Raw genomic sequence first — 114,724 nt, forward strand, 5'->3', positions numbered from 1 at the left:
TCGTGGAAGAGGGCGACCTCGTCCAGCAGTGACTGACCGACCGCCTCGTTGATGTCCTCGCCCGCCGAGAACGCCCGCCCGGTGCCGGTCACCACGATGCCTCTGACCGAGCCGTCGCCGTGGTCGCGGACGGCCTGGGCGAGGTCCTTGCGCATGCCGGCGGTGAGCGCGTTGAGCTTGTCGGGGCGGTTCAGGGTGATGACGGCCACCTCGTCGCGGACCGTGATGTCGATCATGACCTCTCCTCTACGAAGGTGAACGCGCCGGCCCGCTGGTCGGGCCGTAGCAGGTGACGCTTCTCGATGCGGGCGGACGGGGTGAGCCGGAAGCCGTCCACGAACTCCACGTACGCGGGGATCTTGAAACGGGCCAGGCGCTCCCCGGCGTGCGCGACCAGGCTCGCGGCCGTCTCCCTGTCGGCCGGATGGCCGGGATTGAGCTGTACGAACGCCTTGGGCAGCTCGCCCCATAGGTCGTCGGGCACGGCCACGACGGCGGAGCTGAGCACGGCCGGGTGTTCGCCGAGCACGCGTTCGACCTCGGCGCAGGAGATGTTCTCGCCGCCCCTGCGGACCATGTCCTTCAGCCGCCCGGAGTGGTGGATGTAGCCGTGCTCGTCCTGGAAGCCCAGGTCGCCGGTGTGGTACCAGCCGCCGCGGAACACCTCGGCGGTGGCCTCGGGGTGGTTCCAGTAGCCCTTCATCATCGGCCGGCCGCGGACGAGGATCTCGCTCGTCTCCTCGTCGAGCCTGACCTCCTTGCCGGCCGGGGGCAGGCCCATGGCGCCGGTGCCGACGGTGTCCACGGCCTCCGCGGCGGCGAGCAGGTCGGGGCCGCTCTCGGTGGACCCGTACAGCTCCCGCCAGGGCGCGCCCCAGCGCTCCTCGAACGCGCGGTGCAGGTTGGGGGCGATGCCGGAGCACAGGACCAGCCGCATGCGGTTGTCCCGGTCGTGTTCGTGCGGCGGCTGCTTGTACAGGAGCAGCGGCATGGTGCCGAGCACGTACGTGAGCGTCGCGCCGTGCTCGCGGACGGCGGTCCAGAAGCCGGAGGCCGAGAAGCGGGGGAGCACCACGTGCGGGATGCCGCCCATCAGGCACATCAGCGTGGTCCACTGCGGATCCATGTACGAGTGCGCCTGCGCGATGATCATGACGTCGTCGTCGCGGATGCGCACGTGGTCGGCGACGATGCCGGCGCAGCGGATCCAGTAGTCGTGGGTGAGCAGGCAGGCCTTGGGGAAGCCGGTGGTGCCGGAGGTGTACTGAAAATTCGCGACATCGTCCGGGCCGGGCGAGACGTCGGGCGGATCCGCGGGGCCGGACAGCGCGTCCAGCGTGTAGGCCGGACCCGGGATGTGCGGCACGTGCTCCGGCGTCGTCAGCGTGACCACCGCGCCCGAGTCGCGCAGCACGTGCTCCAGGTCGGCGGCGCGGTAGCGGACGTTGACCGGCACCGTGATCGCCCCGGCCTTGAGCACGGCCAGCCAGCTCAGCGGCCAGCCGATGACGTTCTCCATCATGATCGCGACTCGGTCGCCGGGCCGGACGCCCTTCGCGGCGAGCGCCCCGGCCAGCCGGTCGGACTCGGCGTCCGTCTCGGCGAAGCTCAGGGACGCCTCGGGGAAACGCAGGAACTCGCGTCCGCCGTACCGCTGCGCGGCGTGGCGGACCAGCTCGGGAATCGTTCGGTACGAGTCAGTCACGGGGCGGCTCCCAGGGCAGGTCGGGCAGCAGGGAGAGGTCGGCGGCAGGCGGCGGTGCGGTCGTCGACCGGACGGCCGCGAGCCCGATGGCCACGAACTCCGCGCACACCTGCTCCAGTGTCGAGTCGCCGTCCGGGCGGTACCACTCGCTGGTGCCGGTGCACATGGTCATGAGCGCGAGCCGGGTGAGCTTCTGGTCGGCGACGTGGAACACGCCCTCCCGCACCCCGTCGGCCACCGCCTCGCGCCAGCGGTCCTCGTACACGTCGCGCAGCGCGATGACCTCGGCCAGGGCGGGGGAGCCGGGGGTGAGGGAGCGCAGTTCGCCGTCCATGACCCGGGTGGTCATCGGGTTCAGCGCGTGCGTGGCGGTGAGCGAGCTGATCAGCAGGGCCAGCCGCTCGGCGGCGCCGGCCGCGCCGTCGAGCACGGTCGTGGTGGCCTCGACGAGGCCCCGGTGCCCGCTGATGAGCAGGTCGGCGAGGAGGGCTTCCTTGCTGGGGACGTGGTGGTAGATGCCGGCGTTCGTCATGCCCACGGTACGGGCGAGATCGCGGATGGTCGTGGCCGCGTACCCCTGGCGGGCGAAGAGCAGCACCGCCGCCGTCCTGATGCGCAGGCCGGCGTCGGCATCGCGGTCGGTGAGGTACGTGGCGAGAGGCATCATGAGTCCTACCGAACGTTCGGTTAGCACGATATGTCGCACGATAAAGCAGAAAAGCGACATCGGCTAGAGGTGAGTTCGGTCTCGCGGGTTTGGTCTCATCGGTGAGACCAGCCCAAACCTTGGTCTCACGAGGTGAACTGGTGAGACCATGCCGGGCTTCGGTCTCACGGATGAGACCGAAGTCAGCGCCAGGCGTCGATCAGCTCGTCCGGGGTGACGTGCCGGATCCCGTCGACGGTGCAGCCCGCACGGGAGACGGCGTACAGCGGGGTGTCCGTGTCGGCGCCGGGCATCTTCGACCGGTGCACGATCAGCTCGCTGAGGTCGTGATGGTCGAAGGGCCGGTTCTCCAGCCACTTGATCGAGCCCAGCAGGGTGACGCGCCTGGCCACCGGTTCGCGGTCGGCGCCGACGAGGTCGATCTCCGGGTTGTTGGTCCGCGTCCAGTAGCCGCCCACGGCGCCGGTCTCCTCGGGCAGGTCGGCCATGCGGCGCAGCGACTCCCGGATCACCGGCTCCACGGCCATGCCGCGCCAGGAGGCCCAGCATCGGCGGATGTGCTCCAGCACCTGGTCACCCCGGCCCCGTTCGATGACCGTCAGCCGGGTCCCGATGAAGGGGATCCAGAAACGCAGGTGCGAGTCGACCAGGTGGTAACGCGTTTCCCGCGACGGACGCGTGGACAGCGGCCGTTCGACCGCGATCATCCGTTTCTCCAGCAGCACCTGGAGGGCGCGGTTCATGGTGGCCCGGGACATGCCCTGAGTGGCGGCGGTGATGTTCGCGTGGGTGCGCTGCCCTGATCCGATCGCGGTGAGGACCTGACGGGCGTGCGCCTCCGGCGGGAACTCCGCGTCCAGAGCGCGCTCTCCGCTGACCACCAGAGCGGAGATCGGGTCGTTGACCGCCTCCCGCAGGTAGTCCCAGAGCGAGCCGCCCTCGGGCCACTCCTCGCAGATCAGGGGAAGGCCCCCGGACACCAGATAGGCGTCGAACGCCTCCGCCGCGGGCAACCCGAGGGCCGTCCCGACGTCGCGAGGAGTGAGGGGATCGACCAGGAAATCTGCCGCCCGCTGGTAGAAGGGCCGGTCGTAGGTGTTGATCACCTCCATCATCGACAGGTCGGAGCCGATGAGGAGCAGCAGCACCGGCCGCCGGGAGAACTCCCGGTCGAAGACCTTCTGCAGCACGCCTTCCAGCGTGGGGTCCGCCTTGATGAGGTATGGCAGCTCGTCGATCACGACGACGCTCGGCGCGTCCTCGGGCAGGGAGCGGGCCAGCAGAACGAGGGCGTCGTGCCAGGACTCGGGCTCGCGCTCGTGGAAGACCGAGGCGGTGGGGAGGTCGCTCGCCCGCACCTCGTCGGTGAAGGTGCGCAGTTCCCTGCTCAGGGTCTGGCCGGTCGCCGTGTAGAACAGGTACGGCACGCCGGACTGGCGGATGAACTCCTCCGCCAGCCGCGACTTGCCCACCCGCCGGCGACCTCGGACCAGCAGCGCGCGACCGGGGCGCCCGGTCCTGCTGGTGCGGCACTTCTCCAGCGCACGCCCGAGAACGGCCAGCTCCCGCTTCCTGCCGATGAAGGGCTCCACGGCACCTCCCGTTGGTCTCATCCGTGAGACTAACAAGGAGTTTGGTCTCACGAAGCGAACTTGTGACACCATGCCGGGACTTTGGTCTCACGTGTGAGACCAAAGTCGGGAAGAGGGCCACTTCTGGCCCCATCAAAAGTGGTGGGTCCAGAAGTGGCCCTGTTCTACGTGAGCCCCAGGGCCGTGGTCAGGTCGGCTTTCAGGAGTGCCAGGTCTTCCGCCGCGCGGGTGCGCGCCGGGGCGACGTCGTCCGTCACCGGGACCACGACCTCCAGATAGCACTTGAGCTTGGGCTCGGTGCCCGAGGGCCGGACGACCACGCGGGCGTCGCCCGACAGGGTGAAGCGGAGGCCGTCGGTCGGGGGGAGCCCGCCGTCGCCGCGGTTCAGGTCGTCGGCCCGTACCACGTCACGGCCGCCGAGGCGGGCCGGCGGGGCGGCGCGCAGGCGGGCCATGGCGTCCGCGATGAGCGACAGGTCGGCGACCCGGAAGGAGAGCTGGGCCGTGGCGTGCAGGCCGTAGCGCCGGGCCTGGTCGTCGAGGAGGTCCAGCAGGGTGCGGCCGGCGCGCTTGGCGTCGGCGGCGACGGCCGCCACGGTGAGGGCGGCGCCGATGCCGTCCTTGTCGCGGACCGGCAGCACGGGGGAGCCGTCGCGGGTGGTGCCGACGCTGTAGCCGATGGCCTCCTCGTAGCCGAAGACCAGCCCGGGACCGGCCTTGATGATCCACTTGAAGCCGGTGAGGGTCTCGCCGTAGCCGACGCCGTGGGCGCGGGCGATCTTGCCGAGCAGGGTCGAGGAGACGATCGTGGTGGCGACCATGCGCTCGCCCGTGGTGTGCGTGATGACGTGCTCGGCCAGCAGGCCGCCGATCTCGTCGCCGGTGAGCATGCGGCAGCCGCCGCCAGGCAGCGGGACGCCCACCGCGCACCGGTCGGCGTCGGGGTCGTTGGCCAGCACCAGGTCGGCGCCCGTCTTGGCGGCCAGGGCGACGGCGAGGTCCATCGCGCCGGGCTCCTCCGGGTTGGGGAAGGCCACGGTCGGGAAGTCGGGGTCGGGGTCGCGCTGCTCCGCCACCGGCAGCGGCGGCTCGAAGCCGGCCGCCTGGAAGGCCCGCGCGAGCGTGTCGGCACCCACGCCGTGCAGCGGCGTGTAGGCCACCTTCAGGTCGCGGGCCTCGCCCAGCGGCAGCGCGGTGACCGCGTCGAGGTAGGCGGCCACGACGGACTCGTCGAGCAGCGTGCCGGAGCCGCCGAGCGGCAGCTCGCCGACGGGTCCCACCGCGTCGATCGCGGCCGAGATCTCCGCGTCGATCGGCGGCACGATCTGGGAGCCGTCGCCCCAGTAGACCTTGTAGCCGTTGTCGCGGGGCGGGTTGTGGCTGGCCGTGACCGTCACGCCCGCGTCGGCGCCCAGGTGGCGGACGGCGAAGGCGAGCACCGGGGTCGGCAGCGGCCGGGGTAGCACGGAGGCGCGCAATCCGGCGCCCTCCAGCACGGCCGCCGTGTCGCGGGCGAACACGTCGGACTTGTGGCGGGCGTCGTAGCCGATCACCACGTGCCTGCCTGGGCCGAGCACCCGGGCCAGCCCGGCGGCGGCGCGCATGACGGTGACCCGGTTCATCCGGTTGGGCCCGGCGCCCAGCTCGCCGCGGAGCCCCGCGGTGCCGAACTCCAGCTTGGCCCCGAACCGGTCGAGCAGCCCTTCGGCGTCGTCGCGCTCCAGCAGGCCGGCCAGCTCGGCCCGGGTGTCGGGGTCGGGGTCCTGCGCCAGCCACGCCCTGGCCCGCTCGCGCACGTCGGTCACAGTCGGTCGACCGCCTTCGCCAGCAGCACGCCCATGCGGGCGGCGGTGGTGCGGCCGACCTGCAGGACCTCCTCGTGGTCGAGCGGGTCGCCCGCCAGCCCGGCGCCCGGGTTGGTGACCAGGGAGACGCCGAGCACGTCCAGCCCCGCCTCGCGGGCCGCGATCGCCTCCAGGACGGTGGACATGCCGATCAGGTCGCCGCCGAGCGTGCGCAGCATCCGGATCTCGGCGGGCGTCTCGTAGGTGGGGCCGCGGAAGGCGACGTAGACGCCCTCGGTGAGGCTCGGGTCGATCTCCCGTACGAGGTCGCGCAGGCGCTTGGAGTAGACCTCGGTCAGGTCGAGGAACGTGGTGCCGGTGATCGGGTTGGCGCCGGTCAGGTTGATGTGGTCGCTGATCAGCACGGGGTCGCCGACCTGCTGGGTCTCGGGCCGCAGCCCGCCGGCGGCGTTGGTCAGCACGATCGTGCGTACCCCGGCCGCGGCCGCGGTGCGGACGCCGTGGACCACCGAGTCGACGCCGCGGCCCTCGTACAGGTGGCTGCGTCCGAGGAAGACCAGCGCGTGGCGGCCGGCGTCGGTGCGGACGACGCGGATGCGGCCGCCGTGACCGGCGACGGCGGGGGCGGCGAAGCCGGGCAGGTCGGTGAACGGGACCTCCGCCACCACCTGCCCGATCGCGTCGGCGGCGGGCACCCAGCCGGACCCCATCACGAGGGCCACGTCGAAGGAGTCGAGACCGGCGGCGGCCTTCAGCGCGGCGGCCGCCTCGCGGGCGAGGACATAGGGGTCATTGCTCACCTCAGTAGTTTAGGAGCAGGCGGTCGAGCACCCGCACCCCGAACTGCAGCGCCTCGACCGGCACCCGTTCGTCCACGCCGTGGAACATCGAGGCGAAGTCGAGCTCGGCCGGCAGCCGCAGCGGCACGAACCCGAACCCGCGGACGTTCAGGTCGGCGAAGAAGGTCTTGTTGTCGGTGCCGCCCGACATGCAGTACGGGATCGCCCGCGCGGACGGGTCCTCGGCCTTCAGCGCCTCGATCATCGACTCGACCAGGGCGCCGTCGAACGTGGTCTCCAGCGCGATGTCGTGGTGCACGAACTCGCGGCGCACCTTCGGCCCGATCAGCTCGTCAACGGTGGCGAAGAACTCGTCCTCGAAGCCCGGCAGGAACCGGCCGTCGACCACGGCGGTGGCCTGGCCGGGGATGACGTTCGACTTGTAGCCGGCGTCGAGCTGGGTCGGGTTGGCGGTGTGGCGCAGGGTGGCGCCGACGAAGCGCACCAGCGGGCCGAGCCGGTCCAGCAGGGCCTTCGGGTCGTCCTCGTCGAACGGCAGCCCGTAGGCGTCGGCGATCTCGGAGAGGAAGCGCCGCACGGTCGGGGTGTAGGTGAGCGGCCAGTCGTGCGCGCCGATCCTGGCCACGGCCTTGGCGACCTCGGTGACGGCGTTGTCGGCGTTCAGCATGGAGCCGTGGCCGGCGGTGCCGTCGGCGATCAGCTTCATCCAGGCCAGGCCCTTCTGGGCCGTCTCGATGAGGTAGAGCCGCAGCGACGGGTCGACCTCCAGCGAGTAGCCGCCGACCTCGCTGATCGCCTCGGTCACGCCCTCGAACAGGCCGGGGTGGTGCTTGGTGAGGTACTTGGCGCCGAAGTTGCCGCCCGCCTCCTCGTCGGCCAGCCAGGCGAAGACCAGGTCGCGGCGGGGGCGGCGGCCGTCGCGGGTGAGCTGGCGGAGCACGGCCAGCATCATCGCGTCCATGTCCTTCATGTCGACCGCGCCGCGGCCCCAGATGTAGCCGTCGCGCACCTCGCCGGCGAACGGGTCGACCGACCAGTCTGCGGCGTTGGCCGGGACCACGTCCAGGTGGCCGTGGACGAGGAGGGCGGGCAGCGACGGGTCGGCGCCCTCGACCCGGGTGATCACGTTGCCCCTGCCGGGCGCGCTCTCCAGGTAGGTGGCCTCGATGCCGACCTCGGCCAGCCGGGCCAGGACGACCTCGGCGGCGGCCCGCTCGCCGGGGCCGCTGTCGTCACCGTAGTTGCTGCTGTCGACCTTGATCAGCTCCACGCACAGGTCGGCGACTTCGTTCTCGGCAGGCGTCATGATCTCTTCTCCATGGTGAGCAGGCCGGACTTGCGGAGGTGTCCTCGTTTGTAGGCCCGGGTGATGAGTGTGACATCGATGTCGGTGACCTCGTCGAGCAGTCCGACGACGCCCGACAGGAACCGGTAGAGCGCGGCCTCGTGGGCCACCGCGACCTGGACGATGAGACCGTGGGTGCCGGTCGTGGCGGCGCAGTAGCGCACGTTCGGATGGGCGGCGAGCGTCTGGCCGACCCGGTCCAGGCCGTGCGGCCGGACCTTGAGCCAGAGCTGGGCCTCCACCGCCAGGCCGAGCAGCGCCGGTTCGGCCTCGGCGCGGAGCAGCAGCAGGCGGCGCTCCAGCAGGGAGGTGACCCGCCTGCGCGCGGTCGGCAGCGACAGGCCGAGCCGCTCGGCCACGGCCGCGATCGGGATCCGCCCGTCGGCGGCCAGCAGGCCGGCGATCTCCTCCTCCAGGGGTGAGAGCCCGTCCACATCGGGCAGAGGTCCCGGCGGCGGGGGCGGCCGCAGGCGGGCGGCCTCCTCGTCGGTGAGGAACGGCGCGTGCCATTCGGCCACGGTCCTGAAGGTGTGGAGGACGATCTGGGTCTGGGTCTGCACTACCCCGTCGACGGCGGACATCTGCGCGGACAGGATGTCGTGCAGGTCGTCCCTGGACGGGGAGACCAGCTCGCAGCCGACGTCGGTGACGCCGGTCAGCGCGTAGACCGAGCGGATGTCCGGCCGTTCCGACAGGGCCAGTGCCACCGCGGCCGCCGCGCCGGGCCGGACGCATACGTGCAGGTGGGCCGGCCGGCCGTGGCCGGTGCGCAGGTCGTCGTGGATCGCGGTGACCCGCACCGCGCCCTCGGCCAGGAGCCGACCGAGCCGCCGGGCGACGGTCCGCTCGTGCTCGCCGACGGCCCGGCCGATCTCGCCCCACGACGCCCGGGGGCTGACTTGGAGCGCGGCGACGAGGCGGCGGTCGAGAACATCCACGCGGAGTCGTTTCTGTGTCGGGTTCCGTCATCCTCGGCGGGATGCCTGACCGGTTTGGTCATTTCTCCGCAGGTTAGGGCAATACGCACCGTTGAGCAAAGGAGCCTCCCGTGGCGACCTCCCCCGTTGCCCCGTCCCCCGTCGGCATCCCCAGGAGCCGGCTGCGCCAGCTCGTCGCGGCCAGCATCGGCAACGTCGTCGAGTGGTACGACTGGTACGCCTACAGCTTCCTGACCGTCTACTTCTCGCAGCAGGTCTTCCCCGAGACGGACAACCCGTTCGTGCCGGTGCTGAGCGCCTTCGGCGTCTTCGCCGTGGGCTTCTTCATGCGGCCGCTGGGCGGGCTGCTGGTGGGCGCGTTCGCCGACCGGTTCGGGCGCAAGACCGCGATGACGTTCACGATCATCCTGATGGGCGTCGGGTCGCTGATGCTCGCGCTCACGCCCACGTACGCGGCCGCCGGCGTGCTGGGGCCGATCATCCTGACGCTGGCCCGGCTCGTCCAGGGACTGTCGGTGGGCGGTGAGTTCGCCGCCGCGACCACGTTCCTGGTGGAGTCCGCGCCGCCCGGCCGGCGCGGGCTGTTCTCCAGCTTCCAGTACGTGAGCACCACGATCGGGCAGTTGCTGGCCGCCGGCCTGGCCGCGCTGCTGGCGAGCATGCTCGCCGAGCCTGACATGAACGCCTGGGGCTGGCGGATCCCGTTCCTGGTCGGCGCGCTGATCAGCCTGGTGGGGCTGTGGATCCGCCGGGGCGCCGAGGAGACCAGCACAGTCGTCGAGGACATCCGGCAGGGCAGGACCGAACGGCCCGGTATGTTCGACTTCCTGCGCCACTACCCGGGCAAGGCCGCGCTCATCGTCGGCATCACCGTCGCCGGCACGGTCGCGTACTACACCTGGACCACGTTCCTGCCCACGTACGCGCAGCAGACCGTGGACTTCGACAAGGCCGACTCGCTCACCGTGAGCACGATCGCGCTGGTGTTCTTCATGGTCCTGCAGCCGCTGCTGGGCATGGTGTCGGACAAGGTGGGGCGCAAGCCGATGCTGCTGACGTTCGGGCTCGGGTTCACGATCCTGCCGGTGCCGCTGCTGGGCATGCTCACCGACTCGTTCGCCAGCCTGCTGGTCATCCAGTGTGTCGGCATGGTCTTCCTCGGCTGCTTCACCTCGGTCTCGGCCGCGGTGAACTCCGAGTTGTTCCCCACCCGGGTGCGCGCCGCGGGGGCGGGCTTCCCGTACTCGCTGACCGTCGCGCTGTTCGGCGGGACCGCGCCGTTCATCGGCACGGCGCTGGCGAACGCCGACGCGTCCTACCTCTTCCCGTGGTACATGTCGGCGCTGGCGCTGATCTCCACCCTGGTGTACGCGTTCGCGCTCAAGGAGACCAAGGACCGGCCGCTGAGCTGAGCCGTCAGTCGCCGAGCGACTTGCAGGGGCGTCCGCGCAGCTCCTTGACGTAGTCGTCGGGCGCGCCGGCCCGCTCGGCGGCGTCGGCCAGGATGCCGAGATAGCGGGCCGAGGGCAGGCCGCCCTCGTAGCCGTCGAGCACGTAGAACCAGGCGACGACCTCGCCGTCGAGCGTCTGAACCCGCAGCCGGACCTTGTGGTAGAGGCCGCGGGCCGCGCCCTCCCACTGGTCGAGTGAGTGCTCGTCGAACTCCGGGACGTCGTAGAGCGCGACGAACACGTGATCGTCGGGATCCTCGACGATCGTCGCGAGCGCGCCCTCCCAGCCCAGGGTCTCCCCGCCGAAGGTCAGGCGCCAGCCGGGCAGCCAGCCCACCCCCCGCAGCGGGGAGTGAGGGGCCCGCATGGCCATCTGCTCCGGGTCCATGTTGCTGCCGTAGGCGGCGTAAACAGGCACAGCATGCAAGAGTAGCGCGACCGTGGCCGCCCCGTTCGTCGGCAGCTCAAGGTATGCGGGACAATGGACGTGTGACGAGGATCGTGATCATCGGTGGCGGACCCGGCGGCTACGAGGCGGCGCTGGTGGCCGCGCAGCTAGGCGCGCAGACCACGCTGATCGAACGCGACGGTCCCGGCGGGGCGTGCGTGCTGACCGACTGCGTGCCGTCCAAGACCCTGATCGCCACCTCGGTCCGCAAACAGGCGCTGCTCGACGCGCCGTCGCTGGGCGTCGGGTTCGACGGCGGCCTCGACGGCGAGGTCGGCGTGGCGCACGTCGACCTGCCCTTGGTCAACAAGCGGGTCAAGGAGCTGGCGCAGGCGCAGTCCGCCGACATCGCCGCGCGGGTCGAGGCCGAGGGCGTGGAGATCATCAAGGGTCAAGGCCGGCTGGTCGACCCGCAGGTGGTCAAGGCCGGCGACCGGACGATCCGGGCCGACGTCGTGCTGGTGGCCACCGGCGCCACGCCGCGCATCCTGCCCGGCGCCGAGCCCGACGGCGAGCGCATCCTCACCTGGCGGCAGCTCTACGACCTCGACGAGCTGCCCGAGCACCTCATCGTGATCGGCTCCGGCGTCACCGGCGCCGAGTTCGCCGGCGCCTACCGCTCGCTGGGCGCGGAGGTCACGCTGGTGTCCAGCCGCGACCGCATGATGCCCAACGAGGACGCCGACGGCGCCGAGGTGCTCGAAGAGGTCTACCGCCGCCGCGGCATGAACGTCATGGGCCGCAGCCGCGCCGCCTCCGTCAAGCGCACCGACGACGGCGTGGTGGTCACCCTGGAGGACGGACGCACCGCCGAGGGCTCCCACGCGCTGATGACGGTCGGCATGATCCCCAACACCGCCGGCATCGGCCTGGAGGAGGCGGGGGTCCAGCTCGACCAGCACGGGTTCATCAAGGTCGACAAGGTCTCGCGGACGTCCGCGCCCGGCGTCTACGCCGCCGGCGACTGCACCGGCGTGCTCATGCTCGCCTCCGTCGCCGCCATGCAGGGCCGCATCGCCGTCTGGCACGCGCTCGGCGAGGCGGTGCAGCCGCTGCGGCTGGCCACCGTGGCGTCCAACATCTTCACCGACCCGGAGATCGCCGCCGTGGGCGTGGCGCAGCGGGTCATCGAGGCGGGCGAGATCGACGCCAAGGTGGTCAAGCTGCCGCTGGCCACCAACGCGCGGGCCAAGATGCAGGGCTTCAACGACGGCTTCGTCAAGCTGTTCTGCCGCCCCAACACGCAGATCGTGCTGGGCGGGGTGGTGGTGGCGCCGCGGGCGTCGGAGCTGATCCTGGCGGTGTCGGTGGCGGTGCAGCAGCGGCTCACGGTCGACCAGCTCGCCCACACGTTCGCGGTCTACCCGTCGCTGTCGGGCTCCATCACCGAGGCGGCCCGCCGCCTGATGCAACCCGAGACGGCCCTCGACATCTGACCGGGACCGACTTTCGATCAGCCGATGTGGTTCGATCACATGTGCGCAAACTCATCATCCAAGAACTCGTCTCGGTCGACGGCTATGTGGCCGGGCCCGACGGAGAGCTCGACTTCTTCGAGTCCGTGACCGACTACGGCCAGGTGGACCGGGACAACCTCCGGATCCTGGCGAACGTGGACACCGTCCTGCTGGGGGCGGCGACCTATCGGATGTTCGTGCAGTACTGGCCCGCCGCCGACGAGACGGTCGCCAAGACGGTGAACACCCTGCCCAAGATCGTCTTCTCCGCCACCCTGGACGCGGCGCCGTGGGGCGGCTGGGAGGCGGCGCGGGTGGTGCGCGGCGACGCGGCCGAGGAGGTCGCGGCGCTCAAGCGGCTGCCCGGCCAGGACCTGATGGTCTGGGGCAGCCTGTCGCTCGCCCGCTCGCTGATCCGCGCCGGTCTGCTGGACGAGCTCCAGCTCCGGGTGATCCCCGTCGCCATCGGCACGGGCCGGAAGCTCTTCCCCGACGACCTGCACCAGCTGGACCTGGAACTGGCCGAGGCCCGGCCCTACGACTCGGGCATCGTCTCCCTGCACTACCGCCCGAGGCGACCGGCCTCCGCCTGAGCGTCGTCAGGCTCCGGCGGCGTCGGGCTTCGGTGGCGCAGCCGGACGCGGCGACCGCGTGGCGCAGCCGGACGCGCCGACCGCGGCCCGGGCGATCTCGTCCCGCTCGATGTTGCCTGGGGCCCGGCCCGCGTCCATGCTTCGGCGGTCGTCGAGGTGTCCGTCGCCTACGGTGTGCTCCGGAGCCGCCGCCCGGCTCCACCGGGTCAGGGCTGATGAGGCGCCCTGCCCGGTCGCGCACGCGTGGCTGGAGGGCCCGGATGTCTGACGGAACACCGACCACTGATGGACGCGAGCCGGCCCTGGTCGTCACGTCGATGATCGACCACGTGCTCGCCCTGGCGGCGACCTGGACGAGCTGGGACGGGCGGCCGGCGCACGTCGATGATCGGGTCTACACCCCGCACAAGGCGATCCGCCGGGTCGCCGACCACCTGATCGACCACCTCGCCGAGATGGAGGCCCGGCTGGCCGGTCACGCCCCGATCCCCGATCACTGGCACGCCTCGGGGAGCACGCCTCCCTCCGACCTGGCCCCCTTCACCGGCCAGGACCTGGACGAGGCGCGGAGCAGGCTCACCCGGCTCGGCCGGATCTGGGCCGAGCGGCTGGCCGTGCTCACCCCGGACCAGCTCGACCGGTCGCCGGGTGCGGGCTGGACCTTCAGGCAGCTCGCCTTCCACGTCGCCGGCTCGGCCTACTACGCCGACGCCGTCGGGGACCTGTCGGCGGTCCAGACCTAGCGGCCGGGGCGCTTGCGGGCCTGGAGGACGGTGTCACGGAGGGGGATCTCACGGCCGCCGTGGGACATGACGCGGGCACGGTCCTCGGCCACGGCGATGTCCCAGCGGCCGGGGTCGAGGACGGCCGCGAGCTGCCCGATCTCGACGTGGGCCGCCGGGACGGCGGCGGTGTGGTGGTCCGACGGGTGGTGGCCGACGAGGAGCAGCGTGCCGCCGGGCGCGACCGCCGCCGCCAGCCGCCGGAACAGGTCGCCCGGTGCGGCAGCCGGGTGCACGTAGTGGGAGCAGACGAGGTCGAAGTGCTCCTCGGCGGGGATCCACGTGGTCAGGTCGGCCTGGATCCAGTCGATCCCGGCCGTGACGCCGGAGGCCGCGGCGTGCCCGCGAGCCCGGCGCAGGGCGGTCTCGGCGATGTCCACCGCCGTCACCCGCCAGCCGTGGGTGGCGAGCCAGATGGCCTCGGCGCCCTCGCCGCAGCCGGCGTCGAGTGCCGTGCCGGGCGCGCGGTCCAGAGCCGCCGCCCGCAGGTAGGGGTTGGGCGGGCCGGCCGCGACGGGAGCGTGGCCGTCGTAGTGCTCGTCCCAGTACGTCTGGTCGAAGGTCTCGGGCACGGTCGTTCCTTCCGGGTGTTCAGCGGGACGCGGCCGAGGTCAGCTCGCGGTGGGCGGCGACCGCCTCGCGGGTCTCCTCGGCGACGAGGTCGGCGTTGATCTGGGCAGCCGCGCCGGCTCCCGCCGCCGCCGCGGTGCCGACCTGGGCGACCAGGTCGGTGACGTTGCCCGCGACCCACACCCCGGGCACCTCGGTGCGGCCGGTCGCGTCGGCGGGGATGTGCTCGCCGGCGCCGCTCGGGTGCTCGACGGTCCGCAGGCCGAGCGTGGCCAGGAAACCGGCCCGCGCCACCATGCGCGACGCCACCGCCAGGACCTCACGGCCGACCAGGGCGCCGTCGCTCAGCCGTACGCCTGCCAGGCGGTCCTCGGCGATCTCCAGGGACGCGACCGCGCCGTCCACCACCCTGACGCCGCGCGCGGCCAGGCGTTCCGCGTCGTCGCCCGTGAGGGCGGGCCCGGTGTGCGCGAAGTACGTGACGTCGTCGCTCCACTGCCGGAACAGCAACGCCTGGTGCACGGACATCGGCCCGGTGGCGAGCACGCCGATGGCCCGGTCGCGCACCTCCCAGCCATGGCAGTACGGGCAGTGCACGACGTCCCGGCCCCACCTGGACCGCAGCCCCGGCACGTCGGGCAGCTCGTCCACCAGCCCCGTGGTGACCAGGAGCCGGCGGGCCCGGACCGTCCGGCCGTCGGTCAGCGTCACCTCGAACCCGTCGTCGTCGCGGGACGCGGCCTCGACCTCGCCGGTCACCACCCGGCCGCCGTAGTGGCGGACCTCGGCCCGGCCGCGTTCCAGCAGCTCGCCCGGCGGCATCCCGTCACGGGCCAGCAGCCCGTGCACGCCTTCCGCCGGGGCGTTGCGCGGGCTGCCCGCGTCGATCACCAGCACCGTCCGCCGGGCACGCGCCAGCATCAGCGCCCCGTTGAGCCCCGCGGCGCCGCCGCCGACCACCACCACGTCATAGCTGTCTTCCAGCCGCTCGGTCATCGTGACCACCTCCGCGCACACTATGCGGAGCCCCCCGCCGGGAAAGCAAACCTCTTTGCCGAATCGGCAAAGGGCTACAGCGCGCGGTAGTAGTCGGCCAGGGCGGTGAAGGCGGCCTTGGGCTCCCAGGGGAGGCCGGGGTAGGCGTCGCCGGAGCCGTGGTCGAGCACCTTGACGACGCCCCAGCTCGCCATGTCGAGGTCCTCACGGGGGTCGGGGCGGTGCGGGAGGCCGTAGCAGACGAAGGTGCAGGCGAAGGCGGCGTCGACGCCCTCGGCGGTGAACACGTCCAGCAGCTCGCGGAGGTAGGTGGCCTGTTCCTGCTCGTCGCGGACGTAGTCGCCGTCGAGCCGGACCGGGACGCCGCCGTCGTACTCGACGATGTTCCCGCTGCGGGCGCCGTCGTCGGCGGCGCCGCGGTGGGTGGTGCAGCCGAACTCGGTGATCGCGACCGGCTTGCCCTGGGCGACGAGGGTGCGGATGCCCTCCTGGTAGAGGTGGGCGATCTCCTTGGAGCGGTGGGCGTCCATCGACACGATGTCGAACGGCGTCCAGTCGACGTTCTCCAGCGGGACGGCGGCGTAGGTGACCCGGCCGCCGAACCGCTCGCGCACCGCGGCCACGGCCTTGGCCAGGAAGTCGTTGACCCGGATGGACAGCTCGGCGAGGCGCTCGCGGGTGTCGGGGCCGGGGGTGAGCAGCGCGGCGACGCGCTCCTCGATGGTGCCGCCGGGCAGGAACCCGTGGTTGAACAGGCTGAGCTCGCCCCCGGTGACGAACACCACCTCGGCGCCCAGCCCGCGGATCCGCTCGGCGCGCTCGGCGCCGTCGGCGAGCATGTCGTGGATCCGCTCCGGGTCGAGCTGCTGCGGGAACGGCGAGAACCAGACCTCCAGCCCCAGCTCGGCCGCGTGACGGGCGGCGAACTCGATCCGGTCGAGGTCGTTGCCGATCAGGCGCACGGCCGTGCAGCGCAGGTCGTCGCGGATGATCCGCAGCTCACGTTCCATGATCGTACGGTCGAACGGCCTGTTCTCGATGCCGTCGAGGATGAATCCGGTGTCGTAGCCGATGCCTTTGGCGCGCATGCCAAGCTGTCCTCTCGCTGTCATAAGGTACGTGAAGTACCTTAAGGGCAACGGCTCCCTTCAGGCAATTGGGTACGTACGGTACCCTGTCGGCGTGAGTACGGACGGAGTGCGCGCGGCCGGCAGGCGGCGGGGCGCGGAGCTGGAGAGCGCCATTCTGCGCGCCGCCGTGGCGGAGCTCTCGGAGTCCGGGTATGCCGGGCTGACCATGGACCGGGTCGCCCGCCGGGCCGGCACCAACAAGAACGCGATCTACCGGCGCTGGCCCAACCGGGCCGCGCTCGGCGTCGCCGCCTACCGGCGGTTGGCCACCGACAAGCTGAGCCCGCCGGACACCGGCGGGCTGCGCGAGGACGTGCTGATGCTGCTGCGCCGGATCAACTGCGGGATGGCGTCGCCGCAGGCGGAGATCCTGCGCGGGCTGCTGGCGGGCGTGGGCGACGAGCCGGAGCTGCTGGCAGAGCTGCACGCCGCCCTCGCCGACGGCGGGGCGGGCGTCTGGCTGACGGTCGTGGGCCGCGCCGTGGCCCGCGGCGAGGCGCCCCCCGAGGCCCTCCACCCGAGGGTCGTCACCGTGGCCCTCACGCTGCTGCGCAACGAGTACGTCACGCGCGGGCTCACGACCGTGCCCGACGCCGACCTGGTCGAGATCGTCGACGAGGTCTACCTGCCGCTCCTCCGCGGCCGCGGCCTCACGCCAGGGCCTTGACCCGGGCCAGCAGGGGCGGGCTCCAGTGGTCGCCGTAGGCGTCGCGCAGTCGCGCCAGCCGCCAGTCGCGGCCGGTCACGGTGCCTCGGCATGAAGCGGCGCCGCAGCGGCAGGGCATCGACCAGCTCTCGACCCCGGTGTGCATGGCGTAGTCGATCGTCAGCTCCTCGCCCGGTGCGATGTCCCGCCGGGCCACCACGGTCGTCGCGCCCCGGTGCCAGAGGTTCGGGTCGCAGGAGTGATTGCCGTAGCGCACCGGGTGCGCGGGGTCGAGGAGCAGGTGGACACCCTCCTCCACGGTGAGGCTGCTGTAGGGCGGCGTGAGCCGGGCCAGCTCCTCGTCGTCGATGAGGCGTCCCCCGAAGCGCATCACGGTCTCGTCGCGCCGGATCGGCTCGACGGCGAACAACCCCGTCCCCTGGATGGGGGAGGACCGGGGCCGGGCGCGCGGTGTGAGGTGGGATTCGGTCGGGTAGGCCATGCCGGGGTTCCCGATCAGACGAAGGCGGTGACGCCGTCGTAGGCGGCTCTCGGTGCTCGGCCTGTCGTCTGGTATTCGAGGAGCAGCAGGCCGGTCGGGGTCGCCTCGTGGTGGACGAGGCGGAGGCCGGAGGTGTCTCCGGTGCCCGACAGGAGGCGGCGGCCGGTTCTGAGCACCGTGGGCGCGATCACCAGGCGGAGGGTGTCGACCAGGCCCGCCGACAGGAGGGTGTCGCCCAGGCGGGCGCTGCCGTGGATCTGGAGCTCCCGGCCGGGGCGTGACTTGAGGTCGGCCACCGCCTGGACCGGATCACCGTCGAGCACGGTCGTGGGGTTCCAGGATCCTTCGGTGAGGGTGCTGGACACGACGTACTTCGGCAGTGTGTTCATCCGCTCGGTGAAGGGGTCGGCGGGATCGGTGATCTTCGGCCAGTCGCGCGCGAACGCCTCGTAGGTGCGCCGGCCGAGCAGCAGGCCGTCGGCGAGGTCCAGCCAGGCCGAGGCCCGCTGGACGAACGCCGCGTCCATGTGCGGCACGAGCCAGCCGCCGTGCGTGAAGCCGTCGCTGGTGTCCTCGTCGGGCGAGCCGGGACCCTGGCTGACGCCGTCGAGCGTGACGAACTCGGTGAGGGATATCTTCATCGGTTCTCCTCCGTGTAAGCGGCGAGCTGGCCGGCGACGGTGCCCCAGCCGTCGACGAAGCCGAGTTTCTGGTGACGGTCACGGGACTCCGGGTCGCCGTGCCGGACGAGCATCCGGTAGAGGGTGCCGTCGGGGTGGTCGTCGAACGTGATCGTGGCGGTCATCGCGATCGGGTCGGGGTTCGCGGGACGCCACCCGCTGGTGATCGCGTTGGTGAACACGATCCGCTCCAGCGGGTCGGCGGCGAGGAAGCACCCGTCCATGTGCGGGACGAAGACGACCCCGTCGTCGCTGAGCCGGGTCACGAACGCTCCGCCGGGCCGTGGTTCCAGGTGGTCGACGCGGCAGAGCGACGGGGCCGGGACCCACCAGCGGGCGAGCTTGGCCGGGTCGGTCCAGGCGCTCCACACGGTCGCGCGCGGGGCCCGGATGACCCGGTCCAGGGCGAGGTCGAGATCGGGGTTCACTGGTCGTCCTCCGTGACGAACTGTTCGAGGCGGTCGGTGCGCTCTTCCCAGACGCGGCGCTGCTCGGCGAGCCAGTCGTCGACGAGGTCGAGCCGCTCGCGGTTGAGCACGCAGGTGCGCACCCGGCCGGACTTGACCGTGCGGATGAGCCCGTTGGCCTCGAGCGTCCGCACGTGCTTCATGAACGAGGGGAGGGTCATCGGGAAGGCGCGGGCGAGGTCGCCGACGCTCGTCGGCCCGTGGCCGAGACGCCGGACGACGGCCCGTCGGGTCGGGTCGGCGAGGGCGATGAACACGCCGTCCAGTTGCGCCGAATACTGTGCCATGTGGCCAAGTATGCACCCCCGCAATAGTTAGCGCAAGGGCTAAGTGTTGGCGTGACCGTTGACGTTTGTTGGTATGGGCATCAAACTAATTCACGAGTTTCGCGCCATCCGAACGAGGAGCGTCCATGCCCTACCGCCCCCCACTCGTCGCGCACGAGTACTTCGTCGCCGACCCGCCCGAGCTGCCGGTGCGTACCCCGGGCGAGGGTGGACTGTCCGCGCTGACCGCCGCCGAGCTGGTCGCCGCCGACGGCGCGGGAGTGATGCTGAAAGCCGTGACGTCGGCGGAGGAGACGCTGGTCGTGCAGATCGGCGTGGCGGGCGAAGGCGTGATCCGGGTGCGGCTGAGCGAGGACGCCGACGCCCGGCCCCGCTCGGAGCGGGCCATCAAGCTGGTGACGCCCGGCTCGTACGCGGGAGCGCGGGCCGAGGTGACGCCAGGGGAGCCGATCGTGATCGACGCGGGCTCGCTGCGGGCGCAGGTGACGCTGGCGCCGTGGCATCTGCGGTTCACGGACGCCGCCGGGGAGCCGCTGCTGGAGCAGGACCGGGGGCACACGGACATCAGCGGCCGGCTGCGGACGCTGCCGTTCGGCCGGTCGTCGGCGGGCGGGGCGCACGTGGCGTTCCACGAGAGCTTCGCGGCCGGGCCCGACGAGGCGTTCGCCGGGTTCGGGGAGTCGTTCGCGCCGCTGGACAAGCGCGGGCAGCGGCCGCTGATGTGGAACTTCGACGCCTTCGGCGCCGAGTCGCAGCGCGCGTACAAGAACATCCCGCTGTACGTGTCGAGCAAGGGGTACGGGGTGCTGGTCGACAGCGGCGCGCCCACCGAGTTCGACGTGTGCCAGTCGACGCACAGCGCGGTGCAGATCGTGGTGCCCGACGACGTCCTGGACTACTACGTGCTGGCAGGCCCGACGCCGTCGCAGGTGCTGGAGCGGTACAACGGGCTGACGTGCCGGCCGGAGCTGCCGCCGAAGTGGGCGTTCGGCACCTGGATCTCCTCCGGCTTCTGCGTCGACAGCCAGGAGCGGGTGCTGGCCAGGGCGCGCACGATCAGGGAGCGCGGCATCCCGTGCGACGTGCTGCACCTGGACACCTACTGGCAGACCGACGGCCACTGGTCGGACCTGCGCTGGGACCCGGTGAACTTCCCTGAGCCCGAGGCGATGCTGGCCGAGCTGGACGGGATGGGGTTCAAGGTCTGCCTGTGGATGAATCCGTACATCTCCCACAGAAGCCCGGCGTTCCAGGAAGCCGCAGCCGCCGGATATTTCCTGAAAAAGGCCAATGGTGAGCCCTACGTCGCCGACACCTGGCACGGCTCCTACCCCGCCTGCGGCGTCCTCGACCTGACCAACCCCGACGCCGTCCGCTGGTTCCAGGAGCGGCTGCGCGCCCTGCTGCGCCAGGGCGTCCAGGCGTTCAAGACCGACTTCGCCGAGGGCGTGCCGTACGACTCGGTGGCGGCCAACGGGATGACCGGCACCGACCTGCACAACGTCTACACGCTGCTGTTCAACGACGCCGTGGCCGAGGTCACCCGGGAGGTGCACGGGCACGGCCTGGTGTGGGCGCGCTCGTCCTTCCTGGGCGGCCAGCGGCACAGCGCCCAGTGGAGCGGCGACTCGTTCACCAGCTACGCCGCGATGGGCAGCACGATCCGGGGCGGGCTGGCGCACGGCCTGTCCGGGGTGCCGTTCTGGAGCCACGACGCGGGCGGCTTCACCGGCCGGCCCAGCGACGACCTGTACGTCCGGTGGACGCAGTTCGGGGCGCTGTCGCCGCTGGTGCGGCTGCACGGCACCACCACGCGGGAGCCGTGGGAGTTCCCGGCGGTGGAGGAGCACGCGGTGGCGGCGCTCAGGCTGCGCTACCGGCTGATGCCGTACCTCTACTCGGCCGCCGTGGACGCGGCCAGGACGGGTGCGCCGATGCTGCGCGCGCTCTGCGTCGACCACCCGGGCGATCCGGTCGCCTGGCGGGCGGACCTGCAGTATCTGCTCGGCCGTGACCTGCTGGTGGCCCCGATGACCTCACCGGACGGCGTGCGCGAGGTCTACCTGCCTGAAGGCGAGTGGGTGGACTGGTGGACGGGCGAGGTGCACGCCGGGCCCCGGTATGTCAGGGTGGCCAAGCCGCTGGCGGAGGTCCCCCTGTTCGTCCGGCACGGCGCGCTGATCCCGGTCGCCGAGGCGGAGGGCACCGTCACCACGCCTGACCGGATCACCCTGGTCGCCTTCGGGAGCGGCGACCGCCGCATGCGGATCCACGACACCGACGGGGAGACCGCCGTCACGGCGGCCCGGGACGGCGACACGCTGCGCGTGACCGTCTCCGGGCCGAAGCAGGTGGCCGCCGTCGAGTTCGCCCCGGTGCCGGGCGCGTCCGGCCGGGCCGTCATCACCCAGGAGGAAATATGATCAAAAAGTCTGGCGTGGCGGCGCTGGCAGCCATGGTGCTGGCCCTGACGGCCTGCGGTTCCGGCGCGGAGAGCCCGCCCGCGCAGAGCGACGGGCCCCGCGTGCTCAAGCTCTGGCACTACGAGGCCGCCGAGTCCGCCATGGGCAAGGCGTGGGCCGAGGCGATCAAGAAGTTCGAGGCCTCGCACCCGAACGTCAAGGTGGAGTTCGAGGAGAAGAGCTTCGAGCAGATCCAGAAGACCGCCAGCATGGTGCTCAACTCCGACGAGGCGCCCGACGTCATGGAGTACAACAAGGGCAACGCCACCGCCGGCCTGCTGTCCAAGCAGGGCCTGCTCACCGACCTGAGCGCCGAGGTCACCGGGCGCGGCTGGGACAAGCTGCTGCCCGGCGGCCTGCAGACCACCGCCAAGTACGACGAGCGCGGTGTCATGGGCTCCGGCAAGTGGTACGGCATCCCGAACTACGGCGAGTTCGTGATGGTCTACTACAACAAGGAGCTGTTCGAGAAGCACGAGGTCGAGGTGCCGACCACCTTCGAGGAGTTCACCGCCGCGCTCGACACGTTCGTGAAGGCCGGGGTGACCCCGATCGGCACGGCCGGGGCCGAGTATCCAGCGCAGCAGATCTTCTACCAGCTCGCGCTCAGCAAGGCCGACCGGGCCTGGGTCGACAGCTTCCAGGCGTACCAGGGCAAGGTCGACTTCCACGGCCCGCAGTTCACCTACGGCGCGCAGACGTTCGCCGACTGGGTGGCCAAGGGCTACCTCGACAAGAACTCCGCCGGCGTCAAGGCCGAGGACATGGGCGTCGCGTTCATGAACGGCAAGCACCCGATGATGATCAGCGGGAGCTGGTGGTACGGCCGGTTCGCCTCGGAGATCAAGGACTTCGCGTGGGGCCACTTCCTGTTCCCCGGCGCCACGATGGCGCCCGGCTCCAGCGGCAACATCTGGGTGGTGCCGGAGAAGTCCGAGAACAAGGACCTGGCCTACGACTTCATCGACATCACGATGAGCAAGGAGATCCAGAACCTGCTGGGCAACTCCGGCGGCGTGCCGGTCGCGGCCGACCCGGCGGCGATCACGGACGCCAAGAGCAAGGAGCTGATCGAGTCCTTCAACACGCTGACCGCGCGTGACGGGCTCGCGTTCTACCCCGACTGGCCGGCGCCCGGCTACTACGACGTCATGGTCGCCGCCACGCAGAACCTCATCAACGGCAGCAAGCAGCCCGCGGCGATGCTGGACGAGCTGGCGCAGCCGTACGAGGACAACCTCGCCGACCTCGGTAACTAGATGCGCGTCCGTAAGAAGGGCTACTGGCTCTACCTGGTGCCGAGCCTGGTGCTGTTCCTGGCCGTCATCGTGGTGCCGTTCCTGATGAACCTGGGCGTGAGCTTCACCCGCTGGTCGGGGGTGGGCACGCCCAGGTGGGTCGGGCTGGAGAACTACGCCCGGCTGCTGGAGGACGAGCGGTTCTGGCTGTCGTTCCAGAACAACGTGGCGCTGATCTTCGCGATGGCGATCGTGCCCACGGTGCTCGGCCTGCTCCTGGCCGCGGCGCTGTTCGACTACATCGGCAAGCGGTTCGGCCCGCGCACCGCCTCGGCGCTGCGCGCCATGTACTACCTGCCGCAGGTGCTGCCCGTGGCGGTGGCCGGGGTCGTGTGGGGCTGGATGCTGCACCCGTCCTACGGCGCGATCAACCAGGCGTTCGGCCTGGAGCTCGACTGGCTGGGCGACCCCGACCTGGCACTGGCCACCGTCATGGCGGTGATGGTGTGGTTCCAGCTCGGCTACCCGGTGGTCATCTTCATGGCGGGGCTGCAGCGGGTGGACCCGGCCTACTACGAGGCGGCCGAGCTGGACGGGGCGTCGTGGTGGCGCAAGGTGTGGCACATCACGATCCCGCAGATCCGGCCGGAGATCTTCGTGGTGCTGCTCACCTGCACGATCGCCGCGCTCAAGGTGTTCGGGCCGATCTTCGTGCTCACCCGGGGCGGCCCCGGCAACGCCACGCTGGTGCCGTCGTACTTCTCGTACCTGAACTTCTTCCAGAAGAGCAACGTCGGGTACGGGTCCGCGATCGCCACCGTGCTGGCCCTGATCATCGTCGTGGTGACGTTCCTGTTCCTGCGGGTGCAGGAGCGTGAGCCGTGAGGGGGCCGGGGCGGTGGGCCGTGCTGGCGTCGCTGACCGTGGCGGCGCTGGTGATGGTGTTCCCGTTCGCCCTCGTGGCGCTCAACGCGGTCAAGTCGCCGCAGGAGTACGCCTCGGGGGGCCCCCTCGGCCTGCCGGGCGGGCTCTACCTGCAGGGCATCGTCGACTTCTGGAACCGGGTGGACTTCGGCGAGAAGCTCTGGAACAGCCTGGTGATCAGCGGCTCCGTCGCGGTGCTCGCGGTCGTGCTGTCGGTGCTCAACGCCTACGCGCTGGGCATCGGGCGGGTGCGCGGCCGGCTGTCGATCCTGGTGCTGTTCCTCGTGGCCAACACGCTGCCGCAGGAGGCGCTGGTCTACCCGTTGTACTACCTGGCCAAGGAGGCCGGGTTGTACGACACCAGGCTGTCGATGATCATCATCTTCACCGTGATCCAGGCGGCGTTCGGCACCTACCTGCTCAGCGCGGTGCTCGGCCAGTTCCCGAAGGAGATCCTGGAGGCGGCCGAGATCGACGGGGCGGGCCGGTTCAGGGCGCTGGTCCGGGTCGTGGTGCCGATCAGCCGGCCGACGATCAGCGTACTGATGATCTTCTTCTTCATCTGGACCTGGAACGAGTTCTTCCTGCCGCTGATCTTCCTCATCTCCAACGACAACCAGACCGTGCCGGTCGCCCTCGGCGTGCTGCAGGGCGAGCGGTACATGGACGCCACCATGTCGAGCGCCTCCGCCCTGCTCGGCATCGTCCCGGCGGTGGCGTTCTTCCTGATCTTCCAGCGCACGCTCACCCGAGGCATCACGGTCGGCGCCGTGAAGTGAGCCACCCCTCCGGAGGAGAACCCCCTATGAAAAAACCGATCCTGGTCGTATTAACCCTGGCCGCGTCGCTGCTCGCGGCGCCGGCCGCGGCGGAGGCGGACTTCCCGTTCCGCGACCCCTCGCTGCCGGTCGAACAGCGGGTGGCCGACCTGCTGGGCCGGCTCACGCCGCAGGAGAAGCTGGGCCTGCTGCACCAGTCGCAGGCGGCCATCCCGCGCCTGGGCGTCCCGTACCACAAGAACGGCACCGAGGCGCTGCACGGCGTCGCCTGGTCCAACGCGCTGGACGACAACTGGAACCAGAAACTGGCCAGCGGCACCGTGTTCCCGCAGGCGGTCGGCCTGGCCAGCACGTGGGACCCGGAGCTGATCAAGAAGGTCGGCTCGGCCGTGGGCGACGAGGTCCGCGGCCACAACGCGACCGACCCGACACTCTGGGGCCTGCAGGTCTGGGCGCCGGTGGTCGACCCGCTGCGCGACCCGCGGGCGGGCCGCAACGAGGAGGGCTACTCCGAGGACCCGCTGCTGACCGGGCTCATCGCCACCGCGTACGGCAAGGGACTGCAGGGTGACGACCCGTTCTACCTCAAGACCGCGCCGGTGCTGAAGCACTACCTGGCCTACAACAACGAGGTGAACCGGAGCCTCACCTCCTCCAACGTGACGCCCAAGCTCAAGCACGAGTACTACGAGCGGGCGTTCAAGGCGGCGATCTCGGCCGACGCCGCGACCGGGGTCATGGCCTCGTACAACCTGGTGAACGGGCGGCCCAACCACGTCAACTCCGACCTGAACGAGGTCGTCAGGTCGTGGACGGACAAGACGCTCTACAACGTCAGCGACGCCTGGGGCCCGCACGCGCTCACCGACCTGGAGCGGTACTTCGACAACAAGCCCGAGGCGTTCGCCGCGGTGCTCAAGTCGGGCCAGGACAGCTTCACCATCGACGGCAGCGACAGCGGCCCCCTGGTGGAGCACCTCACCACCGCCCTGGAGCGCGGCCTGATCACCCAGGCCGACGTGGACCGGAGCGTCAGCCGGGCGCTGACCATCCGGTTCCGCCTGGGCCACTTCGACCCGGACGGCGGCCCGTACCAGGGCATCGGCGCGGACGTCATCGACAGCCCCGCGCACCGCGCGCTCAACCGGGAGACCGCGGGCAAGGCCGCGGTGCTGCTGCGCAACTCCGGCACGCTCCCGTTCCGCTCGCCGAAGTCGGCGGCCGTGGTCGGCCCGCTGGCGGACAAGCTCTACAGCGACTGGTACGCGGGCAGGATGCCGTACCAGGTCACGCCGCTGGACGGGATCCAGGAGCGGGTCGCCGGCGTGACCACCGGCGAGGGCCTGGAGCGGATCGCGCTCAAGCACGTCGAGTCCGGCAAGTACGTCACGGCCACCGGCACCGGGCCGGACGACAACGCCGCGCTGATCGACACCGCGCCCACGCCCGCCTCGCAGTGGGACGTGACCGACTGGGTGAGCGACATCTCGACGCTGCGCAACGCGGGCAACGGCAAGCTGCTCGGCGGTGACTGGCGCTCGCTGGACACCGACGACGACGAGCCCAACGGCTGGTACGTGCAGCAGCAGCTCGCGCTGGAGAAGCAGGCCGACGGGACCTACCTGATCCGGTACGCGGGCTACGAGAACGTCGAGAGCTGGTTCGGCCTGCCCGACCCGTACGTGACCGTCACCGCCGACGGCGCGCTCGCGCTGGCCCCGAAGGCCGAGGCGGCGCGGTTCGCCAAGGAGGTGGTCTCCGACGGCATCGCCGCGGCGGCCGAGCAGGCGCGCAAGGCCGAGGTGGCGGTCGTGGTCGTCGGCAGCCACCCGTGGGTGCACGGCCGCGAGTTCCACGACCGCGCCGACCTGCGGCTCGGCGACGGGCAGAAGCGGCTGATCGAGGCCGTGCGCCGGGCCAACCCGAAGACCGTGGTGGTGCTGGAGACCAGCTATCCCGTGGTGGTGGACGCGCCGGCGCTGCTGTGGACCACGCACGCGGGCGCGGAGACCGGGCACGCGGTCGCCGACGTGCTCTTCGGCGACGTCAACCCGGCCGGGCGGCTCACCCAGACCTGGCACACCGGCGGCGAACTGCCCAGCATCCTGGACTACGACCTGGTCAAGACCGGGATGACCTACCTGTACGACGAGAAGCGGCCGTTGTTCGCCTTCGGCCACGGCCTCAGCTACACCACGTTCGGCTACCAGGGGCTCAAGGTCCAGGGCGAGCAGGTGAGCGTCAAGGTCACCAACACCGGCAAGGTCGCCGGCGAGGAGGTCGTCCAGCTCTACACCCACCAGCGGCAGTCCCGCTTCGACCAGCCGGTCAAGCAGCTGCGCGGCTTCCAGCGGATCGCGCTGGCGCCGGGCCGGTCGAGGACCGTGACCTTCCCGCTGAAGAAGTCCGACCTCGCGGTGTGGGACCACACGCGCGACACGTGGGTGGTCGAGGACGCCGCGCACGACGTGCTCGTGGGCTCGGCCGCCGACCGGATCAGGCAGCGCACCACGCTGAAGGTGAGCGGGGAGAAGGTGCCGCCGCGCGACCTGACGAAGCCGACCCGGGCGATGAACTTCGACGACTACGCGGGCGTCGCGTTCGCCGACGAGAACAAGGTGCGCGGCGACGTGGTGGCGGGGTCCGGCGGCGGCTGGATCTCGTTCACCGACGCCGTCTACGGCGGGCGGTTCAGCGCCGGGGTGGCCTCGGTCGCGGGCGGCTCGATCGAGCTGCGGCGCGGCTCCGCCAAGGGCGCCCTGCTGGCCGCCGTCCAGGTGCCGGCGACGGGCGGGGTGTACGCGTACACCACGGTCACGGCACAGGTGCGGCCCGGCAAGGGTGATCTGTACGTGGTCTTCAAGGGTGACGTCAGGCTCAGGGATCTGACCCTGGCCCGTTGAGTGAGCCGTCGGCCCGGCCCGGGGAGCATGGCCCCGTGCCGGGCCGACTTACTTCGTTGTCTGTCCAAACTATTGACGGGTCGTCGAGGCGTGTGTGAGCCTCGTAGTGCTCATGCGCGAGGGCGCGGCGATGGTCAGGGTCACGCAACCTGGTCGTGCATGGCGGTCATCTGTTTGTCCTCAGGTGCGCTCTTTCGGCGTGCCAGGAAAGGGAGAGCCGCTCATGCGAAAGGCATTACTCAGCCTGCTCGCGATCACCGCCGTCCTGCTGGTCACAGCAGTGGTGCGGATGACCCCGGTGTCCGCCGTCGCGGCGGACCCGTACACCTTCAAGAACGTGCGGATCGACGGCGGCGGGTTCGTGCCCGGCATCGTCTTCAACCCCACCGAGCGCAACCTGGTCTACGCCCGCACCGACATCGGCGGCGCGTACCGGTGGAACCAGTCGACGAAGTCCTGGACGCCGCTGCTCGACTGGGTGGGCTGGGACAAGTGGGGCTGGAACGGCGTGATCAGCCTCGCCACCGACCCCGTCCAGACCAACCGGCTGTACGCGGCCGTCGGCATGTACACCAACAGCTGGGACCCGAACAACGGCGCCATCCTGCGCTCCACCGACAAGGGCGACACCTGGCAGGCCACCGAGCTGCCGTTCAAGCTCGGCGGCAACATGCCCGGCCGCGGCATGGGCGAGGCGCTCGCCGTCGACCCCAACCGCAACAGCGTGCTCTACTTCGGCGCACCCAACGGCAACGGCCTGTGGCGCAGCACCGACCACGGCGCGTCCTGGGCGAAGGTGACCAGCTTCCCCAACCCCGGCGACCACGCCGACGACCCGAGCGACCCCAACGGCTACCAGAGCCACCGCCCCGGCGTCGTCTGGGTCACCTACGACCCGCGTTCCTCCTCCGCCGGCACCGCCACCAGGACCATCTACGTGGGCGTCGCCGACAAGCAGAACACCGTCTACCGCACCACCGACGCCGGGGCCACCTGGCAGCGCGTGGCGGGCCAGCCGACCGGCTACATCGCGCACAAGGGCGTGCTGGACGCGGAGAACGGCCACCTGTTCATCGCCACCAGCGACACCAGCGGCCCGTACGACGGCGCCAAGGGCGACGTGTGGCGGCTCGACACCGCGACCGGCGCCTGGACCCAGGTCAGCCCCGTCCCGTCGTCCAGCGCCGACGACTACTTCGGCTACAGCGGCCTCACCCTGGACCGGCAGAACCCCGGCACGCTGATGGTCGCCACCCAGATCTCCTGGTGGCCTGACGTGATCTTCTTCAGGTCGACCGACTCCGGCGCCACCTGGACCCGGGTCTGGGACTGGACCTCCTACCCGAACCGCAGCTTCCGCTACCAGATGAACGTCTCCGAGGTGCCGTGGCTGACCTTCGGCACCAACCCGCAGCCGCCCGAGGTCACGCCCAAGCTCGGCTGGATGACCGAATCGCTGGAGATCGACCCGTTCGACTCCGACCGGATGATGTACGGGACCGGCGCCACCATCTACGGCACCGAGAACCTCACACAGTGGGACGCGGGCGGCACGTTCACGATCAGGCCGATGGTCAAGGGCCTGGAGGAGACCGCGGTGCTCGACCTGATCAGCCCGCCCAGCGGCGCCCCGCTGATCAGCGGCCTGGGCGACATCGCCGGGTTCCGGCACACCGATCTGGACGCGGTGCCGCCGATGATGTTCACCCAGCCGAACTTCACCTCCACCACCAGCCTCGACTACGCCGAGCGGAACCCGTCGGTGATGGTGCGGGCCGGCAACTTCACCGACGCCGACCGGCCCAACGACAGCCACGTCGCCTTCTCCACCGACGGCGGCGCCAACTGGTTCCAGGGCACCGAGCCCGGCGGGATCAACGAGGGCGGCACGGTCGCGGCGGCGGCCGACGGCTCCCGGTTCGTGTGGGCGCCGCGCGGCGTCACCCCGCACTACTCCGTCGGCTACGGCAACTCCTGGACCCAGGTGCAGGGCCTGCCCACCGACGCGGTGGTCGAGTCCGACCGGGTGAACGCCTCGAAGTTCTACGGGCTCAGCGGCGGCAGGTTCTACGTCAGCACGAACGGCGGCACGTCGTTCACCGCGAGCGCCGCCTCCGGGCTGCCTGCCGGCGGCAAGTTCAAGGCCGTGCCCGGCGTCGAGGGGCACATCTGGCTGGCGGGGGAGGGCGGCCTGTGGCGCTCGACCGACAGCGGCGCGTCCTTCACCAAGGTCCCCGGGATCACCGGGTCGGTGAACGTCGGCTTCGGCAAGGCCGCGCCCGGCGGGAACTACATGGCGATCTACGCGGTGGCCACGATCGACGGCGTGACCGGCCTCTACCGCTCGGACGACACCGGCGGGAGCTGGCTCCGGATCAACGACGACGAGCACCAGTGGGGCAACATGGGCGAGGCGCTCACCGGTGACCCGCGGATCTACGGCCGCGTCTACCTCGGCACCAACGGCCGCGGCATCATCTACGGCGACCGCACCGGCCCGCCGATCACCGTCACCCCGACGGTGACCCCCACCGTGACGCCCACGGTGACCCCGACCGTCACCCCCACGGTGACCCCGACCGTCACGCCCACGGTCACCCCGACCACCGGCACCGGGTGCACGGCCGCCTACCAGGCCGGCAACCAGTGGCCTGGCGGCTTCCAGGCCGAGGTCACGGTCCGCAACACCGGCAGCTCGGCCATCACCGGCTGGCGGGTGACCTGGACCTGGCCGGGCGACCAGCGGATCACCCAGCTCTGGAGCGGCTCGCACACCCAGACCGGGGCGAACGTGACCGTGACCAACGCCGGCTACAACGGCAACCTGGCCGCGAACGCCACCACGTCGTTCGGCTTCAACGGCAGCCAGAGCAGCGCCGGCTCCCCGCCCGCGCTCACCTGCACTCCCGTCTAACCGGTCTCACCCAGGGGCAGCCGCACGAGGAAGGAGGTGCCCCCGCCGGGGACGGCGCGCGCCGACACGTCGCCGCCGTGCGCCGTCACCACGGACTCGACGATGGACAAGCCCAGGCCCGCGCCGCCCCGCACGGCGGCGCGCTCGTGGCCGTGGTCCACCCGGTAGAAGCGCTGGAAGATCCGCGCCAGGTGCTCCGGCGCCATCCCCGGCCCCTCGTCGGCGACCTCGACCAACGCGTGGTCGCCGTCGGCGGTCACCCGCACGGCGGCCGGGGTGCCCGGCGGCGTGTGGTCGAGCACGTTGGCCAGGAGATTGCCCACCACCTGCCGGAGCCGCGCGGCGTCGCCGGTCACCCGGACCGGGCCGTCGTGGTCCAGCGCCAGCGGCCGGTCCGGGTCGATCGCCAGCGTGTCCGCCACCGCGTCGGCGGCCAGCTCCGTCAGCTCGACGGGCGCCCGGTCCAGCGGGCGGCCCTGGTCGAGGCGGGCGAGCAGGAGCAGCTCGTCCACGGGCGGCGGCCTCGGCGAGACCCCCGACGAGAGCCCGGTGATCGTCGCGGCGATGACCCCGCACCTCCCGGCCGGCAGCCGGGTGCACGTCACCGGGCTGGACACCCTGGCCCCCAGCGTCGACGCGGGCGGCGTCGACGTGCCCGCCAAGATAGGCATCGGCGTGCTGGCGGCCGTGGTCGTGCTGTTCCTGGTCTTCCGGTCGGCGCTGGCGCTCGTCCCGATCCTCGTCTCGGTCCTGTCGATCTTCGCCTCGTTCCTCGTGATCCTGCTGCTCACGCTGGTGACGACGGTGCACGACGTGGCGCTGACCACCATGCCGCTGCTCGGCCTGGGCATCGCCGTCGACTACTCGCTGCTGATGGTGGCCCGCTGGCGCGAGGAGCAGGCCCACGGGTACCGCGGCGACGAGGCGGTGCACCGGGCCATGGCCGGGGCGGGGCGCGCCGTGCTGTTCAGCGGGGTCGCGGTGGCGATCGGGCTGGTGACGATGGTCGTGCTGCCGGTGCCGTTCCTGCGCAGCCTCGGCCTCGCGGGCATGATCATCGCGGCGGTCAGCGTGGTGGCGACGGTGACCGTGCTGCCGGTCGTCCTCGCCCTCACGGGCCGCCGCCTGGACCGGCGCGGCGTGGCCGGTGGGCGGTTCTCCCGTGAGGCGGAGGCCGGGCGGGCCTGGTCGGCCTGGGCGCGCGGCGTCGTGCGGTGGCGGTGGCCGGCCGCGCTCGTCTCCGGCGGGCTGCTGCTGGCGCTGGCGCTCACGGGGCTGGGCATCAACCTGGGGCTGCCGGAGAGCGGTCACCTCAAGACCACCGGGCCGGGTCACGCGGGCCTGGCCGCGCTGACCGGCGCGGGCGTCCCGCCGGGCGTCATCACCCCGATCGACGTCCTGGTCACCGGCGATCCCGACGCCGCCGCCGAACGGATCAGGAAGGTCGAGGGCGTGGCCGCCGTGCTCGCGCCCGACTCGCCCGCCTGGCGGCGCAAGGGGACGGCGGTCGTGTCGGTGCTGCCGGTCGCCGAGAACGGCACCGCGGCCGGTCAGGCCACGATCACCCGCCTCCGCCAAGCCACCTCCACCACCGCCCCCACCGCAGCCCCCGCCGACCCGCCCAGCGCCGCCCCCGCCGATGCCCCCGCCGACCCGCCCAGCGACACCTCCGCCGATGCCCCCGCCGACCCGCCCAGCGCAGCCCCCGCCGACGCCCCCACCCACACCCCCGCCCACACCCCCGGGGACGTGCGGGTCGGGGGGAACGCGGCGCAGAGCATGGATTTCCAGGCCCACGCCTACGGCGCGTTCCCGTGGATGCTGGCCCTGGTCGCGCTGGTCACCTTCGTGATGCTGGCGCGGGCGTTCCGCTCGTTGCTGCTGCCGCTCAAGGCGATCGCGCTCAACCTGCTGTCGCTCGGCGCCGTGCTCGGCGCGATGGTGCTGCTGTGGCAGCTGGGCTGGGGGACCAGGGAGATCCTCGGCATCCAGCCGACCGGCTCGATCGGCGAGTTCGTGCCGCTCACGATCTTCGCGTTCCTGTACGGGCTCAGCATGGACTACGAGGTGTTCATCCTGGCCCGGATGCGCGAGGAGTACGACAGGACCGGCGACACCCGGCACGCCGTCGTGGCGGGCGTCGGCCGCACCGGCCGGCTGGTCACCTCGGCGGCGCTGATCCTGTTCGTCTCGTTCGCGGCGCTGGCCATGACTCCCGAGCTCGACGTCAAGGTGTTCGCCAGCGGCCTGGCCCTGGGCATCCTGCTCGACGCCACGCTCATCCGCGGCGTCCTGGTGCCCGCGGTGGTGGCGATGATGGGCCGCTGGAACTGGTGGCTTCCCGGGTGGGCGGCCCGCCTGCTGCGGGTCCGCCCGTCGCCGGTGGGCGGTGATCACCCCTTGACGGCGCCGATCAGCACGCCCTTGGTGAAGTGACGCTGGACGAACGGGTAGATGATCAAGGCGGGCGCCACGGCGATCACCACGATCGCCATCTTGATGGCCAGCGTCGGCGGCAGGTCGCCGGCGCCGGTCACGCCCACGGTCGCGGTGGGCAGCGGGTTGGAGTCGACCACGTACTGCCGCAGCACCAGCGCGAGCGGCCACTTGCGGGTGTCGTCGAGATACAGCATCGCGTTGAACCAGGCGTTCCAGTAGCCGACCGCGTAGAACAGGCCGACGACCGCGGTCACCGCCTTCGACATGGGCAGCACGATCCGCCAAAGGATGAGGACCTCGCCCGCGCCGTCGATCCGGGCGCTGTCCATGATCTCGACGGGGATGTTCATGAAGAACGCCCGCAGCACCACCACGTTGAACGCCGACACCGCCGTCGGCAGGATCAGCGACCAGAAGCTGTCCTTCAGCCCGAGCCCGCTCACCATCAGGTAGACGGGGATGATGCCCGGGAAGAACACGAACATCAGCAGCACCGCGAAGAGCAGCGGCCGGTGCAGGAACGACCCGGGGCGCGACAGCGAGTACGCGCCCAGGATGCTCACGGTCAGGCTGATGGCGGTGCCGACGACGGTGACGCCGGTGGCGACGAGCACGGCCCGGCTCACCACCGTGTCCGAAAAAATCTGGATATAGGCGTCGAAGTGGATGCCCTCCGGCACCAGCACCAGCCCGCCCACCCGGTTCACCGTCGCCTTGGAGCTCAGGCTCGTCAGCACGATCGTGTAGAGCGGGAACAGCACGGCCAGCACGATGACCGTCAGCACCGCGCCCTTGCCCAGCCGTCCGGCCGGGGAGGGCGGCTCCTCCCACGGCGCCAGCCCCGCCGGTCGCTTGCTCGTCAGCGTCATGATCGCGAATACACCCCTCGCTCGCCGAACGCGTGCGCCACCCGGTTGGCCGCGATGATCAGCAGCAGCCCGACCAGCCCCTTGAACAGGCCGGCCGCCGCCCCGTAGCCCAGGTCCCCGGTGCGCAGGCCCCAGTAGTAGACGAACGTGTCGAACACCTCCGACACCTCGCTGCCGACCGCGCTGCGCTGCAGCATGAACTGCTCGAAGCCGACGTTCAGCGCGTCGCCCAGGCGCAGGATCAGCAGCAGGACGATGACCGGCCGCAGCCCCGGCAGCGTGATGTGCCACATCCGGCGCCACCGCTTGGCGCCGTCGACGGCCGCGGCCTCGTACAGGCTGGGGTTGATCGTGCTCAGCGCGGCCAGGAAGACGATCGCCCCCCAGCCGGCGTCCTTCCAGATCGTCTGCGAGGTGATCAGCAGGATGAACGTGTCGGAGTTCGTCATCCAGTCGACGCCCTCGTACCCGCGGTCCCGCAGCACCTGCGCGAGCAGCCCCGCGCCGCCGAACATCTGCTGGAAGATGGCCACGACCAGCACCCAGGAGAAGAAGTACGGCATGTAGACGACGCCCTGCACGAACGCCCGCAGCCTGGCCGAGACCACGCTGTTGAGCAGCAGCGCCAGCATGATCGGCACCGGGAAGTAGAAGATCAGCTGGAAGGCGGTGATCGACAGAGTGTTGACGATCGCGCGCAGGAACTGCGGATCCTGGAAGAGCAGCGCGAAGTTCGTGAACCCGATGACCGGGCTGCCCAGGATGCCGCCGGAGTAGGGGTTGTAGTCCTGGAAGGCGATGAGGTTGCCGAGCCCGGGGATCCACCAGAACGCCAGCACCAGCAGCAGCATCGGCAGGTTCATCAGCAGCAGCGGCCAGTCGCGGCGCAGCTTCGCGCGCCAGGTCGAGGGCCTGCCGCGGGCTCCCCGGGCGGTCGGCCCGGCCGCGCCGCGCCGGGCCGGCTTCTTGGCGGTCACCGTGCTCACAGCGCGCTCCTTGCGGGGGTCACAGCCGGCCGTTCTCCCGTGCGACCTTGCTGTAGAACTCGCGCGCCTCGTTGCCGCCGCCGTCCTGCCACTCCTTCACGACCTGCTTCCACTCGGAGACCGGCCGCTTGCCGCGGTAGATCTCGTTGAGCTTGTCCTCCGTCGGCTGGACCATCCCGGCCATCTTCGACGGCACCTCCACCCGGATGCCCACGAACGGGTCGTTCTCCAGGTACTTGGCCGCGTTGGTCTGCCAGTCCCACATCGACTGGACCAGCCCGTCGTACTGGCTCATGGAGTTCGCCGGCGGCCGGCCCGACAGGAACATGTACGTGGGCGCGACCTCCTTGCGGCCCAGCGCCGTCTGCTCCACCTTGCCGCCGGCGACCTTGTAGTGCTCGCCCTCGACGCCGTTGTTGACCAGCTCGTACTCCTGGGTGCCGAACGGGGCCGAGCACCAGTTCGCGATCGCGAGCAGCTCGCGGGTGCGGGCTTCGTCCAGGCCCTTCTTGATGAAGCAGAACATGCCCGCGGGCTCGTTGCGCCAGACGATCGGGTCCTTCCCGGGGACGGCCGAGAACGGCGCCACGGCCTGCTGGTCGAACGTCGGGTTGTCCGGCAGGAAACGGCCGAGGTTCTCGTGCCAGGCGCCGAGGCCGTCCTTGTTCATGATGAGCTGGCCGCTGCCGAACGGCGCCTTCTGGTCGGCGAACGCGTTGGCCACGACGTCGGGGTGCACCCAGCCGTTCTCGAACAGCTTGGTGAGGAACTCCACCGAGGCGGCGAACTCGTCGGTCTCGTACTTGTGGATCAGGGTGCCCTGGGCCGTCTTGCGCCACTCGCGCGGAGCCCCGAACGCCCGCTGGAGCTCCTGGTCGACGCCGCCGAACGCCCAGCGCTTCTTCTTCGGGTCGGTCAGCTCCTTGCCCAGGGCGAGCAGGTCGTCGGTGCTCTTGGGCTGCTGCAGGCCCAGCTCGTCGAGGATGTCCTGGCGCACGAAGAGCGTGAACGGGAACGGCTCGTTCTGCCACGGGATGCCCTGCAGGACGCCGCCGAACACGCCGTACTGCCAGGCGGCCGTGTCGTAGTTGGCCAGCAGCGGGAAGTCCTTGGCCTTGGCGCCGGCCAGGAAGGGCGACAGGTCGGCGAAGAGCTTGTTGGCCGCCTCGGTGAACCGGGCGATCTTGATGAGCTCCCAGCCCGGGATCTGCATCATCTCGGGGACGTCGCCGCTGGCCAGGAGCGTGGAGACCTTCTGCACGTACGTGTTGCCGTCCGAGATGTTGAACCGCACGGTGCCGCCGAGCCGCTCGTTGACCGAGGCGTAGTAGGAGTTGTCGCCGAGGCCGGGCGGGACCGTGCCCCACAGCGGGGTCATCGCGGTCACCTCCTTGCCGCTGGTGATCGGCTTGGTCGTGACCGCCTGCACCATCTGGGCGGGACGGGTGAGGAAGCCGGGCGCGACGAACTCGCTGCCGGGCAGGTCGGGCTTGAGCCCGGGGATCTCGAACGGAATGCGGGTCGGCACCAGGCTTGCCAGCTTGTCGGCGGCGACCGCGGTGCCCTGCGCGGGTCCTCGCTTCTCGGCGCAGCCCGTCGCCGCCGCCAGGACGCCCGCGCCGACGAGGCCAAGGAATCCGCGGCGAGTGGTCGGATTCGACATGGCTCGCTCCCTTCTCCGAGTGCGGATGGCCAACTAGGATTAATTAGTTGGTATTACGCCCAAACAAATTAGTAGACTGTGACCGCGACCACAAGTGAGCGTCACGGTCACAGGTTGGTGAAGGGAGCCGGCGATGCGGCATGCTGGGGTCACTTCTCGGTGGGAACGGGGCTCATATTGATCACATCCACGACCGGCCCGCAGCCGGCCGACTTCGCGGACGTCCGGGCCACCAACCTCGCGGTCGTGCTCCGGTTCGTGCGCGAACACGCGCCGTGCTCCCGCGCCGACATCGCGGCCAACACCGGGCTCAACAAGGCGACCGTCTCCAGCCTGGTCGCCGACCTGATCGACCGCCGGCTGGTCCGCGAGACCGGCCTCACCGAGAACCGCGTCGGCAGGCCCGCCACCATGCTCGTCCTCGACGGCTCCCCGTACGCCGCGATCGGGGTCGAGATCAACGTCGACTACGTCTCCGCCGTCGCCACCGACCTGGCGGGGGAGCGGCTGCTGGCCTGGCGGCGCTCCTTCAGCGCGGGCGACTCGGTCAACCAGGGCGTGGCCAACGTCGCCGCCATCGTCCGGCGGGTGGTCAACCGGATGGCCAAGGAGGAACGCCAGGTCCTCGGCCTGGCCGTGGCCGTGCCCGGCCTGGTCGACGTGCAGGGCACCGTGCGCATCGCGCCCAACCTCGGCTGGCGCGACGCCGACATCGGCGGCGACCTGACCAAGGCGCTGCGCGACCCCGGCTTCGCCATCCAGGTCGACAACGACGCCAACCTGGCGGCGCTGGCCGAGCAGCGTTTCGGGGCCCGCGCGGGGGCCGCCGACCTGGTCTATCTCACCGGCCAGATGGGCGTCGGCGCGGGCGTCATCCTCGACGGGCGGCTGCGCAGGGGCGGCCTGGGCTACAGCGGCGAGCTGGGCCACGTCCAGCTCGACCCGGAGGGCCCCGACTGCAGCTGCGGGCGGCGCGGGTGCCTGGAGGCGATGGCCGGCATCGGCGCCGTGCTGCGCCGGGCCGACCCGTCGCCCGCCGAGATCGAGATCGAGCTGGACGAGGTCGTGCGGTCCGCGCGGGCCGGCGACGAGTCCACCCTGGCCACGCTCGGCGCGGTGGGCGCCGGCCTGGGCAGGGGCGTGTCGATCATCGCCAACCTGCTCAACCCGCGGGTGGTCATCCTGGGCGGCTACTACGTGCCGCTGGCCCCGTGGCTGCTCCCGCCGGTCCGCGCCGCCGTGCGCGACGGGGTGATCGCGCCGGAGGCCGGTGGCTGCGAGGTGGTCGCCTCCACCCTCGGTCACGACGCCGCGGCGCTGGGCGGCGCCGCCCGGGTGCTCGACTCGCTCGATTCGGGAAGATTGCCGGGCGGAATCTCACGAACCTCTTGACCCGGCTTCACAGACGCGTGCACCCTTCATGAAACCCCGAGAAACACTGAGGTAACCCCACCGGCCGGTCATCGAAGCGCTTCGACACTCCCCAGAGGATGGCCATGCACGAACCCTTCCGCGACCCCGAGATCCCCCTCCACGACCGGATCGCCGACCTGTCGCGCAGGCTCACGCTCGAGGAGAAGGTCGGCCTGCTCCACCAGTACCAGGCGCCCGTCGACCGGCTCGGCGTGGCGGCGTTCCGCACCGGCACCGAGGCCCTGCACGGCCTGGCCTGGTCAGGCCCCGCCACCGTGTTCCCCCAGGCCGTCGGGCTGGCCTCGACCTGGGACCCGGAGCTGGTCCGCCGCGTCGGGGAGGCCACCGCCGACGAGGTGCTGGCGTTCCACCACAAGGACCCGACCGGCGCCGGGCGCAACGTGTGGGCCCCCGTGGTCAACCCGCTGCGCGACCCGCGCTGGGGGCGGAACGAGGAAGGCTACTCGGAAGACCCGTGGCTCACCGGGCTGATGGCCGCCGCCTACGCGTCGGGCCTGCGTGGGAGCGATCCCCACGTGTTGAAGACCGCGCCCACGCTCAAGCACTTCCTCGCCTACAACAACGAGACCGACCGCTGCGTCACCTCCAGCAACGTGCCGCCCCGGGTGCTGCACGAGTACGAGCTGCCCGCCTTCAGGCCCGCCATCGAGCAGGGCGCCGCGGTGGCCGTCATGCCCTCCTACAACCTGGTCAACGGCCGGCCCGCGCACCTCAGCCCGCTCATCGGCGAGGTGCTGCGCGCCTGGGCGCCGGACGACATCCTCGTGGTCAGCGACGCGTACGCGCCCGGCAACCTGGTCACGCTGCAGGGCTTCCACGCCGACCCCGCCGAGGCGTACGCGCACGCGATCAAGGCGGGGCTCGACAGCTTCACCCAGGACGACGACCGGGCCGAGGCCACGCTCGGGCACATCAGGGAGGCGCTGCGGCGCGGCCTGCTGACCGAGGACGACGTCGACGCCGCCGTGCGGCACCTGCTGTCGATCCGCTTCCGGCTCGGCGAGTTCGACCCCGCGACCCCGTACGACCACGTCACCGAGGAAGTGGTCAACTGCCCGCGCCACCAGGAGCTGGCCCGCGAGGCGGCGCGGCGCTCGTTCGTGCTGCTGGAGAACGACGGGTTACTGCCGCTGCGCGACGTCACCACGGTCGCGGTGATCGGCCAGCTCGGTGACACGCTCATGGAGGACTGGTACAGCGGGACGCTCCCGTACGCCGTCACCGCCCGCGCCGGGCTGGCCGAGCGGTGCGCGACCGTCTTCTGCGAGGGCGTCGACCGGGTGACGATGACCGCGGAGGCGGGCCACGTGGCGGCCGACCCGGCGGGCGGGCCGCTCAGCCTGGGCGCCGAGCCCGGCCGGTTCGACGTGTTCGACTGGGGCGGCGGGGCCTACGCGCTGCGCGCCGCGGCCACCGGCCGGTTCGTGTCCGTGGACGACGGCGTGCTGGTCAACGACCAGCCGGGGCCGAACGGGTGGGAGGTGCGCCAGACGTTCCGGATGGAGGAACGGCCGCGCGGCGCCGTCGCGCTGCGGCACATCTCCACCGGCTGCTACGTCGGCGTCGCGGGCGACGGGACGCTCCGCCTGGTCGACGACGCCGACCAGGCGCTCTGGCTGGTGCTCGATGTGGTCAGGAGCGGCGCGGAGCAGGCCGCCGAGCTGGCCGCCACCGCCGACGCGGCGATCGTGGTCGTGGGCGACCACCCGCTGGTGAACGGCCGCGAGACCGAGGACCGCAGCACGCTCGCGCTCGCCCCCGCCCAGGACGCCGTCGTCCGGGCCGTGCTCGCCGCCAACCCGCGCACGGTCATGGTGATCAGCAGCGGCTACCCGCTCACCTGGGCCGCCTCCGGGGTGCCCGCGGTGCTCTGGTCGGCGCACGGCGGGCAGGAGTACGGGCACGCGCTGGCCGAGGTGCTGCTCGGCGACGCGGAGCCCGGGGGCCGGCTCACCCAGACGTGGTACCGGTCCGAGCAGGAGCTGCCCGACCTGCTCGACTACGACATCATCACCGCCGACGCCACCTACATGTACTTCCGTGGCATCCCCCGCTACCCGTTCGGGCACGGGCTCGGCTACACCGACTTCGGCTATTCCGGCCTGGCCGTCGCGTGCGACGGCGAGACGGTCCGCGCCGAGGTGACCGTGACCAACACCGGGCCGCGCGAGGGCGTCGAGGTCGTCCAGTTCTACACCCACCAGCAGCGCTCCCGCGTCAAGCAGCCGCTGCGCCGGCTGCGCGGCTTCGAGAAGGTGCGGCTCGCGCCGGGCGAGAGCCGCACCGTCCGCCTCGACCTGCCGGTACGCGAGCTGGCCTGCTGGGACGTGACCAGCGGCCGGTTCGTCGTGGAGCGCGCCCCGCACCGGCTCATGGTCGGCCGCAGCGCCACCGACCTGCGGGTCGCCGCCCGCTTCGAGGTCGACGGCGAGACCATCCCGCCGCGCCGCGGCCTGCTGCGCGCCGTGGACCACGACGAGTACGACGCGATCACGTTCACCGCGTCGGACCGCGAGCGCGGTGAGGCCGTCACGGCCGACACCGAGGGCGCCTGGATCCTGTTCCGGCAGGTGGACCTCGGCGGCGCCGCCTCCTGCCTGGCCGTGCTGGGCAGCACCGAAGGCGGCATGATCACGCTGCGGATCGGCGACCCCCTCTACGGGAAGCCGATCGCCACCTTCCCCGTACCCAGGACCGGCCGGTACGACCTGCACGCCATCGCCGCCTCCCTTGCGGCGGCGCGGGGAGTGCACGATCTTTATGTCGTGTTCGAGAACGAGGGTGTCACGCTGAGCCAGATCGACTTCGGAGCCGGCACTTGAGCGGGCGCACGGTCACCATCACGGAGGTCGCCCGGCATGCCGGCGTGGCCGTGAGCACTGTCTCGTACGTGCTCAGCGGCAAGCGCACGATCTCGGCCGGCACCCGGCGCCGGGTGCTCGACAGCATCGACGCGCTCGGCTACCACCCGCACGCCGGCGCCCGCGCGCTGGCCAGTAAGCGGGCCAACGTGATCGCGCTGGTGCTGCCGCTGCGGGCCGGCATGCACGTGCCGGTGCTGATGCGGTTCGCCAGCGCCGTCGTCACCGCGGCCCGCCGCTTCGACCATGACGTGCTGCTGCTGACCGCCGACGAGGGCACCGACGGCATCAGGCGGGTGGCGGCCAGCGCGCTGGTGGACGCGTTCGTGCTCATGGACGTCGAGCTGAACGACAACCGGGTGCCGCTGCTGCGCGAGCTGGCCGAGCCCAGCGTGCTCATCGGCTTCCCCGCCGAGCCCGCCGGCCTCACCTGCGTCGACCTCGACTTCGCCGCCGCCGGCGGGCAGTGCGTCGCCCACCTGGCGGAGCGCGGCCACTCCCGGATCGCGCTGCTCGGCGCGCCCGCGGTCGTGTACGAGCGCGGCACCGGATTCGCCCGCCGCACCCGCGAGGGGTTCGTCGCCGCCGTGGCCGCGCACCGGGTGACGGGCGTGGCGCTGCCCTGCGAGGAGACGTTCGACGAGGTGTACGCGACGCTGGCCAGGCTGCTCGCCGACCAGCCGGACCTGTCCGGGCTCGTGGTGCACAACGAGGCCGCGGTCGGTCACGTGCTCAGCGCCCTGCGCCAGCTCGGCCGGCGCGTCCCCGAGGACGTGGCGGTGGTGGCGATCTGCCCGGACGACGTGGCGGAACGTGCCAGCCCGCCGCTCACCTCCGTGCTGATCCCGGCCGAGGAGGTGGGCCGGGAAGCGGTCCGGCTGGTGATGGAGAAGCTGGACGGCAAGACCGTCCCCGACGCCACCCTGCTCACCCCGCACCTGGCCCTGCGCGCCAGCACCTGACGGGAACGGTCCTCAGACGACCAGGACGACCGCGAGACCGGCCAGCAGGGCGACGGCGAGGGCGGGGGACAGCCAGGTGTGCCACTTCACCGGCTTCGCGCTGACCGGCAGCCCGGGCCACCGGGTCAGGGCGGCGCCCAGGCCCGCGCCCAGCACGCCCGCGCCCAGGGCCCACACGAACGGCGGCACCACGTCCCAGCCGCCCGCGGTGTGGCCCAGCGCGAGGAAGAGCGCCGCCCACAGAACCCGGCTCACCACCGAGACCCGGTCCAGGCCCGAGCCCCGGAACGCCGCGTAGAGCAGGCCGAGCCCGGCGAACGGGAAGGCCAGGGCGAAGATCAGCGGCCGGATCTCCGGGCCGCCGCCGTCCGGCGCCTCGGCGCCCAGCAGCCGCAGGCCCACCCCGTCGACCCGCGCGCCGGTGTTGCCCATGACCACCACGCCCCGGCCGGAAGCCCGGTCGAAGCCCGCGTACGTGCCGAACCCGCCGGTCCCGCCGTTGTGCCAGGTGATCTCCTTGTCCCCGTACCGGGTGGTGAACCAGCCGTAGCCGATCCGCTCGCCCTCGTCCGCGTCGAACCGCGGCCGCGCCGCGTCGGCGCCCGGCGCGGAGCCCGCCATCACGGCCTGGACGAGCCGGGCGACGTCGGCCGAGGTGGACCAGACGGAGCCGCCCGCGCCGGCGTGGCCGTGGTCGAGCCACGGCTCCATGGACTGCCCGTTCGCGCCCTCGCCGTGGGCGCGTCCGGCGGGCAGCGGCTCGCCGGGCTGGACCACCACGGTCGCGTCCATGCCGAGCGGGGCGAGCAGCCGGGTGCGCAGCAGGTCCTCGTAGCCGGTGCCCGCGTGCTCGGCCAGCGCCTGGCCGAGCAGGGCGACGCCGAGGTTGGAGTAGGAGACCTCGCCGCGCTTCCCGGCCGACACCGCCGCCGCGTCGTCCAGCATGCTCTGCGGCCCGGCGGTGCCGTACGGGTTCTCGCCGGCGAAGACGTACAGGTACGAGCGGAGGAAGCCGACCGGCGTCAGGCGCACGCTGGGGATCCCCGCCCGGTGCGAGGACAGCTCGGCGAGGGTGGCCGAGGCCACGGCGGGATCGGAGAAGGGCACGCGGGGCAGCAGGTCACGCACCGGGGTGTCGGGGGAGAGCCCCTCGTCCGCCAGGTCGGCCAGCAGCATCCCGGTCAACGGCTTGGCGATCGAGCCGAGCTCGTAGGAGGTGTTCTGGTCCACCGGGCGGGGGTCGGGGCCGCCGGTGTCGCCCACTCCGGCGTGGCGGACCCGGCCGTCCTCGATGAGGGTGACGGACAGGCCCCGGTGCTCCTCCTGCCCGGCGGCGTCCCGTACCAGCTCGGCCAGGGCGGGGTCGCCGGTGGTCGCGGTGCTCAGCTCGGGTGGCCTCGGGGCCAGGAACAGGGCGAGGGCGGCCACGACGAGGGCGGCCAGGGCTGCGGCACGCTTCATGACTCCGATCCTACGTAATTCCGGAATTACGGGCAAAATGAAGGACAAGAGAGCCTCTTGCCCAGGGAAGCTGCCGGATATCCGGAAAAGCGAAGAGCGCGCTCCCCGAAGGGAACGCGCTCGTCACGGAACAGGCGGGTCGCCTACCAGTCGCCGCCGCCGAAGTCGCCGCCGCCGAAGTCGCCCCAGCCGCCGCCGCCACCGAAGTCGCCGCCGCCGAAGTCACCCCCGCCGCCGAAGTCGCCGCCACCGGCACCGGCGTCGTAACCGCCGCCGAAGCCGCCCATCGCGCCCATCATGCCCCAGCCCATCATCTGGCCCATCATGGTGCCGATGAACATGCCGGTCATGATGTCGCCGAAGCCGCCGTAGTAGCCGTAGGCGTACGGCTGGTAGGCCGGGCCCGCGTCGTAGTAGGGCCGGCGCTGGCCGTCGACCATGACCTCGCGCATCTGCGGGTCGAAGCCGCGCTCCACCGCCTCGGCGTCGGCCTTGCAGGCGGGCACGTCGCGCACCACGCCGCCTTGCGGGGCCCAGCGCACGTCACGCACCGAAGGACCGTGCTGCGGGTTGAAGAAGCAGGGCGCGCGCCGCTCGGGCACCGGCTGGTTGTCGACCCTGGCCTTCACCACGGCCAGCGCGTAGCGGCCCTCCTCGAGGGTGCCGGTGACCTCGCGGACCTGGTCGGCCCGCTCGACCGCGGCGAGCTGCGTCTTGGCCTTCTCGTAGGAGTCGAGAGCCTGCTGCCACTCGTCGATGTGCTTGCCGCCCTCGCCGGAGAGCACCACGTCGGTGTCGAGCGCGGTGATCTCCTCACCGAACTTGGTGACGTCCTCCTCGACGGTCTGCTTGACCGCGGCCAGGTCCTTGGCGTCCTGGATGGCCTGCTTCTTCTTCTTGTTGCGCGAGTAGAGGAAGTAGCCGCCACCGCCGGCCAGCGCGAGCACGCCGAGCGTGGCCAGCGCGCCGAAGCCGCTGCCGTCGTTGACCGGGCCGGAGTCGAGCGCGGAGCGCGCCTTGCCCTCGGCCATCAGGTTGACCCGGGCGATGAAGTCCTGCATGCCGTCGACGACGTTGTCGTTGTTGCGCACGGCGAGCTTCGACAGCTGGTCGGTCATGCCGGCCTTGCCGAAGTTGGACACGGCGAAGAGCGTCGGGCCGTCGAGCACGGCGACGGTCCACTGACCGCCGGACGAGGACTTCTTGGCCGTGCCGACCGCGTCGCCGAGCTGCTTGATGTAACCGGCGGGGTCGGTCACCGTGCCGTCGGGCAGAGCCGCGACGTAGATGTCGTTCTTGGAGTCTTTGAGCGCGTCACGGATCTCCGACTGCTGGTCAGAACTGAGCGCGGACCCGGACTCGACGAAAAGCGGGTCGCCGCCCTTCCAATGGGAGAGCACCGTCTGGGCGTCGGGCGGAGCCGCCGCCGCGTTGGCGGCAGGGGACAGCGCAAGAGTGACAAGTAGACCGGCGATGAGAGCCGCGATCGCGGCCCCTGCGCGGCGCAACGGGTGTGTCATTGGCAGCAAGCCTCCTTCGCCCATGAGGACGAACGGGCGGTCGGCAAAGTTCCTCACTCCGCACGTTACCTGCCCGGAGCCGTGTGGGTGCGCGGCGATCCCCGCGGATCGGGCGGCTCCTCACCTCCGGCAGCCCCGAAAACGGCGAAACCGGGCCCATCCCGGGCCCGGACCGCCCTGCCGTCACGCGTCCTTGATCTCGCAGATCGCCGCGCCGGCCGTGACCGTCTGGCCGACCGCCGCGGCGAGGCCGGTGATGACGCCGGACTTGTGCGCCGTCAGCGGCTGCTCCATCTTCATGGCCTCCAGCACCACCACGGTGTCGCCCTCGGCCACCGTGTCGCCGTCGCCGGCCACGACCTTGACGATCGTGCCCTGCATCGGGGAGACCAGCGCGTCGCCGCTCGCCGCCGCCTTCTTCGCGCCGCCCCCGGCGCGCCGGGGCTTCTTGGCGCCGGCCGCGGCCGGGGCGGCCGCGCCGAAGCCCGCGGGCAGCACGACCTCCAGCCGCTTGCCGCCGACCTCGACCGTGACCGTCTCGCGCGCCTCGGGCTCACCGGTCTCGGTCGCGCCCTCGTACGGGGCGATGGTGTTGTCGAACTCGGTCTCGATCCACCGGGTGTGGACGCTGAACGGCTCGCCGGTGAACGCCGGGTCGGACACGATCGCCCGGTGGAACGGCAGCACCGTCGGCATGCCGTCGATCTCGAACTCGGCCAGCGCCCGCCTGGACCGGTCCAGTGCCTCCTCGCGGGTCCGGCCGGTCACGATCAGCTTGGCCACCAGGGAGTCGAACGCGCCCGGCACCGTCATGCCCGCCTCGTAGCCGGCGTCGAGCCGCACGCCGGGACCCGACGGGGCCCGCATGGCGGTGAGGGTGCCCGGGGCGGGCAGGAAGTTGCGCCCCGCGTCCTCGGCGTTGACGCGGAACTCGATCGAGTGGCCGCGCAGCTCGGGGTCGTCGTAGCCGAGCGGCTCGCCGTCGGCGATCCGGAACATCTCCCGTACGAGGTCGACGCCCGCGACCTCCTCGGTCACCGGGTGCTCGACCTGCAGGCGGGTGTTGACCTCCAGGAAGGAGATGGTGCCGTCCTGGCCGACGAGGAACTCGCAGGTGCCGGCCCCGACGTAGCCGGCCTCCTTGAGTATGGCCTTGGAGCTGGAGTAGAGGATGTCGAGCTGCTCCTGGCTGAGGAAGGGCGCGGGCGCCTCCTCGACGAGCTTCTGGTGGCGGCGCTGCAGCGAGCAGTCGCGCGTGCTGACCACGACCACGTCGCCGTGCTGGTCGGCCAGGCACTGGGTCTCGACGTGCCGCGGCCGGTCGAGGTAGCGCTCGACGAAGCACTCGCCCCGGCCGAAGGCGGCCACCGCCTCGCGCACCGCCGACTCGTACAGCTCGGCGACCTCCTCCAGGCGGCGCGCCACCTTGATGCCGCGCCCGCCGCCGCCGTAGGCGGCCTTGATCGCGATGGGCAGGCCGTGCTCCTCGGCGAACGCGACGACCTCGTCGGCGCCGGACACCGGGTCCTTGGTGCCGGCGACCAGCGGCGCGCCGACCTTCTGGGCGATGTGCCTGGCCTGCACCTTGTCGCCGAGCGCGGCGATGGCGGCGGGCGGCGGGCCGATCCAGATCAGGCCCACGTCGATGACCGCCTGCGCGAAGTCGGCGTTCTCGGCCAGGAATCCGTAGCCCGGGTGCACCGCGTCGGCGCCGGACCGCGCCGCCACGTCGAGCAGCTTGCGGATGTCGAGATAGGTCTCCGCGGGCGACTGGCCGGTCAGCGCGTACGCCTCGTCGGCCACTTTCGCGTGGAGGGCGTCACGGTCCTGGTCGGCGTAGACGGCCACGCTTCCGAGGCCCGCGTCCTTGCACGCGCGGGCCACTCGTACGGCGATCTCGCCGCGATTGGCGATGAGAACCTTCTGCACCGACATCCATCCTTCCTGGGCGAGCACTGCGGGAAGTTTAAGTGCTCAAAAACGATCACCTGCAGGTGGGTCAGGCCAGATGGTGCTGCATTCGACCATAGCCGCTCGGTATGGAGGCCGACGACGCGGTGGCGCCCGATCTAGGGTGAGGGCGCTTCCCCGTCCGACCCAGCGTCCCCAACCAGGAGGTTTGCATGAGCCAGAGCATGCTCGGCGGCGACCCTGCAGAGATGCAGGCGATGTCCGCCCAGTTCAAGCAGCAGTCCGAGGCCGTGCGCGCCACGATGTCGGCGCTGGACAAGGAAGCCGCCAAGGTCGGCACGGCCTGGACCGGCCCCGGTGCCCAGAAGTTCCAGGGCGCGTGGCAGAACTACCGGACCGCCTTCCAGCGTATGACCGAGGAGCTGATCGAGGCGTCCCGGGTCATCGACACCTACCGGGGCAACATCGAGTCCGCGACTCGCTGACGGCGGCCACCGCGGAAGCCCCGGCCGGCGCCGGGGCTTCCGCGCGCCGTGACCCGGCGCGCTAATCTTTCCCGACATGTTCGGTCGCGCCCTCCTGGCGAGTCTGCTCGCCCTGCATCTCGTCGTGGCCCCCTGGCCGGCCACGGCGGCGGTCGCGGACGACAAGTGCGATCCGGGCAAGGGCACGCTCAAGCTGCCCGCCGGAGAGCCGTGGGCGCAGAAGCGGCTCGACATCAAGAACGCCTGGCGGCTGACGAGGGGCGCGGGGGTGACCGTCGCGGTCGTCGACAGCGGCGTCGACTACAGCCATCCGCAGCTGCGCATCTCCAAGATCATCGACGAGACGCACACCGGTCACTTCGACTGCGTCGGCCACGGCACCGCGGTCTCCGGCATCATCGGCGCCCGCTACCTCGCCGGCGTCCCCTTCCACGGCGTCGCGCCCGACGCCAGGGTCGTGATGGTCAAGCAGAGCAACAAGAAAGAGGGCGACATCGGCAAGCTCGTCGACGCCATCAACCACGCCGTCGACGCCCGGGCCGATGTGATCAACGTGTCCGTCCGCGCCTCCGACCACCCGGGGCTGCGGGCCGCGGTCCAGCGGGCGCTGGCGGCCGACATCGTCGTGGTGGCCGCCGCCGGCAACATCTCCGGCCCCGACGACGAGGACGTGCCGGCCTACCCCGCGTCCTACGACGGCGTGCTGTCCGTGGGCGGAGCCGCCCCCGACGGCCGCCGCGTCGACTCCTCCAACGCCGCCAGCCCGGTCGGCGTGGTCGGCCCCGGCATCGACCTCACCGCCCCCTGGCCGGGCCGGAGCTACAAGCGCGGCCTGGAGGGCACCAGCTACGCCGCTCCTTACGTGGCCGGCACCGCCGCCCTGGTCCGGGCCCGCTTCCCGCGGCTCAACCAGGAGCAGGTGCGCCGCCGCATCATCGCCACCGCCGACGGCGCCGTCGGCGGCGGCACCGGCGCGGGCATGGTGAACCCGCTGCTCGCGGTCACGGCGGTGCTGCCGTACGAGGCCGCCAACGCGCCCGTGGTGGCCGACCCGCCGCCGTCCGCGCTGCCCGCCGACGCCATCGCCAAGGTCCCGCCCCGCGACGAGACCGCCATCAGTGTCGCCACGGCGATCGGGGGCGGCGCACTCATGATCGTCATGGTGGCGGGGGCGCTGGCGCTGCTCGTCCCGCTGGGCCGGAGGCGGCGCTGGCGGGCCAGTCGGCCGACCTGATTGCGACTTAACGGCTATTTGTCAATTCGTCGGTGAAACCACTGATGCAAATGTGGCAGATGCGGTTGAATGTCCCTTCGAGATCATGCTCTTGATGAAGGGATGAAGATGCACCCCCTGCGGCCGGGTGATCCCGAAAAGCTGGGCGCGTACGTCCTCTCCGGACGGCTGGCGGACGGGCCGCGCGGGGCGGCGTTCCTCGGCAAGGAGGAGTCCGACGAGGCGCCGCTGAGAGTGGTCAAGTTACTGCCCGCCACGCCGGACTCCGGCGAGGACGAGATCGCCCGCATCACCGGTGTGGAACGCGTGTCCAGCGCGTACGTCGCCAGAACCCTGGAGGCGGGCCGGCACGGCGACCACCTTTATGTCGTACGCGAGCACGTCGAAGGACGCTCGCTCGCCGAGGTCCTGGCCGAGGACGGCCCTCTTGAGGCCGACGCCCTGGAACGGGTGGCCGTGGGCGTGCTCACCGCGCTCACCGCGATCCACCTGGCGGGCATCACGCACCGGGGGCTCACCCCGCACAACGTGATCATCGGCCCCGACGGCCCCCGCGTGACGGACATCGACCTCGGTGAGCCCGCCGGCGAGACCGGTTACCGGGCGCCGGAGCAGATCCGGGGGCTCGCGTACGGGCCCTACGCCGACGTGTTCGCCTGGGCGACGACGGTCGTGTTCGCCGCGACCGGGCAGCCGCCGTTCGGCCACGACGAGGCCGCGGTGCTCGACGGCGAGCCCGAGCCGGGTGACCTGGACGAGCCGCTGCGCCGGGTGGTCATGTCGGCGCTGTCCAAGGACGTCGCGCAGCGGCCGACCACCTACATGGCGCTGCTGCAGCTCCTCGGCGACAAGCGGGGCGGCGTCGTCGCCCGCAAGGGCAGCCCCGAGGGCGCGCCCCTCCAGGGCGTGCCGGTGCCGGGCATCCCGATGCAGGGCGCGCCGGGTCAGGGCGTGCCGGGTCAGGGTGTGCCGGGTCAGGGCGTGCCGTTCGACGGCGTGCCCATGCAGGGCGTGCCGGTCGACGGGCCGCCGCCGCAGGCCTGGGGCCCGCCGCCGGTGCCGCCGCAGCCGACCGCTCCGCTGCCTCCGCAGGCCGGCGGTCCCGTACCTCCGCAGGGCGCTTCCGACGGCCCTGTGCCGCCGCAGGGCGCCCTTCCCGGCGGCTCCCCTCAGGGAGCGCTCCCAGCCGAGCAGGAGCCGATGCGCGGCGTGACGGTGCCGCCGGCCGCGCCGGGCTGGGCGCCGCCGCCGGAACAGCCCCGGCAGGCGCCTGTGGCGGGGCAGACGGTGCCCTCCCGCGCGCCGCGCAAGTTCCCCGCGGGCCTCGTGGCCGCGGTGGGCGCGCTGGCGCTGCTGTCCGGTGTGGGGCTGTGGGGCGCCAACCAGTACGCCTCGACGCAGCGCTTCGAGCCGGTGGCCGCGGCAGGCGACCAGGCCGAGGAGCGCGGCTCCGGCCGCGACAAGGTGGAGAACGGCGTCGCCCAGGGGGAGAAGAACCCGGCCCCGCAGGACGACCAGCCGCAGGGAAGCCAGCCCGAGGTGACCGTGCCGTGGGCCACGCCGTCCAGCGGCGAGGCGAACGACGTCGGCCCGATGGTGCTGCCCACCGACTGGACGTCGCAGCCGCCCGCGACTCCCGAGCTGAGCACCGTGCCCACGCCGGTCCTGGTCACCACCCAGCCGGTGCCGCAGCAAGCCACGGCGCAGCCGACGGTGACCGTGACGGAAGACAGGAACGGGAAGCCGACGGCGCGTCCGACGCGGGCGCGGGACAGGGTCGAGCCGACCGGGTCGCCCGCGCCGACCGCCACCGTCACCGCGACGCCCACCCCGACGCCGACGCCGTCCCCGACGGTCACGGTGACCGTGACGCCGACCCCGACGCCGACCGTCACGGAGACCGTGGCGCCCTCGGCGGTGCCCACCGTGGCGCCGACGGCGGTCCCGACCCAGAAGCCGACCCAGAAGCCGACGGCCAAGCCCACGGCGACCGCCAAGCCCGGGGTGAACCCGTACTCGGCCGTCCAGGTCTGCGGCGAGGGCTTCTACGTGCAGCGCAGCCAGGCCTTCAAGGGCGGTGAGACCTTCCAGCTCTACAACGCCTCCGCCGGGGTGAACTGCGTGGTCACGCTGAAGAGGGTCAACATCGGCAAGGCGACCGAGGTGAGCGCCACCCTGGAGGTGCAGGGCGGCGAGACCAAGACCGCGCTGGGCAACTACGAGTACTACGCCGGCCCGGTGAAGGCGCCCGCCAAGGGCAAGTGCGTCCGCTTCGCCGGCAGCGTCGAGGACGAAGGCGTCCGCACCGGCTGGGCCAACTGCGGCTGACCCACCCGGCAGAAACCCCCTCCGGTGATCCGGAGGGGGTTTCGCGTTTCTCGACCGTTTCCCCCGCCGGAGCGCCTTCCCCCGAACGCCGGAACGCCTTGCCCCGAACGCCGGAACGCCTTCCCCCGAACCTGGTCAGGGGAGGCGCGGGAGCAGGCCGGTCCTGGCGGCTTCTGCCTGGTCCTCGGCGGCGGTGATGGCCGCGAGGATGGCGTCGGCGAGGCGGCGGGCGTCCGCGCGGCTCCGGGTCAGCGGATGGACCCGCAGGTCGAGCAGGGTGCCGAGGGCGTCCGTGACGGCGACGACGCGGCCTTCGTCGGCCCTTCCGGTGAACCGGCGCGCGCGCCACTCCGCCGCCGCCCGCTCGGCCCGCCGCGCCGTGGCGATCAGCTCCTCCAAGCGGGCCATCGCCTCTTCCATCTCCCGCACCGTTCACCCCTCCCGCATGACACGCTCGACGTGGGCGGCCAGCGGATCGGTGGCGCCGTCCGCCGGGCCGCCGGTCAGCTCCGTCAGCCGGTCGCCGAGTGCGCTCCGCGCCGCCGCGACGGCCTCCATGACGGCCCAGGCCACTCCCTCGTGGTCCAGGTCGCGCAGGCCCCGAGCGTCGATGTCCAGCCCGGTCAACCGGCCGGTGCCCGAGACCCGGGCCCGGACGGCGCCGGTCGCGTCGGTGCCCTCCAGCCGCTCCCGCGCCAGCTCGTCCAGCGTGCGGGCGAGCCCGGCCGTCCAGCCGTCCACCTCACGCAGGAGGGCGGCGAGGTCGCCGTCCCAAGCGTCCGGCCCGCTCATCACGCCTCCCCCGCGGGCACCCACAGGTCCCGCACGGCGGCCGGGTCCTCGATGGTCGGCGACAACCGCAGATCGCGTGCTCCTCGCCCGGGGTCGCCGGATTCGTAGAAGGCCCCGCGCAGGTCGTTCAGCTTCAGCTCCAGCTTGTTGAGGTCGCCCTCGTACGAGTTGTAGACGTCGGCGAACTGCTTGACGAGGTTGCCGAGCGCGGTCGTGAACACGCCGACCTGGGTCATCAGGGCGACCCGGGCGACGGGCTGCGCGCTCATGGAGGCCAGGGTGCGCAGGATCGGCGCGGAGCCGGCGTACAGCCCGATGACCGACAGGTCGTACTCGAGAACCTCTTTGAACTGACCGTGCATGGCGCCGCTCATCTCGTCCCCGACCTTGCCGAGCTGGCCGAACAGGCCGTTGACGTTGAACCTGATGTACTGCTGCAGCATTCCGGCCGCCTGCCCCTTCCAGTGGGGCGAGACGTCGTCGAAATAGCCGCGCCAGAGATTCGCCCGGTCGCCCTCCAGCGAGCCGGACATCTCCTTCCAGGTCTCGCGCCGGTCGTAGAACAGGAAGGGGTTGCCCAGGTTGGCGGTGGCGGCGACGTCCATGGCGAGCGCGGCCCCGCCGAGCCCGGACAGCAGCATCGCGCCCCTGGTGGTCTGGCGCAGCGGGTTGAGCTGGGTGACCAGGCGCTTGAAGAAGCCGGGGTCGGTGCGCGTGGCGGCGGGCGGCACCTGGACGGTCCTGGTGACGTTGCCGCGGGTGTCTGTCAGGTGGAGCTGCTGGACACCCGGCGGGGGAGTGGTCCGGCCGGGGACGACCAGCTCCGAAGGCTCGGTCACCGGTGCTCCGCCCGACGGTAGTTCAGGGCGGACCTGCTGATCTTGCCCGCGTCGGTGACGAGGACGTCGCGCAGGATGCCCGCGCTGTCGCTCCAGGTGTCGGCGATGGTGTTGAACCGGTTGACGAACATCAGGCCGACGACGGGCATCCCGGCGAGGGGAGCCAGGTTCCACCCCTCGAAGCGCGGTGTCCGCTGCCTGACCAGACCCACGCCTTCCGCGGCCTCGGTCATGGTGCCGGCGAAGCTGTCGAGGTAGCCGATGGCGCTCTCGTAGCCGGACTGGCCTGAGCCGCCCGGATCGCGGACGGGTGTGGTCCGCGTCCCGGCGGCGGTGGTGGGCAGCAGCGCCGGCGGCAGGCAGACGGGTGGCGGGCATCCGGGGGCGTGCGGGCACGGGCTGGTCAGCGCGGGCTCCTGATCAGTCGACACGTGATCTTTGTACCAGTGCGCCCCGCCGGAAATTTCGGTGTTTGCCCAGGTGAAGGGCAGTGTTCACGCCGCCGTAACTCCGTATGCGGGATCAGTACGGCTTGTAGCCGCCGCCGCGTGACAGTGACGCGATGCCCGGGTGGCCGGACAGGTCGCCGTAGCGGCTGTAGGTGTAGAGCACCCCGGCGATGATGTTGTCCACCGGCTCCCGGATCTTGTCGTAGCCGGGCAGGTGGTGGGCGTTGAACGTGGGCGGGATGGTCTGCATCAGGCCCTGGGACGGCACGCCGTTGCGCGCGTTGATGTCCCAGTTGTTGATGGCGTTGGGGTTGCCGCCGGACTCGTGGTGGATGATCGTCCAGATCCGCTGGATGTCCTGCGGGTCGTTCGGGTCCAGGTCGCTCACGTCCAGGCCGCGCCGCCGCAGGATCGCGGCCATCTCCGGCGACTTGATGACGGTGAGCGCCTGCTTGATCCACTCGACGACCTGCGCCCTGGGCGCGGGGGTGTTCCCGTACGAGGACGGCGCGCCGGCCCCGCCGCCGGAGACGTTCACCGCGCCGGGGCCGCCGTCGGTCGAGGCGAGCGTGGTGCGGTCGTCGCGGTATCCGGTGGGGCTGTAGCCGGTGACCTTGCGCCAGTCGGCCTCGTTGTCGCCGGGCAGGAAGTCGGTGCCGCCGGGCTGGCGGATGCCCTTGAAGAAGCCGAAGCCGTCCTCGCCGAGCTGCTTCTCCAGGTCGCCCTTGGCGGTGGTCAGCGCCTCCTCGGCGTCGCTCACGGCCTTGCGGGCCTGGCCGACGGGGTCGCCGCCGAGCTGGGCCTTGACGTACGCGTCGACGTCGCTCTGGGCCGCGTCGGCGTGGTCGCCCCGGTAGGTGCTCTCCGCCGTCCCCGCGGACGCGTGCAGCCCCTTGACGGTGCCGTGGGCGGTCTCCAGCGCGTTGGCGGCGGTGTCGAGCGCGGTGGCGCAGGAGGTGAGCGCGCCCTGCAGGTCGCCGCCGGCCTTGGGGTAGGCGGCCATGTAGCCGGTGAAGGCGGTGGCGGAGCCGCCCGCCCAGGCCTTGCCGACCTCGTTCACGTTCGTCACCAGCCGGTTCGTGGCGGTGGCGACGTGCCCGCCGGCCGTCCGCAGACTGCCGGCCAGGTCCCTGATCGCCTGCGGGTCGCCGGCCAGTTTCGCCTTGAGCGCGGCCAGGTCAGAAACCACGCTCATACGGTCGAAGCCCCTTCGGCGCCGCGGAAGTTGGTGGCGACCTCGCCGAGCGCGCGCTCGACGTTCTCCAGGCGGTTGCGCCCCGCGCCGAGCTCCTCCCGTACGGAGGCCCAGACCGCGTCGATCTTGCCGGCCAGCCCCGCCGCGCCCTCCAGGGTTCCGAAGATCGTGGAATCGGTGTCGCCGGACGGGGCCTTGAGGTCCGTGCCGACGAAGGCGTCGTCGAGATCGAGCATGTTCTTCACCCGCAGTGCCTGCCTCCCGCACTCCTCCAGCGCCTGCACGTGCACGTCGACGAAGGTCACTGTTGCTCCTGCCCGAGGTAGGCGGTCTGGATCAGGCGCGAGCCGAGCCTGCGGTCGACGTGGAAGCCGCGTCCGACGGGCAGCTGCTGCGGCCGCACGTTGCCGAAGAGCTGGCCTTCCTCGCGGTTGCCCGACATGATCAGCGCCGGGCTGGCCATCTCCTTCAGCCGCTGCACCGCCTGGTCGAACATGGCACGGCTGGCGCCGCCGCTCTGCCGGGCCAGCACCAGGTGCAGGCCGATGTCGCGGGCCTGCGGCAGCAGCTCGGCCAGCGGCAGCAGCGGGTTGCTGGTGGTCGCCACGAGGTCGTAGTCGTCGACCACGATGTACAGGTCCGAGCCCTGCCACCAGCTCCGCGAGCGCAGCTGCTCGGGCGTCAGATCGGCCGGCGGCAGGCGGTTGAGCAGGGCACTGCGGGCGTCCTGGATCAGCTCGGCGGCGGCCGTGCTGGAGGCGGCGTAGCCGATGCGGTGGTCGGTCACCGCCGTGTCCAGCAGCGAGCGCCGGTAGTCGATCACGATCATCATGGCCTCGCTCGGCGTCTTCCGCGTGACCAGGCCCTCCATGATCAGCTTGAGCACGTTGGACTTGCCGCACTCGTTGTCGCCGAACACGATGAAGTGCGGATCGGTGTCGAAGTCGAGCATGACGGGCGCGAGCGCGTCCTCGTCGATGCCGATCGCGATCCTGCCGGGCCCCGTCTGCTCCGGCCCCGGCAGCTGGGCCACGGGCAGCAGCGACGGCAGCAGGCGCACCGGCGCCGCCGACGGCCCCTGCCACGACTGCCGCACGGCCTCCACGAGCGAGCGCATGCCCTCGGAGACGTCCGCGGCGCCGCGCCCGCCGTCGATGCGCGGCAGCGCCGCGAGGAAGTGCATGCCGTCGCGGGTCAGGCCGCGCCCCGGCACGCCTTCGGGCACGGCGATCGACGCCTTCCTGCTGATCTCCGACTCGTACGCGTCACCCAGCTTGAACTCGATCCTGGTGCCGAACAGGTCCCTGATGGCCGGCCGGAACTCCGACCACTTGTTGGTCGCGGCCACCACGTGGATGCCGTAGCCCAGCCCGCGGGCCGCCAGGTCGGTGATCACGGCCTCCAGGCTCTCGAACTCCTGCCTGATCGTCAGCCATCCGTCGACGACCAGGAACACGTCGCCGAAGCCGTCGCTCTGGGCGGTGCCCTCGGCCACCATCCGGCGGTAGGTCGCGATGGAGTCGATGCCGCGCTCGGCGAAGCCCCGCTCGCGCTGCCGCAGGATCCCCGACACCTCGGCCACGGTCCTGCGCACCCGGTCGGTGTCGAGCCTGGTGGCCACGCCGCCCACGTGCGGCAGCCCGTCCAGGATGCCCAGGCCGCCGCCGCCGAAGTCCAGGCAGTAGAACTGCACCTCGCGCGGCGTGTGGGTGAGCGCCATGCCGGTGATCAGCGTGCGCAGCACGTTGCTCTTGCCGCTCTGCGGCCCGCCGGCCACGCCGATGTGCCCTGCCGCGCCGGACAGATCCAGCCAGTACGGGTCGCGCCGCTGCTCGAACGGCTTGTCGATGATGCCGATGACGGTGTGCAGGGTGCCCCGGCCGGCCCAGCCGGGCGTGGACAGCCCGAGCTCCGGGGTGACCGAGAGCGCCGGCAGCAGGTGTGCCAGCGTGGGCGGCTCGCCGAGCGGGGGCAGCCAGATGCGGTGCGCCGCCGGGCCGTGCCCCTGCAGCCGCCGCACCATGATGTCGAGCAGGCTGGTCTGCGACGAGCGCTCCTCCACCTCGGCGACCGGGGCCTCCTTGGGCTTCGGCACGACCGGGAGCGGCACGTACGCCGAGCCGTACTCGACGACCTGGCGCAGGATCGTGTGCCCGTCGTCCGAGGCGGCGCGGCGGCCGTCCGGCTGGTAGGGGCCTGACACGTACGCGGCCTTGAACCTGGTCATGCCGGTGGTGTCGAACTTGAGGTAGCCGTTGCCCGGCGCGGAGGGCAGCTCGTAGGCGTCGGCGACGCCCAGCACGACCCGGCTCTCCATGGCGGAGAACGTCCGCAGGCCGATCCGGTACGACAGGTGGGTGTCCAGGCCGCGCAGCCGTCCTTCCTCCAGCCGCTGCGAGGCGAGCAGCAGGTGCACGCCGAGGGAGCGGCCCAACCGGCCGATCATCACGAACAGCTCGATGAACTCCGGCTTGGCCGACAGCAGCTCGCTGAACTCGTCCAGCACCACGAAGAGCGTCGGCAGCGGCGCCAGTTCGGCCCCCTGCTCCCTGGCCCGCTCGTAGTCGCGCAGCGAGGCGTAGTTGCCAGCCGCCCGGAGCAGTTCCTGGCGGCGCACCATCTCGCCGTGCAGGGCGTCGAACATGCGGTCGACCAGCGGGAGCTCGTCCTCCAGGTTGGTGATGACCGCCGAGACGTGGGAGAGCGAGTCCAGCCCGAGGAAGGTCGCGCCGCCCTTGAAGTCGACCAGGACGAAGTTGAGTATCTCGGACGAGTGCGTGACCGCCAGGCCCAGCACCAGCGTGCGCAGCAGCTCCGACTTGCCGGAGCCGGTGGCCCCGATGACCAGCCCGTGCGGACCCATGCCGCCCTGGGCGGACTCCTTGATGTCGAGTTCGACGACCCGGCCGTCGGCGCCGAGCCCGATCGGCACCCGCAGCCTGTTGCGGCCGGCCCGGGGCCGCCAGGCGACCGCCGGGTCCAGCAGGCCGGGATCGCCGACGCCCAGCAGGTCGGTGAGCGTGGTGTTGACCGAGAGCACGTCCTCGGCGTCGCCGCCGCCGGCCGCCGAGGTGCGCAGCGGCGCGAGCTGCCTGGCCAGGCCCTCGGCCCGCAGGTAGTCGAGGCGGTCGGGGTCGCCGAGCCGGGTCCTGTGCTCCTTGCCCGTGTGGTCGAGCTTCACCATGTGGAACCCGTCCGGCTGGACGTCGAGCCGGAGCGTGCTCTTCTCCTCCACGTCGGCGGTCGTGCCGGACAGGTCGATGACCGTCACGCCCTGGATGGCGTCACTGCCGAGCTGCGACTCCTGCGGCACGTGCCCGCCGTCCACGATGAGCACGTGGTACGGGAGCGCGTCGGCCGCCGCGCCGGGCCGGAACCTGGCCCGTTCCTTGAGCTCACCGCCGACCAGCCGGTCCAGCTCGCTCAGGTTCTCGGTCATCAGCCGGACCTGGCCGGCCGCGTCCGTCTCCTCGGGATGCAGCGCGTGCGGCAGCCACTTGACCCATTCCCAGTAGGGCATCCACTCGCCGCTCGCGCACACCATGATCCGCATGTCGTCGGGTGAGTGGAACACGGTCAGCTGAGCGATCATGGAACGCGCGAGGTCGCGCACGGTCGCCGGGTCGCCGCTGACGCGGATCCTGGCGAACGAGCCGAGCGCCACGGCGACCGGCAGCCCGGCCACGGTGGAGTGCGCCCTGATGAACCTGCGCAGCGCGCCGGCCGACAGCGCGTCCAGGTCCTCGACCGGCTTGGAGTCCGGCGGGATGAGCTGGATGGCGAGCTTCTGGACACCGGTGCCGAGCCGCACGGTGGCGAAGTCCTCGTCGCGCGGCCGCCGTTCCCACAGCCGCGGGCCCATGGCGATCCACCACAGGGCGTCGGGTTCGGGCCCGCTCCACTCCAGGGCCTCGCGCTGCTGCCTGGCCGCACGCCGGGTCCGCTTGCGCACCTGGCCCAGGTAGCGGAAGTAGTCGCGGCGGGCGCCGTTGAGCTTGTACTTGCGCTCGCCGAGCTGGCGGCCCAGCTGGCCCGCCGTCATGCCGACCATGGACAGCGCGAACAGGCCGCTGGCCACGTACATGATCGGGTTGGCGTTGCCGAAGGCGGTGAACATGAGGGCCATGGCCGCGGCGCCCGCGAGCATGGGCAGATAGGTCAGGACCATCGAGAACCCCTGAGGCTGGACCTCGGGGATCTCGGGCGGGGATTCGAGCAGCACCTCGCCGCGCGGCGGTTTGGGGCCGGGGCGGCGTTCCGGGCGGCGTACGACGACGATGCTCATCGAGACGTTCTTACCAGAAGAGACCCGATATGTTCTCTGTTGTCCGTGACCATTGGTGGGGACGGAGAGTTGAGATGGGACATATCGTTCAGGGCCCTCCACCCGGATCGCCGTCCCCCATGGGACCGCCGCCCGGTCAGCCCCCGATGCACGGGCCGCCCGGCGGGTTCAGGGGGCCGTCCGGGTTCTCCGGTCCGCCCGGCCCGCCGCGCGGACCGATCCAGCAGGGCGCGCTGGCGCAGGTTCCGGTGCCGTTGCCGGCCCAGTGCCACGTGACGATCGTCGGCCCGCGGCGCAAGGCCGACCTCGCGCTGCCCGCCGACATCCCGCTGCCCGCGGTGCTGCCCAGCCTGCTGCGCGCGCTGGGCGAGGTGAACGGCGACTCCGCCGCCGCCCCCGGCTGGACGCTGCAGCGGCTCGGCGGCGCGCCGCTCGACCTGGGGCAGAGCCTGGGCACGCTGGGCGTGCTCGACGGCGAGATCCTCTACCTGCGCCCGCGCGAGGCGATCCTGCCGCCCGCCCTGTACGACGACGTGGCCGACGTGGTCGCCACCGGGGTGCGCGAGGGCCGCGGGGCGTGGACCGCCAAGCAGACCAGGATCATGGGCGCCAGCGGCGCGACGGCCCTGCTGGTGCTGGGCGCGGTGGGGCTGGCGATCTCCGGCATACCTGCGCTGACCGTCACCATCGTGGCCGCGCTGCTGGCGCTGCTGCTGATCGTCACCGGCACGCTGCTGTCCCGGGCGGTCGGGGATTCCATGGCCGGGGCGCTGATCGGGCACGCGGCGCTGCCGTACGGGCTCGTCGCCGGGCTGTTCGCGCCCGGGAACGCGGCCGGCTACGGCGCGCCCCACCTGCTGGCGGCCCTCGCCTGCACGGCCCTGGTGGCCGCCGTGGGCGGGGCGCTGATCTCCGACGGCGTGCCCGGCTTCCTCGGCACCGCCGGGGTGGCCACCGTGGGCGGCATCTGCTCGGCGATCGTGATGGTGTGGTCGCCGCCGCCGGCCGGGGTGGCCGCGCTGGCCGTCGCGCTCCTGCTGGCGCTCAGTCCGCTGGTGCCCACGCTCTCGTTCCGGCTGGCCAAGGTGCCGCTGCCGGCCATGCCGACCACCGCCGAGGAGCTCCGCGCCGACAACCAGCGGCTGGACGCGTCGGCCATCCAGGAGCGCACCAGGGTCGCGCAGGGCTACGCCACCGGCATGATCGCCGCGATCGCGCTCTCGGCGCTGGTCGCGCTGCTGCTGCTGGTGCTCGGCGACGGCTGGGTGATGGACGTCATGACGGTGTCGCTGTCGCTCACGCTCATCATGCGGGCCCGGGTGTTCCGCGGGCTCGGCCAGCGCGTCTGGCTGATCGGCACGGGCCTGTCGGGTCTGGCCATGCTGGCGGTCTCGATGGTCGGCCAGGGCGGCGTCGTCGGCTCGGTGGCGCTGGCCACCGCGATCCTGTGGCTGGCGCTGATGACGGTGGGCATCGGGCTGTGGCTGGCGACGGGCAAGCCGTCGCCGTTCTGGGGGCGCGCGGCCGACATCCTCGACATCGCGCTGATCGTCCAGCTCTTCCCGCTCGCGCTGGGCGTGCTCGAGGTCTACGCGTGGGTGCGCGGGCTGTCCGGGTGATCCGTTCGTTCGTACCGGAGGTTGAGAGATGCAGGAGTTCGGCGACTTCGCCAACATCGACGTCGACAAGCTGTTCAAGGGCATGGACGACCAGTTCGCCCGGCTGGAGAAGTTCCAGGAGGGCATGGGCGACTGCGTGGGCCGGGCCGAGGACGAGGACGGCCTGGTCGTCGTGGAGTTCGGCCAGACCGGCGTGCGGGAGCTGTTCCTGCACCCGAAGGCCATGCGGCTGGGCTCGGCCGAGCTGTCCGACATGATCAAGACCGTGCTGGCCGAGGCGACGGCCGACTTCCAGCGGAAGTTCAGCGAGCTGGCCGACGAGGCGTTCGGGAAGCAGGACAACCCGATGCGGTTCGGCGACGACCCCGAGGCGGCGGTGGGCGAGATCAGGAAGGCGGAGGCGGCCTACGACCGGGCGTTCACCGATGTGATGGGAGAACTCGACCGCATCCGCCGTCGGCTGGAGCTCTGACGACCTGCAGATTCACCATTAAGTCGCTACAGCGCGACCAATCCGTAATCTGAGGATTCTGGGAATCTTGGGGTTGATGTTGACTAACATGACTTTTGATGTTGTTCGCGGGGGTCAGTAACACCTTGTCGCCCGCGTGACAGACGACGCCATGTCGACTTGGAGGGTCCAGTGGCACTGTACGGGGCAAGTCCGACCCAGCTGACCAACGCGGCAGGCTACTGCCAGGACACCGCGCAGTACATCGAGGGGATGCGCCAGCGGGTGCAGCAGATCAAGGCCGACCTGACCACCCAGGGGTGGAAGGGCGGGGCGGCGCAGCGGTTCAGCCAGGCTCTCGACCAGTGGGACGGGGAGTTCAAGGGGGTCATCAAGATCCTCGAAGACATCTACGACCGTCTCAACATCGGCGCGGGCGTCTACCGCAACGCCGCCGACCAGAACATGGACATCGCGGGCGGCTTCGCGGGCGCCGGCGAAGCCGGTCGCATCGACTCCCTCATCAACGCCAACCGCTGAGCAGGACGGACATCACCATGAGCATGCCTGACGACTACACCTATGTCCGGTTCGGCTCCATGGAGCAGGCCTACGAAGAGCTCAAGAAGGTCATCACCGAGCTCGACCGGGCCACCGACGACCTGTACCAGGACATCCAGCGCGAACTCGGGGCGAGCTGGGAAGGCGAGGCCGAGGCGTTCTTCGAGACCAAGCGCAACCAGTGGAACGAGCATGAGAAGGCCATGGGCCGCCAGCTGTTCCAGGCCGCCGAGGCCGTCAGCATCGCGAAGGGCAACTACGAGTCCGCTGAGCGGCGCAACATCAGCATCTGGACCGACTAGCCCGGTCCGTCCTTTCTCTCGGTCATCGCAGGTCCGCGGTGGCCGAGAGACTGCTGCGAGTGGAGAGGAACCACGGGGATGGCGGAGCCGGAAGAGCGCGGGGACGAACTGCCGGTCAACCCGAGCCTGTTCGACGCTCGGGAGAACTCGCCGGCCAGCATGCGGGTTATCGCGGAGGAGTTGCGGGCCAGTCTCGAAGCCATGCTCGGCAACGGCGAACGGCCCAACGGCAACGTCAACCAGATCGCGACGGGCGACCGGCCGGCGGACGAGGAGATCCCGCTGACCACCGCCCAGATCGGTCAGTGGAACGACGCCTCGGCCCTGGCCGCGACCGTCGGCTCGCAGAACGCGGGCCAGAAGTTCGCCGACGTCTACCAGAAGTTCATCACGGCGTACCAGAGCGTGGTCGAGGCCGTCGAGGCCAGCGCGGCGAACCACGACGGCGCGCGTCAGGCCAACGAGGGGTGAGCGCCTGGTGAGCAAGCAGGAAATCGTCACAATCCCGTCCTACGCCAGCACGCCCTTCGGCGACCGGCCCTGCTCGAACAGCCAGGAGATCAACTCGTGGCTGGACGGCACCGACCCGACCTATGTGCGGGGGGCCGGGCAGACGTACGCCAACGCGTCCAGCAAGGTCGAGCAGGCCGTCAACGCCCTGGAGGAGCACGCCGGCCGGATCGTCCAGATCTGGAAGGGGCCCGACTCCGCCCTGGCCCGCGACGCCCTGCTGCTGCTGCACGCGACGGGCCAGGAACTGTCGACCAAGATGCGGCAGATGGGCACCGCGCTGCAGACGTACGCGGGCCACCTGGAGACGGCCAGGACAGAGGCGAAGCGGGCGCCGACGGGCGCCGAGGTGGCCGGCAACCACCTGCAGGCCACCGACGCCGAGGATTCGGTGATCCTGCAGGCGGCCAAGAACACGATCGCCCAGGACGCGATCCACAAGCTCAACACGGAGATCGTCACGATCTTCAACTCCGAGGTGCCGCCGTACATCATGTACGAGCTGCCCACGGTCAACCTCCCGGGCGCCGGGAGCTACGACAACCCCGGATACCCGATCGGCACCACCTCGCGGGGTCCCACGTTCGGCTCGCTGGCCACCGACCCCTCGGGCGTCGGGCCCGGCGCGACGGTCGGGACGACCCCTGTCGGCACCACCCCGGACGGGACGAACCCCGGCGGCGTCGACGGCACCGACCCGAACAACCCGAACAACCCCAACGACCCGAACGACCCGAACAACCCCGATGGCCCGAACGGTCCGGGCACCCAGGAGCCGGACCCGCCGCCGGACCAGAACCCGGCCCAGAACTCGGCGACCAACCCGGGCGACGGCACCGCGCCCCCGGTCATCGGCGCGGAGAACCGGACGACCACCGACGGCACGGACGGGGTGAACCCCTACCAGACCGACCTGGCGACGTTCACGCCGACGACCGCGGTGACGCCGACGACGTTCACGCCGGTGACCAACACGGTGACGCCGTACTCCGTGGTGGGCACGTCGCCCGGCGTCCCTTCCGTGATCGGCTCCCCGGGCGCGCTCGGCGGCCAGTCACCGATGGGCGCGGTCGGGCGCGGGTTCGGCGGCGGCGGCCTGGGCGGCACCCCGTTCATGCCGTACATGGGCGGCGGGGCCGGCGGCGCGGGCGAGCACAGCGACATCGAGCGCACCACGTACCTGTCGGAAGACCCGAATGCCTGGACGACGGGCCATGACACGACCGACCCCGTGATCGGATGAGCTGATGGGCAACGACTGGCCGACATTCCCTTCGTTCGGCTCCGACGGCAAGGCGTCGTCGGGGATCTCCTTCACCAAGGACGAGCTCGCCAACGCCGGGAACCAGATCACCGGCCAGACGGAGCTCATCGGCACGCTGCAGGGCAACTCCGGCAAGCTGCCCGTCCCCTGGCCGCACTTCGGGGTCCTCGGCCTGGGCGTGCACAACGCCCACCAGAAGGCCATCGACAGCCAGCGTGAGGCACTGGAGAGGGCCCGCGACGCGCTCGCGTCGTGGGATCCGGCGCTGCGCTCGGCCGACAGCAACTACCGGAAGGCCGACGACGACAGCGGCGGCTGGGATCCCAACAACCTGGGGGGCGGCGGCGACCTCGGCGGCCTCGGCGGCATGGGCGACCTGGGGAACAACATGCCCGGCCTCGACGAGACCGGGCTGCCCGAGACGCCGGACCTGACCCAGCCGGATCTCACGCAGCCGGACACCGACCTGCCGGGGACCGACCTACCAGGCGCCGGCGACCCCTCCACCGGCCTGCCCGACGGCAGCCTGCCCGGGACCGGCCTGCCGCAGCAGAACCTGCCGACCACCCAGCCGGTGGACATGAGGGTGCCCGACCTCGACTCGGCGCTGAACCCCAACAAGACCGATCTGTCGGCCCACCAGCCCACGATGCCGAACGGCCTCACCGCCGACCCCAACGCCAACGGCAACGCCAACGGCAACGGGAACGGCCGCGAGGGGGGCACCTCCGGGGGTGGCGCCTCGGGATCGAGAATGGGCTCCAACGCGCTCGGCGCCGGAGCGCTTCGGGGCGCGGGCGGGGCCGGCTCGCCGATGATGCCGTTCATGCCGATGGGAGCGGGCGCCGGGGCGGGCAGCGCCGACGAGCGCGACCGTGAGAAGACCGTCGGCCTGGCCGAGGACGAGGGCGTCTGGGGCGGTGAGGAGGACATCGCGCCTCAGGTGATCGGACAGGAGGACGTGTGAGCTTCTTCAAAGAGGTCTACTGGACGGCGGCCGGGACGGCCACGGCAGCCGCGTTCATGATCGGGCAGCCCTGGGCGTTCTACGTGGCCAGCGGCATCGGCACCATGATCTCCGATCCCGAGGGCATGACCGAGTCGGCGCAGCACTGGCGCACGGCCGACCGGAACGGCGCGACGACGGAGCTCGACGACCTGACCACCCAGCTCGCCTCGCTGAAGACGCAGCTGAAGGACCAGGGCACGTGGGAGGGCGAGGCGTTCACCGCCTTCGACGAAATCCACACCAGCTACACCGAGTCGGTCAAGCAGCTCAAGGAGATCAGGAACGCCACCGGCGACGCCGTCGACTCGTCGGCCACCTTCTACAAGTGGGGCGCCGTCTTCTGCCAGACCATCGCTCTCGGCATGATGGCCCTCGGCATCGCCAAGATGATCGCCAAGGCCAGCCCCGTCAGCGCGGTCATCGCGGAGGGCGTGGCCGCCACCTTCGGCAAGATCACCCTGACGGCGGTCAAGCAGGTCCTGTGGAAGCAGCGCTGGGTCGCCGGCGGCCTGGGCATCGCGCTCTACACGGCCGTGAACATGAGCGAGGCGGCCGGCAAGGTCTTCCCCACGCTCAAGGCCATACCGACCGAGATGTCCATGATGGAGGGCGGCAAGCTGAAGCCCTTCATGAACGACGGCATGACCTACGACGAGAACACGGGCGCTCTCCTGCCCAAGGTGGACGACTCGCTGGCCCAGATCTGAGACGCCCCGGCACGGGGGCGTCTACTGGGTGGCCTGCCGGATGGGCGCCACGTCCTGCACCGGCGTCCTGGCCGCCGCCGGGTCCAGGGCGGGCCCCTCGGGGATCAGCCACAGCAGGTGGGAGGGCACCGGCGCGACGTCCGAGGCGTCGTACCCGAGCTTCTCGACGAGATCGGCCGAGGTCAGCGGGAACCGCTTGCCCTGGTCGGTGATGAGCGAGTACTGCTGCACCGCCGACAGCTGCCCGTCGCCCGGCAGGGTCCCGGCCAGCACCGCGCCGCCCGGCGGCAGCAGCACCTGGTCGACCTTGTCCGCCCCGGTGCTCGACGACGGCGTCGGGATGCCGATCCGGCTGCCCGTGGTCAGTACGGCCTTGGTCGAGCCCTTCTCGGTGTCCTCGTACACGGCGCAGAGCGGAGCCGACACCCCGGGCGAGCGGAAGGACGGCATACCCGCCGGGAGCCCGCTGTCGAGCATGCGGCGCCCGGACGCCTTGGCGGCGTTGGCGGTCGCCGCGTCGATCGGCGTCTCGCGGACCGGGGCGCGGCCGTAGGCGACCTTGCTGGCCGGGTCCATGAGCAGCAGCATGGCCTGGGTCTGGTCGATCGGCGCGAGACCGTCGGCGAGCAGGACGTACCACCGCTCCTTGCCGCCCGCCACCGACTCCACCTTGTAGACCTGCCCGACCCTGGACGTCCTGCCGTCCGGGCCGGGGACCTTCTTGCCGCGCTGGGTGATCTTCGGCGCGGCGAAGTCCACCCCCTCCGGGATGGCGTTGATCCACGAGGGCGGCACCCGGCGCGGCGTCTGGTCGGTGAGCCGGCTCACGTTGGTCACCCGCATGCGGTGGTTGGCCCACAGCACCCAGCTCTGCTGCCCGTCGCTGACGACGAGCGCCTCGTCGCCCACGGGCTTCCCGCCGAGGTCCGTACCGGCCACGAGCGTCACGAACGGCTTACGCACCCCCGCCGCGTCGGCCCCCTCCACCACGCACGCCGACCACGGGGCCTTGACCAGCCGCTCCTTGGCCGGCAGCGAGTCGGGGGCGCCCGGGATGCCGACCTCCCGCCCGCGGGCGAAGCCGGCCAGCGACTCGGCCGAGACCGTCCTGACCTTGATCTCCTCACTGTCGAGCAGCAGCCGCCCGGACACGTAGTTGGCCACCGGTTGCAGTTCGGCGGTCCGCTGGTTGTAGACGTAGGAGGCGCCGGTCTCCTCCTCGACCAGCAACTGCCCGGCGGCGGTCAGCTTGGTGGCGTTCCCCGGGTTGAGCAGCCCCCAGATCCCGAAGGCGGCGATGATCAGGACTGCCACCAGGAGTCCCGCGAACGTCGCCACGTTCTGCCGCCGCATGGGCGATTCGGGCAGATCGGGTTCTCCCTGCAGCAATGCCAAACCCAGACGTTGCGTCATAAGGCGATGCGCCTGGTAGAGATCCTTCTGGGTCTGCATAGCGCCTTATGTTACGCAAGTTGAATGTGTGTCTTCTGTACGGAAAAGCAACTGTTCGAGTAAGGTGCTTGATCGAGTACCCGAAGGGGGAGGTCTCGTGGGAGCAACGAAACCGCCGGAGGATTGGCCGGGTCTGGTAGCCGAGCGGGACGGGGTCGGCTACGACAAGACGAAGATCGCTAACGTGGCCGGGGCGCTGCGCGAAATCATGAAGCCCATCAACGGCGTCGGCTACGGCGAGTACCAGGGCTCCATCCAGGACCTGAGCATCCACGGCTCGCTTTCCGAAGCGCGCATGCAACTGCGCAGCATCGACCGCTACGAGAGCGGCGAGACGTTCGCCACGACGCTGGAGACCGCGCACCGGGAGTTCCTCAACGTGTACGAGGACGTCCTCAAGAACTTCGGCATCGCCATCGCGCTGATCGACGCCGGAGCCGGCAACTACGGGGTCACCGACATCGCCAACCAGGGGGTGTGAGCGAGATGGGGGAGACCACGCAGGAAACCCACGTCATCAAGCCGGGGTCCGGCAGCTGGGGCGTCGAGACCGGCGACCGCAACGTCGAAGAGGTCGTGACCTTCATCAAGGGCTTCAACGCCGCGAGCATCAGGCAGGCGGCCGGCTCCTACAAGGACGCCCAGGAAGCCGTCAACACGGCCAGGGAAGCCATCAAGGAGCAGGCCGTCAAGCTCGCCCAGGTGTGGGAGGGCGAGGCCTCCGTCGAGGCCCAGACGGCGCTCGGCATCCTGTACGTGACGATGGGCGAGCTCGCGAACAAGCTCGGCGCGATGCACTCGCCCGTCGAGAACCTCGCCACCGTGGTCACCAAGCACCAGGAGTTCATCGACGACACCTGGAAGGGCGTCATGCCCACCTGGGTGAACCAGGACCTCGGCAGCTGGAACGACAGCATCACCGACTACTACAGCACCTACACCGGCTACTACGAGGGCAACAACGCCACCGGCAAATGGGGCTCCCAGGACGAACTGGCCGGCCACCACCTGCAGATCTTCGCCAACGACCTCACCCGCGTCCACCAGGACATCCCGGACAAGGTCGAGAAGAACCTCCGCGACCTCAAGCCCCCGACGACCACCGAGGACGGGCCGCTCCAGATCACCTACCCCACGGGCGACACCGGCGGCGGCGGCTTCACCCCTCTCTCGTACGACGGCTCCGGCCTGAACGGCGGCCCGAACGGCATCGGCGACACCGACGGCCCCTCCTTCAGCCCGTACGACCCGAACACCGGCCTCACGAACCCCGACGGCACCGGCATCGACCCGAACGGCACCTACCCTCCCGGCACCACCGGACCCAGAGGCTCCACCACCACCACCGGCGGTGGCACCCACCCCTCGGTCGACACGACGGGCCTCAACCGCAACCCCTCAGGAACCGGCACCAACCCCACCACCCTGGCCGACTACACCCCCACCACCGGCTACACGCCCCCCGGCGCCACCCCGACGTCCACCGCCTACAGCACCCCCACGACGTCATCCACACCCGGCACCGGCACCGGCACCGGCACGGGCGGCGGCCTCCTCCCCGGCCAAGCCACCAGCCTCGGCACCCGCTCAGGCACCGGCCCCGGCATGCCCTTCCTCCCCATGGGCGGCGCAGGCGCAGGAGCCGGCGGCGCCGGTGACTCCCGCGACCGCGAATCCACGACGTGGCTCCACGAGGACGACGACGTCTGGAACGACGACACCGGCTCGGTCAACAGCCGCATCGGCTAACCCCCCGCCCCCAAACACAGGCGCCACCCCGCCCACCCACAGCACTACAACCGGGCACACCCTGGGTGGGGAGGCGGCGGCCTGCCGATGGGACACGTACACCCACGTCACCCCAGCTCCGCCCCGCCTGCGCCACTCGGCCTGCTGGTGAGCACATACGCTCACCCCCGCCCCGGGCGTCCGTCGGCGCCCGGCTGGGAAGACGACGTCCAACCCCGGGCACGTACCCTCGCCCTCACCACCCCGAGCCCGCCAGGCACGCGCTCGCCGAGAAGCAGCCCCGCAGTATTCCCCTTGGGGTGACCCGCTGCCAAGCAGCCCGGTGGTTCAGGTGGCGCCGGGGAGGGGCCCGTTAGCGGTACGCGGGATTGCCGAGAACAGGCCTCGCAGTATTCCCCTTGGGCGACCCGCTGCCAGGAAGCCCCGGTGGTTCAGATGGCGCCGGGGAGGGGCCCGCCAGGCACACGCGCTCGCCGAGAAGCTGGGCCCCGCTACATTCCCCTTGGGTGACCCCCGCCAAGAAACCCCGGTGCTGAGGAGGTGCCCGGGAGGGGGCCGTGACAGTACGCGGGATCGCCGAGAGACAGGCCCCCCAGCAAGGCCCATCAGATGACCACCGCCAAGAAACCCCAGCGGGTCAGGTGGGTCCAGGGAGGGCGGTTTGGATGGGGGTGATGGTGCCGGTGGTTATGAGGAAGCCGCGTCCGGGTGGGCCGCCTACCGTGCCTCGGGGGAGGCGGATGTTGAAGAGGTCGCCGTCCGCCTGACCCTGGACCGACAGCAGGAGCCCCGTGCGGGACTTGCGGGTCTCGGCCACGAAGCCGCGGTAGGCGACGGCCAGGTCGCCGGTGGTGCCGGCGACGAGCAGGCCGTGGTCGCCGTCCCGCCCGGACCGGAGCACCTCCTCCAGCGCCGTGCCCAGCGGGGAGTCGGGGTTGATCAGCTCGGCGTCGTCCACCAGCACGACGTACTGGCCCAGGTCGGCGACCAGTTCGGTGAGCTGGGTCGCGTCGCCGTCGAGCACCGCCAGCGCCCCGTCCAGGTCACGCAGGGGGCTCCGTCGCGGGGTCACGGCGATCACCGGGGTGCCGCGCGAGATCAGCGACCGGGCCGCCGTGAGCAGGGCGGACGACCGGCCGGAGCGCGACGGGCCGGCGATCACCGCGCCGGGACCGTACGCGAGCAGGTCGAGCCCGAGCGGCGCGAGCGCGTCGCCGCCTGCCCCGATCAGCGCCCACAGCGGTGACGGCGGGCTGAACGCGGAATCGAGGGCGAGCGCCTCGGCCGCGGTGACGCGCATGGGCAGCGCGTCGACCCGCAGCGGACGCCCCTCGCCGAAGACGCGTCCGACGGTACGGGCCAGCGCCTGCAGGGCCGCAACCTGCGCCGGACCGGAGGGGTCGGGGGAGAGCAGGGCGATGTGGTGCTCGACGATGCCGTGGTCACCGAGGGACAGGGCACGGCCCGGCGGGATCGACGACGGCAGGCCCTTGATCGGGAATCCGGCCAGGCCGTAGTCGGAGGGATCGGACAGGCGCAGGAGCAGCCGGTCTTCGAAGATGGTCGACACCTGGCCCAGCAGCCCTGACCGGTCGCTGGTGATCACCGCGCGGAGGCCCACGGCCGGGCCCTCGCGCAGCAGCTGGAGCAGCGCCTCGATCAGGCGCCCGTAGTCGTAGCCCTCGAACGCGGCCACGAAGCCCTCCCAGCGGTCGAGCATGAACACCAGCCACGGGAGCCGGTGACCCGCCTGACGGTATTCGGCAAGAGAGGCGTGCCCGGCCTCGGCGAGGAGCTGCTGGCGGCGGGCGATCTCGGCCCTGAGCCTGCTGAGCAGGCGCTCGACCCGGTCGAGCTGGTCACGGGTCACCACCGCCCCGCAGTGCGGCATCGCCACCAGCGGCAGCAGCGCCCCCGATCCGCAGTCGATCGCGTGGACGTGCGCGTCGGCGGGGGAGACGTGCGCCGCGATGGACCCGGCGATCGTCCGCAGGGCCGTCGACCTGCCGCTCCGTGCGGCCCCCGCGATCAGCAGGTGGCCGCCGTGGGCCAGGTCCAGCGCCAGCGGCCGCCGGTCCTGCGCCCATGGCCGATCCGTGATCCCGAAGGGCAGCGGCGTCACCTCGGCGAACCCGTCGTCGTCCGGCACCGGCCCCATGCCCTTCACCCGGGCGGGACCACCACCGCCGCGGAACGGAACCCCGGCGGCGCTGAGCGGCATCCCCGTCGAAGCCTCCTGCGGCGTCCCCCGGACGTCATCGCCGCCCGCTGCCCGGAGCGGCGCCGACCGCGCCACCCCGGACGCACTCCCACCGGAAGCCCCTTCGCCTCCGGACGCACTCCCACCGGAAGCCCCTTCGCCTCCGGAGGCTCGCCCCGCGAGGTCCGCACCCGCCCCGGCGCCCCGAGCACCTTCGTCCCCAGAGGCGCTCCCACCCGCTCCGGCGCCCCGAACACCTTCGCCTTCCAAGAATGCGCCTCCCAGACCAGGGGAAGCCGGCAGTGGCAGGACGACCTGGCTGGGCAGCGGGTCGAGCCAGGGACTGGGCTGTGGGGGAACGCCCGCCAGCCGGGCCGCCTCGATCAGGGCGTCCGTGATCAGCGTCAGGTCGGTGACCGCCGCGTCCTCCTCCGGCTCGGGAGGCCGGGGCAGCGCTCTGCCGACCGCGCGCCAGCCCACGTCGATCACGCGCACACCGGCGGCCGGGCCGTCGAGGGGCCCGGCGGCCGGGGCGCGGCCGCCGACCCGGGCGGTCTGCACGGCGGAGGCCGGGCCCATCCCCGAGCGCACGTAACACCGTCCGGGGGTGTTCTTCGAGATGTGGGCCGCGTCGGGCAGGTCGATGACGTCCGCGGACTCGGCCGGCTCGGTCACCCGCAGCGCGATCCGGAGCGAGGTGTTGGCCTGGATGTCGGCCGTGACCACGCCCGCCGGCCGCTGGGTGGCGAGGATCAGGTGGATGCCCAGCGAGCGGCCGCGCCGGGCGATGTCGACCAGGCCGGTGACGAAGTCGGGCAGCTCCGCCACCAGCGCCGCGAACTCGTCGATGATGAGCACCAGGCGGGGCATCGGCGTGGCGCCCGCGTAGTCCTCGATGTCCTTGGCCCCGGCGGCGAGCAGGAGGCGTTCGCGGCGGCGGATCTCGGCGGCCAGCGAGTCGAGGGCGCGCCGCGTCAGGTGGCCGTCGAGGTCGCTCACCATGCCGACCGTGTGGGGCAGGCGGGTGCACTCCTTGAAGGCGGCGCCGCCCTTGTAGTCGATCAGCACGAACGTGAGCTGGTCGGGCCGGTTGGCGACGGCCAGGGCGCAGATGAGCGTCTGCAGCAGCTCCGACTTGCCCGCGCCGGTGGTGCCGGCGATCAGCGCGTGCGGGCCGTCGACCCGCAGGTCGACCGCGAACGGGCCGTCGGGGTCGAGGCCGATCACCACGTCGGTGGCGCCCCGGTCACGCCATCCGGCGGCCAGCTCGCGGCCGGTGGCGGAGCGCAGGCCCAGCAGGTCGAGCAGGCGCACCGCGTCGGGCAGATTGCCCTCGGTGTCCTGCCGGCTCACGTCGCGGATCGGGGCGAGCGCCCTGGCCAGCCGGTCGCACCAGGACCGCGACACCCGGTCGGACAGCACGGGACCGATCACGTCGAGGCCGCCGCCGCGCAGCACCACCCGGCCGTCAGGCCCGCAGGCCGCGACCGTGGCGCACTCCTCGGGCAGCAGCCGCTGGTCCTCGTCGACGGCGAGGGTGTAGACGCCGGCCCGCGGCCCCTGCCGCAGCACCTGCGGCATGCCCGGCAGGCCGCGCAGCGCCTGGGCCCCGTCGACCACGACGAGCACGTCGTACGGGCGGGTGTCGAAGGCGGCGAACGCCGGAGGCTCCGGCCCGCCCAGGTCGTCCCAGCCCGTGGGGACCTTGCCGAGCTCGGGGATCGCGGTGTTCTGCCGCTCGTCGATGAGCGCGGCGAGCTCGCCCACCCGCCTGGCCGCGGACTCGGGGTCGGCGCCGATCAGCGCGACGCACTCCTCGGCGCCGCGCGGCGCGCAGTGCGGCAGCCAGCGCGCCCAGCCCCACCGGCGCTCCCCGTCGGGGTGCGCCGACAGGATCACGATGGCCAGGTCACGCGGGCTGTGCAGGGTCGCCGCCTGGCCGACCAGCCATCCGGCCAGGCCGGTGGCGCTGTCGCGGGGGCCGGTGACGCCGGCGACCCCGAGCCTGCGCATCGGCAGGCAGACCGGCACCGCCCGGCAGACGGGCGGGTCGACCGGGGCGCCCTGCTCCTCGGTCAGCTCCAGGTTGGCGGGCAGGTCGGCGAGCCCCACCCGCAGCCGCAGCGCGTCGTCGTCGTGGATGCGCCGCTCCCACAGCCGCCGGCGCGGGCCGATGGCGGTGAGCAGCACCTGGGCCGGGTCGGGCGAGTCGGACCGGCGCCGCCGCTCGTCGGCGGCCCTGGCCGCCTCCACCTCGTCGTCGTAGGCGGCCAGCAGCTCGCGGTATTCCTTCATCGCCTTGCGGTGCTGCTTCTTGCCGTGGCGGCGGTCGCTCCACCACTGGCCCACCATGATGACCGGCGTCATCAGCGCGAACAGCAGGAAATACCACTGGTTGAGCACGTACGCCAGGGTCACGCCGATGACGGCGGGCAGGAACGCGGCCAGCAGCTGCAGCCGCATGCCCTCGGCGCGGGTGGGCTCCTTGGGCTTCCTGAACGTACGGGGGACGTCGGGGCGGCGCAGCCGGGGCGGGCGGTTGTAGGCCACGCCGCCCTCCAGCCGGGGCGTCAGGTGGGCGTCGCGGGGCTCGATAGGGGTCAGCGTGAACAGCGACGAGCCGCAGGCGAGCAGCGTGTCTTCGGGCCAGTCGACGGCCTCGCCCAGCGGGACGGAGCCCAGCTCGGGCGGCGGCCTGCCGGCCTCGGCCGTGAACTCGGCGGCCTCACGCTCCGCGACCCTGGCCGAGAGCTCGGCGACCTCGTCGGCCCAGCGGCCCTTGAGCTTGACCCTGGCCTGCTGGGGGGCCGCGCGCAGGGCTCGCTCCACCGTGATGGCGTCGGGGGTCACGCGGACGATCACCGCTTCGGGGGCCAGCTCGGGGTCGGCCACGACGATGGCGCACATGGGGTCGGCGCCGATGACGTGCGAGCCCAGGCCGAGCCGGTGCACCGCCCCGGCGGCCGGGCCGCCGACCACGCGGATCTCGGCGACCCCCGCGGGCTCCTCGACGATCGTGGCCCGGGCGAGCCGCGCGTCGAGGGTGACCTTGTCGCCGTCGTGGAGCACGGCCTTGGCGGGGGCGCGCGGGTCGAGGGGCCGGCCGTTGCGCCAGAGCACGGCGGGCCCCTGGGCGAGGCCGGTGGGGCGGTCGGGGCCCGGCGGGGGAGCCGGCCGGTGGTCGTCGTGGGCGGGGCGCCGCTGGCCGGGGACACGGCCGGGCAGGGTCGGCCCGCCGAGCGGGTCGGGCGGCGCCGGGGACGACATGCCGTAGGGGGCCCGGGCCCTGGGCAGGCGGACCACGGGAGCGAGCGGCCCGCGGTCGCCGAGCGCCTCGCTCACCGTGGCCACGGTGGCGGCGTCGTCGCCGTCGATCACGACGTCACGGTCGCCCCGCTCGCCGAGCACGGTGAGCATGATCCGCATGAGCCGTCTCCTCGGTCGGATTCGGGCGCCAAGGTAACGCCCGGAGCGAGGCTAGACCCTGGGGTTGACGGCAATGGCATGGATTACCGGCCCTGTGGATAACCCCGCCAGGCAGATGCCGCAGGTTGCAGGGATAAATCGCCAAAAAACCCGCGATAAAGTGCCGGGCCGTATTTCTGGGCCTCATATCGAGATCAATCATGGCCGTCAACCCGGTAGAAACAATAGGCATTGATTATGGCTGGTTGACATGCGTCACCTGCGAAACCAGCATGGTTCCTCGCATTCGCCCCCCACCTCTGCAATGCGATGCACATAATGGCGGGCATTGGACAATTCACTCGTGGGAGCCCGATTGAGGACCAGTGAAAAGCCCGCCGTCAACGCGGCCGGGTTGTCAGGCCCGGCCTCGCGCAAGCTTCCCGTGCCGCCGCGCGAGCGCAAACCCGCCCTGGCCGCCCTCGCCGTGCTCCTCATCCTGGGCGGCGCGCTGGCCACCACCCTCCTCGTGCTGCGCAGCGGCGACCGCGTCTCCGCGATCCGCGTCACCGAGCAGATCGGCGCCGGCCAGCAGTTCACCGCGGACGCACTGGAAGAGGTCCAGGTCGCCGACACCGGCGTCGACTTCGTCAGCTGGTCGCAGCGCGAGCAGGTGCTCGACAGCTTCGCGGCCGTCACGATCCTGCCGGGCACGCTCCTGACGAACGCGATGGGCGTCAAGGAGAGCGCCGAGCTCGGCCCCGGCAAGGCCATGGTGGGCCTGGCGCTCAAACCCGGCCAGATGCCCGCGGGCCTGCGCGACGGCGACCGCGTCCAGGTCGTGTACGTCCCGGCCCGCGGCAGCGAGGACGACAGCCGGGTGCTCGCCCAGAACGCCCTGGTCCACAGCGTCGGCGAGCGCGGCAGGACCGGCGCCGGCGGCCAGGTCACCGTGATCGTCGACAACCAGGTCTCGCCGGTGGTGCTCCGCTACGCCTCCAGCGGCGAGATCGCCGTGGCCGAGTTGCCGGGAGCGCGCTGACGTGGCCCTCATCGTGCTGGCCGCCGACAAGGGCGCGCCAGGGGTGACGACCGCCGCCACGGCGCTGGCCGCGGTGTGGCCGCGGCCGGTGCTGCTGGCCGAGTGCGACCCCGCGGGCGGCGACCTGGCCTACCGGCTGCCGTCCGCCGACGGCGGCGTGCTCAACCCCGCCAAGGGCCTGCTCACGCTCGCCGCGACGGCCCGGCGCGGCCTCGACCCCACGCAGATCCACGCGCACACCCAGAAGATCATCGGAGGGCTCGACGTGCTGGTCGGTCTCACCCACGGCGAGCAGGCGGCCGGGCTCACCTGGCTGTGGGGCCCGCTCGGGCGGGCCCTGGCCGGCATCCACCAGGCCGACGTGATCGCCGACTGCGGCCGCCTGGGCGCCTGCCCGCAGCTCGGCGACCTGATGGCCGAGGCCGACCAGGTGGTGCTGCTCACCCGCGCCACCCTCGACCACGTCGCCCACCTGCGCGAACGCCTGTCGATCAGCAAGGCGCACGGCGTCGTGGTGATCGCCGATCCGCGCAGCTACCGCGCCTCCATCGAGGAGGTGCGCCGCATCGTCGGCCCGTACGTCGGGTTCGTGCACGGCCTGGCCCACGACCCGAAGGGCGCCGAGCTGCTGCGCGGCCAGTGGGGCGGCAGGCTCGACCGCTCGCTGCTCATCCGTACGGCCCGCGACCTCGCCGGACGGCTGGTGAGCCCCCGATGATCGACCACGCCCTCGTCAAACGGTTCCGCCAGGAGGTCGGCGACCGGCTGGCCCACCAGCGCAGGCTCGACCAGGCCAACGGCATGCCGCCGATGACCGGCGAGGACGAGCGCCAGTTCGCCAGGGCGCTGATCTCCCAGGTGCTGGAGGAGCACGCGCGCAGCGAGATCGGCCTCGGCCGCACCCCGCCCACCGTCGAGGAGGAGGAGGCGCTCGCGGCCGGCATCCACGCCGCCCTGTTCGGCGTGGGCCGCCTGCAGCCGCTGCTCGACGACCCCGAAGTGGAGAACATCGACATCAACGGCTGCGACCGCGTGTTCGTCAGCTACGCCGACGGCCAGGAGCTCATGCATGAGCCGGTGGCCGAGTCCGACGAGGAGCTGACCGAGCTCATCCAGATCCTCGCCGCCTACTCGGGTCTGTCGAGCCGGCCTTTCGACACCGCCAACCCGCAGCTCGACCTGCGCCTGCCCGACGGGTCGCGGCTGAGCGCGGTGATGGACGTGACCGTGCGGCCCGCGGTGTCGATCAGGCGCGCCCGGCTCGGCAAGGTCTTCCTCTCCGACCTCGTCGGCAACAACACGATCAGTCCGGAGATCGGCCGTTTCCTGACGGCCGCGGTGGCCGCCAGGAAGAACATCATGATCGCCGGGTCCACCAACGCCGGCAAGACCACCCTGCTGCGCGCGCTGGCCAACGAGATCCCGGCGGGCGAGCGCCTCATCACCGTCGAGCGCGCCCTGGAGCTCGGCCTCGACCAGTTCGCCGAGCTCCACCCGAACGTGGTCGCCTTCGAGCAGCGCCTGCCCAACTCCGAGGGCCAGGGCGAGATCACCATGGCCGAGCTGGTCCGCAGGTCGCTGCGGATGAACCCGAGCCGCGTCATCGTCGGCGAGGTCCTCGGCGACGAGATCGTCACCATGCTCAACGCGATGACCCAGGGCAACGACGGCAGCCTCTCGACCATCCACGCGAACTCCAGCATGGAGGTCTTCAACCGCATCGCCACCTACGCGCTCCAGGCCGGCGAACGGCTGCCGATCGACGCCACCCACATGCTCATCGCCGGCGCGATCGACTTCGTCGTCTTCATCGAGAAGCGCAACGACTACCACCGCGGCGGCACCCTGCGCCGCTTCGTCTCCAGCGTCCGCGAGGTCAACGGCTGCGACGGCCGCGTGCTGTCCAGCGAGATCTTCATCCCCGGCCCCGACGGGGCCGCGGTGCCGCACGCGCCGATCTCCTGCCTGGAGGAGCTCATGGCGCACGGCTACCACCCGGGAGGCTGGTGACCATGCCGGGCCTCGACCCGCTCGCCCTGCTGACCGGTGCCGCCGTCGGCGGCGGCCTGTTCCTGCTCGTGATCTCCCTGTACGGGATGCGCCCCCGCCCCGCCAAGCCCAAGCGCCATCTCCTCCAGACGCTGACCACCCGCACCGCGGTGGCCGCGGTCGCCTCCCTCGCGGTCCTGCTGGTCACCGGCTGGCCCGTGGTGGCGGTCGGCACGGTCCTGCTGGTGTTCGCCTGGCGCGGCCTGTCCGGCGGCGCCGCCGAGGAACGTGCCGCCATGCGCCGCCTGGAGGCGCTGGCCGCCTGGACCGAGTCGCTGCGCGACACCATCGCCGGCGCCGCCGGGCTGGAGCAGGCGATCCCGGCGTCCATCCGGGCCGCCGCGCCCTCGCTCCGCCCTCACCTGCGCGCGCTGGTCGACCGCCTGCACACCAGGATGGCGCTGTCCGACGCGCTCAGCCGGTTCGCCGACGACCTCGACGACCCGTCCGCCGACCTGGTCGTGGCCGCGCTCGTGCTCAACTCCAAGCTGCGCGGCCCCGGCCTGCGCGACGTGCTGGGCGCGCTGGCCGTGTCCGCCCGCGAGGAGCTCGACATGCGCCGCCGCGTCGAGGCCGAGCGCCGCGCCACCCGCCGCAGCGTGCAGATCGTGGTGATCACCGCACTGGTCTTCGCGGCCCTGCTGGTCGTCTTCAACCCCTCGTACGTGGGCGAGTACGACAACCTGCTCGGCCAGGCCGTGCTCGTGGTGGTCGCCGGCCTGTTCGGCGCCGGGTTCGCCTGGATGCGCCGGCTGGCCAGGTTCGACAAGCCCAGCCGGCTGCTGATCGGAGGCGACCATGGTTGAGGGCGTGCTGGCCGGCGGCGTGGTCGGCCTGGGTCTCTTCCTGCTCGTACGGGCAATCTTCCCGGCCCGCCCCGGCCTGGTGGCGCGGCTGCTGGCGCTGGACGCGGTCCGCGAGAGCGCCGACGCCCCGCGCATCAGCCTCCTGCTGCCCGAGGAGCAGGTCGGCGCGTTCCGCCGCGGCCTCGGCGCGCGGCTCGCGGCGCTGTACGCGGCCCGCGGCTGGGAGGTGCGGTCGGTCAAGGCGGACCTGGCGCTGGTGGGCCGCTCCTTCGAGGGCTTCCTGGCGACCAAGGCGCTGCTGGCGGCCAGCGGGCTGCTGGCGTTCCCGCTGCTGTTCGGCTGGCTGCTGCTGATGGGGCTGGGGGCGTCGGCGACCGTCCCGTTCTGGGTGGCGGTGCTGGCGGCGGCGGTCTTCTTCTTCCTGCCCGACGTGCAGGTCCGCAAGGAGGCTGCGGCGCGGCGGCGCGACTTCCGCCACGTGGTCGGCGCGTTCCTCGACCTGGTGTCGATGAACCTCGCCGGTGGCCGCGGCGTGCCCGAGGCGCTCATGATGGCGGTCTCGGTCAGCGGCGACCAGCCCAACTGGGCGATGGCCCGCATCCGCGACGCGCTCAGCGGAGCCAGGATCGTCGGCATCACCCCGTGGCAGGCGCTCGGCCAGCTCGGCGAGGAGATCAACATCGACGAGCTGCGTGACCTGTCGGCGGCGCTCGGCCTGGTCGCCGACGACGGCGCCAAGGTCCGCTCCTCGCTCACCGCCCGCGCCGCGACGCTCCGGCGCCGCGAGCTGGCGGAGATCGAGGGACGGGCCGGCGAGCGCTCCCAGTCGATGCTGGTCGCCCAGCTCCTGCTCTGCGCCGGCTTCGTGATCTTTCTCAGTTTCCCGGCCGCTATGAAGATGTTGGGGTCATAAATGAACCATCCGTGGATCGTCTACGCCGTCGCGCTGCTGCACGTGCGCGTCCACCGGGCCCGTACCGCCCCGAGCCGAGGCGCCTCCGCCGTGGAGTGGGTCATCATCACGGCCATCATCGCCGGAGTCGCGCTCGGCCTCGCCACCCTCATCAGAGGGCTCGTCGAGGGCAAGCAGGCCGAGATCGAAGGCAGCTTCGGCGGCGGCGGTGGCGGCGGGGGCGAGTGAGCCGCCGGCGCCGGCGCGACGGCGGGGCGACCGTGGTCGAGCTGGCCCTGCTCATGCCCGTCGTGCTCGCCGTGGTGCTGCTGATCGTGCAGGTGGCGCTCTGGTTCCACGGCCGCCAGGTGGCCGAGGCGGCCGCGCGGGAGGGCGCCCGCGTGGCGCGCGCCGCCCCCGCCGACTCGGCCGGCTGGGAGGAGGAGGCCAAGGCGCAGGCCAGAGAGGTGGTCACGGCCATCGGCCCGCGGCTGCTGTCCGGCGCCGAGGTCACCACGGCCGAACGCGAGCCCGACGAGCGGCACGTCACCGTGACCGGCAGCGCCGTCCAGGTCATCCCGCTGCTGCCGGAGCTGGCCTTCACCATCACCGCCACCGCCGGCGGCCCGGTCGAGTGCTTCCGTCCCGACGACGGAGGGGAGGACTGCGGGTGAACGACCGTGACCGCGGTTCCATGGCGGTCGAGACCGTGCTGCTGGCCCCCGTGTTCCTGGTGTTCCTGCTGTTCCTGGCCGGAGCCGGGCGGCTGGTCGAGGCCCAGGGCGAGGTCAACGGCGCGGCCAGGGACGCCGCCAGGGCCGCCTCCGTCCAGCGCACGCTCGACGAGGCCCGCTCGGCCGCGACCCAGATCGCCACCGCCGCGCTCGAAGGTCAGTGCGCGGGCCCCGCGGTCTCGCTCGACGGCTCCCGCTGGGAAGAGGGCGGCGAGGTGCGCGCCGAGGTCACCTGTCAGCTCGACCTGGGCTTCCTCGGGTTCGGCGCGGCCAAGACCATGACCGGCACCGCGGTGGTGCCGCTGGAGCAGTTCAGGAGGGTCGAGTGAGGCGGCGCGATCGCGGGTCGATGTCGGTGTTCACCGTGCTCTTCTCCGTGGTGGTGTTCCTGCTGGCCGGGCTGCTCGTTGATGGCGGGGCGGCGATCAACGCCCGGCTGCGCGCCGCCGACATCGCCGAGCAGGCCGCCAGGGCCGCCGCCGACCGGGTCGACGTGGACCAGCTGCGCGAGACCGGCCAGGTCCAGCTGCTCGGCGAGGCCGAGGTGTGCGCCAGGGCGGGCGAGGTGCTCGACGCGCACGGCGACGACGGCGTCGCGCTGGCGGGTTGCACCGTCGACGGCGAGCAGGTCACGGTCGCCGTCCGGGTGCCCTGGACCGCGTTCTTCCTGGGCGCGATCGGCTTTCCCGGCTCCGAGATGGAGGCGGAGGCCGCCGCGGCCCCCGAGGCGCGGTGAGCCAGACCGATTCCGGCCGGTCGATGGAGAAGAGACCGGCGAGTCGGGACGCTGGACGTGAGAAGGGAGTGGCGATGCCAGGTCCGGCCCAGCACGCGCGCAGGCGGGCACCCGCCCGTACGCCCACGCGTACTCCCGCGCGTCCTTCCGCGCGGACCCCGGTGCGCATCCCCGCCCGACGCCGCCCCGGCGACGTGCTGGCCGGGATCGGCGCGCTCGTGCTGCTGCTGGCGCTCGTCGGCGGCGTCCCGTACGCGCTGCTGACGTTCGTCGGGCCGCCGGTCGGCCCCGAGCTGCTGGACCTCGACCTGCTCACCACCCGCGTCGGCCCCAGCACGATCACGGCGCTGCTGATCCTGTTCGTCTGGCTGGCCTGGCTGCAGCTGTTCGCGTGCGTGCTGGTGGAGGTGTACGCGGGCGTGCGCCGGGTCGGGATGCCGGCCAGGGTGCCGCTGTCCGGCGGCACGCAGCTGCTGGCCAACAAGCTCGTCACGGCCGCGCTGGTGCTGTTCACCGCGAGCGCCGCGGTGGCGCCGATCGCCAGGCTGGCCGGCCCGCCGCCGACCATCCCGCCGGTGACGGCCGTCGCGTTCACCGCCCCGGTCGTCGAGCAGCAGGTGGTCGACAACCACCGGACGAAGAAGGTGTACGTGGTGCAGCCCCCGCACGGCCGTCACCACGAGAGCCTGTGGGAGATCGCCGAGAAGTGCCTCGGCGACGGCCGGCGCTACCCCGAGATCTTCCGGCTCAACCAGCACAAGGAGCAGCCCGACGGAACCCGGCTGCGGATGGCCGACCTGATCAGGCCGGGATGGGTGCTCGACATGCCCGACGACGCCCGCAACACGCACCTCGTGCCCGCCGGTCAGGCCAGGGCGCAGACGCTCCAGGAGCACCCGGGGCTCCCCAAGAAGGACCGAGCCGCCGAGGAGAGGGTGCACGGCGTCGAGCGCAAGGCCGACGGCGGCGCGGACAACCAGCGGGGCTCCGACGACCAGCGGGACGACCGGCGGAAGACCGAGCGCGGGTCCGGCGACCGGACCGCGACCGACCAGCGGGCCGACCAGCCCACCGACCAGCTCGCCGACCAGCAGGCGGGCGGTTCGGCGCTGCTGGACTTCCTGTCCGGGGCGTCGCTGGCCGCCGCCGGCCTGCTGGCCCTGCTCGCCGTGCGCCGCCGCGAGCAGCTGTGGCGCCGGCTGACCGGACACCGGGTGGCCCGCCCACAGGGTGACGCGGCCGACGCGGAGGTGGCGCTCAGGCTGGGCGCCGACAAGCCCGGCGCGCGCGTCCTCGACCTGGGGCTCCGGCTGCTCGGCGCCGAGCTGGGCGCCCAGGGGCGCACCCCGCCCACCGTCTACGCCGCCCACCTGTCGGCGCGCTCGCTCGACCTGTGGATCCACCCGCCCGACGAGCACCCGCCCGCCCCGTGGATCGCCGACGACGGCGGTCAGGTCTGGCGGCTGCCCGCGCACGAAGGCCGCCTGCTGGAGGACCCGCGGGGCGGGGCCCCGTACCCGGGTCTGGTGTCGATCGGGACCGACCGGAGCGGCCGGGTGCTGGTCGACCTGGAGGCGGCGCAGGGTCTGATCAACATCCGCGGCCCGCAGACCACGGCGGCGCTGGCCGCGCTCGCGGTGGAGCTGGCCACCAACCGGTGGTCCGACCGGATGCGGATCACGCTCGTCGGGTTCGGCGAGGAGCTGACCGCGATCGCCCCCGACCGCGTCAGGGCCGTCGGCGGCCTGGCCGAGGTGCTGCCGGAGCTGGAGGCGGGCGCCGCCCCGCGCAGGGAGGTGCTCACCGGCCGCATCACCGGACGGCCCGGCGTCGCCCACTACCTGCTGTCGGCGGTGGCGCCCAGCCACGACGAGGCCCGCCGCCTGGCGCTGCTCGCCCGCAACGACTCGGCCGGCTACGTGGTCGCCGGCGACGTGCCGCACGCCACCTGGACCTGGGAGATCACCGAGGACGGCCTGGCCAAGCTGCCCGAGCTGGGCTTCGAGGTGAAGGCCCAGCTGCTGCCGCGCCGCCACTACCGGGCGCTGGTCGACCTGTTCCGCACCGCGGACCGGCTCGACGGCGAGCCCATCCCCGGCCCTGAGCCGCTGGCGGACCTCCGCCCGCCCGCCGTCGAGATCAGGATTCTCGGCCCCGTCGAGGTCGCCGGGGCGCCGCCGCTCGAAGAGGGCAGGCTGGCGCTCGCCGCCGAACTGCTCGTCTATCTCGCCACCCACCCGGGCGGCGTGCACCCGGTCGTGCTCGGCGGCGTGCTGTGGCCGCGCGGCGTGCAGCCCATGGTGAGGGACGCCACGATCGCCCGCGTCGCCGCCTGGCTCGGCCACGACCACCTGCGCGCCGACGCCTCCGGACGGCTCTCGCTCGGGCCAGGCGTGCGCACCGACTGGGCGCTCTTCCGCGAGCTGGTACGCCGCTCGCACCGTGATCGGCTGGCCGGGGCCGTCCTCCTGGAGAAGGCGCTCGGCCTGGTCAGGGGCCCGCTGCTGGCCGGTCGGCCGCCGGGCAGATACGCCTGGCTGGCGGCCGACGCGCTGGAGTACGACGTGGTCGCCGAGGTCGCCGACGCGGCACACCGGCTGTGCGAGATCCGGCTCACCGAGGGGGAGCCGGACGCCGCGATCGCCGCCGTACGGGCCGCGCTGCTGCTGGCCACCGACGACGAGAGCCTCTGGCGCGACCTGCTGCGCGCCGCCCACGCGACCGGCGACCTGGCCCGGCTGCGGGCCGTCATCGAGGGGCTGACCCGGCGCGCCGCCGGCGGCCTCGCCGCCGAAACCGAGGCGCTCATCGACGAGCTGCTGCCGTCGTGGCGCGTCCACCTCGTCAGGGAGTCCACCGCATGAAGACGATCACGGCCGCGCTCGCGCTCCTGCTGCTGGCGGGGTGCGGGCAGGCCGCCGAGCGGCCCTACCAGCCGCGTGAGCAGGCCGCGCCGGCCACCGGCGCGGCCAAGGCGTCGCCCACCGCGACGCGTGAGGCGTCCGACCGGCCGGCGTCCGCCGAGGTCGGCGACCTCCGGGTGCGGTTCGACTGGCCTCGCCAGGACACCGCGCTGCTGCGGCTGTTCCCCGACTACTACCTCGCCAAGTACCGGGCGGTCTTCTCCGGCGACGACGGCTACCTGCGGCACGCCGACTCCATGTTCAGGGAGTCCGCGATCCGATGGGTGCGCAGGTTCACCGACGAGGGCTACGCGGTGGCCGGCCGGTCGCGGCTCTACAGGATGAAGGTGAACGCGGTCGTCGGCAGGGGCGCCGAGATCGACGTCTGCGTGGACGAGACGGAGATGCGCGTCGTCGCCGGGTCCGGCGAGCCGGCCACGCCGCAGCCCACCTCCATCCGCACCCCCTACCTGCAGCGGGTGCTCGCCCACAAGGGCGACGACGGCAGGTGGCGCATCAAGCAGATCGCCTACGGCACGGAAGGATGCGGACGATGAAACCGCTGATCGCGCTGGTCGCCGCCGGGGCGCTGCTCCTCGGCGGCGCGCCCGACCCCCCGAACGAGGACGTCAAGGCCAGAGGCACTCAGCAGGGCCGCACGGCGGGCGTCGTCCTGGAGCACTCGAAGATCCGCATCACCGGCGACGTCGGGAACGGCCGCAACGACGGCTACGTGATGAAGAGCCCCTGCTGGTACGAGCCGGGCCTGGACGCGGAGAAGATGTTCGAGCAGATGTCCGACCCGGTGGCCAACCGCGGCCGGGCGGTGGCCGACGAGGAGGGCTTCCGCAAGTTCATCCAGCAGTTCAAGGACAAGCTTGGACAACCCGGGCTGTGGTGGTCTCCGGCGTACAACAGCGGCGACCCGAGGGGCGCCGCCTGCTGGGCGGGGCTGCAGCAGTTCGTGTTCGTGCCGCCCAACGAGACGCCGCCGAGCGGCATCACGTTCGAGGAGCTGGCCGAGATCGCCAGGGCCGCGCTGACGGTGCCGGAGGGCAAGGTGGCGCTGAACCCGGACGCCAAGAGCTACGTCAACCTGCCGACGTTCGTCTGGCTGGAGGGCGTCGGCGACACCACCCGCTCGGTGACCGCGACCCTGCCGGGCGTCATGAGCGCCACGGTGACCGCGACTCTGCAGGACATCCGGATCGACGCGGGCACCGGCTCCGACCGGGCCGAGGTGCGCGAGAAGGGCTGCGGGGCGGCGGGCCGGCAGTACGAACGGGGGGCGGAGTTCACCTGCGGCGTGCGCTATCTGCGGGCCTCGATCGACCGGCCGCGCCAGGTGTACGAGCTGACGGTGACCAGCGTGTGGCCGGTGGCCGTCACGGGCGGGGCGGACGTGCAGTTCGACCCGATCGAGGTGGAGGTGTCCAGGGACGTGCCGGTGGGCGAGGTCCAGAGCAACGTCAGGCCGTGAACATCGGGCCCACGCCGATCGGCGTGGGCCCGTGGTCACCGGCTCGGGCCCTGGTCAGCGGCGTCCGGACTCGTGGGCGAGCAGCCGCTCCTTGACGGCGGTGCCGTAGTAGTAGCCGCCGAACCCGCCCGTGCTGGGCAGGACGCGGTGGCAGGGGACGAACGGGGCGATCAGGTTCTGGGCGCAGGCGCCGCCCGCCGCCCTGGCCGCCGACCTGGGCAGCCCCGCGCGTTCGGCCAGCTCGGCGTAGGTGACCGTGGTGCCCGCCTTGACCTCGCGCAGGGCCTGGTGGAGCGCCTTGCGGCGGTGCGAGCCGGGCTGCTCGACCGGGATCTCGTCGAGGGCGTCGAGGTCGCCGGCGAAGTAGTCGCGCACGGCCCGTGACACCGGGCCGAGGTCGTCGACCACGGTCATGCCTTCGGCCTGGAGGGCGGGGGCGAGCCTGACGAACATCTCCTTGGGCTCGCGGGTGAAGCCGGCCGCGACGATCACGCCGTCGCGGACCAGCACGGACAGCTCTCCCACCGGGGTGGGCAGGACCTGAGCGTCGATCATCGATGACTCCAGAGGTGCAGGGCGGCGTAGGCCCGCCAGGGCCGCCACCGTTCGAGGTGATCCTTCGGGATGCCCAGCTCGGCCATGCGCCGGTCCAGCACCAGGTCGCCGGTGGGCCAGGCGTCGGGGTCGCGCAGCGCGCGCAGGGCGATGTATCCGGCGGTCCACGGGCCGATGCCGGGGACCGCGAGCAGTTCCTTGACCGCCTCGGCGGGCTCCTGACCGCCGTCGAGGTCGATCTGGTCGCCGGCCACACGGGCGGCCAGCGCTTTCAGGGTGGTGATGCGCCGGCCGGTCAGCCCGAGCCCGGCCAGGTCGGCGTCGAGCAGCTCACCGGCCGTGGGGAACAGGCGCCCGCCCGCCCCCGCGCGCTCGACGAGGCGGCCCAGCAGGGTGCGGGCGCCCGCCACGGAGATCTGCTGGCCGACGACGGCCCGGACGGCGAGCTCGAATCCGTCGAACGTGCCCGGCACCCGCAGCCCCGGCCGGGCCGCGACGAGCGGGGCCAGCGAGGTCCGGCCGAGCGCGTCGCCGATGGCCTCCGGATCGGCGTCCAGGTCCATCAGCCGCCGGCAGCGGGCCACGATGCGGGCGAGCTGCCGGGTGTCGTCCACCGTCACGTCCAGCGCCAGATGGCCGGGGCGGGCGGTGAGGGTGATCGTCCCGCCGGGCAGGTTGCGGCTGTAGGCGGTGGCGTCCGCCACCTCCAGCCCCGGCACGGCACGCGCGGCGAGGAAGCCGAGGACCTGGGTCACGTCGTACGGCTCCCGCCGGTGCAGCCGCAGCCGCAGCGACGCGGCCCCCGGCTCGCCGGACGCGGACTGTACGGGCGCGGCGGTCCGGGCCCAGCCGCCTGCGGTGGCGCGCAGCTCGCTCGGCGGGAAGCCGTACGTGTCGCGCATGGTGGCGTTGAACTGGCGGACGCTGCCGAACCCGGCGGCGAACGCCACGTCCGTGACCGGCAGCGCGGTCTCCGTCAGCAGTTGCTTGGCCAGCAGCAGCCGCCGGGTCCTGGCCACCGCCAGCGGCCCGGCGCCGAGTTCGGCGACGAACAGCCGGTGCAGGTGCCGCTCGGTGATGTGCAGTCGCCGGGCCAGCCCGGCGACGCCGTCCTCGTCGGCGGCCCCGTCGTCGATCAGCCGCAGGGCCCGGCCGACGAGGTCGCCGCGGGTGTCCCAGCCGGGGTCGCCGGGTGAGAGCTCGGGCCGGCAGCGCTTGCACGGCCGGAACCCGGCCGCCTCCGCCGAGGCGGCATGCCGGTAGAACCGCACGTTCCGGGCGGCCGGCGTGCGGGCCGGGCAGATCGGACGGCAGTAGATGCGCGTCGTCGTCACCGCCGTGTAGAACCGCCCGTCGAACCGGGCGTCCCGCGCCGAGACGGCCCGGTAGCAGGCGTCGAAGTCGAGCTCCAAAGGCGACATGCCTCTGACACTATGCCTGCTCACGGGCGACGTCTGGCGGGAATCGGACCTGACCGTGAACGCCCAGGTCAGCGGCTACTTGGACGAGACGCCCACCCCCAGGTCGAACTCGCGGTAGACGCGCGCCCAGAACCCGTCACGCAGCCAGACCCGCGCCTCGGGGTAGGGCCGCAGCGAGTGGCCCAGCTCCTTCTCCGCCTCGATCAGCAGCTCGGTGTCGATCACGGTAGGCAGGATGGGACCGGGCAGCAGGTCGCGGATGTTGTCGCGACCCCGCGTCAGGATCCACTTCTGCGCGACGTGCTCGCCCACGTCCTCCACCCGTGGCCGGCTCGGCCCGAGCTTGGCCACCTGGCCCGGCTTGTGGTGCGGCTTGACCGGGGAACGGCCGGCGAACACCTGGGCGGGCGACGGCGCGGCCGCCGGCGGGGCGACGGGCACGGGTTGCGGAGCGCGGCTGAAAAAGGGCCTCAGGAAATCAGCGCTGATCACTTCCACGGTGTCGGACTCCCACACCAGCCGTTCGGCCTGGTTGGTGCCGTAGGGCGGCTCCACCCCCCACAGGTGGATGCGCACCCCGTACGCCTGCGCGGCCTCCACGGCGGGGACCATGTCCTCGTCGCCGGCCAGCAGGATCGTGTCGGTCACCGCATGGTGCCTGGCCAGCGCCTCCAGGTCACTCCTGATCTGCGCGTCCACGCCTTTCTGCTGGCCGCGGGCGTTCAGGTTGCCCAGCCGCACCTTCACCCACGACAACTGGGCGATGACCCGCTGGTCGACGGTGGGCACGCGATCACGGGCGGCGTCATACCAATAGATCCGCAAGAGCTCACCAGAAATACGTTCCTCTGCATGTTTCTGAAGACTCTGGATGAGCTCATCGGCGGCCACACGATATTCCTTGCGTTCCTTCGCTCCAAGCAGCACTTCCCCTGCGGCAGCGTAGAGATATCCGACGTCCACCAGGACGGCGTACTTCGCTGCCACAGGGTGCGGCACCAGGTCTGGGATGGCCATGATGTCCTCCAGGCCGCGGCGTTAGATGATCGGCCGACTATATACGCCTACTTTCTCTAGATAGTCCCAACTCCCGGGGAGATTGACACCCGATTCTCGGGATCGATCTAGGGCAGGGAGCTCATCCGCCAAGCCGCCTTCCCCGGCGTGAGAGGCTTACGCATGCTTCTCGCGGGGTTTCTCCATGATTGTGGCCGGGCCTGCGACGGGGCCTCAGGCGCGGCGGGCCGGGCGGCGAGCACGGCCACCAGGGCGGCGATCTCCTCCGGCGTGGCGTCGCCGCGCACGATGCGCAGCTGAGGGCGTGGTTGCTCGGTCACAGCGGGATGTTCCCATGCTTCTTCGGCGGCAGGGAAGCGCGCTTGTTGCGCAGGGCCCGCAGCGCCTTGACGATCTGCGCGCGGGTCTCGGAGGGGCGGATCACCGCGTCCACGTAGCCGCGCTCGGCGGCGATGTAGGGGTTGGCCAGCGTGTCCTCGTAGTCGGTGACCCGCTGGGCGCGCTCGCTGTCGGGGTCGTCGGCGGCGGCCAGCTCGCGGCGGTAGAGGATGTTGACCGCGCCCTGTGCGCCCATGACCGCGATCTGCGCGGTGGGCCAGGCGAGGTTGACGTCGGCGCCGAGGTGCTTGGAGCCCATGACGTCGTACGCGCCGCCGTACGCCTTGCGGGTGATCACCGTGACCAGCGGGACGGTCGCCTCGGCGTAGGCGTACAGGAGCTTGGCCCCGCGGCGGATGATTCCGTTCCATTCCTGATCGGTCCCCGGTAGGAAACCGGGCACATCAACAAAAGTCAGGATCGGAATATTGAAAGCATCACATGTTCGAATGAATCGAGCAGCCTTCTCGGATGCGTTGATATCCAGACATCCTGCGAAATGCATGGGCTGGTTGGCCACGACGCCCACCGGCCGCCCGTCCACCCGGCCGAACCCGACCACGATGTTCTGCGCGAAGAGCTCCTGCACCTCCAGGAACTCCCCGTCGTCGAGCACGTGCTCGATCGCCCGCCGCATGTCGTACGGCTGGTTGGCCGAGTCCGGGATCAGCGCGTCGAGCTCCTCGTCGGGGTCAAGGTCCTCGGCGGACTCGTACGCGGGAGCCTCGTCCAGGTTGTTGCTCGGCAGGTAGGACAGCAGCGACTTGACGTACTCCAGCGCGTCGGTCTCGTCGGAGGCCTGGTAGTGGGCCACCCCCGACCTGGTGTTGTGCGCGTGCGCCCCGCCGAGCTCCTCGAACGTGACCTCCTCGCCGGTGACCGTCTTGATGACGTCGGGACCGGTGATGAACATGTGGGAGGTCTGGTCGACCATGACCACGAAGTCGGTCAGCGCGGGGGAGTAGACGTGACCTCCGGCGGCCGCGCCCATGATGAGCGAGATCTGCGGGATCACGCCGGAGGCGTGCACGTTGCGCTTGAAGATCTCCGCGTACAGGCCGAGCGCGACCACGCCCTCCTGGATCCGGGCGCCGCCGCCCTCGTTGATCCCGATGATCGGGCAGCCGGTCTTCAGCGCCATGTCGATCACCTTGACGATCTTCTCGCCGTACACCTCGCCGAGCGACCCGCCGAACACGGCCACGTCCTGCGAGAAGACGCACACCTGGCGGCCGTCGACGGTGCCGTACCCGGTGATCACCCCGTCGCCGTAGGGACGCTTCTTCTCCAGGCCGAACATGCTCGAACGGTGCCTGGCGAACTCGTCGAACTCCACGAACGAGCCCTCGTCCAGCAGCGCCAGCACCCGCTCGCGGGCCGTCATCTTGCCCTTGGCGTGCTGTTTCTCGACGGCGGCCGCGGACCCGGCGTGCACCGCCTCGTCCCGCCGCCGCTCCAGATCGGCGATCTTCCCGGCCGTAGTGTGGATGTCCGGCATCGCCGGCATAGGTTCCGCAGCGCTCATGCGCGCAAGGGTAAACCCTGCTCATAGAGTGGTCGCATGAAGGATGCCGTTCGCACGACGGGTCTGCTCAAGAGATACGGCACGCAGGTCGCCGTCGCGGGTGTCGACCTGGTGGTGCCCGCGGGCAGTTTCGCCGGTCTCGTCGGGCCCAACGGCGCCGGCAAGACCACCACCCTCAGCATGATCACGGGGCTGCTCCGGCCCGACGGCGGTCACGCGGAGATCGACGGGTTCCACGTCTGGCGCGACCCGGTCGCGGTCAAGTCCCGCATCGGCGTGCTCCCCGAAGGGCTGCGGTTGTTCGAGCGCCTGTCCGGCCGCGAGCTGCTCCTCTACAACGGCAGGCTGCGCGGCATCCCCAAGGACGAGGTCGAGCGGCGCGCCACCGACCTCCTCCAGGTGATGGACCTGGCGAGCGCGGCCGACAAGCTCGTCGTCGACTACTCGACCGGCATGCGCAAGAAGATCGGCCTGGCCGCCGCGCTGCTCCACAACCCGTCCGTGCTCTTCCTCGACGAGCCGTTCGAGGGCGTCGACCCGGTCAGCGCCAACACCCTCACCGAGGTGCTGCGCGCCTTCACCGCCTCCGGCTCCACCGTGATCTTCTCCAGCCACGTCATGGACCTGGTCGAGCGGCTGTGCGACTGGGTGTCGGTGATGAACCGCGGCCACATCGTCGCCCAGGGCCCGCTCGACCGGGTGCGCGACGGGCGCAGCCTCAACGAGACGTTCCTGGAGCTGGTCGGCGGCACGCAGACCGCCGGCGACGCCGGGCTGAGCTGGCTCGGTCAGCAGGAGACGCCGTGAGCACCGTCCTGCTCTTCGCCGAGCTCAAGCTGCGCCTGCTGTCCGGCAACCTGCGCGGCGACCTCGCGCGCAAGCTCGGCTTCGTCCTCACCCTCGTCGCGGCCGTGTTCACGGCCGGGCTCGGCTTCCTCCTGATGAGCCTGGTCCGGTTCGCGCCCCCCGACGTCGCCGCCGACATCGTCATCGTGGTGTTCACCCTGTTCCTGGTGAGCTGGATGATCGTGCCGCTGCTGGTGTTCGGGCTGGACGACACGCTCGACCCGGCGCGGCTGGCCCTCTTCCCGCTGCCCACGGGCCGGATGGCCGTCGGCATGTTCACCGCCTCCGCCACCGGCGTGTGGCCGCTCGCGTCGCTGATCATCACCGTGGGCGCGCTCGCCGGGCTGGCCTCCGGGATCGGCGGGCTGCTGATCGGCGTGCTCGCCGTGCTGCTGCAGTTCGCGCTCTGCCTGGTCGCCTCACGGCTGGTGACCACCTCGCTGTCCGGCGCGCTGCGCTCCCGGCGCGGCCGTGACGTGCTGGCGGTCGCCGCGATCGGCGCGGTGCTGCTGTTCCAGCTGCCCAACCTGCTGCTCAACAGCGACCTGGGCAACCCGATGGCGCTGCTGCACAGCACCGCGGGAGTGCTGCGCTGGACACCCCCCGGCATGGCCGCGCACGCCATCGCCGACGGCGGGCTGCTGGGCCTGGGCGAGCTGGTGGTCGTGGCGCTCGTCGTGGTGGCCGCCGCCTGGCTCTGGATCAAGGCGCTCAACCGCGCCCTGGTCACCCCCGATCAGTCCAACGAGGCCGCCTCGGTGCGCCGCGACAGCGGCTTCGTCGACCGGCTGCTGCCCGACGGGCCGCTGGCGGCCGTGGTGACCAAGGAGCTGAAGTACATCAGGCGCGAGCCCCGCTACCGCGTGGTCTGGTTCACCGCGGTCGTGGTGACCGCCGTGCTGGCCCTCTCGTTCAGCCGGGTCGACGGGCCCACCGGTCCCGGCGTGCCGATCGTGCTCACCGCCACCGGCGGGCTGATGGTCGCGCTGCAGCTGGTCAACGCGTTCGGCATCGACGGCCGCTCGCTGTGGATGAACGCCGTGGCCATCGGCTCCGAGCGCGGCCTCAGCGTCGACCTGGCGGGCCGCCACCTGGCCAACGCGATGATCGCGGCGCCGATGCTGGTGGTGATCGCGGTCGCCACCGGGCTGCTGACCGGCAGCCCCGAGGGCATCGTCTGGGCGGTCTTCGCGGGCCTCGGCTCGCTCGGCATCGGGCTCGGTGTCGGCTCCGTGACCAGCGTGCTCATCCCGTACACGATCCCCGAGCGGCTCAACGCGTTCACCGGCGCCGCGCCCGGCCAGGGCGGGCAGGCGCTCGCCTCGTCCATGGGCGCGATGGTCGGCATCTCCCTGCTGACGCTGCCGTTCCTGGTGCCGATGCTCTTCGGGCTGCTCTGGGTCTGCGCGCTCGCCCCCTTCTACGGCCTGGCCGCCGAGGTGTACGGCCGCAGGCTCGGCGCCCGCATCGGCTTCGCCCGGATGCCCGAGGTGCTGGCCGCCGTGTCGAAGCCCGCCTGACCAGTGGTCTAGTCCAATAAGTGAGACCCGTCTGCGGTGGCCGGAAAGCGGTGTATACGCTTCGAAGCATGATTGACCAGGGGCTGGAGCATCGCAGTGCCGCCGTGACCGAGATGCCCGACGAGCTGCGCCGCGACGTGCGGCTGCTCGGCAGCCTGCTCGGGCAGGTGATCGCCGAGCAGGGCGGAGAGGATCTGCTGGACGACGTCGAACGCCTGCGCAAGGCCGTCATCGCCGCCCGCAGGGGCGAGACGTCCGCCGACGAGATCGCCGCGATGGTGTCCGGATGGGAGATCGACCGGGCGGTGCAGATCGCGCGCGCCTTCACCTGCTACTTCCACCTGGCCAACCTGGCCGAGGAGCACTACCGCATCCGCTCCCTGCGCCGCCGCGACACCGAGGACGCGGTCCAGCGCGAGTCGCTGGCGCACGCCGTGCAGGAGCTGGGCCGTGAGCGCGTCGCCGACCTCGTCCGCGGCCTGGAACTGCACCCCGTGCTGACCGCCCATCCGACGGAGGCGCGCAGGCGCGCCGTCGCCACCGCCATCCAGCGTGTCAGCCACCAGCTCACCGAGTTCAACGCGCCCGAAAGGGGCGCGTCCGAGCGCGACGAGACCCAGCGCCGCCTGCTGGAGGAGATCGACCTGCTCTGGCGTACGGCGCAGCTCCGCAACACCCGGCTGGACCCGCTCGACGAGGTGCGCACCGCCATGGCCGCCTTCGACGAGACGCTGTTCAGGATGGTGCCCCAGGTCTACCGGTCGCTGGACGCGGCGCTGCACGACGGCACCGGCAAGCCGCTCGCCCGGCCGTTCATCCGCTTCGGCAGCTGGATCGGCGGCGACCGCGACGGCAACCCGAACGTCACCGCCAAGGTCACCCGCGAGGCCATCCAGATCCAGGCCGAGCACGTGCTCACCGCGCTGGAGAACGCCTGCTCGCGCATCGGCCGCACGCTCACCGCCTCCGCCCAGTTCGCCCCCGCGTCGGCCCGGCTGCGCGCCGCCCTGGACTCCTCCGTCGACCACCACCCCGACCTGGTCTCCGAGCTGGCCACCCGGTCGCCGCGCGAGCCGCACCGGCAGTGGCTGCTGTTCGTGGCCGCCCGCATCGCCGCCACCCGCCGCCGCGACCTCGACCTCGCCTACCGCGGCCCCGCGGAGCTCCTCGCCGACCTGCGCCTGGCGCAGGACAGCCTGGCCGAGAGCGCGCCCCGCCAGGCGTACGGGGAGCTCCAGCATCTGATCTGGCAGGTGGAGACGTTCGGCTTCCACCTGGCCGAGCTGGAGGTCCGCCAGCACTCCCAGGTGCACGCGGCCGCCCTGGAGGAGCTGCGCGCGGGCGGCCCGCTGTCGGAGCGCACCGAGGAGGTACTGGCCACGATCCGGGTCATCGCCTGGATCCAGGACCGGTTCGGCGTCGACGCCTGCTCCCGCTACGTGGTCTCGTTCACCCGCACCGCCGACGACGTCGCCGCCGTGTACGAGCTGGTCGCGCACGCGCTCGGCGGGCGCCCGCTGGCGCTGGACGTGGTGCCGCTGTTCGAGTCGGGCGAGGACCTGGCCAACTCGACCCGCGTGCTCACCGGCATGCTCGACATCCCGCAGATCCAGGAGCGCCTGGCCGCCACCGGCCGGCGCATGGAGATCATGCTGGGCTACTCCGACTCGGCCAAGGAACTCGGCCCGGCCGCCGCCACCCTCCGCCTGTACGAGGCGCAGGAGCAGCTCACGGCCTGGGCCGCCGCGCACGACGTCAAGCTGCGCATGTTCCACGGCCGGGGCGGCGCGCTCGGCCGGGGCGGCGGGCCGGCCAACCGCGCGGTGCTGGCCCAGGCGCCCGGCTCGGTCGCGGGCCGGTTCAAGGTCACCGAGCAGGGCGAGGTCATCTTCGCCCGCTACGCCCACATGGCGATCGCCCGCCGCCACATGGAGCAGGTCGCCAACGCCGTCCTGCTGGCCTCGTCGGCCACGGTCGGCGCCCGCACCGCCGCCGCCGCCGAACGCTTCCGCCCGCTCGCCGAGCGGGTCGCCAGGGCGTCGGAGGAGGCGTACCGCGCGCTCACCGAGGCCCCCGGCTTCCCCGAGTGGTTCGCCCTGGTCAGCCCGCTGGAGGAGATCGGCTCCCTGCGACTCGGCTCCCGCCCGGCCCGCCGCGGACTCGGCGCGCCGCGCTCGCTCGACGACCTGCGGGCCATCCCGTGGGTGTTCGCCTGGGCGCAGACCCGGGTCAACCTGCCCGGCTGGTACGGCCTCGGCACCGGCCTGGCCGCCGCCGACTCGCTGGAGGAGCTGCAGGCGGCCTACGCCGAGTGGCCGCTGTTCAACGCGCTGCTCGACAACGCCGAGATGTCGCTGGCCAAGACCGACCGTTCGATCGCGTCCCGCTATCTCGCGCTCGGCGGCAGGGACGACTTCACCGAGCGGGTCCTGGAGGAGTACGACCGCACCCGCACGCTGGTGCTGCGGGTCACCGGGCACAAGCGCCTGCTGGAGAACCGCAAGGTCCTCTCCCGCGCGGTCCAGCTTCGCGACCCGTACGTGGACGCGCTGTCGCACCTGCAGCTGCGGGCCCTGACGGTGCTGCGCACCGGCGACCCGTCCGACCACGAGCGCGAGCGCCTGTCGACGCTGCTCCTGCTGTCGGTCAACGGCGTGGCGGCGGGCCTGCAGAACACGGGCTGACGGATCTACGGACGCGGGTCCGGGGCGGCGCGCAGCACGCCCCGGACGATCAGGAACTGGGCCAGGATGTAGGTCGTCATCAGGATCACGCTGCGCCCGGTGAAGTCGGTGCCCGTCACGCCCAGCCCCACCAGGAAGTCGGAGAACACGAACAGCCCGGCCCCCACCCCCGCGACCAGGTTGACCCCGGCCGCCAGGGCCGCCATCGTGACCAGCGTCAGGCCGTACACGAGCACCGGGACCGCCAGCCCGCCGAGCGGCTGCCACAGCACCACGGCGGCGGCCGCCCACACCAGCAGGTAGGCGACGGCGGCCCAGCGCGGCCGGGAGCCCATCCGGACGAACACCGCGATGTAGCAGATCTGCATCACCAGGAACGCCGTCATCCCGACGAGGAACGCGACCTGCCCGTCCACCATCAGCGCCGTGTCCCCGGCGGAGCCGAACACCAGCCCGATGGCCAGCAGCCGCTGCCGCGGCGCGGTCCGCAGCACGTACGCGGCCAGCACCAGGCAGAGCAGCGGCTTGGCCACCCACTCCAGCCACTCGATGCCCAGGGCCACGGCCACGAGGTCGGCCACGGCGAGCACCCCGAAAAGGATCAGCACCGGACAAACAGTAGTGGCCCGGTCGCGAGGACCGGGCCACCGAGTCGGCTCAGGAGAGGCTGAGGAAGAAGTCGCGGATGTCCGAGGTCAGGGCGTCCGTCGCACTGTGGGCGGTGTAGTGGCCGTGGGCCGGGGCCGGGAGCGTCTTCCAGGAGACGATGCGGCTGTGGTCGCGCTCCGCGAAGGGCCGGATGGACTTGAAGTCGCCCTCGCCCATGGCCAGCGCGGTCGGCACCGTCGTCGGCCCGAACGGCTGCTCGGCGCGGGCGTTCTCCCAGTAGAGCCGGATCGCCGACGCGGCGGTGCCGGTGAACCAGTAGACCGAGGCGTTGGCCAGCACGAAGTCGTCGTCCAGGTCGTCGTCGAGGAGCTGGGCCAGCCAGCCGAGCAGGCCCGAGGGGGAGTCCATCAGGGCGTGCGCCAGGGTCTGGGGCTGCTGGGAGTGGAGCACGTTGAAGGCGCCCTTCTCCTTCCAGAACCAGTCGAGCACCGCCAGGCCCTGCTGGTCCTCCTCCGAGAGGCCGGCGAACTCGGCCGGGTCGCCCGAGGGGAAGGAGAAGAGCTGGGTCACGTGGACGCCGACGCAGTGCTCCGGGTCGACCCGGCCGATCTCGGGGGAGATCATCGAGCCGGCGTCGTTGCCCACCGCGCCGTACCGGGTGTAGCCGAGGCGGGACATCAGCTCGGCCCAGGCGCGGGCGATGCGCTGGTTGTTCCAGCCCAGTTCCTTGGCCGGGCCGGAGAAGCCGTAGCCCGGCAGCGACGGGATGACCAGGTGGAAGCGGCGCGACAGGGGCTCGATGGCGTCGAGGTACTCCAGGAAGCTGCCCGGCCAGCCGTGGGTGAGGATCAGCGGCAGCGCGTCCGGATCGGCCGAGCGGATGTGCATGAAGTGGATCTGCTGCCCGTCGATCTCGGTGATGAACTGCGGGTGGGCGTTGACCCTGGCCTCCAGCGCGCGCCAGTCGAACCCGTCGCGCCAGTAGGACACCAGCCGCTTGACGCGCTCGACCGAGACGCCCTGGTCGACTCCGGGGATCTCGTCGGCGAAGCGGGTCATCGCCAGCCGGGCGCGCAGGTCGTCGAGGTCGGCCTGGGGGATCTCGATGCTGAACGGTCGGATCATGTCGGCTCCTCGAATTGAACGGAACGGCTTGTTCTGTTCCTATAGTAGCAGAACGGAATGCTTCATTCCACCAAAATCCGCTCATGACCCGCGTAGACGTTGCACCGCTCCCCCCGCAGGAACCCGACCAGCGTCAGCCCGAACTCCCTGGCCAGGTCGACCGCCAGCGACGAGGGCGCCGAGACCGCGCACACCACCGGCACGCCCGCCGCCAGCGCCTTCTGCATGATCTCGTAGCTCGCCCGGCCGCTCACCATGAGCAGGTGCCCGGCCAGCGGAAGCCGGCCGGCCATGGCCGACCAGCCGACGAGCTTGTCGACGGCGTTGTGCCGGCCCACGTCCTCACGTACCGCCAGCCGGGTGCCGTCGGCGGCGAACAGGCCGGCGGCGTGCAGCCCGCCCGTCTTGCCGAACACGCCCTGCCCGGCCCGGAGCGCGTCCGGAAGCCCGTACAGCACCTCGGGGGAGATCGGCGGCCCGCCCGGCGGGAGCGGATCGCACCGCTCGTGCAGCCGGTCCAGCCCGGCCGAGCCGCACACCCCGCACGCGCTGGAGGTCACGAAGTGCCGCTCCAGCGCGGGCAAATCGGGCACCGGCCCGCGCAGCCGCACGGTGACCGTGTTGTAGCGCTCCTCCGGCGCCAGGTCCTCGTCGGTGCAGTACGCGATGGACGCGATGTCCGCCGCCCCCGCCAGCCCCTCGCCGTGCAGGAACCCGGCGGCCAGCTCGAAGTCGTGCCCGGGGGTGCGCATGGTGATCGCCACGGTCTTGCGCGTCCCGTCGGCCCCGTGGAGCCGGATCTCCATCGGCTCCTCGGTGGCCAGGTCGTCGCGGCGCTCGCGGACCGCGCGCCCCGACAGCTCGCGGATCCGGGCGCGGGTGGTGGGCCCCGGCCGGGTCACAACGGCCGCACGGTGACGACGGCGTTGTAGTCGGGGATCCGCGCCTGCGGCGACCGGCGCGCCTCGTCCAGCAGCACGTTGCCCTCCGGCCAGTGCACCTGCAGGTTGCCGGGCACGAGCGGGGCGCGCAGCACCTTCCCCCGGTACGAGCGCTCGCCCGCGCGCAGCTCGACCGGGGCGCCATCGGGCAGGCCCAGCCGGTCGGCGTCGTACGGGCTCATCAGCACGGCCTCGCGCATCGCGCCGTTGAAGCCGTCGACGCGCTCGTGGACCATGCTGTTGAACTGCTTGCCGCGCCGCGTCGCGACGGAGAAGGTGCCGTCGGGCCGCTCCAGCGCGGGCGGCTCGACCACGGAGAACCCGCCCCGGCCGTCGGGCGTCGGGAATCGCCCACCGGGGCAGAGGTGACGCCCGCCGTACTGGACGTGGTCGCCGAACCGCCGCAGCCCCGCGATGCCCGCGTAGAAGGGCACCGCGCGCTCGATCTCGGTGCGGATCGCGGGCGTGCCGGTGAACCGCACGTGTCTCGAAATTTCGGGACGTGTGGTGGCGGCCAGCTCGGTGAAGATCTTCCACTCCGGCCACGCCTCGCCGATCCGCGGCCCCTCCACCTCCGGCGAGAAGATCACCCGCCGCTCGGTGGACGTCTCGGTCACCCCGCCCGCCATCTCGTACCGCGTCTGGGCCGGCAGCAGCAGCACGTCACCCTCGGACGGCACCAGCATCTGCGACGACAGCACGATGTCGATGTGCACCCGCAGCTTGAGCCGCGACAGCGCCTCCCGGCAGTAACGCGGATCGGGCAGCACCTCCAGGAAGTTGCCGCCGGAGGAGACCAGCGCGTCCAGCTCCCGCGCGTGCGCCGCGTCGATCATGTCGGTCGCGGTCAGCCCCGGCGTCGCCGGCACCTCGAACCCCCACATCCCGGAGAACTTCGCTGCGTTCTCCGGCGTGATGGGCAGACCGCCCGGCAGCCCCGTCGCGTACGCGCCCATCTCGGCCCCGCCCTGCACGCCGCTGTGGCCGCGGATCGGCATCAGCCCGCTCCCGTCGCGCCCCACGAAGCCGCGGGCCAGCGCCAGGTTGACGATCGCGCGTACGTTGTCCTCGCCGTGGGTGTGCTGGGTGATGCCCATCGACCACACCAGCACGGCCGAGCGCGCCCGGCCCAGCATCCTGGCCAGCCGCAGCATCTCGTCCCTGGTCGAACCGGAGAGCGCCTCCAGCACCTCCCAGGACTGCTCCGCCACGGCCCGGCGGGCCTCCTCGAAGCCGGTGGTGTGCTCGGCGACGAACTTCTCGTCGACCCAGTCGTTCTCGATCAGGTGCTTGAGCACCCCGTTCAGGAAGCCGATGTCGCCGCCCTGGTGCACGCCGAAGAACTCGTCGGTGATCTTCGTGCCGAACACGGCCGACTCGGCGTTGGACGGCACCCAGTAGCGTTCCATCCCCGGCTCGCGGTAGGCGTTGATCATGGCGATCCGGGTGCCGGCCTTCTTGGCGTGGTACAGGTACTTCATCGCCACCGGCTGGTTGTTCGACGGGTTCGACCCGATGAACACGATCAGGTCGGAGCCGATCCAGTCCTGATACGAGCAGGTGGTGGCCGCCGCCCCGATGGTGTCCTTGAGCGCCACCGTCGACGGCGAGTGACAGATGCGCGCGGCGTTGTCGACGTTGTTGGTGCCGAGGGCGCGCACCGCCTTCTGGGCCGCGTAGTAGTTCTCGTTCGGCATCCCGCGACTGGTCAGGTAGGCGCCGAAGCGCGCGTCGCGCAGCCCGCCGGCCGCCACCCGCAGCGCCTCGTCCCACGACACGCGGGTGAACCCGGCCTCGCCGGCGCGCCGCAGCATCGGGTACGGCAGCCGCCCCAGCTCGCGCAGCTCGGCGCTCTTCTTCCCGGCCAGCCGGTCGGCGTCCGCCAGCACCGACACGTCCAGCGCGGGCATCGTGTTGAGCGGCAGCAGCCGCAGCCTGATGTTGCACAGATGGATTTCCCGCATGGTCCAGTCGCGCATGCCCTTGGTGCCGAGCGCGCACCCGTCGCACGTCCCCCGGGTGAGGATCCGCCACGCGTAGCGCCGGTTGCCCTTGACCGACCGGAACGCCTTGATCAGCTCCAGGTAGTTGTTCGGCTTGCGGAGTCCCAGGCCGAACGGCCGCCACGAGGCCCAGTTGCGCGGATCCAGTCGCTTGCTCATGCATCCATCTTGCTCCTGGTCAATCCCTGGTCGGGCACCGCCTTCCGTCAGGGGAAGGTGCGAGAGGATGGAGAGATGTCTCGCTACTCCGACCTCGACCGTCCGCCCCTGTCCGAGGCGGCGCTCAACCGGGCCCTGGTCCGCCCCGGCTCACTGTGGACGGGCGTCACGGTCGTCGACAGCACCGGCTCCACCAACGCCGACCTCGCGGGCGCCGCGCGGGCCGGCGCCCGCGAAGGCGCGGTGCTGGTCGCCGAGGAGCAGGTCGCGGGGCGCGGCAGGCTGGGCCGCACGTGGACGGTCCCGGCCTACGCGGGGCTGACGTTCTCGGTCCTGCTCAGGCCCACCGTGCCGGTCGCCGCGTACGGATGGCTGCCGCTGCTGTTCGGCGTGGCCGCCGCGTCCGCGGTGCGCCGCCTCGCCGAGGTGGACGTGCGCCTGAAATGGCCCAACGACCTGCTGATCGGCGAGCGGAAGCTGGCCGGGGTGCTGGCCGAGCGGGTCGACGACGGGGTGGTCGTCGGCATGGGGCTGAACGTCTCGCCGCGCGAGGACGAACTGCCCGTCGAGACCGCGACCTCGCTCGCCGTGGAGAAGGCCGCCTGCCTCGACCGCGACCCGCTGCTGCGGGCCGTGCTGCGTGAGGTCGCCACCCACTACCACGAGTGGGGCGAGGCCGGCGGCGACGCCGACGCCTGCGGGCTGCGCGCCGCCTACCTGGCCGCCTCCGCCACCGTCGGCCGTGACGTGCGGGTCGAGCTGCCCGGCGACACCGTGCTCACCGGCCGCGCCACCGGCATCGACCACTCCGGCCACCTGCAGGTGAGCGCCGACGACCAGGCCTACACGCTGAGCGCCGGAGACGTCGTACATGTTCGGGCCACGCCGTAGCTTCGGATCATGCCGAGGTGGCACCATTTGCGCATGACCATTCCCGACCACCACCTGACACAAGGTGAGCGCCGCGTCCGGTCCTTCAACCCGCACTGGAAGCGGCTGGTCGTCCCCTTCATCGCGCTCATCCTCATCGCCGTCGCCTCCGGCGTGGCGATCTACTTCATCCCGGGCACCTGGGAGTACGCCGGCTACGCCCGCATCGCGGTCGCCGTCGTCGGGCTGATCCTGCTGACCATCTGGTCGTTCGTCCCGTACCTGCAGTGGAAGAACACCGGCTACGTCCTCACCACCCACCGCTTCACGATCAGCACGGGCGTGCTCAACAAGTCGACCGACGAGATCCCGATGGCTAAGGTCAACACCGTCAGCTCCGACCAGACGTTCTTCGAGCGGCTGCTGGGCTGCGGCACCCTCACCGTCGAGTCCGCGGGCGAGCGCGGGGAGATCGTGCTGCGCGACATCCCCCGGATCCAGGAGGTCCGCACCGAGCTGTTCCGCCTGCTGGAGGACGCCGCCGACGGCCAGATCGACGGCCGGTAGCCCGCCCGCGCGGGAGTCTCGGCGTGGTGCGCCCGCATGTCTTGCGGAGATCACCCTCCTGCACACAAGATGGCTGGCATGCCGTACGAAGTGCAGGGTGTCATCGCCCGGGGCAAGGGCCAGGAAGTCTCTCTCGAAACGGTGCTCGTTCCCGATCCGGGTCCGGGCGAGGCGGTGGTGACCGTGCAGGCCTGCGGGGTCTGCCACACCGACCTCCACTATCGTCAGGGAGGCATCAGCGACGACTACCCGTTCCTACTCGGGCACGAGGCGGCGGGCGTCGTCGAGGCGGTCGGCGAGGGCGTCACCGGCCTGGAGCCGGGTGACTTCGTCATCCTCAACTGGCGGGCCGTGTGCGGCCAGTGCCGGGCCTGCCTGCGCGGCCGGCCGTGGTACTGCTTCAACACCCACAACGCCACCCAGAAGATGACGCTCACCGACGGCACCGAGCTGTCGCCCGCGCTCGGCATCGGCGCGTTCATCGGCAAGACGCTGGTCGCCGCCGGGCAGTGCACGAAGGTCTCGGCCGAGGCGCCGGCGTCGGTCGCCGGGCTGCTGGGCTGCGGCGTGATGGCCGGCATCGGCGCCGCCATCAACACCGGCGGCGTCACCCGCGGCGACACGGTCGCGGTCATCGGCTGCGGCGGCGTCGGCGACGCCGCCGTACTCGGCGCCTCCCTGGCCGGCGCCGCCAAGATCATCGCGGTGGACGTGGACGACCGCAAGCTCGAGTGGGCCCGCGGCTTCGGCGCCACCGACACGGTCAACTCCCGCGCCGGCGACCCGGTCGAGGCGATCCGCGAGCTCACCGGCGGCTTCGGCGCCGACGTGGTCATCGAGGCGGTCGGCCGCCCCGAGACCTACGAGCAGGCCTTCTACGCCCGCGACCTGGCCGGCACCGTCGTGCTCGTGGGCGTGCCCACCCCGGAGATGCGCATCGACCTGCCGCTGCTGGACGTGTTCGGCCGGGGCGGCGCGCTCAAGTCGTCGTGGTACGGCGACTGCCTGCCCACCCGCGACTTCCCGATGCTCATCGACCTGTTCCTGCAGCACCGGCTGCCGCTCGACAAGTTCGTCTCCGAGACGATCGCCCTTGACGGGGTGGAAGAGGCCTTCCACAAGATGGAGCGGGGCGAGGTCCTGCGGTCGGTGGTGATCCTCTAAATGCTCGACAGGGTCATCACCTCCGGCACCTTCTCCCTCGACGGCGGCACGTGGGACGTCGACAACAACGTCTGGCTGGTCGGCGACGCCCGCGAGGTCGTCGTCATCGACGCCGCGCACGACGCCGAGGCCATCGCCCGGCGGGTCGGCGGGCGCCGGGTGCGCGCCATCGTCTGCACCCACGCGCACAACGACCACGTCAACGCCGCCGCCGAGCTGGCCCGCCGCACCGGCGCGCCGATCCGGCTGCACCCCGACGACCAGGTGCTCTGGGACCAGGTCTACGGGAGCGAGGTCGCCTACGAGCCGATCGTCGACGGCGAGAAGATCGAGGCGGGCGGGATCGCGCTGCAGGTCATCCACACCCCGGGCCACTCGCCGGGCGCGGTCTGCCTGTACGCTCCGGAAGTGGGCGCGCTGTTCAGCGGCGACACGCTGTTCAAGGGCGGCCCCGGGGCGACCGGGCGGTCCTACTCGTCCTTCGACACGATCATCGAGTCGATCCGCGAGCGGCTGCTGGTGCTGCCGCCCGAGACCGTCGTGCACACCGGGCACGGCGACTCGACCTCGATCGGCGCGGAGGCGCCCGATCTGGAGGAGTGGATCGCCCGCGGCCACTGACACCACCTTATGGCGCACCTCACATAGGCAAGCCTTACCTCAGTGAGCTACCTTAGGTATGCCTTACCTGATTAGCTCCCGAGAGGCTGCCCCGGATGTACGTGTGTGTTTGTCGTGCTGTGACCGAGAACGAGGTCCACGACTGCATTTCCGCGGGCGCCAAGAGCGCTAAGCAGGTACGCGACACAACGGGCGCCGGGGGCGACTGCGCCCGTTGTGTACGGAAGATCTGTGCGATGCTGAAACGGTCTGACGAACTGACCACGGCATAGCACGAGGGGCCTGTTTCCATGCAGGGTGACAAGCAGATCATCGAGTTGCTCAACGAGCAGCTCACGGCGGAGCTCACCGCCATCAACCAGTACTTCCTGCACGCCAAGATGCAGCAGAACTGGGGCTACACCAAGCTCGCCGAGCACACTCGATACGAGTCGATCGACGAGATGAAGCATGCCGAGCGTCTCACCGACCGCATCCTGTTCCTCGAAGGGCTGCCCAACTACCAGCGGCTGGGCACGCTCCACATCGGTCAGACCGTGCGCGAGCAGCTCCAGGCCGACCTGGAGGTCGAGATGAGCGTCGTGCAGCGGCTGCGGCCCGGCATCGCGCTGATGCGCGAGAAGGGCGACATCACCTCCGCCCGCATCTTCGAGGAGATCCTCGAGGACGAGGAGAAGCACATCGACTACCTGGAGACCGAGCTCGGCCTCATCGAGACGCTCGGCGAGCAGCTCTATCTCGCCCGCTACGCCGAGCCGCCGTCCACCGACGACTGAGCCGCCGTTCCACCCGGACGACTGACCCCCCGCGCCCAGCCCCCTGCCGCCGCGACCCCCGCCCGCCGGTTATTTCCGGCGGGCGCGCGCGTTTCTGGAGGGGCAAGGGTTTACCGCCGAGAACCGCGGTAATTTAATCACGACTAACCGACATTTAGTCGCGTTTGCCCAGGTCAATAGATAGGTCAACTACGAGTCAAACCGCGCGCTGTGCCCGGGAAACGATCCTCTAAGGTCCTACGATCGCTCCATGACCTGCGTACTTCTCGCCGAGGATGACACCTCGATTTCCGAGCCGCTCGCGCGCGCCCTGCGCCGCGAGGGCTACCAGGTTGAGGTGAGCCCCGACGGCCCGCAGGCCCTGGAGAGGGCACTGTCGGGTGGCATCGACCTCATCGTTCTGGACCTGGGCCTGCCCGAGATGGACGGCCTCGAAGTGGCCCGCCGCATCCGCGCCGAGGGACACGGCACCCCCGTGCTCATCCTCACGGCCCGGGTGGACGAGGTCGACACGGTCGTCGGCCTCGACGCCGGCGCCGACGACTACGTCACCAAGCCGTTCCGCCTCGCCGAACTGCTCGCCCGGGTGCGGGCCCTGCTGCGGCGCGGCACGTCCGAGACCCCGGTGGTGCAGGGCGTCCGCATCGACGCCGACTCCCGTCGCGCCTGGATGGGCGACAAGGAGCTCCACCTCACGACCAAGGAGTTCGACCTGCTGCGCGTGCTGGTGCGCGACGCCGGCAAGGTGGTCACCCGCGAACAGATCATGCGCGAGGTATGGGACACCAACTGGTGGGGGTCGACCAAGACCCTCGACATGCACATCTCGTGGCTGCGCCGCAAGCTGGGCGACGACGCCGCCAAGCCCCGTTACATCACGACCGTCCGGGGAGTCGGCTTCCGCTTCGAACGCGAGTAGGCATGCGCCGACGCCTGCTCTCCTCAACCCTCCTCGTCGCCGCCATCGCCGTCCTGCTGCTCGGGGTGCCTCTCGGCGTCGTCGTCAGCCGCCTGATCGTCGACGAGGCCGCCCAGGAGCTCAGGGCGGAGGCCACCCGCCTGGTGGGTGAGGTCGAGTACGCCCGCATCCAGGAGACGCCGCTCGACCCGCAGCAGCTGGAGCAGAAATACCCGGATCGCTACATCCAGATATTCGAACGCGGGAACCCCCCGAAGGCCACCGTCGTCGGCACGCCACCGCCCTCGGGTCAGCAGATGACCGAGGACGCCGAGTCCGACAGCGGCATCTTCGTCCGGGTGAGCCGCGACCGGGCCCAGGTCGAGCAGGACGTGTACGCGCGCCTGCTGCTGATCGTCGCCCTGGCCGTCGCGGCTCTCGCCGTCGCCGTCGGCCTGGCCATCGTCCAGTCCCGCCGGCTCACGCTGCCCTTGCAGGACCTCGCCAAGATCGCCGAACGGCTCGGCTCCGGGGACGCCCGGCCGAGCAAGCACCGTTACGGCATCCCCGAGCTCGACCGGGTGGCCCAGGTCCTCGACCGCAGCGCCACCCGCATCTCCGACCTGCTCACCCGCGAGCGCGAGTTCGCCACCGACGCGTCGCACCAGCTCCGCACCCCGCTGACCGGCCTCACCATGCGGCTGGAGGAGATCGTCGCCGCCTCCGACCACCCCGACGTCGTACGCGAGGAGGGCGAGGCGGCCATCGTGCAGGCCGAGCGGCTCACCGCGGTGATCGACGAGCTGCTCGCCGCGGCCCGCCGCCAGCGGCACTCGCAGGCGGAGCCGATCTCCATCGACGAGGTGCTGGTCCAGCAGGTGACCGAGTGGGACCCGGTCTTCCGCGGCGTGGGCCGCAGGCTCGTGCTCGGCGGCACCCGCGGCCTCAAGGCGCTGGCCACCACCGGCGGCTTCGGCCAGGTCATCGCCACGCTGCTGGAGAACTCCCTGCGCCACGGCGGCGGCGCCGTCACCGTCAGCACGACGAGCGGCGACAACTACGTGGTGATCGAGGTGACCGACGAGGGCCCGGGGATCGACGACGACATCGCGCCCAAGATCTTCGAGCGGAACGTGAGCGGGGGTGGCGGCACCGGGCTGGGGCTGACGCTCGCCCGCGCGCTGGCCGCCGCCGACGGCGGGCGGCTCGAACTGGTGCGCAGGAGGCCGGCGACGTTCGCGGTCTTCCTGCGGCCGGCCGACGACCCGGGCAGGAACCGCGTGGTCAGCGGCCCCGCATGAGGCGGGCCCCGGGAAGCTCAGCGGCCCCGCGTGAGGCGGGGCCCCGGGAAGCTCAGTGCTCCTGCGTGACGCCGGACCTCGGGAAGCTCAGCGCTTCTGCTTGACGCCGACCTCGGGAAGCTCGGCCGGGATCGGCGTCGTGGCCTCCAGGAACACCCACTTCTTGTAGGACCAGTAGCGGAACAGGGTGCCGAGGCCGACGCCGACGATGTTGGCGACGTTGAGGCTGAGCGGGTCGTCGAGCTTCAGCGTGTAGGTGGTGAACCCGATCACCAGCACGCCGAACAGCAGCGCGATGCCGTTCATCAGGAAGAACAGGAAGTATTCGCGGCCCAGGCCGCTCTGCTCGCGGTGGCGGAACGTCCAGAAGCGGTTTCCCGCGTACGCGAAGCTGGTGGAGATCGTCGTGGCCACGACCTTCGAGGTCATCGGCCCGATCCCGAAGACCAGGTGGAACAGGTTGAGCGTGCCGAGGTCGATCAGGAACGCGATCCCGCCGATGATCCCGAACTTGGTGAGCTCATGGACGAGGGCGGCGAACCGCTGGTAAAGACTCTTGACCAACCGCACGTTTCTGCTCGGCCCTTCCGCCTCGTCGAATCACGACCACCTCAGCGTACCGGCGTACCTAACCGCCCGCGTCAGGATCCTCTTTCCTGAACACATCACCTCATAACGCGATCCGCCGGAGGAGTGCTCTACCTGGGGTGCTCCGGAAGACGGCCGGTATGCTCACCACACGTGAACGCATACAGCCCCATCGGCCCCGTCGTCGGCATCGTCGGCGCCGGGCAGCTCGCCCGGATGACGCAGCCACCGGCCATCGCCCTCGGCGTCGAGCTGCGCGTGCTCGCCGGCGCCCCCGACGAGAGCGCCGCGCGCGTCATCGTCGACACCCACGTCGGCGACTACCGCTCCCTCGACGACCTGCGCGCGTTCGCCCAGGGCTGTCACGCGATCACCTTCGACCACGAACACGTGCCAGGCGACCACATCCGGGCCCTCATCGACGACGGCCACGCCGTCCACCCCGGCCCCGACGCCCTCGTGCACGCGCAGGACAAGGCCGTCATGCGCGAGCGGCTGACCGCGATCGGCGCCCCTTGTCCTGCCTGGGCCCGCGTGTCCACCCCCGGCGAGGCGGCCGCGTTCGCCGCCGAGCACGGCTGGCCGGTGGTGCTCAAGGCGATCACCGGCGGCTACGACGGCCGCGGCGTGTGGGTGTGCGACTCGGAGGAGGCCGCGGCCGAGGCGTTCCAGGCCGGGTCGCCGCTGCTGGCGGAGGCGTTCGTGCCGTTCGAGCGCGAGCTGGCCGTCCTCGTCGCCCGCTCCCCGCACGGCCAGGGCGTCTCCTACCCCGTCGTGGAGACCGTGCAGCGCGACGGCATCTGCGTCGAGGTGCTGGCCCCGGCCCCCGGCCTCGACCCCGAGGAGGCGGCCGAGGCGCAGCGGGTCGCCCTGCGGATCGCCGACGAGCTGGGCGTCACGGGCCTGCTGGCCGTCGAGATGTTCCAGACCCGCCGCGGGCTGCTGGTCAACGAGCTGGCCATGCGCCCGCACAACAGCGGCCACTGGACCATCGAGGGCTCCCGCACCTCCCAGTTCGAGCAGCACCTGCGGGCCGTGCTCGACCTGCCGCTCGGCACCCCCGCCATGACCGCCCCTGCGGTCGTCATGGCCAACCTGCTCGGCGGCGAGGACCCCGACCTGTTCAAGCGGTACGAGCACGTGATGGCCCACGACCCCGGCGTGAAGGTGCACTTCTACGGCAAGCAGGTGCGTCCCGGCCGTAAGATCGGCCACGTCACCGCCGTCGGCGACGACCTCGACGAGGTCAGGGCCCGCGCCCGGCACGCCGCCGTCTACCTGATGACCGGGGAGTACACGTGAGCATCGGCATCGTCATGGGCAGCGACTCCGACTGGCCGGTGATGAAGGCCGCCGCCGAGGCGGTGGCCGAGTTCGGCGTCCCGTTCGAGGCCGACGTGGTCTCCGCCCATCGGATGCCGGCCGAGATGATCGAGTACGGCCGGCGCGCCGCCGACCGCGGCGTCGAGGTCATCATCGCGGGCGCGGGTGGCGCCGCCCACCTGCCCGGCATGCTCGCCTCGGTGACGCCGCTGCCGGTGATCGGGGTGCCGGTGCCGCTGAAGTACCTCGACGGCATGGACTCTCTGCTGTCCATCGTCCAGATGCCCGCCGGGGTGCCCGTCGCGACCGTCGCGGTCGGCGGCGCGCGCAACGCCGGCCTGCTCGCCGTACGCATCCTCGCCGCCACCGACGCCACCCTGCGCGCCCGCATGGTCGAGTTCCAGGAGCGGCTCAAGGAGCAGGCGTACGCCAAGGGCGAGCGGCTGCGCGCCGAGGCGGCGGCGCTCAAGCCGGCCGATTGACCCGCTCGCCCCGGGAGGCGGCCGTGCTGGACGTGCTCGCGGGCCACGCCGCCCGGGTGCGCGCCGCCGACCCGCTGGCCGGCGGCCAGGACCGGCTGCCCAAGCCCGGCCTGGGGGAGGAGCTCGTCGAGGTGCCCGGCGGCGTCGGCCTGGCCACGGTGGATCGTGCCGGCCCCGACTCGCTCAACGCCACCTGGGGCCCGCTCGTCGTCCACCGGCTGCACGCCCGCGTCAGCGGCCCCGACCCCGAGTCGGCGCTCGGCGCGCTGCTGGACGCCTGGACGGCGAGGCCCCGGCGGGAGCCCGGGCCGCTCGCGCTGCTCTGGCCGAGCCGCGACACCGCCGCCGTCCGCGCCCTGTCGCTGCGCGGCTTCGCCCCGCTGGTCGCCGTCGCCGCCCGCCCGCGCGGCTCCGCCCGGGTACGGCAGGATCCCCGGGTACGGCCCGCCGGCCCGGGTGACCTGGAGGGCATCGCGCGCCTGTACGAGGCGCTGGTCGCCTACGACGCGCAGTTCGGCTGGGTCACGCCGCGCGCCTCCACGCCCGCCAGGATCCGGGAGAGCCTCGCCGACACGCTGCCCCGCTCGTGGGCCTGGGTCGCCGAGCAGGGAGGCACGCCGTCCGGGGCCGTCATCGTCGACCCGCCGCCCCGGTCGGCCTGGATCGCGTCCATGGTGACCCGGACGCCCGCCGCCTACCTGGGCGTCATGTATGTCGATCCCGCCGTACGGGGCCGGGGTGTGGGCGCGGCGCTGGCCGCCGCCGCGCACGCCCGGCTGGACTCGTCAGGCGTGGCCACGACGCTGCTGCATCACGCCGTGCCGAACCCGCTGTCGGCCCCGTTCTGGGCCAGGCAGGGCTATCGTCCGGTGTTCACCCAGTGGGTGCGCCGGTGAGCGGTCAGGTGTTCCCTCGTGATCAGGGGCGGCTGTTCCCTCGTGATCAGGGGCGGCCCAGCGCCCGGTAGTGCCATCCGGCCGAACGCCACGCCTCGGCGTCGAGCGCGTTGCGCCCGTCGACGATCTTGCGGGCGGCCACGACCTCGCCCAGCGCCTCCGGGTCCAGGTCGATGAACTCCTGCCACTCCGTCAGCAGCAGCACGACGTGCGCGCCGCGTACCGCGTCCAGCGCGGACTCGCCGTACGCCAGCTCGGGGTGCGCCTTGCGGACGTTGTCGAGCGCGATCGGGTCGTACACCGTGACCTGCCCGCCCTGCTGCTCTATGGTCAGCGCCACGTCCAGGGCGGGGGAGTCGCGGATGTCGTCGGAGTTCGGCTTGAACGCGGCGCCGAGCACGCCGACCGTGCAGCCGTGGAAGGAGCCCCCGGCCAGCTCGCGGGCCAGGTCGACCATGCGGGCGCGGCGGCGCATGTTGATCGCGTCCACCTCGCGCAGGAACGTCAGCGCCTGGTCGGCGCCCAGCTCACCGGCCCGCGCCATGAACGCCCTGATGTCCTTGGGCAGGCAGCCGCCGCCGAAGCCGAGCCCCGGGTTGAGGTAGCGGCCGCCGATCCGGTCGTCGTACGAGAGCGCGAGCGAGAGCTGCTGCACGTCGGCGTGGGCGGCCTCGCACACCTCTGCCATCGCGTTGATGAAGGAGATCTTGGTGGCCAGGAAGGAGTTGGCGGCCGTCTTGACCAGCTCGGCGGTCGGGAAGTCGGTCACCACCATCGGCACGTCGCCGAGCGGCTCGTAGACCTCGCGCAGCATCTTCTCGGCCCGCTCGCTGCGGACGCCGAGCACGATGCGGTCGGGGTGGAGCGTGTCCTGCACGGCGAAGCCCTCGCGCAGAAACTCCGGGTTCCACGCCAGCTCGGCCTGCGCGCCCGCCGGGGCCAGCCTGACCAGCCGGTCGGCCAGCCTGGACGCGGTGCCGACCGGGACCGTCGACTTGCCGACGACCAGGCACTCACGGTCGAGGTACGGGGCCAGCGAGTCGATCGCGGCGTCCATGTAGGACACATCGGCGGCGTACTCGCCCTTCTTCTGCGGCGTGCCCACGCAGATGAAGTGGACGTCGCCGAACGCGCCCGCCTCCTCGTAGGAGGTGGTGAAACGCAGGCGGCCGGACGCCAGCCCCCGGCGGAGCACGGGCTCCAGCCCCGGCTCGTGGATGGGAAGCTCACCGTTGTTGAGACAGCGGACCTTGTCGACGTCGATGTCGAGGCCGAGCACTTCATACCCGAGATCCGCCATGCAGGCCGCATGCGTGATGCCCAGGTAGCCGGTCCCGATCACCGTCAGGCGATATGGCACGAGTGAGCTCCTTTCCATCGCGGAGGCATGCTACAGGCCCGCGTTCACTCCTTTTCGTGCCACCTCGCCACTTCGACAAACCGTACCGGTTGGTAGCAAGATGCTTGGACGTCCTACTATTTGTGGCATGAGCTTTCCTCTGTACGCGCCCGCCGAAGAGCACGACATGCTCCGGGAGACGGTCCGGGCCCTCGCTGACGAGAAGATCGCGCCCCGCGCCGCCGAGGCGGACGAGGCCGAGGAGTTCCCGTGGGACGTCTACAAGGCCCTCGTCGCCGCCGACCTGCACGCCATCCACGTTCCTGAGCAGTACGAGGGAGCGGGCGGCGACGCGCTGGCCGCCGTCATCGTCATCGAGGAGGTCGCCCGCGCCTGCGCCTCCTCCTCCCTGATCCCGGCGGTCAACAAGCTCGGCACCGTCCCGATCATGCTGTCGGCGTCAGAGGAGCTCAAGCAGCAGTACCTGCCCGCCGTGGCCCGCGGCGACGCCATGTTCTCGTACGCGCTCTCCGAGCCGGAGGCGGGCTCCGACGCCGCCGGCATGAAGACCCGCGCGGTCCGCGACGGCGACCACTACGTGCTCAACGGCACCAAGATGTGGATCACCAACGCCGGCGTGTCCGAGTACTACACGGTCATGGCCGTCACCGACCCGTCCGCCGGCGGCGCGCGCGGCATCTCCGCCTTCGTGGTGGAGAAGTCCGACCCTGGCGTCTCGTTCGGCCCCAAGGAGCGCAAGCTCGGCATCAAGGCCTCCCCGACCCGCCAGGTGATCATGGAAGACGTGCGGATCCCCGAATCCCGCATGATCGGGGCACCCGGCACCGGGTTCAAGACCGCGCTGGCCACCCTCGACCACACCCGCGTCACCATCGCCGCCCAGGCCCTCGGCATCGCCCAGGGCGCACTCGACTACGCGGTGGGCTACGTCAAGGAGCGCAAGCAGTTCGGCAAGGCCATCGCCGACTTCCAGGGCGTCCAGTTCATGCTCGCCGACATGGCGATGAAGCTGGAGGCGGCACGGCAGCTGACCTACCACGCGGCGGCCAAGTCCGAACTCGCCATGAAGGGCCAGCCCCAGAAGGACCTCACCTTCCTGTCCAGCGCCGCCAAGTGCGCCGCCTCGGACGCCGCCATGGAGATCACCGTGGACGCGGTGCAACTGCTGGGCGGGTACGGGTACACGAAGGACTTCCCGGTCGAGCGCATGATGCGCGACGCCAAGATCACCCAGATCTACGAGGGCACCAACCAGATCCAGCGCATGGTGATGGCCCGGCAGTTGCTCAAGTAACCATCTACGGGGTGGGCCGTCCGCTGCCCGCCCCGCCAAGGTCTTCGCTCCGTCAGGCGCTTGCGCGCCCGAGAGCTCAGGCTGTTCTCATTGGGGGGGACAACCCCCAGCTTGCCCGGTGTCGCAGGCGGGGTTGGTTGGCCTGAGTCTTCCTGTTCCGTGGTCGTTCCGTGAGGCACCGCTTGTGCGGACGGAACGGCCTAGCGGGCACACCAGGTCATACCTTCTTGACGACGATCGTATCCGGGACGAGTTTCTCCAGGTCGTCCACGTCCGAGGTGAAGACGGTGACCTGTCCCTTCTGCTGTCGTGCGATGACGGCGAGGACCGCGTCGATCGCGTACTTGTGGCCGTGCAGCTTGGCGTCGGCCAGGAGCCGGCGGGCCTGGCGAGCCTCGTCCTTCCCGACGGCCGAGGGGCTTCGTCAGGTTTCTCCGACGTACGGGTGGGCGGTGTCAATCCGTCCAGGTGACGCGGACGATCAGCACGAGGCGCAGGTGCTCTGCGGTGATGAAGGAGAAGAAGCCCCGGCCGCCGAAGAGGTCGAGCGTCCGAAGACCTCCTCCGTGGAACGGGCCTCGACCCGCGCGGATCGAGTCCCGCCCGAGAACTGCGAGTTGGTCGGCAAGCCGCTCGGCTTCAAGGATGACGGTGGGTGGGAGCCGCCAGTGACCTGGTCCGAATCGGGGTTGTACTCCCAGGTCCAGGCGTCACTCACTGGTGGCCTCTAGCTGCGCGGTTGCTGTGATGTCGGTGATTTCTGCCAAGGCTGAGTTCAGCTTGACTCTGTCGGTGGCGATGGCGACTTCCGCTTCCAACTCGCGCAGGCGGGATGCTCGGGCCGGGTAGCGCTGGATTGCCACGAATTCACCCCATTGCTGCAAGAAGCTCTGCAGAGGTGCCACGTTGCTCTGCCGAGCTGCCTGCTCTGTCGCCTGGTCGAGGTGGTCGACGAACTGGCCGAGGTGCGCCGGGGCGATCTGAGCGACTGCCGCCCGAAGCGCGGCGGTGGTCAGCGGCGGGCGGGGGATCAGTGCCTCGTTGTCGTGATGCGGTGTGGACATCGTCGGCCTCCGAGCTTTGGTGTTCCAAGCTACCGATAGAACACGACGCACTTCCATCTTGGAACACCTGCCGCGACCGTTGCACAAGATGCCGACAAGAAGGGGCGCGAGGGCCGCACTCGGTGGAGTGGCTCGGTGGCTCGCAGCGTACGGTCTGCCAGGGCGGCCGGACGTGCCGCCGCCGAACGGTCCCCGCGACACACCGCGACAGAACCCCCGTCCCACCGACACCCACCGCTTAACCTGCAGAAACACCCCTTCCCGCCGGGTGTGACGGTCCTGTGAGCGAGCGATGGAAGGTCTGACATGTCGAACCACTTCACCGGTCTCAGCCTTGGACCGCCGCTCGGTGACCAGCGCCTCGATCTGTGTGACCTGTACGCGTTCGCGGCGCCCGGCGACCAGGGCAGGACTGTGCTGATCCTCAACGCGAATCCGAACGCGGACGCCCTGCACCCCGACGCCGTCTACCGCCTGAACATCGACAACGACGGCGATCACCTGGCCGATGTCGCGTTCAGCTGGGTCTTCAGCCGGCCGGAGTGCGACGGTTCGCAGACCTACAGCGTCTTCATGGCGACCGGCGCGGAGGCTCGCGCCCCCGAGGCGGTGGGCACCGAGATCGTGTCGGACGCCGCCGTCTCCTTCGGTCCGAGGGCCAACGTGGTCGGCGGCGGCGACTACCAGGTGGCCGCCGGCAGCCGCAGTGACGCCTTCTTCTTCGACTTCGACGGGATCAAGAACCTGTTCGACACCAGCGGCAACCGGAACTTCACCGCGCCGCACCTGGGCGGGAAGTCCCCGTGGACCGGCGTCGACTCCAACACCACGGCCAACGTCTTCTCCATGGCGCTCGAACTGCCGACCGCGGAGCTGGCGCCGCAGCCCACGCTGCGGATCTGGGGCCGGTGCAGCGTGCTGCGCGACGGGGAGCTCCTCCATGTGGACCGGGCGGGGCATCCGTCGATGAGCAGCTTCTTCAACACCGACGACACCAAGGAGGAGTACAACGCCGGCGAGCCGGTCGACGATCGGGAGAAGTGGACGGATCAGTTCGTCCACCTGCTGGGCCACACGGGTGGATACTCCCGAGAGGAGGCGATCGCCGCGATCGACGAGCATGGTCTCCTGCCGGACGTGCTGCGCTTCGACCCGGCCAAGCCGGCCGCGTACCCCAACGGGCGGACCTTCACGGAAGACGTCATCGACATCCGGGTCGCGCTCCTCACCAAGAACGAGGCGCCGCCCACCGGGCTGTCGCCGCACACCGACATCCTGGACCGGTTCCCGTACCTCGGCGACCCGCACCCGGCGGCCAGCTCCTGACAACAGCCGCCATGGATGCGGACGGAAACCGTCCTCGTTCGGCGGCAAGCTGGTGGTATGCCGGACACCACCGCTCGCGCGCTCGCGCTGCTCAACCTGCTGCAGACCCATCGACACTGGACGGGCCCCGAGCTGGCGGAGCGGCTCGGCGTCACGCAGCGTACGGTGCGGCGGGACGTCGAACGCCTGCGTGACCTCGGCTACCGGATCGACTCGGTTCCCGGGCCGGCGGGCGGCTATCGGCTGGAACCCGGCGGCGCGGTGCCGCCGCTGCTGCTGACCGACGAGGAGGCCGTCGCCATGGCGGCGGGCCTGCGCCTGGCGGCGACGCGGCAGCTCACCGACGGCGCGGACACCACCATCCGGGCCCTCGCCAAACTCGAACGGGTGCTGCCCGCCGCGCTGCGCGAACGCGTCAACGCGGTCGCCGCGGCGGTGCGACCGGCCGGGACCGGACCGGGGCCTGGGGTGTCCCCGGGCGTGCTCACGGAGCTGGCGCTGGCCTGCCGAGGTCACGAGCGGGTCCGCTTCACCCACGTGTCGGGATCGAGGTCGGGGTCAGGGCCGGGATCGGGATCGGGGTCGAGGTCGGGGTCGGAGTCGGAATCGAGGCCGGGGTCGGGATCGGGGTCGGGATCGGGATCGGGGCCGGGATCGAGGTCAAAACCGAGGCCGGAGTCGGGATCGGGGTCGGGGTCGGGATCGGGGCCGGGATCGAGGTCAAAACCGAGGCCGGAGTCGGGATCGGGGTCGGGGTCGGGATCGAGGTCAAAACCAAGGCCGGAGTCGGGATCGGGGTCGGGATCGGGGGCGGGGGCGAGGCCGGAGTCGGGGCCGTCGTCGCGCTGGGTGGAGCCGCACCGCCTGGCGCCGTCGGAGCGGCACTGGTACCTGATCTGCTGGGACCTGGACCGTGACGGCTGGCGCACGTTCCGCGTCGACCGGATCGCCGGCGTGCGGCGCACGGGGGTGTTCTTCGAGCCGCGGCCGCTCTCGCCCCGGCAGGTCGTGGAGTTCCTGGCCGTCGCGGCGTCCTGGAGCAAGCGGGCGGCCGACGCGACCGCGACGATCCGGATGCCGGTCGAGCGGCTCAGGCGGCTCTTCGGCGAGTGGGCGCAGGGCGCCGAGGCGGTGGACGCGGGCACCACGGTCTGGCCGGTGGGCGGCGCCGACGTCCGCGAGACGATGTACGCGCTGTCGTGGATCCCGGAAGGCGTCGCGTACACCGTGGACCTTCCCGATCCGGCCCGCGCGGAGCTGCGCGCGGCGCTCGGGCGGATGCTACGCGCCCTGGAGGCGCCCCCCCGACGAGCCGGACGAGACCTGACGAGCCCGGACGGACCTGACGAGACCTGACGAGACCTGACGAGACCTGACGAGACCTGACAAGACCTGACAAGACCTGACGAGACCTGACGAGACCTGACGAGACCCGACGAGCCCTGCCGAGCCCTGCCGAATTTGGACGAGCCCTGACGAATTCTGACGAGAGCGGCGGCCGGACGCGGACGGGAGGTGACCTGGTCTGCTGCGAGAGTGCCCGCACCGCTGCATCAGGAAAGGACCATCATGACCGCACGACCGGACGCCCCCGCGGGCTCGAACACGGTGAACGCGTTCATCATCGCCGACAAGACGGCCGAGCTGATCGACTTCCTCGTCGACGTGTTCGGCGCGGTCGACGTGCCGGAGGCGCGCACGATCGACGAGGACGGGCTCATCCTGCACGCCGAGCTCCGGCTGGGC

The 114,724-nt window shown here is 71.8% G+C and carries 102 protein-coding genes (2 of these 102 running past the window's edge); 58 read left to right on the forward strand and 44 right to left on the reverse strand.

Annotation, left to right across the window (positions count from 1 at the left end; translation table 11 throughout):
• The 8 genes from ACGFI7_RS03035 to ACGFI7_RS03070 all read right to left on the reverse strand — a co-directional run.
• Window positions 1-236 carry the beginning of an enoyl-CoA hydratase/isomerase family protein gene (locus ACGFI7_RS03035; RefSeq protein WP_393398415.1) on the reverse strand. 493 nt of this gene lie to the left of the window's left edge, so only the first 236 of its 729 coding nucleotides appear in the window; its start codon is at window positions 234-236; its stop codon lies off the left edge, out of view.
• Window positions 233-1,705 (reverse strand): class I adenylate-forming enzyme family protein, encoded by a 1,473-nt coding sequence (locus ACGFI7_RS03040; RefSeq protein ID WP_393398417.1) that lies wholly within the window; start codon window positions 1,703-1,705, stop codon window positions 233-235. The genes ACGFI7_RS03035 and ACGFI7_RS03040 overlap by 4 nt, the downstream gene beginning before the upstream one ends.
• Window positions 1,698-2,372: a TetR/AcrR family transcriptional regulator gene (locus ACGFI7_RS03045; RefSeq protein WP_393398419.1), complete on the reverse strand. Its 675-nt coding sequence runs from the start codon at window positions 2,370-2,372 to the stop codon at window positions 1,698-1,700. The genes ACGFI7_RS03040 and ACGFI7_RS03045 overlap by 8 nt, the downstream gene beginning before the upstream one ends.
• A gap of 182 nt (window positions 2,373-2,554) precedes the next feature.
• The gene (locus ACGFI7_RS03050) at window positions 2,555-3,964 is read right to left on the reverse strand and encodes an ATP-binding protein (protein WP_393398421.1); all 1,410 of its coding nucleotides are present in this window, start codon (window positions 3,962-3,964) and stop codon (window positions 2,555-2,557) included.
• Between the two features lie 164 nt (window positions 3,965-4,128).
• A complete protein-coding gene (locus ACGFI7_RS03055; protein ID WP_393398423.1) occupies window positions 4,129-5,769 on the reverse strand; it encodes a phospho-sugar mutase in 1,641 nt (546 codons plus the stop codon).
• Window positions 5,766-6,569 (reverse strand): purine-nucleoside phosphorylase, encoded by an 804-nt coding sequence (locus ACGFI7_RS03060; RefSeq protein ID WP_393398425.1) that lies wholly within the window; start codon window positions 6,567-6,569, stop codon window positions 5,766-5,768. The genes ACGFI7_RS03055 and ACGFI7_RS03060 overlap by 4 nt, the downstream gene beginning before the upstream one ends.
• Before the next feature lies 1 nt (window position 6,570).
• Entirely contained in the window at window positions 6,571-7,875 is a 1,305-nt protein-coding gene (locus ACGFI7_RS03065; RefSeq protein WP_393398426.1) for a M20/M25/M40 family metallo-hydrolase, read from the reverse strand.
• A complete protein-coding gene (locus ACGFI7_RS03070) occupies window positions 7,872-8,852 on the reverse strand; it encodes an Lrp/AsnC family transcriptional regulator (protein ID WP_393398428.1) in 981 nt (326 codons plus the stop codon). Before ACGFI7_RS03070 ends, ACGFI7_RS03065 begins: the two co-directional genes overlap by 4 nt.
• Window positions 8,853-8,962: 110 nt before the next feature.
• On the opposite strand from ACGFI7_RS03070, the gene ACGFI7_RS03075 reads away from it, so the two are divergent.
• Entirely contained in the window at window positions 8,963-10,264 is a 1,302-nt protein-coding gene (locus tag ACGFI7_RS03075) for an MFS transporter (RefSeq protein ID WP_393398430.1), read from the forward strand.
• A 4-nt stretch (window positions 10,265-10,268) separates the two neighbouring features.
• Here ACGFI7_RS03075 and ACGFI7_RS03080 read toward each other — a convergent pair whose 3' ends face one another.
• The gene (locus ACGFI7_RS03080) at window positions 10,269-10,721 is read right to left on the reverse strand and encodes a gamma-glutamylcyclotransferase (protein WP_393398432.1); all 453 of its coding nucleotides are present in this window, start codon (window positions 10,719-10,721) and stop codon (window positions 10,269-10,271) included.
• Between the two features lie 71 nt (window positions 10,722-10,792).
• On the opposite strand from ACGFI7_RS03080, the gene ACGFI7_RS03085 reads away from it, so the two are divergent.
• The 3 genes from ACGFI7_RS03085 (at window position 10,793) to ACGFI7_RS03095 (ending at window position 13,544) form a co-directional block, all read left to right on the forward strand.
• Window positions 10,793-12,187: an NAD(P)H-quinone dehydrogenase gene (locus ACGFI7_RS03085; RefSeq protein ID WP_393398434.1), complete on the forward strand. Its 1,395-nt coding sequence runs from the start codon at window positions 10,793-10,795 to the stop codon at window positions 12,185-12,187.
• Window positions 12,188-12,228: 41 nt separating this feature from the next.
• Window positions 12,229-12,801 carry a dihydrofolate reductase family protein gene (locus ACGFI7_RS03090; protein ID WP_393398436.1) on the forward strand — a complete coding sequence of 191 codons (573 nt, stop codon included), beginning with the start codon at window positions 12,229-12,231 and terminating at the stop codon, window positions 12,799-12,801.
• 260 nt (window positions 12,802-13,061) lie between these two features.
• Entirely contained in the window at window positions 13,062-13,544 is a 483-nt protein-coding gene (locus ACGFI7_RS03095; protein WP_393398438.1) for a hypothetical protein, read from the forward strand.
• On the opposite strand, the gene ACGFI7_RS03100 is transcribed toward ACGFI7_RS03095, so the two are convergent.
• The 3 genes from ACGFI7_RS03100 to ACGFI7_RS03110 form a co-directional block, all read right to left on the reverse strand.
• Window positions 13,541-14,155, reverse strand: coding sequence for a class I SAM-dependent methyltransferase (locus ACGFI7_RS03100; RefSeq protein ID WP_393398440.1), 615 nt, complete (start codon window positions 14,153-14,155; stop codon window positions 13,541-13,543). The two genes, ACGFI7_RS03095 and ACGFI7_RS03100, sit on opposite strands and share 4 nt — an antisense overlap.
• A gap of 19 nt (window positions 14,156-14,174) precedes the next feature.
• Window positions 14,175-15,149: an NAD(P)/FAD-dependent oxidoreductase gene (locus tag ACGFI7_RS03105; protein WP_393398442.1), complete on the reverse strand. Its 975-nt coding sequence runs from the start codon at window positions 15,147-15,149 to the stop codon at window positions 14,175-14,177.
• A gap of 74 nt (window positions 15,150-15,223) precedes the next feature.
• Window positions 15,224-16,237: a hypothetical protein gene (locus tag ACGFI7_RS03110; protein ID WP_393398444.1), complete on the reverse strand. Its 1,014-nt coding sequence runs from the start codon at window positions 16,235-16,237 to the stop codon at window positions 15,224-15,226.
• A 94-nt stretch (window positions 16,238-16,331) separates the two neighbouring features.
• Between ACGFI7_RS03110 and ACGFI7_RS03115 the strand changes: the two genes are divergently transcribed.
• A complete protein-coding gene (locus ACGFI7_RS03115; protein ID WP_393398446.1) occupies window positions 16,332-16,946 on the forward strand; it encodes a TetR/AcrR family transcriptional regulator in 615 nt (204 codons plus the stop codon).
• Here ACGFI7_RS03115 and ACGFI7_RS03120 read toward each other — a convergent pair.
• From ACGFI7_RS03120 to ACGFI7_RS03135, 4 genes are read right to left on the reverse strand one after another with little or no spacing between them, the layout of a single operon-like run.
• The gene (locus ACGFI7_RS03120) at window positions 16,930-17,427 is read right to left on the reverse strand and encodes an SET domain-containing protein (protein ID WP_393398448.1); all 498 of its coding nucleotides are present in this window, start codon (window positions 17,425-17,427) and stop codon (window positions 16,930-16,932) included. The two genes, ACGFI7_RS03115 and ACGFI7_RS03120, sit on opposite strands and share 17 nt — an antisense overlap.
• A gap of 14 nt (window positions 17,428-17,441) precedes the next feature.
• Window positions 17,442-18,068, reverse strand: coding sequence for a dihydrofolate reductase family protein (locus ACGFI7_RS03125; RefSeq protein ID WP_393398450.1), 627 nt, complete (start codon window positions 18,066-18,068; stop codon window positions 17,442-17,444).
• Window positions 18,065-18,535 carry an SRPBCC domain-containing protein gene (locus ACGFI7_RS03130; protein ID WP_393398452.1) on the reverse strand — a complete coding sequence of 157 codons (471 nt, stop codon included), beginning with the start codon at window positions 18,533-18,535 and terminating at the stop codon, window positions 18,065-18,067. The genes ACGFI7_RS03125 and ACGFI7_RS03130 overlap by 4 nt, the downstream gene beginning before the upstream one ends.
• A complete protein-coding gene (locus tag ACGFI7_RS03135) occupies window positions 18,532-18,861 on the reverse strand; it encodes an ArsR/SmtB family transcription factor (RefSeq protein WP_393398454.1) in 330 nt (109 codons plus the stop codon). The genes ACGFI7_RS03130 and ACGFI7_RS03135 overlap by 4 nt, the downstream gene beginning before the upstream one ends.
• A gap of 125 nt (window positions 18,862-18,986) precedes the next feature.
• Between ACGFI7_RS03135 and ACGFI7_RS03140 the strand changes: the two genes are divergently transcribed.
• From ACGFI7_RS03140 to ACGFI7_RS03165, 6 genes are all read left to right on the forward strand, one after another.
• Entirely contained in the window at window positions 18,987-21,284 is a 2,298-nt protein-coding gene (locus ACGFI7_RS03140; protein WP_393398456.1) for a TIM-barrel domain-containing protein, read from the forward strand.
• Window positions 21,281-22,582: an ABC transporter substrate-binding protein gene (locus tag ACGFI7_RS03145; protein WP_393398458.1), complete on the forward strand. Its 1,302-nt coding sequence runs from the start codon at window positions 21,281-21,283 to the stop codon at window positions 22,580-22,582. Before ACGFI7_RS03140 ends, ACGFI7_RS03145 begins: the two co-directional genes overlap by 4 nt.
• Window positions 22,583-23,446: a carbohydrate ABC transporter permease gene (locus ACGFI7_RS03150; protein ID WP_393398460.1), complete on the forward strand. Its 864-nt coding sequence runs from the start codon at window positions 22,583-22,585 to the stop codon at window positions 23,444-23,446.
• Window positions 23,443-24,264: a carbohydrate ABC transporter permease gene (locus ACGFI7_RS03155; protein ID WP_393398462.1), complete on the forward strand. Its 822-nt coding sequence runs from the start codon at window positions 23,443-23,445 to the stop codon at window positions 24,262-24,264. Before ACGFI7_RS03150 ends, ACGFI7_RS03155 begins: the two co-directional genes overlap by 4 nt.
• A 26-nt stretch (window positions 24,265-24,290) precedes the next feature.
• Complete coding sequence (locus tag ACGFI7_RS03160) at window positions 24,291-27,167, forward strand: glycoside hydrolase family 3 C-terminal domain-containing protein (RefSeq protein WP_393398464.1); 2,877 nt, start codon at window positions 24,291-24,293, stop codon at window positions 27,165-27,167.
• Between the two features lie 223 nt (window positions 27,168-27,390).
• Entirely contained in the window at window positions 27,391-30,081 is a 2,691-nt protein-coding gene (locus ACGFI7_RS03165; RefSeq protein ID WP_393398466.1) for a cellulose binding domain-containing protein, read from the forward strand.
• On the opposite strand, the gene ACGFI7_RS03170 is transcribed toward ACGFI7_RS03165, so the two are convergent.
• A complete protein-coding gene (locus ACGFI7_RS03170; protein ID WP_393398468.1) occupies window positions 30,078-30,593 on the reverse strand; it encodes a sensor histidine kinase in 516 nt (171 codons plus the stop codon). The genes ACGFI7_RS03165 and ACGFI7_RS03170 overlap by 4 nt on opposite strands.
• A 52-nt stretch (window positions 30,594-30,645) precedes the next feature.
• Here ACGFI7_RS03170 and ACGFI7_RS03175 point away from each other — a divergent pair, with 52 nt between their 5' ends.
• Window positions 30,646-32,517: an MMPL family transporter gene (locus tag ACGFI7_RS03175; RefSeq protein ID WP_393398470.1), complete on the forward strand. Its 1,872-nt coding sequence runs from the start codon at window positions 30,646-30,648 to the stop codon at window positions 32,515-32,517.
• On the opposite strand, the gene ACGFI7_RS03180 is transcribed toward ACGFI7_RS03175, so the two are convergent.
• From ACGFI7_RS03180 to ACGFI7_RS03190, 3 genes are read right to left on the reverse strand one after another with little or no spacing between them, the layout of a single operon-like run.
• Window positions 32,475-33,389 (reverse strand): carbohydrate ABC transporter permease, encoded by a 915-nt coding sequence (locus ACGFI7_RS03180; protein WP_393398472.1) that lies wholly within the window; start codon window positions 33,387-33,389, stop codon window positions 32,475-32,477. The genes ACGFI7_RS03175 and ACGFI7_RS03180 overlap by 43 nt on opposite strands.
• Window positions 33,386-34,375 (reverse strand): ABC transporter permease, encoded by a 990-nt coding sequence (locus ACGFI7_RS03185; protein ID WP_393398474.1) that lies wholly within the window; start codon window positions 34,373-34,375, stop codon window positions 33,386-33,388. Before ACGFI7_RS03185 ends, ACGFI7_RS03180 begins: the two co-directional genes overlap by 4 nt.
• Window positions 34,376-34,394: 19 nt before the next feature.
• Window positions 34,395-36,038, reverse strand: coding sequence for an extracellular solute-binding protein (locus ACGFI7_RS03190; protein ID WP_393398475.1), 1,644 nt, complete (start codon window positions 36,036-36,038; stop codon window positions 34,395-34,397).
• A gap of 177 nt (window positions 36,039-36,215) precedes the next feature.
• Here ACGFI7_RS03190 and ACGFI7_RS03195 point away from each other — a divergent pair, with 177 nt between their 5' ends.
• The 3 genes from ACGFI7_RS03195 (at window position 36,216) to ACGFI7_RS03205 (ending at window position 41,295) form a co-directional block, all read left to right on the forward strand.
• Window positions 36,216-37,430, forward strand: a complete 1,215-nt coding sequence (locus tag ACGFI7_RS03195; RefSeq protein WP_393398477.1) for an ROK family protein — start codon at window positions 36,216-36,218, stop codon at window positions 37,428-37,430.
• A gap of 104 nt (window positions 37,431-37,534) precedes the next feature.
• The gene (locus tag ACGFI7_RS03200; RefSeq protein WP_393398479.1) at window positions 37,535-40,294 is read left to right on the forward strand and encodes a glycoside hydrolase family 3 C-terminal domain-containing protein; all 2,760 of its coding nucleotides are present in this window, start codon (window positions 37,535-37,537) and stop codon (window positions 40,292-40,294) included.
• Entirely contained in the window at window positions 40,291-41,295 is a 1,005-nt protein-coding gene (locus tag ACGFI7_RS03205) for a LacI family DNA-binding transcriptional regulator (RefSeq protein WP_393398481.1), read from the forward strand. Before ACGFI7_RS03200 ends, ACGFI7_RS03205 begins: the two co-directional genes overlap by 4 nt.
• A 12-nt stretch (window positions 41,296-41,307) precedes the next feature.
• Here ACGFI7_RS03205 and ACGFI7_RS03210 read toward each other — a convergent pair whose 3' ends face one another.
• The 3 genes from ACGFI7_RS03210 to ACGFI7_RS03220 form a co-directional block, all read right to left on the reverse strand.
• Window positions 41,308-42,756, reverse strand: a complete 1,449-nt coding sequence (locus tag ACGFI7_RS03210) for a serine hydrolase domain-containing protein (RefSeq protein ID WP_393398483.1) — start codon at window positions 42,754-42,756, stop codon at window positions 41,308-41,310.
• 143 nt (window positions 42,757-42,899) lie between these two features.
• Window positions 42,900-44,276 (reverse strand): hypothetical protein, encoded by a 1,377-nt coding sequence (locus tag ACGFI7_RS03215; RefSeq protein ID WP_393398485.1) that lies wholly within the window; start codon window positions 44,274-44,276, stop codon window positions 42,900-42,902.
• A 183-nt stretch (window positions 44,277-44,459) separates the two neighbouring features.
• The gene (locus ACGFI7_RS03220) at window positions 44,460-46,205 is read right to left on the reverse strand and encodes an acetyl/propionyl/methylcrotonyl-CoA carboxylase subunit alpha (protein ID WP_393398487.1); all 1,746 of its coding nucleotides are present in this window, start codon (window positions 46,203-46,205) and stop codon (window positions 44,460-44,462) included.
• A gap of 194 nt (window positions 46,206-46,399) precedes the next feature.
• On the opposite strand from ACGFI7_RS03220, the gene ACGFI7_RS03225 reads away from it, so the two are divergent.
• The 3 genes from ACGFI7_RS03225 (at window position 46,400) to ACGFI7_RS03235 (ending at window position 50,234) form a co-directional block, all read left to right on the forward strand.
• Window positions 46,400-46,672 carry a WXG100 family type VII secretion target gene (locus tag ACGFI7_RS03225; RefSeq protein WP_364301259.1) on the forward strand — a complete coding sequence of 91 codons (273 nt, stop codon included), beginning with the start codon at window positions 46,400-46,402 and terminating at the stop codon, window positions 46,670-46,672.
• Window positions 46,673-46,748: 76 nt separating this feature from the next.
• On the forward strand, window positions 46,749-47,906 hold the full coding sequence (locus tag ACGFI7_RS03230; protein ID WP_393398489.1) for a S8 family serine peptidase: 1,158 nt from the start codon (window positions 46,749-46,751) through the stop codon (window positions 47,904-47,906).
• Window positions 47,907-48,008: 102 nt separating this feature from the next.
• Window positions 48,009-50,234 carry a hypothetical protein gene (locus tag ACGFI7_RS03235; RefSeq protein ID WP_393398491.1) on the forward strand — a complete coding sequence of 742 codons (2,226 nt, stop codon included), beginning with the start codon at window positions 48,009-48,011 and terminating at the stop codon, window positions 50,232-50,234.
• 135 nt (window positions 50,235-50,369) lie between these two features.
• On the opposite strand, the gene ACGFI7_RS03240 is transcribed toward ACGFI7_RS03235, so the two are convergent.
• From ACGFI7_RS03240 to eccCa, 7 genes are all read right to left on the reverse strand, one after another.
• Entirely contained in the window at window positions 50,370-50,654 is a 285-nt protein-coding gene (locus ACGFI7_RS03240) for a YbaB/EbfC family nucleoid-associated protein (protein WP_393399590.1), read from the reverse strand.
• 12 nt (window positions 50,655-50,666) lie between these two features.
• Complete coding sequence (locus tag ACGFI7_RS03245; protein ID WP_393398493.1) at window positions 50,667-51,026, reverse strand: YbaB/EbfC family nucleoid-associated protein; 360 nt, start codon at window positions 51,024-51,026, stop codon at window positions 50,667-50,669.
• A complete protein-coding gene (locus ACGFI7_RS03250) occupies window positions 51,026-51,865 on the reverse strand; it encodes a hypothetical protein (protein ID WP_393398495.1) in 840 nt (279 codons plus the stop codon). Before ACGFI7_RS03250 ends, ACGFI7_RS03245 begins: the two co-directional genes overlap by 1 nt.
• Window positions 51,862-52,296 carry a hypothetical protein gene (locus ACGFI7_RS03255; protein ID WP_393398497.1) on the reverse strand — a complete coding sequence of 145 codons (435 nt, stop codon included), beginning with the start codon at window positions 52,294-52,296 and terminating at the stop codon, window positions 51,862-51,864. The genes ACGFI7_RS03250 and ACGFI7_RS03255 overlap by 4 nt, the downstream gene beginning before the upstream one ends.
• 91 nt (window positions 52,297-52,387) lie before the next feature.
• Window positions 52,388-53,509: a WXG100 family type VII secretion target gene (locus ACGFI7_RS03260; protein ID WP_393398499.1), complete on the reverse strand. Its 1,122-nt coding sequence runs from the start codon at window positions 53,507-53,509 to the stop codon at window positions 52,388-52,390.
• Window positions 53,506-53,814, reverse strand: a complete 309-nt coding sequence (locus tag ACGFI7_RS03265) for a hypothetical protein (protein WP_393398501.1) — start codon at window positions 53,812-53,814, stop codon at window positions 53,506-53,508. The genes ACGFI7_RS03260 and ACGFI7_RS03265 overlap by 4 nt, the downstream gene beginning before the upstream one ends.
• Window positions 53,811-57,794 carry a type VII secretion protein EccCa gene (eccCa, locus tag ACGFI7_RS03270; protein ID WP_393398503.1) on the reverse strand — a complete coding sequence of 1,328 codons (3,984 nt, stop codon included), beginning with the start codon at window positions 57,792-57,794 and terminating at the stop codon, window positions 53,811-53,813. Before eccCa ends, ACGFI7_RS03265 begins: the two co-directional genes overlap by 4 nt.
• 146 nt (window positions 57,795-57,940) lie before the next feature.
• On the opposite strand from eccCa, the gene eccD reads away from it, so the two are divergent.
• The 8 genes from eccD to ACGFI7_RS03310 all read left to right on the forward strand — a co-directional run bounded on the left by eccD (window position 57,941) and on the right by ACGFI7_RS03310 (window position 64,217).
• Window positions 57,941-59,413 (forward strand): type VII secretion integral membrane protein EccD, encoded by a 1,473-nt coding sequence (eccD, locus tag ACGFI7_RS03275; RefSeq protein ID WP_393398505.1) that lies wholly within the window; start codon window positions 57,941-57,943, stop codon window positions 59,411-59,413.
• A gap of 28 nt (window positions 59,414-59,441) precedes the next feature.
• Window positions 59,442-59,885, forward strand: coding sequence for a YbaB/EbfC family DNA-binding protein (locus ACGFI7_RS03280; RefSeq protein WP_393398507.1), 444 nt, complete (start codon window positions 59,442-59,444; stop codon window positions 59,883-59,885).
• A 171-nt stretch (window positions 59,886-60,056) separates the two neighbouring features.
• Entirely contained in the window at window positions 60,057-60,404 is a 348-nt protein-coding gene (locus ACGFI7_RS03285) for a WXG100 family type VII secretion target (protein ID WP_393398509.1), read from the forward strand.
• 17 nt (window positions 60,405-60,421) lie between these two features.
• Window positions 60,422-60,727: a WXG100 family type VII secretion target gene (locus ACGFI7_RS03290; RefSeq protein WP_393398511.1), complete on the forward strand. Its 306-nt coding sequence runs from the start codon at window positions 60,422-60,424 to the stop codon at window positions 60,725-60,727.
• Window positions 60,728-60,805: 78 nt separating this feature from the next.
• Window positions 60,806-61,198, forward strand: a complete 393-nt coding sequence (locus ACGFI7_RS03295) for a hypothetical protein (RefSeq protein ID WP_393398513.1) — start codon at window positions 60,806-60,808, stop codon at window positions 61,196-61,198.
• 7 nt (window positions 61,199-61,205) lie between these two features.
• On the forward strand, window positions 61,206-62,480 hold the full coding sequence (locus ACGFI7_RS03300; protein WP_393398515.1) for a WXG100 family type VII secretion target: 1,275 nt from the start codon (window positions 61,206-61,208) through the stop codon (window positions 62,478-62,480).
• Between the two features lie 4 nt (window positions 62,481-62,484).
• A complete protein-coding gene (locus tag ACGFI7_RS03305) occupies window positions 62,485-63,468 on the forward strand; it encodes a hypothetical protein (RefSeq protein ID WP_393398517.1) in 984 nt (327 codons plus the stop codon).
• A complete protein-coding gene (locus ACGFI7_RS03310) occupies window positions 63,465-64,217 on the forward strand; it encodes a WXG100 family type VII secretion target (RefSeq protein ID WP_393398519.1) in 753 nt (250 codons plus the stop codon). The genes ACGFI7_RS03305 and ACGFI7_RS03310 overlap by 4 nt, the downstream gene beginning before the upstream one ends.
• 21 nt (window positions 64,218-64,238) lie before the next feature.
• On the opposite strand, the gene eccB is transcribed toward ACGFI7_RS03310, so the two are convergent.
• On the reverse strand, window positions 64,239-65,669 hold the full coding sequence (eccB, locus tag ACGFI7_RS03315; protein ID WP_393398521.1) for a type VII secretion protein EccB: 1,431 nt from the start codon (window positions 65,667-65,669) through the stop codon (window positions 64,239-64,241).
• A 97-nt stretch (window positions 65,670-65,766) separates the two neighbouring features.
• Here eccB and ACGFI7_RS03320 point away from each other — a divergent pair, with 97 nt between their 5' ends.
• A complete protein-coding gene (locus ACGFI7_RS03320; protein ID WP_393398523.1) occupies window positions 65,767-66,150 on the forward strand; it encodes a hypothetical protein in 384 nt (127 codons plus the stop codon).
• Between the two features lie 5 nt (window positions 66,151-66,155).
• A complete protein-coding gene (locus ACGFI7_RS03325; protein ID WP_393398525.1) occupies window positions 66,156-67,418 on the forward strand; it encodes a WXG100 family type VII secretion target in 1,263 nt (420 codons plus the stop codon).
• Window positions 67,419-68,055: 637 nt separating this feature from the next.
• On the opposite strand, the gene ACGFI7_RS03330 is transcribed toward ACGFI7_RS03325, so the two are convergent.
• Complete coding sequence (locus tag ACGFI7_RS03330; protein WP_393398527.1) at window positions 68,056-73,044, reverse strand: FtsK/SpoIIIE domain-containing protein; 4,989 nt, start codon at window positions 73,042-73,044, stop codon at window positions 68,056-68,058.
• 355 nt (window positions 73,045-73,399) lie between these two features.
• Here ACGFI7_RS03330 and ACGFI7_RS03335 point away from each other — a divergent pair, with 355 nt between their 5' ends.
• From ACGFI7_RS03335 to ACGFI7_RS03390, 12 genes are all read left to right on the forward strand, one after another.
• Entirely contained in the window at window positions 73,400-74,065 is a 666-nt protein-coding gene (locus ACGFI7_RS03335) for a hypothetical protein (RefSeq protein WP_393398529.1), read from the forward strand.
• A 1-nt stretch (window position 74,066) separates the two neighbouring features.
• Complete coding sequence (locus ACGFI7_RS03340) at window positions 74,067-74,783, forward strand: hypothetical protein (protein WP_393398531.1); 717 nt, start codon at window positions 74,067-74,069, stop codon at window positions 74,781-74,783.
• Window positions 74,780-76,075, forward strand: coding sequence for a CpaF family protein (locus tag ACGFI7_RS03345; protein WP_393398533.1), 1,296 nt, complete (start codon window positions 74,780-74,782; stop codon window positions 76,073-76,075). The genes ACGFI7_RS03340 and ACGFI7_RS03345 overlap by 4 nt, the downstream gene beginning before the upstream one ends.
• 2 nt (window positions 76,076-76,077) lie before the next feature.
• On the forward strand, window positions 76,078-76,920 hold the full coding sequence (locus ACGFI7_RS03350; protein ID WP_393399592.1) for a type II secretion system F family protein: 843 nt from the start codon (window positions 76,078-76,080) through the stop codon (window positions 76,918-76,920).
• Window positions 76,913-77,833: a type II secretion system F family protein gene (locus ACGFI7_RS03355; protein WP_393398535.1), complete on the forward strand. Its 921-nt coding sequence runs from the start codon at window positions 76,913-76,915 to the stop codon at window positions 77,831-77,833. The genes ACGFI7_RS03350 and ACGFI7_RS03355 overlap by 8 nt, the downstream gene beginning before the upstream one ends.
• The gene (locus ACGFI7_RS03360) at window positions 77,834-78,061 is read left to right on the forward strand and encodes a hypothetical protein (RefSeq protein ID WP_393398537.1); all 228 of its coding nucleotides are present in this window, start codon (window positions 77,834-77,836) and stop codon (window positions 78,059-78,061) included.
• On the forward strand, window positions 78,058-78,486 hold the full coding sequence (locus ACGFI7_RS03365; RefSeq protein WP_393398539.1) for a TadE/TadG family type IV pilus assembly protein: 429 nt from the start codon (window positions 78,058-78,060) through the stop codon (window positions 78,484-78,486). The genes ACGFI7_RS03360 and ACGFI7_RS03365 overlap by 4 nt, the downstream gene beginning before the upstream one ends.
• Window positions 78,483-78,875 carry a TadE family protein gene (locus ACGFI7_RS03370; RefSeq protein WP_393398541.1) on the forward strand — a complete coding sequence of 131 codons (393 nt, stop codon included), beginning with the start codon at window positions 78,483-78,485 and terminating at the stop codon, window positions 78,873-78,875. The genes ACGFI7_RS03365 and ACGFI7_RS03370 overlap by 4 nt, the downstream gene beginning before the upstream one ends.
• A complete protein-coding gene (locus ACGFI7_RS03375; protein ID WP_393398543.1) occupies window positions 78,872-79,282 on the forward strand; it encodes a flp pilus-assembly TadE/G-like family protein in 411 nt (136 codons plus the stop codon). Before ACGFI7_RS03370 ends, ACGFI7_RS03375 begins: the two co-directional genes overlap by 4 nt.
• A 74-nt stretch (window positions 79,283-79,356) precedes the next feature.
• Window positions 79,357-82,146 (forward strand): BTAD domain-containing putative transcriptional regulator, encoded by a 2,790-nt coding sequence (locus ACGFI7_RS03380; RefSeq protein WP_393398545.1) that lies wholly within the window; start codon window positions 79,357-79,359, stop codon window positions 82,144-82,146.
• The gene (locus ACGFI7_RS03385; protein WP_393398547.1) at window positions 82,143-82,742 is read left to right on the forward strand and encodes a hypothetical protein; all 600 of its coding nucleotides are present in this window, start codon (window positions 82,143-82,145) and stop codon (window positions 82,740-82,742) included. The genes ACGFI7_RS03380 and ACGFI7_RS03385 overlap by 4 nt, the downstream gene beginning before the upstream one ends.
• A complete protein-coding gene (locus tag ACGFI7_RS03390; RefSeq protein ID WP_393398549.1) occupies window positions 82,739-83,665 on the forward strand; it encodes a hypothetical protein in 927 nt (308 codons plus the stop codon). The genes ACGFI7_RS03385 and ACGFI7_RS03390 overlap by 4 nt, the downstream gene beginning before the upstream one ends.
• A gap of 54 nt (window positions 83,666-83,719) precedes the next feature.
• On the opposite strand, the gene ACGFI7_RS03395 is transcribed toward ACGFI7_RS03390, so the two are convergent.
• The 5 genes from ACGFI7_RS03395 to ACGFI7_RS03415 form a co-directional block, all read right to left on the reverse strand.
• Window positions 83,720-84,220, reverse strand: coding sequence for a methylated-DNA--[protein]-cysteine S-methyltransferase (locus ACGFI7_RS03395; protein ID WP_393398551.1), 501 nt, complete (start codon window positions 84,218-84,220; stop codon window positions 83,720-83,722).
• Window positions 84,217-85,641 carry an AlkA N-terminal domain-containing protein gene (locus ACGFI7_RS03400; protein WP_393398553.1) on the reverse strand — a complete coding sequence of 475 codons (1,425 nt, stop codon included), beginning with the start codon at window positions 85,639-85,641 and terminating at the stop codon, window positions 84,217-84,219. Before ACGFI7_RS03400 ends, ACGFI7_RS03395 begins: the two co-directional genes overlap by 4 nt.
• Before the next feature lie 75 nt (window positions 85,642-85,716).
• Entirely contained in the window at window positions 85,717-86,658 is a 942-nt protein-coding gene (locus tag ACGFI7_RS03405; protein ID WP_393398555.1) for an NYN domain-containing protein, read from the reverse strand.
• Window positions 86,659-86,765: 107 nt separating this feature from the next.
• A complete protein-coding gene (locus tag ACGFI7_RS03410) occupies window positions 86,766-86,978 on the reverse strand; it encodes an acyl-CoA carboxylase subunit epsilon (RefSeq protein WP_393398557.1) in 213 nt (70 codons plus the stop codon).
• The gene (locus tag ACGFI7_RS03415; protein WP_393398559.1) at window positions 86,975-88,561 is read right to left on the reverse strand and encodes an acyl-CoA carboxylase subunit beta; all 1,587 of its coding nucleotides are present in this window, start codon (window positions 88,559-88,561) and stop codon (window positions 86,975-86,977) included. The genes ACGFI7_RS03410 and ACGFI7_RS03415 overlap by 4 nt, the downstream gene beginning before the upstream one ends.
• 36 nt (window positions 88,562-88,597) lie before the next feature.
• On the opposite strand from ACGFI7_RS03415, the gene ACGFI7_RS03420 reads away from it, so the two are divergent.
• The 3 genes from ACGFI7_RS03420 (at window position 88,598) to ACGFI7_RS03430 (ending at window position 93,611) form a co-directional block, all read left to right on the forward strand.
• Complete coding sequence (locus ACGFI7_RS03420; protein WP_393398561.1) at window positions 88,598-89,368, forward strand: ABC transporter ATP-binding protein; 771 nt, start codon at window positions 88,598-88,600, stop codon at window positions 89,366-89,368.
• Entirely contained in the window at window positions 89,365-90,927 is a 1,563-nt protein-coding gene (locus tag ACGFI7_RS03425; RefSeq protein WP_393398563.1) for a hypothetical protein, read from the forward strand. Before ACGFI7_RS03420 ends, ACGFI7_RS03425 begins: the two co-directional genes overlap by 4 nt.
• A 68-nt stretch (window positions 90,928-90,995) precedes the next feature.
• Entirely contained in the window at window positions 90,996-93,611 is a 2,616-nt protein-coding gene (locus ACGFI7_RS03430; RefSeq protein WP_393398565.1) for a phosphoenolpyruvate carboxylase, read from the forward strand.
• A gap of 5 nt (window positions 93,612-93,616) precedes the next feature.
• On the opposite strand, the gene ACGFI7_RS03435 is transcribed toward ACGFI7_RS03430, so the two are convergent.
• From ACGFI7_RS03435 to ACGFI7_RS03450, 4 genes are all read right to left on the reverse strand, one after another.
• On the reverse strand, window positions 93,617-94,219 hold the full coding sequence (locus tag ACGFI7_RS03435; RefSeq protein WP_393398567.1) for a lysoplasmalogenase: 603 nt from the start codon (window positions 94,217-94,219) through the stop codon (window positions 93,617-93,619).
• Between the two features lie 49 nt (window positions 94,220-94,268).
• Window positions 94,269-95,345 carry an epoxide hydrolase family protein gene (locus tag ACGFI7_RS03440; RefSeq protein ID WP_393398569.1) on the reverse strand — a complete coding sequence of 359 codons (1,077 nt, stop codon included), beginning with the start codon at window positions 95,343-95,345 and terminating at the stop codon, window positions 94,269-94,271.
• A 62-nt stretch (window positions 95,346-95,407) separates the two neighbouring features.
• A complete protein-coding gene (gene fdhD / locus ACGFI7_RS03445) occupies window positions 95,408-96,247 on the reverse strand; it encodes a formate dehydrogenase accessory sulfurtransferase FdhD (protein WP_393398571.1) in 840 nt (279 codons plus the stop codon).
• Window positions 96,244-98,448, reverse strand: coding sequence for an FdhF/YdeP family oxidoreductase (locus ACGFI7_RS03450; RefSeq protein WP_393398573.1), 2,205 nt, complete (start codon window positions 98,446-98,448; stop codon window positions 96,244-96,246). Before ACGFI7_RS03450 ends, fdhD begins: the two co-directional genes overlap by 4 nt.
• 75 nt (window positions 98,449-98,523) lie before the next feature.
• On the opposite strand from ACGFI7_RS03450, the gene ACGFI7_RS03455 reads away from it, so the two are divergent.
• The 8 genes from ACGFI7_RS03455 to ACGFI7_RS03490 all read left to right on the forward strand — a co-directional run bounded on the left by ACGFI7_RS03455 (window position 98,524) and on the right by ACGFI7_RS03490 (window position 104,645).
• Window positions 98,524-99,339 carry a biotin--[acetyl-CoA-carboxylase] ligase gene (locus tag ACGFI7_RS03455; RefSeq protein ID WP_393398575.1) on the forward strand — a complete coding sequence of 272 codons (816 nt, stop codon included), beginning with the start codon at window positions 98,524-98,526 and terminating at the stop codon, window positions 99,337-99,339.
• Window positions 99,340-99,372: 33 nt separating this feature from the next.
• Window positions 99,373-99,885, forward strand: coding sequence for a PH domain-containing protein (locus tag ACGFI7_RS03460; RefSeq protein WP_393398577.1), 513 nt, complete (start codon window positions 99,373-99,375; stop codon window positions 99,883-99,885).
• 78 nt (window positions 99,886-99,963) lie between these two features.
• Window positions 99,964-101,049, forward strand: coding sequence for an S-(hydroxymethyl)mycothiol dehydrogenase (locus tag ACGFI7_RS03465; RefSeq protein ID WP_393398579.1), 1,086 nt, complete (start codon window positions 99,964-99,966; stop codon window positions 101,047-101,049).
• Window positions 101,050-101,670 carry an MBL fold metallo-hydrolase gene (locus tag ACGFI7_RS03470; protein WP_393398581.1) on the forward strand — a complete coding sequence of 207 codons (621 nt, stop codon included), beginning with the start codon at window positions 101,050-101,052 and terminating at the stop codon, window positions 101,668-101,670.
• Window positions 101,671-101,765: 95 nt separating this feature from the next.
• Window positions 101,766-101,942 (forward strand): bacterioferritin-associated ferredoxin, encoded by a 177-nt coding sequence (locus ACGFI7_RS03475; protein ID WP_393398583.1) that lies wholly within the window; start codon window positions 101,766-101,768, stop codon window positions 101,940-101,942.
• A gap of 18 nt (window positions 101,943-101,960) precedes the next feature.
• Complete coding sequence (gene bfr, locus ACGFI7_RS03480) at window positions 101,961-102,446, forward strand: bacterioferritin (RefSeq protein WP_393398585.1); 486 nt, start codon at window positions 101,961-101,963, stop codon at window positions 102,444-102,446.
• Between the two features lie 250 nt (window positions 102,447-102,696).
• Entirely contained in the window at window positions 102,697-103,365 is a 669-nt protein-coding gene (locus tag ACGFI7_RS03485) for a response regulator transcription factor (RefSeq protein ID WP_012888073.1), read from the forward strand.
• 2 nt (window positions 103,366-103,367) lie between these two features.
• Entirely contained in the window at window positions 103,368-104,645 is a 1,278-nt protein-coding gene (locus ACGFI7_RS03490; protein WP_393398587.1) for an ATP-binding protein, read from the forward strand.
• Window positions 104,646-104,732: 87 nt separating this feature from the next.
• On the opposite strand, the gene ACGFI7_RS03495 is transcribed toward ACGFI7_RS03490, so the two are convergent.
• Window positions 104,733-105,215: a GtrA family protein gene (locus ACGFI7_RS03495; RefSeq protein ID WP_393398589.1), complete on the reverse strand. Its 483-nt coding sequence runs from the start codon at window positions 105,213-105,215 to the stop codon at window positions 104,733-104,735.
• A 171-nt stretch (window positions 105,216-105,386) separates the two neighbouring features.
• On the opposite strand from ACGFI7_RS03495, the gene ACGFI7_RS03500 reads away from it, so the two are divergent.
• From ACGFI7_RS03500 to ACGFI7_RS03510, 3 genes are read left to right on the forward strand one after another with little or no spacing between them, the layout of a single operon-like run.
• Entirely contained in the window at window positions 105,387-106,535 is a 1,149-nt protein-coding gene (locus ACGFI7_RS03500; protein WP_393398591.1) for a 5-(carboxyamino)imidazole ribonucleotide synthase, read from the forward strand.
• Window positions 106,536-106,549: 14 nt separating this feature from the next.
• Window positions 106,550-107,038 carry a 5-(carboxyamino)imidazole ribonucleotide mutase gene (purE, locus tag ACGFI7_RS03505; protein WP_393399594.1) on the forward strand — a complete coding sequence of 163 codons (489 nt, stop codon included), beginning with the start codon at window positions 106,550-106,552 and terminating at the stop codon, window positions 107,036-107,038.
• Window positions 107,039-107,061: 23 nt separating this feature from the next.
• Window positions 107,062-107,934 (forward strand): GNAT family N-acetyltransferase, encoded by an 873-nt coding sequence (locus ACGFI7_RS03510; RefSeq protein WP_393398592.1) that lies wholly within the window; start codon window positions 107,062-107,064, stop codon window positions 107,932-107,934.
• Between the two features lie 46 nt (window positions 107,935-107,980).
• On the opposite strand, the gene ACGFI7_RS03515 is transcribed toward ACGFI7_RS03510, so the two are convergent.
• On the reverse strand, window positions 107,981-109,294 hold the full coding sequence (locus ACGFI7_RS03515; RefSeq protein ID WP_393398594.1) for a UDP-glucose dehydrogenase family protein: 1,314 nt from the start codon (window positions 109,292-109,294) through the stop codon (window positions 107,981-107,983).
• 127 nt (window positions 109,295-109,421) lie between these two features.
• On the opposite strand from ACGFI7_RS03515, the gene ACGFI7_RS03520 reads away from it, so the two are divergent.
• On the forward strand, window positions 109,422-110,588 hold the full coding sequence (locus ACGFI7_RS03520; RefSeq protein ID WP_393398596.1) for an acyl-CoA dehydrogenase family protein: 1,167 nt from the start codon (window positions 109,422-109,424) through the stop codon (window positions 110,586-110,588).
• A 710-nt stretch (window positions 110,589-111,298) separates the two neighbouring features.
• Here the strand turns inward: ACGFI7_RS03520 and ACGFI7_RS03525 are convergent.
• Window positions 111,299-111,652 carry a hypothetical protein gene (locus tag ACGFI7_RS03525; protein WP_393398598.1) on the reverse strand — a complete coding sequence of 118 codons (354 nt, stop codon included), beginning with the start codon at window positions 111,650-111,652 and terminating at the stop codon, window positions 111,299-111,301.
• Window positions 111,653-111,958: 306 nt separating this feature from the next.
• On the opposite strand from ACGFI7_RS03525, the gene ACGFI7_RS03530 reads away from it, so the two are divergent.
• The 3 genes from ACGFI7_RS03530 to ACGFI7_RS03540 all read left to right on the forward strand — a co-directional run.
• Window positions 111,959-112,978, forward strand: a complete 1,020-nt coding sequence (locus ACGFI7_RS03530; RefSeq protein WP_393398600.1) for a DUF4331 family protein — start codon at window positions 111,959-111,961, stop codon at window positions 112,976-112,978.
• Between the two features lie 57 nt (window positions 112,979-113,035).
• The gene (locus ACGFI7_RS03535) at window positions 113,036-114,334 is read left to right on the forward strand and encodes a helix-turn-helix transcriptional regulator (protein WP_393398602.1); all 1,299 of its coding nucleotides are present in this window, start codon (window positions 113,036-113,038) and stop codon (window positions 114,332-114,334) included.
• A gap of 213 nt (window positions 114,335-114,547) precedes the next feature.
• On the forward strand, window positions 114,548-114,724 hold the start of the coding sequence (locus ACGFI7_RS03540; protein ID WP_393398604.1) for a VOC family protein. It continues 390 nt past the right edge of the window; the window shows 177 of its 567 coding nt (coding positions 1-177); the start codon lies at window positions 114,548-114,550; its stop codon lies beyond the right edge, outside the window.

The organism is Nonomuraea sp. NPDC048826, from assembly GCF_043198225.1.
GTDB lineage: Bacteria > Actinomycetota > Actinomycetes > Streptosporangiales > Streptosporangiaceae > Nonomuraea.

Coding starts and splice junctions, on each gene's coding strand:
- ACGFI7_RS03405 (WP_393398555.1), bottom strand. CDS start 86,658: ATGGCCATCCCAGACCTGGTGCCGCACCCTGTGGCAGCGAAGTACGCC.
- ACGFI7_RS03295 (WP_393398513.1), top strand. CDS start 60,806: ATGGCGGAGCCGGAAGAGCGCGGGGACGAACTGCCGGTCAACCCGAGC.
- ACGFI7_RS03465 (WP_393398579.1), top strand. CDS start 99,964: ATGCCGTACGAAGTGCAGGGTGTCATCGCCCGGGGCAAGGGCCAGGAA.
- ACGFI7_RS03215 (WP_393398485.1), bottom strand. CDS start 44,276: ATGACACACCCGTTGCGCCGCGCAGGGGCCGCGATCGCGGCTCTCATC.
- ACGFI7_RS03120 (WP_393398448.1), bottom strand. CDS start 17,427: ATGGCCTACCCGACCGAATCCCACCTCACACCGCGCGCCCGGCCCCGG.
- ACGFI7_RS03460 (WP_393398577.1), top strand. CDS start 99,373: ATGACCATTCCCGACCACCACCTGACACAAGGTGAGCGCCGCGTCCGG.
- ACGFI7_RS03230 (WP_393398489.1), top strand. CDS start 46,749: ATGTTCGGTCGCGCCCTCCTGGCGAGTCTGCTCGCCCTGCATCTCGTC.
- bfr (WP_393398585.1), top strand. CDS start 101,961: ATGCAGGGTGACAAGCAGATCATCGAGTTGCTCAACGAGCAGCTCACG.
- ACGFI7_RS03415 (WP_393398559.1), bottom strand. CDS start 88,561: ATGAGCGCTGCGGAACCTATGCCGGCGATGCCGGACATCCACACTACG.
- ACGFI7_RS03110 (WP_393398444.1), bottom strand. CDS start 16,237: ATGCGCGCCAAAGGCATCGGCTACGACACCGGATTCATCCTCGACGGC.
- ACGFI7_RS03140 (WP_393398456.1), top strand. CDS start 18,987: ATGCCCTACCGCCCCCCACTCGTCGCGCACGAGTACTTCGTCGCCGAC.
- ACGFI7_RS03045 (WP_393398419.1), bottom strand. CDS start 2,372: ATGATGCCTCTCGCCACGTACCTCACCGACCGCGATGCCGACGCCGGC.
- ACGFI7_RS03430 (WP_393398565.1), top strand. CDS start 90,996: ATGATTGACCAGGGGCTGGAGCATCGCAGTGCCGCCGTGACCGAGATG.
- ACGFI7_RS03145 (WP_393398458.1), top strand. CDS start 21,281: ATGATCAAAAAGTCTGGCGTGGCGGCGCTGGCAGCCATGGTGCTGGCC.
- ACGFI7_RS03535 (WP_393398602.1), top strand. CDS start 113,036: ATGCCGGACACCACCGCTCGCGCGCTCGCGCTGCTCAACCTGCTGCAG.
- ACGFI7_RS03350 (WP_393399592.1), top strand. CDS start 76,078: ATGCCGGGCCTCGACCCGCTCGCCCTGCTGACCGGTGCCGCCGTCGGC.
- ACGFI7_RS03245 (WP_393398493.1), bottom strand. CDS start 51,026: ATGAGCGGGCCGGACGCTTGGGACGGCGACCTCGCCGCCCTCCTGCGT.
- ACGFI7_RS03225 (WP_364301259.1), top strand. CDS start 46,400: ATGAGCCAGAGCATGCTCGGCGGCGACCCTGCAGAGATGCAGGCGATG.
- eccCa (WP_393398503.1), bottom strand. CDS start 57,794: ATGAGCATCGTCGTCGTACGCCGCCCGGAACGCCGCCCCGGCCCCAAA.
- ACGFI7_RS03345 (WP_393398533.1), top strand. CDS start 74,780: ATGATCGACCACGCCCTCGTCAAACGGTTCCGCCAGGAGGTCGGCGAC.
- ACGFI7_RS03525 (WP_393398598.1), bottom strand. CDS start 111,652: ATGTCCACACCGCATCACGACAACGAGGCACTGATCCCCCGCCCGCCG.
- ACGFI7_RS03150 (WP_393398460.1), top strand. CDS start 22,583: ATGCGCGTCCGTAAGAAGGGCTACTGGCTCTACCTGGTGCCGAGCCTG.
- ACGFI7_RS03400 (WP_393398553.1), bottom strand. CDS start 85,641: ATGTCGCCTTTGGAGCTCGACTTCGACGCCTGCTACCGGGCCGTCTCG.
- ACGFI7_RS03305 (WP_393398517.1), top strand. CDS start 62,485: ATGGGCAACGACTGGCCGACATTCCCTTCGTTCGGCTCCGACGGCAAG.
- ACGFI7_RS03390 (WP_393398549.1), top strand. CDS start 82,739: ATGAAACCGCTGATCGCGCTGGTCGCCGCCGGGGCGCTGCTCCTCGGC.
- ACGFI7_RS03395 (WP_393398551.1), bottom strand. CDS start 84,220: ATGATCGACGCTCAGGTCCTGCCCACCCCGGTGGGAGAGCTGTCCGTG.
- ACGFI7_RS03280 (WP_393398507.1), top strand. CDS start 59,442: ATGCAGGAGTTCGGCGACTTCGCCAACATCGACGTCGACAAGCTGTTC.
- ACGFI7_RS03440 (WP_393398569.1), bottom strand. CDS start 95,345: ATGATCCGACCGTTCAGCATCGAGATCCCCCAGGCCGACCTCGACGAC.
- ACGFI7_RS03450 (WP_393398573.1), bottom strand. CDS start 98,448: ATGAGCAAGCGACTGGATCCGCGCAACTGGGCCTCGTGGCGGCCGTTC.
- ACGFI7_RS03065 (WP_393398426.1), bottom strand. CDS start 7,875: ATGACGCCTGCCGAGAACGAAGTCGCCGACCTGTGCGTGGAGCTGATC.
- ACGFI7_RS03180 (WP_393398472.1), bottom strand. CDS start 33,389: ATGACGCTGACGAGCAAGCGACCGGCGGGGCTGGCGCCGTGGGAGGAG.
- ACGFI7_RS03490 (WP_393398587.1), top strand. CDS start 103,368: ATGCGCCGACGCCTGCTCTCCTCAACCCTCCTCGTCGCCGCCATCGCC.
- eccD (WP_393398505.1), top strand. CDS start 57,941: ATGCACGGGCCGCCCGGCGGGTTCAGGGGGCCGTCCGGGTTCTCCGGT.
- eccB (WP_393398521.1), bottom strand. CDS start 65,669: ATGCAGACCCAGAAGGATCTCTACCAGGCGCATCGCCTTATGACGCAA.
- ACGFI7_RS03260 (WP_393398499.1), bottom strand. CDS start 53,509: ATGAGCGTGGTTTCTGACCTGGCCGCGCTCAAGGCGAAACTGGCCGGC.
- ACGFI7_RS03530 (WP_393398600.1), top strand. CDS start 111,959: ATGTCGAACCACTTCACCGGTCTCAGCCTTGGACCGCCGCTCGGTGAC.
- ACGFI7_RS03290 (WP_393398511.1), top strand. CDS start 60,422: ATGAGCATGCCTGACGACTACACCTATGTCCGGTTCGGCTCCATGGAG.
- ACGFI7_RS03125 (WP_393398450.1), bottom strand. CDS start 18,068: ATGAAGATATCCCTCACCGAGTTCGTCACGCTCGACGGCGTCAGCCAG.
- ACGFI7_RS03210 (WP_393398483.1), bottom strand. CDS start 42,756: ATGAAGCGTGCCGCAGCCCTGGCCGCCCTCGTCGTGGCCGCCCTCGCC.
- ACGFI7_RS03105 (WP_393398442.1), bottom strand. CDS start 15,149: ATGACCGAGCGGCTGGAAGACAGCTATGACGTGGTGGTGGTCGGCGGC.
- ACGFI7_RS03385 (WP_393398547.1), top strand. CDS start 82,143: ATGAAGACGATCACGGCCGCGCTCGCGCTCCTGCTGCTGGCGGGGTGC.
- ACGFI7_RS03355 (WP_393398535.1), top strand. CDS start 76,913: ATGGTTGAGGGCGTGCTGGCCGGCGGCGTGGTCGGCCTGGGTCTCTTC.
- ACGFI7_RS03520 (WP_393398596.1), top strand. CDS start 109,422: ATGAGCTTTCCTCTGTACGCGCCCGCCGAAGAGCACGACATGCTCCGG.
- ACGFI7_RS03200 (WP_393398479.1), top strand. CDS start 37,535: ATGCACGAACCCTTCCGCGACCCCGAGATCCCCCTCCACGACCGGATC.
- ACGFI7_RS03485 (WP_012888073.1), top strand. CDS start 102,697: ATGACCTGCGTACTTCTCGCCGAGGATGACACCTCGATTTCCGAGCCG.
- ACGFI7_RS03325 (WP_393398525.1), top strand. CDS start 66,156: ATGGGGGAGACCACGCAGGAAACCCACGTCATCAAGCCGGGGTCCGGC.
- ACGFI7_RS03240 (WP_393399590.1), bottom strand. CDS start 50,654: ATGGAAGAGGCGATGGCCCGCTTGGAGGAGCTGATCGCCACGGCGCGG.
- ACGFI7_RS03455 (WP_393398575.1), top strand. CDS start 98,524: ATGTCTCGCTACTCCGACCTCGACCGTCCGCCCCTGTCCGAGGCGGCG.
- ACGFI7_RS03095 (WP_393398438.1), top strand. CDS start 13,062: ATGTCTGACGGAACACCGACCACTGATGGACGCGAGCCGGCCCTGGTC.
- purE (WP_393399594.1), top strand. CDS start 106,550: ATGGGCAGCGACTCCGACTGGCCGGTGATGAAGGCCGCCGCCGAGGCG.
- ACGFI7_RS03475 (WP_393398583.1), top strand. CDS start 101,766: ATGTACGTGTGTGTTTGTCGTGCTGTGACCGAGAACGAGGTCCACGAC.
- ACGFI7_RS03160 (WP_393398464.1), top strand. CDS start 24,291: ATGAAAAAACCGATCCTGGTCGTATTAACCCTGGCCGCGTCGCTGCTC.
- ACGFI7_RS03360 (WP_393398537.1), top strand. CDS start 77,834: ATGAACCATCCGTGGATCGTCTACGCCGTCGCGCTGCTGCACGTGCGC.
- ACGFI7_RS03135 (WP_393398454.1), bottom strand. CDS start 18,861: ATGGCACAGTATTCGGCGCAACTGGACGGCGTGTTCATCGCCCTCGCC.
- ACGFI7_RS03165 (WP_393398466.1), top strand. CDS start 27,391: ATGCGAAAGGCATTACTCAGCCTGCTCGCGATCACCGCCGTCCTGCTG.
- ACGFI7_RS03190 (WP_393398475.1), bottom strand. CDS start 36,038: ATGTCGAATCCGACCACTCGCCGCGGATTCCTTGGCCTCGTCGGCGCG.
- ACGFI7_RS03380 (WP_393398545.1), top strand. CDS start 79,357: ATGCCAGGTCCGGCCCAGCACGCGCGCAGGCGGGCACCCGCCCGTACG.
- ACGFI7_RS03470 (WP_393398581.1), top strand. CDS start 101,050: ATGCTCGACAGGGTCATCACCTCCGGCACCTTCTCCCTCGACGGCGGC.
- ACGFI7_RS03235 (WP_393398491.1), top strand. CDS start 48,009: ATGAAGATGCACCCCCTGCGGCCGGGTGATCCCGAAAAGCTGGGCGCG.
- ACGFI7_RS03420 (WP_393398561.1), top strand. CDS start 88,598: ATGAAGGATGCCGTTCGCACGACGGGTCTGCTCAAGAGATACGGCACG.
- ACGFI7_RS03330 (WP_393398527.1), bottom strand. CDS start 73,044: ATGCGGATCATGCTCACCGTGCTCGGCGAGCGGGGCGACCGTGACGTC.
- ACGFI7_RS03175 (WP_393398470.1), top strand. CDS start 30,646: ATGACCCCGCACCTCCCGGCCGGCAGCCGGGTGCACGTCACCGGGCTG.